Annotated in this window: 109 protein-coding genes, 1 tRNA gene, 1 other RNA gene and 1 pseudogene (1 of these 112 only partly in view); 61 read left to right on the top strand and 51 right to left on the bottom strand. The window is 71.9% G+C overall.

Translation table 11 applies throughout. The annotated features are described in order from the left end of the window. Nucleotides 1-118 precede the first annotated feature (118 nt). Nucleotides 119-2,251 carry a phosphoinositide-specific phospholipase C-related protein gene (locus OJ997_RS03845; protein ID WP_270023694.1) on the top strand — a complete coding sequence of 711 codons (2,133 nt, stop codon included), beginning with the start codon at nt 119-121 and terminating at the stop codon, nt 2,249-2,251. On the opposite strand, the gene OJ997_RS03850 is transcribed toward OJ997_RS03845, so the two are convergent. Further along, entirely contained in the window at nt 2,220-3,143 is a 924-nt protein-coding gene (locus tag OJ997_RS03850) for a glycoside hydrolase family protein (RefSeq protein WP_270023695.1), read from the bottom strand. The two genes, OJ997_RS03845 and OJ997_RS03850, sit on opposite strands and share 32 nt — an antisense overlap. Nucleotides 3,144-3,169: 26 nt before the next feature. Between OJ997_RS03850 and OJ997_RS03855 the strand changes: the two genes are divergently transcribed. Both OJ997_RS03855 and OJ997_RS03860 read left to right on the top strand, forming a co-directional pair. Further along, nucleotides 3,170-4,147 (top strand): hypothetical protein, encoded by a 978-nt coding sequence (locus OJ997_RS03855; protein WP_270023696.1) that lies wholly within the window; start codon nt 3,170-3,172, stop codon nt 4,145-4,147. After that, complete coding sequence (locus OJ997_RS03860) at nt 4,147-5,292, top strand: DivIVA domain-containing protein (protein ID WP_270023697.1); 1,146 nt, start codon at nt 4,147-4,149, stop codon at nt 5,290-5,292. Before OJ997_RS03855 ends, OJ997_RS03860 begins: the two co-directional genes overlap by 1 nt. A 4-nt stretch (nt 5,293-5,296) precedes the next feature. On the opposite strand, the gene OJ997_RS03865 is transcribed toward OJ997_RS03860, so the two are convergent. After that, nucleotides 5,297-5,452 carry a hypothetical protein gene (locus tag OJ997_RS03865; protein WP_270023698.1) on the bottom strand — a complete coding sequence of 52 codons (156 nt, stop codon included), beginning with the start codon at nt 5,450-5,452 and terminating at the stop codon, nt 5,297-5,299. Nucleotides 5,453-5,486: 34 nt separating this feature from the next. On the opposite strand from OJ997_RS03865, the gene OJ997_RS03870 reads away from it, so the two are divergent. Beyond that, a complete protein-coding gene (locus tag OJ997_RS03870) occupies nt 5,487-5,984 on the top strand; it encodes a GNAT family N-acetyltransferase (RefSeq protein WP_270023699.1) in 498 nt (165 codons plus the stop codon). Here OJ997_RS03870 and OJ997_RS03875 read toward each other — a convergent pair. After that, nucleotides 5,971-6,900 carry a DUF2332 domain-containing protein gene (locus OJ997_RS03875; protein WP_270023700.1) on the bottom strand — a complete coding sequence of 310 codons (930 nt, stop codon included), beginning with the start codon at nt 6,898-6,900 and terminating at the stop codon, nt 5,971-5,973. The two genes, OJ997_RS03870 and OJ997_RS03875, sit on opposite strands and share 14 nt — an antisense overlap. Between OJ997_RS03875 and OJ997_RS03880 the strand changes: the two are divergent. Then, a pseudogene (locus OJ997_RS03880) lies at nt 6,899-8,641 on the top strand (aminodeoxychorismate synthase component I); the annotation flags it as partial. The gene OJ997_RS03875 and the pseudogene OJ997_RS03880 sit on opposite strands and share 2 nt — an antisense overlap. A gap of 31 nt (nt 8,642-8,672) precedes the next feature. Here the strand turns inward: OJ997_RS03880 and OJ997_RS03885 are convergent. After that, nucleotides 8,673-9,179: a methyltransferase family protein gene (locus OJ997_RS03885; protein ID WP_270023701.1), complete on the bottom strand. Its 507-nt coding sequence runs from the start codon at nt 9,177-9,179 to the stop codon at nt 8,673-8,675. Between the two features lie 2 nt (nt 9,180-9,181). Beyond that, nucleotides 9,182-9,538: a nuclear transport factor 2 family protein gene (locus OJ997_RS03890; protein ID WP_270023702.1), complete on the bottom strand. Its 357-nt coding sequence runs from the start codon at nt 9,536-9,538 to the stop codon at nt 9,182-9,184. 51 nt (nt 9,539-9,589) lie between these two features. Between OJ997_RS03890 and OJ997_RS03895 the strand changes: the two genes are divergently transcribed. Further along, entirely contained in the window at nt 9,590-10,330 is a 741-nt protein-coding gene (locus OJ997_RS03895) for a helix-turn-helix domain-containing protein (RefSeq protein ID WP_270023703.1), read from the top strand. Here OJ997_RS03895 and OJ997_RS03900 read toward each other — a convergent pair. Beyond that, a complete protein-coding gene (locus OJ997_RS03900) occupies nt 10,327-11,607 on the bottom strand; it encodes an NAD(P)/FAD-dependent oxidoreductase (RefSeq protein WP_270023704.1) in 1,281 nt (426 codons plus the stop codon). The two genes, OJ997_RS03895 and OJ997_RS03900, sit on opposite strands and share 4 nt — an antisense overlap. A gap of 18 nt (nt 11,608-11,625) precedes the next feature. Here OJ997_RS03900 and OJ997_RS03905 point away from each other — a divergent pair, with 18 nt between their 5' ends. Continuing rightward, nucleotides 11,626-12,138: a DoxX family protein gene (locus tag OJ997_RS03905; RefSeq protein WP_270023705.1), complete on the top strand. Its 513-nt coding sequence runs from the start codon at nt 11,626-11,628 to the stop codon at nt 12,136-12,138. Here the strand turns inward: OJ997_RS03905 and OJ997_RS03910 are convergent. From OJ997_RS03910 to OJ997_RS03925, 4 genes are all read right to left on the bottom strand, one after another. Further along, nucleotides 12,135-13,187 (bottom strand): substrate-binding domain-containing protein, encoded by a 1,053-nt coding sequence (locus OJ997_RS03910; protein ID WP_270023706.1) that lies wholly within the window; start codon nt 13,185-13,187, stop codon nt 12,135-12,137. The two genes, OJ997_RS03905 and OJ997_RS03910, sit on opposite strands and share 4 nt — an antisense overlap. Then, complete coding sequence (locus OJ997_RS03915; protein WP_270023707.1) at nt 13,184-14,689, bottom strand: sensor histidine kinase; 1,506 nt, start codon at nt 14,687-14,689, stop codon at nt 13,184-13,186. Before OJ997_RS03915 ends, OJ997_RS03910 begins: the two co-directional genes overlap by 4 nt. Further along, on the bottom strand, nt 14,686-15,372 hold the full coding sequence (locus OJ997_RS03920) for a DUF4097 family beta strand repeat-containing protein (protein ID WP_270023708.1): 687 nt from the start codon (nt 15,370-15,372) through the stop codon (nt 14,686-14,688). Before OJ997_RS03920 ends, OJ997_RS03915 begins: the two co-directional genes overlap by 4 nt. A gap of 68 nt (nt 15,373-15,440) precedes the next feature. Further along, nucleotides 15,441-15,755, bottom strand: a complete 315-nt coding sequence (locus OJ997_RS03925) for a hypothetical protein (RefSeq protein WP_270023709.1) — start codon at nt 15,753-15,755, stop codon at nt 15,441-15,443. Nucleotides 15,756-15,883: 128 nt separating this feature from the next. On the opposite strand from OJ997_RS03925, the gene OJ997_RS03930 reads away from it, so the two are divergent. The 3 genes from OJ997_RS03930 (at nt 15,884) to OJ997_RS03940 (ending at nt 20,949) form a co-directional block, all read left to right on the top strand. Next, nucleotides 15,884-18,193 carry a 3-keto-alpha-glucoside-1,2-lyase-like domain-containing protein gene (locus OJ997_RS03930; RefSeq protein WP_270023710.1) on the top strand — a complete coding sequence of 770 codons (2,310 nt, stop codon included), beginning with the start codon at nt 15,884-15,886 and terminating at the stop codon, nt 18,191-18,193. A gap of 28 nt (nt 18,194-18,221) precedes the next feature. Continuing rightward, nucleotides 18,222-18,947, top strand: a complete 726-nt coding sequence (locus OJ997_RS03935; protein WP_270023711.1) for an SDR family oxidoreductase — start codon at nt 18,222-18,224, stop codon at nt 18,945-18,947. Between the two features lie 178 nt (nt 18,948-19,125). Beyond that, nucleotides 19,126-20,949, top strand: coding sequence for a DUF6345 domain-containing protein (locus tag OJ997_RS03940; RefSeq protein WP_270023712.1), 1,824 nt, complete (start codon nt 19,126-19,128; stop codon nt 20,947-20,949). On the opposite strand, the gene OJ997_RS03945 is transcribed toward OJ997_RS03940, so the two are convergent. Then, a complete protein-coding gene (locus OJ997_RS03945) occupies nt 20,950-21,828 on the bottom strand; it encodes an AraC family transcriptional regulator (protein WP_270023713.1) in 879 nt (292 codons plus the stop codon). 63 nt (nt 21,829-21,891) lie between these two features. On the opposite strand from OJ997_RS03945, the gene OJ997_RS03950 reads away from it, so the two are divergent. The 6 genes from OJ997_RS03950 (at nt 21,892) to OJ997_RS03975 (ending at nt 25,797) form a co-directional block, all read left to right on the top strand. After that, entirely contained in the window at nt 21,892-22,557 is a 666-nt protein-coding gene (locus OJ997_RS03950) for an SDR family oxidoreductase (RefSeq protein WP_270023714.1), read from the top strand. Between the two features lie 83 nt (nt 22,558-22,640). Next, on the top strand, nt 22,641-23,066 hold the full coding sequence (locus tag OJ997_RS03955) for a hypothetical protein (RefSeq protein WP_270023715.1): 426 nt from the start codon (nt 22,641-22,643) through the stop codon (nt 23,064-23,066). 63 nt (nt 23,067-23,129) lie between these two features. Beyond that, on the top strand, nt 23,130-24,323 hold the full coding sequence (locus tag OJ997_RS03960; RefSeq protein WP_272599342.1) for an MFS transporter: 1,194 nt from the start codon (nt 23,130-23,132) through the stop codon (nt 24,321-24,323). Further along, nucleotides 24,320-24,952: an MBL fold metallo-hydrolase gene (locus OJ997_RS03965; protein WP_270023717.1), complete on the top strand. Its 633-nt coding sequence runs from the start codon at nt 24,320-24,322 to the stop codon at nt 24,950-24,952. Before OJ997_RS03960 ends, OJ997_RS03965 begins: the two co-directional genes overlap by 4 nt. Nucleotides 24,953-25,007: 55 nt before the next feature. Beyond that, nucleotides 25,008-25,382: a helix-turn-helix transcriptional regulator gene (locus tag OJ997_RS03970; protein ID WP_272599343.1), complete on the top strand. Its 375-nt coding sequence runs from the start codon at nt 25,008-25,010 to the stop codon at nt 25,380-25,382. 10 nt (nt 25,383-25,392) lie between these two features. After that, nucleotides 25,393-25,797: a VOC family protein gene (locus OJ997_RS03975; RefSeq protein WP_270023719.1), complete on the top strand. Its 405-nt coding sequence runs from the start codon at nt 25,393-25,395 to the stop codon at nt 25,795-25,797. A gap of 9 nt (nt 25,798-25,806) precedes the next feature. Here the strand turns inward: OJ997_RS03975 and OJ997_RS03980 are convergent, their stop codons facing one another. Together OJ997_RS03980 and OJ997_RS03985 are read right to left on the bottom strand one after the other, a co-directional pair. Beyond that, the gene (locus tag OJ997_RS03980; RefSeq protein WP_270023721.1) at nt 25,807-26,475 is read right to left on the bottom strand and encodes a response regulator; all 669 of its coding nucleotides are present in this window, start codon (nt 26,473-26,475) and stop codon (nt 25,807-25,809) included. Next, the gene (locus OJ997_RS03985) at nt 26,472-27,617 is read right to left on the bottom strand and encodes a sensor histidine kinase (protein ID WP_270023722.1); all 1,146 of its coding nucleotides are present in this window, start codon (nt 27,615-27,617) and stop codon (nt 26,472-26,474) included. The genes OJ997_RS03980 and OJ997_RS03985 overlap by 4 nt, the downstream gene beginning before the upstream one ends. Before the next feature lie 145 nt (nt 27,618-27,762). Here OJ997_RS03985 and OJ997_RS03990 point away from each other — a divergent pair, with 145 nt between their 5' ends. Continuing rightward, a complete protein-coding gene (locus OJ997_RS03990) occupies nt 27,763-29,940 on the top strand; it encodes an MMPL family transporter (RefSeq protein WP_270023723.1) in 2,178 nt (725 codons plus the stop codon). On the opposite strand, the gene OJ997_RS03995 is transcribed toward OJ997_RS03990, so the two are convergent. Then, nucleotides 29,937-32,297 (bottom strand): immune inhibitor A domain-containing protein, encoded by a 2,361-nt coding sequence (locus OJ997_RS03995; RefSeq protein WP_270023724.1) that lies wholly within the window; start codon nt 32,295-32,297, stop codon nt 29,937-29,939. The two genes, OJ997_RS03990 and OJ997_RS03995, sit on opposite strands and share 4 nt — an antisense overlap. 248 nt (nt 32,298-32,545) lie before the next feature. On the opposite strand from OJ997_RS03995, the gene OJ997_RS04000 reads away from it, so the two are divergent. Continuing rightward, nucleotides 32,546-33,394: a type IV toxin-antitoxin system AbiEi family antitoxin domain-containing protein gene (locus tag OJ997_RS04000; RefSeq protein ID WP_270023726.1), complete on the top strand. Its 849-nt coding sequence runs from the start codon at nt 32,546-32,548 to the stop codon at nt 33,392-33,394. Here OJ997_RS04000 and OJ997_RS04005 read toward each other — a convergent pair. Further along, nucleotides 33,367-33,687, bottom strand: a complete 321-nt coding sequence (locus OJ997_RS04005; RefSeq protein ID WP_270023727.1) for a hypothetical protein — start codon at nt 33,685-33,687, stop codon at nt 33,367-33,369. The two genes, OJ997_RS04000 and OJ997_RS04005, sit on opposite strands and share 28 nt — an antisense overlap. A gap of 26 nt (nt 33,688-33,713) precedes the next feature. On the opposite strand from OJ997_RS04005, the gene OJ997_RS04010 reads away from it, so the two are divergent. Beyond that, a complete protein-coding gene (locus OJ997_RS04010) occupies nt 33,714-35,816 on the top strand; it encodes a molybdopterin-containing oxidoreductase family protein (RefSeq protein WP_270023728.1) in 2,103 nt (700 codons plus the stop codon). Next, nucleotides 35,743-36,741, top strand: a complete 999-nt coding sequence (locus OJ997_RS04015) for an NADP-dependent oxidoreductase (RefSeq protein ID WP_270023729.1) — start codon at nt 35,743-35,745, stop codon at nt 36,739-36,741. The genes OJ997_RS04010 and OJ997_RS04015 overlap by 74 nt, the downstream gene beginning before the upstream one ends. Here OJ997_RS04015 and OJ997_RS04020 read toward each other — a convergent pair whose 3' ends face one another. From OJ997_RS04020 to OJ997_RS04050, 7 genes are read right to left on the bottom strand one after another with little or no spacing between them, the layout of a single operon-like run. Next, on the bottom strand, nt 36,742-37,125 hold the full coding sequence (locus OJ997_RS04020; RefSeq protein ID WP_270023731.1) for a hypothetical protein: 384 nt from the start codon (nt 37,123-37,125) through the stop codon (nt 36,742-36,744). Between the two features lie 10 nt (nt 37,126-37,135). Further along, nucleotides 37,136-37,534, bottom strand: a complete 399-nt coding sequence (locus OJ997_RS04025; protein ID WP_270023732.1) for a hypothetical protein — start codon at nt 37,532-37,534, stop codon at nt 37,136-37,138. Between the two features lie 41 nt (nt 37,535-37,575). After that, entirely contained in the window at nt 37,576-37,962 is a 387-nt protein-coding gene (locus OJ997_RS04030; RefSeq protein WP_270023733.1) for a hypothetical protein, read from the bottom strand. 7 nt (nt 37,963-37,969) lie between these two features. Continuing rightward, on the bottom strand, nt 37,970-39,364 hold the full coding sequence (locus OJ997_RS04035) for a protein adenylyltransferase SelO (RefSeq protein WP_270023734.1): 1,395 nt from the start codon (nt 39,362-39,364) through the stop codon (nt 37,970-37,972). Between the two features lie 19 nt (nt 39,365-39,383). After that, on the bottom strand, nt 39,384-40,538 hold the full coding sequence (locus OJ997_RS04040) for a hypothetical protein (RefSeq protein WP_270023736.1): 1,155 nt from the start codon (nt 40,536-40,538) through the stop codon (nt 39,384-39,386). A 54-nt stretch (nt 40,539-40,592) separates the two neighbouring features. Continuing rightward, nucleotides 40,593-41,114 (bottom strand): TetR/AcrR family transcriptional regulator, encoded by a 522-nt coding sequence (locus OJ997_RS04045; RefSeq protein WP_270023738.1) that lies wholly within the window; start codon nt 41,112-41,114, stop codon nt 40,593-40,595. Further along, nucleotides 41,102-41,458, bottom strand: coding sequence for a DUF1330 domain-containing protein (locus tag OJ997_RS04050; protein WP_270023739.1), 357 nt, complete (start codon nt 41,456-41,458; stop codon nt 41,102-41,104). Before OJ997_RS04050 ends, OJ997_RS04045 begins: the two co-directional genes overlap by 13 nt. A 98-nt stretch (nt 41,459-41,556) precedes the next feature. Here OJ997_RS04050 and OJ997_RS04055 point away from each other — a divergent pair, with 98 nt between their 5' ends. Beyond that, nucleotides 41,557-42,111, top strand: coding sequence for an NYN domain-containing protein (locus OJ997_RS04055; RefSeq protein WP_270023740.1), 555 nt, complete (start codon nt 41,557-41,559; stop codon nt 42,109-42,111). On the opposite strand, the gene OJ997_RS04060 is transcribed toward OJ997_RS04055, so the two are convergent. Both OJ997_RS04060 and OJ997_RS04065 read right to left on the bottom strand, forming a co-directional pair. Next, nucleotides 42,104-42,502, bottom strand: a complete 399-nt coding sequence (locus OJ997_RS04060; RefSeq protein ID WP_270023741.1) for a VOC family protein — start codon at nt 42,500-42,502, stop codon at nt 42,104-42,106. The genes OJ997_RS04055 and OJ997_RS04060 overlap by 8 nt on opposite strands. Nucleotides 42,503-42,532: 30 nt before the next feature. Then, nucleotides 42,533-43,666, bottom strand: coding sequence for a right-handed parallel beta-helix repeat-containing protein (locus tag OJ997_RS04065; RefSeq protein WP_270023742.1), 1,134 nt, complete (start codon nt 43,664-43,666; stop codon nt 42,533-42,535). A 57-nt stretch (nt 43,667-43,723) separates the two neighbouring features. Between OJ997_RS04065 and OJ997_RS04070 the strand changes: the two genes are divergently transcribed. From OJ997_RS04070 to OJ997_RS37350, 3 genes are read left to right on the top strand one after another with little or no spacing between them, the layout of a single operon-like run. After that, complete coding sequence (locus tag OJ997_RS04070; RefSeq protein WP_270023744.1) at nt 43,724-44,071, top strand: SDR family oxidoreductase; 348 nt, start codon at nt 43,724-43,726, stop codon at nt 44,069-44,071. A 20-nt stretch (nt 44,072-44,091) separates the two neighbouring features. Continuing rightward, the gene (locus OJ997_RS04075) at nt 44,092-44,448 is read left to right on the top strand and encodes a VOC family protein (RefSeq protein WP_270023745.1); all 357 of its coding nucleotides are present in this window, start codon (nt 44,092-44,094) and stop codon (nt 44,446-44,448) included. Further along, nucleotides 44,445-45,287 (top strand): helix-turn-helix domain-containing protein, encoded by an 843-nt coding sequence (locus tag OJ997_RS37350; RefSeq protein WP_270023746.1) that lies wholly within the window; start codon nt 44,445-44,447, stop codon nt 45,285-45,287. The genes OJ997_RS04075 and OJ997_RS37350 overlap by 4 nt, the downstream gene beginning before the upstream one ends. On the opposite strand, the gene OJ997_RS04085 is transcribed toward OJ997_RS37350, so the two are convergent. Next, nucleotides 45,274-46,404: a cytochrome P450 gene (locus OJ997_RS04085; RefSeq protein ID WP_270023747.1), complete on the bottom strand. Its 1,131-nt coding sequence runs from the start codon at nt 46,402-46,404 to the stop codon at nt 45,274-45,276. The genes OJ997_RS37350 and OJ997_RS04085 overlap by 14 nt on opposite strands. Before the next feature lie 14 nt (nt 46,405-46,418). Then, on the bottom strand, nt 46,419-48,728 hold the full coding sequence (locus tag OJ997_RS04090; protein ID WP_270023748.1) for a glycoside hydrolase family 127 protein: 2,310 nt from the start codon (nt 48,726-48,728) through the stop codon (nt 46,419-46,421). 136 nt (nt 48,729-48,864) lie between these two features. Between OJ997_RS04090 and trkA the strand changes: the two genes are divergently transcribed. The 5 genes from trkA to OJ997_RS04115 are packed head-to-tail and all read left to right on the top strand — an operon-like array spanning nt 48,865 to nt 54,490. Continuing rightward, complete coding sequence (gene trkA / locus OJ997_RS04095; RefSeq protein ID WP_270023749.1) at nt 48,865-50,187, top strand: Trk system potassium transporter TrkA; 1,323 nt, start codon at nt 48,865-48,867, stop codon at nt 50,185-50,187. Next, nucleotides 50,184-51,701, top strand: a complete 1,518-nt coding sequence (locus OJ997_RS04100) for a TrkH family potassium uptake protein (protein ID WP_270023750.1) — start codon at nt 50,184-50,186, stop codon at nt 51,699-51,701. The genes trkA and OJ997_RS04100 overlap by 4 nt, the downstream gene beginning before the upstream one ends. A gap of 13 nt (nt 51,702-51,714) precedes the next feature. Further along, nucleotides 51,715-52,605 (top strand): aminotransferase class IV, encoded by an 891-nt coding sequence (locus OJ997_RS04105; protein WP_270023751.1) that lies wholly within the window; start codon nt 51,715-51,717, stop codon nt 52,603-52,605. A gap of 23 nt (nt 52,606-52,628) precedes the next feature. Then, a complete protein-coding gene (locus OJ997_RS04110) occupies nt 52,629-53,750 on the top strand; it encodes a hypothetical protein (RefSeq protein ID WP_270023752.1) in 1,122 nt (373 codons plus the stop codon). Continuing rightward, nucleotides 53,747-54,490, top strand: coding sequence for an alpha/beta fold hydrolase (locus OJ997_RS04115; protein WP_270023875.1), 744 nt, complete (start codon nt 53,747-53,749; stop codon nt 54,488-54,490). Before OJ997_RS04110 ends, OJ997_RS04115 begins: the two co-directional genes overlap by 4 nt. On the opposite strand, the gene OJ997_RS04120 is transcribed toward OJ997_RS04115, so the two are convergent. Next, nucleotides 54,483-59,450: a beta strand repeat-containing protein gene (locus OJ997_RS04120; protein WP_270023754.1), complete on the bottom strand. Its 4,968-nt coding sequence runs from the start codon at nt 59,448-59,450 to the stop codon at nt 54,483-54,485. The two genes, OJ997_RS04115 and OJ997_RS04120, sit on opposite strands and share 8 nt — an antisense overlap. 120 nt (nt 59,451-59,570) lie before the next feature. Between OJ997_RS04120 and OJ997_RS04125 the strand changes: the two genes are divergently transcribed. Together OJ997_RS04125 and OJ997_RS04130 are read left to right on the top strand one after the other, a co-directional pair. Continuing rightward, nucleotides 59,571-59,921 carry an ArsR/SmtB family transcription factor gene (locus OJ997_RS04125; protein WP_270023876.1) on the top strand — a complete coding sequence of 117 codons (351 nt, stop codon included), beginning with the start codon at nt 59,571-59,573 and terminating at the stop codon, nt 59,919-59,921. A gap of 10 nt (nt 59,922-59,931) precedes the next feature. Further along, nucleotides 59,932-60,429: an SRPBCC family protein gene (locus OJ997_RS04130; protein WP_270023756.1), complete on the top strand. Its 498-nt coding sequence runs from the start codon at nt 59,932-59,934 to the stop codon at nt 60,427-60,429. On the opposite strand, the gene OJ997_RS04135 is transcribed toward OJ997_RS04130, so the two are convergent. From OJ997_RS04135 to OJ997_RS04145, 3 genes are all read right to left on the bottom strand, one after another. Next, nucleotides 60,395-61,327 (bottom strand): VWA domain-containing protein, encoded by a 933-nt coding sequence (locus tag OJ997_RS04135; protein ID WP_270023757.1) that lies wholly within the window; start codon nt 61,325-61,327, stop codon nt 60,395-60,397. The two genes, OJ997_RS04130 and OJ997_RS04135, sit on opposite strands and share 35 nt — an antisense overlap. Further along, nucleotides 61,324-62,364, bottom strand: a complete 1,041-nt coding sequence (locus tag OJ997_RS04140; protein ID WP_270023759.1) for a DUF58 domain-containing protein — start codon at nt 62,362-62,364, stop codon at nt 61,324-61,326. The genes OJ997_RS04135 and OJ997_RS04140 overlap by 4 nt, the downstream gene beginning before the upstream one ends. A 119-nt stretch (nt 62,365-62,483) precedes the next feature. Beyond that, the gene (locus tag OJ997_RS04145) at nt 62,484-63,506 is read right to left on the bottom strand and encodes an AAA family ATPase (protein WP_270023760.1); all 1,023 of its coding nucleotides are present in this window, start codon (nt 63,504-63,506) and stop codon (nt 62,484-62,486) included. Nucleotides 63,507-63,590: 84 nt separating this feature from the next. Between OJ997_RS04145 and OJ997_RS04150 the strand changes: the two genes are divergently transcribed. Both OJ997_RS04150 and OJ997_RS04155 read left to right on the top strand, forming a co-directional pair. Continuing rightward, nucleotides 63,591-64,244: a response regulator transcription factor gene (locus OJ997_RS04150; protein WP_270023761.1), complete on the top strand. Its 654-nt coding sequence runs from the start codon at nt 63,591-63,593 to the stop codon at nt 64,242-64,244. After that, nucleotides 64,241-65,146, top strand: coding sequence for a sensor histidine kinase (locus tag OJ997_RS04155; RefSeq protein ID WP_270023762.1), 906 nt, complete (start codon nt 64,241-64,243; stop codon nt 65,144-65,146). Before OJ997_RS04150 ends, OJ997_RS04155 begins: the two co-directional genes overlap by 4 nt. On the opposite strand, the gene OJ997_RS04160 is transcribed toward OJ997_RS04155, so the two are convergent. Next, a complete protein-coding gene (locus tag OJ997_RS04160) occupies nt 65,143-66,582 on the bottom strand; it encodes an alkaline phosphatase PhoX (RefSeq protein ID WP_270023764.1) in 1,440 nt (479 codons plus the stop codon). The two genes, OJ997_RS04155 and OJ997_RS04160, sit on opposite strands and share 4 nt — an antisense overlap. Before the next feature lie 136 nt (nt 66,583-66,718). Here OJ997_RS04160 and OJ997_RS04165 point away from each other — a divergent pair, with 136 nt between their 5' ends. Then, nucleotides 66,719-66,928, top strand: coding sequence for a hypothetical protein (locus tag OJ997_RS04165; RefSeq protein WP_270023766.1), 210 nt, complete (start codon nt 66,719-66,721; stop codon nt 66,926-66,928). A gap of 3 nt (nt 66,929-66,931) precedes the next feature. On the opposite strand, the gene OJ997_RS04170 is transcribed toward OJ997_RS04165, so the two are convergent. Continuing rightward, nucleotides 66,932-67,348: a GNAT family N-acetyltransferase gene (locus tag OJ997_RS04170; RefSeq protein WP_270023767.1), complete on the bottom strand. Its 417-nt coding sequence runs from the start codon at nt 67,346-67,348 to the stop codon at nt 66,932-66,934. A gap of 8 nt (nt 67,349-67,356) precedes the next feature. Beyond that, nucleotides 67,357-67,785, bottom strand: coding sequence for an HIRAN domain-containing protein (locus OJ997_RS04175; RefSeq protein WP_270023768.1), 429 nt, complete (start codon nt 67,783-67,785; stop codon nt 67,357-67,359). A 17-nt stretch (nt 67,786-67,802) separates the two neighbouring features. Between OJ997_RS04175 and OJ997_RS04180 the strand changes: the two genes are divergently transcribed. Then, nucleotides 67,803-67,985 carry a hypothetical protein gene (locus tag OJ997_RS04180; protein ID WP_270023769.1) on the top strand — a complete coding sequence of 61 codons (183 nt, stop codon included), beginning with the start codon at nt 67,803-67,805 and terminating at the stop codon, nt 67,983-67,985. A gap of 1 nt (nt 67,986) precedes the next feature. Here OJ997_RS04180 and OJ997_RS04185 read toward each other — a convergent pair whose 3' ends face one another. The 3 genes from OJ997_RS04185 to OJ997_RS04195 all read right to left on the bottom strand — a co-directional run bounded on the left by OJ997_RS04185 (nt 67,987) and on the right by OJ997_RS04195 (nt 70,296). Then, complete coding sequence (locus OJ997_RS04185) at nt 67,987-68,151, bottom strand: hypothetical protein (RefSeq protein WP_270023770.1); 165 nt, start codon at nt 68,149-68,151, stop codon at nt 67,987-67,989. 103 nt (nt 68,152-68,254) lie between these two features. Next, nucleotides 68,255-69,175, bottom strand: a complete 921-nt coding sequence (locus tag OJ997_RS04190; protein ID WP_270023771.1) for a VWA domain-containing protein — start codon at nt 69,173-69,175, stop codon at nt 68,255-68,257. Next, nucleotides 69,172-70,296, bottom strand: a complete 1,125-nt coding sequence (locus OJ997_RS04195; RefSeq protein ID WP_270023772.1) for a S1C family serine protease — start codon at nt 70,294-70,296, stop codon at nt 69,172-69,174. The genes OJ997_RS04190 and OJ997_RS04195 overlap by 4 nt, the downstream gene beginning before the upstream one ends. Before the next feature lie 87 nt (nt 70,297-70,383). On the opposite strand from OJ997_RS04195, the gene OJ997_RS04200 reads away from it, so the two are divergent. Next, nucleotides 70,384-71,682, top strand: coding sequence for a DPP IV N-terminal domain-containing protein (locus OJ997_RS04200; RefSeq protein ID WP_270023773.1), 1,299 nt, complete (start codon nt 70,384-70,386; stop codon nt 71,680-71,682). Between the two features lie 14 nt (nt 71,683-71,696). Further along, the gene (locus OJ997_RS04205) at nt 71,697-72,272 is read left to right on the top strand and encodes a DUF1707 SHOCT-like domain-containing protein (RefSeq protein ID WP_270023775.1); all 576 of its coding nucleotides are present in this window, start codon (nt 71,697-71,699) and stop codon (nt 72,270-72,272) included. Here the strand turns inward: OJ997_RS04205 and idi are convergent. Both idi and OJ997_RS04215 read right to left on the bottom strand, forming a co-directional pair. Beyond that, entirely contained in the window at nt 72,253-72,771 is a 519-nt protein-coding gene (idi, locus tag OJ997_RS04210) for an isopentenyl-diphosphate Delta-isomerase (RefSeq protein ID WP_270023776.1), read from the bottom strand. The genes OJ997_RS04205 and idi overlap by 20 nt on opposite strands. Before the next feature lie 54 nt (nt 72,772-72,825). Continuing rightward, nucleotides 72,826-73,965, bottom strand: coding sequence for an epoxide hydrolase family protein (locus tag OJ997_RS04215; protein WP_270023777.1), 1,140 nt, complete (start codon nt 73,963-73,965; stop codon nt 72,826-72,828). A gap of 25 nt (nt 73,966-73,990) precedes the next feature. Here OJ997_RS04215 and OJ997_RS04220 point away from each other — a divergent pair, with 25 nt between their 5' ends. Beyond that, nucleotides 73,991-74,971: a helix-turn-helix transcriptional regulator gene (locus OJ997_RS04220; protein ID WP_270023778.1), complete on the top strand. Its 981-nt coding sequence runs from the start codon at nt 73,991-73,993 to the stop codon at nt 74,969-74,971. Nucleotides 74,972-74,995: 24 nt separating this feature from the next. On the opposite strand, the gene OJ997_RS04225 is transcribed toward OJ997_RS04220, so the two are convergent. Beyond that, nucleotides 74,996-77,134: a hypothetical protein gene (locus tag OJ997_RS04225; protein ID WP_270023779.1), complete on the bottom strand. Its 2,139-nt coding sequence runs from the start codon at nt 77,132-77,134 to the stop codon at nt 74,996-74,998. Nucleotides 77,135-77,308: 174 nt separating this feature from the next. On the opposite strand from OJ997_RS04225, the gene OJ997_RS04230 reads away from it, so the two are divergent. Next, entirely contained in the window at nt 77,309-78,121 is an 813-nt protein-coding gene (locus OJ997_RS04230) for an HD domain-containing protein (RefSeq protein ID WP_270023780.1), read from the top strand. A 28-nt stretch (nt 78,122-78,149) separates the two neighbouring features. Then, nucleotides 78,150-78,647 carry a hypothetical protein gene (locus OJ997_RS04235; RefSeq protein WP_270023781.1) on the top strand — a complete coding sequence of 166 codons (498 nt, stop codon included), beginning with the start codon at nt 78,150-78,152 and terminating at the stop codon, nt 78,645-78,647. A 153-nt stretch (nt 78,648-78,800) separates the two neighbouring features. Here the strand turns inward: OJ997_RS04235 and OJ997_RS37355 are convergent, their stop codons facing one another. After that, complete coding sequence (locus OJ997_RS37355; protein ID WP_270023782.1) at nt 78,801-81,272, bottom strand: SpoIIE family protein phosphatase; 2,472 nt, start codon at nt 81,270-81,272, stop codon at nt 78,801-78,803. 52 nt (nt 81,273-81,324) lie between these two features. Beyond that, nucleotides 81,325-82,155, bottom strand: coding sequence for an SDR family oxidoreductase (locus OJ997_RS04245; RefSeq protein WP_270023783.1), 831 nt, complete (start codon nt 82,153-82,155; stop codon nt 81,325-81,327). Nucleotides 82,156-82,206: 51 nt separating this feature from the next. On the opposite strand from OJ997_RS04245, the gene OJ997_RS04250 reads away from it, so the two are divergent. After that, on the top strand, nt 82,207-82,380 hold the full coding sequence (locus tag OJ997_RS04250) for a cupredoxin domain-containing protein (protein WP_270023784.1): 174 nt from the start codon (nt 82,207-82,209) through the stop codon (nt 82,378-82,380). Here OJ997_RS04250 and OJ997_RS04255 read toward each other — a convergent pair. Continuing rightward, the gene (locus tag OJ997_RS04255; RefSeq protein WP_270023785.1) at nt 82,377-82,559 is read right to left on the bottom strand and encodes a hypothetical protein; all 183 of its coding nucleotides are present in this window, start codon (nt 82,557-82,559) and stop codon (nt 82,377-82,379) included. The two genes, OJ997_RS04250 and OJ997_RS04255, sit on opposite strands and share 4 nt — an antisense overlap. Nucleotides 82,560-82,699: 140 nt before the next feature. Here OJ997_RS04255 and OJ997_RS04260 point away from each other — a divergent pair, with 140 nt between their 5' ends. Then, entirely contained in the window at nt 82,700-82,951 is a 252-nt protein-coding gene (locus OJ997_RS04260; RefSeq protein ID WP_270023786.1) for a hypothetical protein, read from the top strand. On the opposite strand, the gene ald is transcribed toward OJ997_RS04260, so the two are convergent. Further along, the gene (ald, locus tag OJ997_RS04265; protein WP_270023787.1) at nt 82,948-84,063 is read right to left on the bottom strand and encodes an alanine dehydrogenase; all 1,116 of its coding nucleotides are present in this window, start codon (nt 84,061-84,063) and stop codon (nt 82,948-82,950) included. The two genes, OJ997_RS04260 and ald, sit on opposite strands and share 4 nt — an antisense overlap. On the opposite strand from ald, the gene OJ997_RS04270 reads away from it, so the two are divergent. Beyond that, nucleotides 83,971-84,576: an Lrp/AsnC family transcriptional regulator gene (locus tag OJ997_RS04270; protein ID WP_270023788.1), complete on the top strand. Its 606-nt coding sequence runs from the start codon at nt 83,971-83,973 to the stop codon at nt 84,574-84,576. The two genes, ald and OJ997_RS04270, sit on opposite strands and share 93 nt — an antisense overlap. On the opposite strand, the gene OJ997_RS04275 is transcribed toward OJ997_RS04270, so the two are convergent. Continuing rightward, entirely contained in the window at nt 84,565-85,146 is a 582-nt protein-coding gene (locus OJ997_RS04275; RefSeq protein ID WP_270023789.1) for an SDR family NAD(P)-dependent oxidoreductase, read from the bottom strand. The genes OJ997_RS04270 and OJ997_RS04275 overlap by 12 nt on opposite strands. Continuing rightward, nucleotides 85,143-87,215, bottom strand: coding sequence for a DUF6421 family protein (locus tag OJ997_RS04280; RefSeq protein ID WP_270023790.1), 2,073 nt, complete (start codon nt 87,213-87,215; stop codon nt 85,143-85,145). The genes OJ997_RS04275 and OJ997_RS04280 overlap by 4 nt, the downstream gene beginning before the upstream one ends. A gap of 72 nt (nt 87,216-87,287) precedes the next feature. Between OJ997_RS04280 and OJ997_RS04285 the strand changes: the two genes are divergently transcribed. From OJ997_RS04285 to OJ997_RS04330, 10 genes are all read left to right on the top strand, one after another. Then, on the top strand, nt 87,288-87,722 hold the full coding sequence (locus OJ997_RS04285; protein ID WP_270023791.1) for an Lrp/AsnC family transcriptional regulator: 435 nt from the start codon (nt 87,288-87,290) through the stop codon (nt 87,720-87,722). A 100-nt stretch (nt 87,723-87,822) separates the two neighbouring features. Further along, the gene (locus OJ997_RS04290; protein WP_270023792.1) at nt 87,823-89,163 is read left to right on the top strand and encodes a hypothetical protein; all 1,341 of its coding nucleotides are present in this window, start codon (nt 87,823-87,825) and stop codon (nt 89,161-89,163) included. Further along, nucleotides 89,160-89,813: a hypothetical protein gene (locus OJ997_RS04295; RefSeq protein ID WP_270023793.1), complete on the top strand. Its 654-nt coding sequence runs from the start codon at nt 89,160-89,162 to the stop codon at nt 89,811-89,813. Before OJ997_RS04290 ends, OJ997_RS04295 begins: the two co-directional genes overlap by 4 nt. Nucleotides 89,814-89,825: 12 nt before the next feature. Next, on the top strand, nt 89,826-92,909 hold the full coding sequence (locus OJ997_RS04300; RefSeq protein ID WP_270023794.1) for an ATP-binding protein: 3,084 nt from the start codon (nt 89,826-89,828) through the stop codon (nt 92,907-92,909). Beyond that, on the top strand, nt 92,906-94,870 hold the full coding sequence (locus tag OJ997_RS04305) for an FAD-dependent oxidoreductase (protein WP_270023795.1): 1,965 nt from the start codon (nt 92,906-92,908) through the stop codon (nt 94,868-94,870). The genes OJ997_RS04300 and OJ997_RS04305 overlap by 4 nt, the downstream gene beginning before the upstream one ends. Continuing rightward, complete coding sequence (locus OJ997_RS04310; protein WP_270023796.1) at nt 94,855-95,439, top strand: hypothetical protein; 585 nt, start codon at nt 94,855-94,857, stop codon at nt 95,437-95,439. The genes OJ997_RS04305 and OJ997_RS04310 overlap by 16 nt, the downstream gene beginning before the upstream one ends. Then, nucleotides 95,436-96,464 (top strand): polyprenyl synthetase family protein, encoded by a 1,029-nt coding sequence (locus OJ997_RS04315; protein ID WP_270023797.1) that lies wholly within the window; start codon nt 95,436-95,438, stop codon nt 96,462-96,464. The genes OJ997_RS04310 and OJ997_RS04315 overlap by 4 nt, the downstream gene beginning before the upstream one ends. Beyond that, nucleotides 96,461-97,123 carry a Crp/Fnr family transcriptional regulator gene (locus OJ997_RS04320; RefSeq protein ID WP_270023798.1) on the top strand — a complete coding sequence of 221 codons (663 nt, stop codon included), beginning with the start codon at nt 96,461-96,463 and terminating at the stop codon, nt 97,121-97,123. Before OJ997_RS04315 ends, OJ997_RS04320 begins: the two co-directional genes overlap by 4 nt. 171 nt (nt 97,124-97,294) lie before the next feature. After that, entirely contained in the window at nt 97,295-97,924 is a 630-nt protein-coding gene (locus OJ997_RS04325; protein ID WP_270023799.1) for an RNA polymerase sigma factor, read from the top strand. Nucleotides 97,925-98,086: 162 nt separating this feature from the next. After that, entirely contained in the window at nt 98,087-99,592 is a 1,506-nt protein-coding gene (locus tag OJ997_RS04330; RefSeq protein WP_270023800.1) for a fibronectin type III domain-containing protein, read from the top strand. Here OJ997_RS04330 and OJ997_RS04335 read toward each other — a convergent pair. Continuing rightward, nucleotides 99,576-100,532 carry a hypothetical protein gene (locus tag OJ997_RS04335; protein WP_270023801.1) on the bottom strand — a complete coding sequence of 319 codons (957 nt, stop codon included), beginning with the start codon at nt 100,530-100,532 and terminating at the stop codon, nt 99,576-99,578. The genes OJ997_RS04330 and OJ997_RS04335 overlap by 17 nt on opposite strands. Nucleotides 100,533-100,687: 155 nt before the next feature. After that, entirely contained in the window at nt 100,688-101,380 is a 693-nt protein-coding gene (locus OJ997_RS04340; RefSeq protein ID WP_270023802.1) for a hypothetical protein, read from the bottom strand. 76 nt (nt 101,381-101,456) lie between these two features. Between OJ997_RS04340 and OJ997_RS04345 the strand changes: the two genes are divergently transcribed. From OJ997_RS04345 to OJ997_RS04355, 3 genes are all read left to right on the top strand, one after another. Further along, the gene (locus OJ997_RS04345) at nt 101,457-101,882 is read left to right on the top strand and encodes a MarR family winged helix-turn-helix transcriptional regulator (RefSeq protein ID WP_270023877.1); all 426 of its coding nucleotides are present in this window, start codon (nt 101,457-101,459) and stop codon (nt 101,880-101,882) included. Nucleotides 101,883-101,958: 76 nt separating this feature from the next. Further along, entirely contained in the window at nt 101,959-104,337 is a 2,379-nt protein-coding gene (locus tag OJ997_RS04350) for a WD40 repeat domain-containing protein (RefSeq protein ID WP_270023803.1), read from the top strand. 12 nt (nt 104,338-104,349) lie between these two features. Then, entirely contained in the window at nt 104,350-105,933 is a 1,584-nt protein-coding gene (locus OJ997_RS04355; protein ID WP_270023804.1) for an alkaline phosphatase D family protein, read from the top strand. Between the two features lie 245 nt (nt 105,934-106,178). On the opposite strand, the gene OJ997_RS04360 is transcribed toward OJ997_RS04355, so the two are convergent. Continuing rightward, nucleotides 106,179-107,399: an aldo/keto reductase gene (locus tag OJ997_RS04360; RefSeq protein WP_272599333.1), complete on the bottom strand. Its 1,221-nt coding sequence runs from the start codon at nt 107,397-107,399 to the stop codon at nt 106,179-106,181. 232 nt (nt 107,400-107,631) lie between these two features. Between OJ997_RS04360 and OJ997_RS04365 the strand changes: the two genes are divergently transcribed. After that, a complete protein-coding gene (locus OJ997_RS04365; protein WP_270023806.1) occupies nt 107,632-108,468 on the top strand; it encodes a CE1 family esterase in 837 nt (278 codons plus the stop codon). 82 nt (nt 108,469-108,550) lie between these two features. Here OJ997_RS04365 and OJ997_RS04370 read toward each other — a convergent pair. Further along, a tRNA-Leu gene (locus OJ997_RS04370) sits at nt 108,551-108,635 on the bottom strand. Nucleotides 108,636-108,747: 112 nt separating this feature from the next. On the opposite strand from OJ997_RS04370, the gene lexA reads away from it, so the two are divergent. Together lexA and OJ997_RS04380 are read left to right on the top strand one after the other, a co-directional pair. Beyond that, nucleotides 108,748-109,395 carry a transcriptional repressor LexA gene (gene lexA / locus OJ997_RS04375; protein ID WP_270023807.1) on the top strand — a complete coding sequence of 216 codons (648 nt, stop codon included), beginning with the start codon at nt 108,748-108,750 and terminating at the stop codon, nt 109,393-109,395. Continuing rightward, on the top strand, nt 109,395-109,916 hold the full coding sequence (locus OJ997_RS04380; RefSeq protein ID WP_270023808.1) for a hypothetical protein: 522 nt from the start codon (nt 109,395-109,397) through the stop codon (nt 109,914-109,916). Before lexA ends, OJ997_RS04380 begins: the two co-directional genes overlap by 1 nt. A gap of 80 nt (nt 109,917-109,996) precedes the next feature. Here the strand turns inward: OJ997_RS04380 and OJ997_RS04385 are convergent, their stop codons facing one another. Both OJ997_RS04385 and OJ997_RS04390 read right to left on the bottom strand, forming a co-directional pair. Further along, nucleotides 109,997-110,845: a 3-hydroxybutyryl-CoA dehydrogenase gene (locus OJ997_RS04385; protein ID WP_270023809.1), complete on the bottom strand. Its 849-nt coding sequence runs from the start codon at nt 110,843-110,845 to the stop codon at nt 109,997-109,999. Between the two features lie 49 nt (nt 110,846-110,894). Then, nucleotides 110,895-111,092, bottom strand: a complete 198-nt coding sequence (locus OJ997_RS04390) for a hypothetical protein (RefSeq protein ID WP_270023810.1) — start codon at nt 111,090-111,092, stop codon at nt 110,895-110,897. Nucleotides 111,093-111,168: 76 nt separating this feature from the next. On the opposite strand from OJ997_RS04390, the gene rnpB reads away from it, so the two are divergent. Both rnpB and OJ997_RS04400 read left to right on the top strand, forming a co-directional pair. Further along, an RNA gene (gene rnpB / locus OJ997_RS04395) (RNase P RNA component class A) lies at nt 111,169-111,495 on the top strand. A gap of 78 nt (nt 111,496-111,573) precedes the next feature. Beyond that, on the top strand, nt 111,574-111,900 hold the 5' end (the start) of the coding sequence (locus tag OJ997_RS04400) for a Y-family DNA polymerase (RefSeq protein WP_270023811.1). It continues 906 nt past the right edge of the window; only the first 327 of its 1,233 coding nucleotides appear in the window; its start codon is at nt 111,574-111,576; its stop codon lies beyond the right edge, outside the window.

Below are 111,900 nucleotides of genomic sequence, written 5' to 3' on the forward strand. Positions count from 1 at the left end.
ACCCGTGTTCGCGGCCGCGCGCCGTCGCCCCGCTGCGCGTCGGCGCGGCCCTGTCGGCCTGCGGGGCGCGCGTGTGTCCGCGGCGGCGCGCCGTCGCCGACCCGCGAGTCCTTCCGGCATGACGCCGCGCTCCGTGCTCTCCGCCGCGTGCCTCGTGGCCGCGGCGGTCGTCCTCGTGCCCGCGCTCGTCGCCGGCTACGCGAAGCACGCGCTGCTCGACGCGGACCGCTTCGCCGATCGCGCGTCCGCGACGCTCGCCGATGCCGACGTGCGCGCGGTCGTCGCGCAGGAGGTGACCGATCGGATCGTCCTCGAGCGGGCGAGCGAGCTGACGGCGGCGCGGCCGCTGATCGAGACCGCGACCGCCGACATCGTCGGCAGCACCGCGTTCCGGCAGGTGTTCCGCGCGGGCGTCGTCGACGTGCACCGCGCGCTGCTCGGCCGCCAGGAGTCCACCGCGACGTTGACCGTCGCCGACGCGGGCACGATCGTCGCCGAAGGGCTGCGCCATGCGCCGCCAGGCGTGGCCCGCCACGTGCGTGCGACCGGCCACGTGCCGGTGATCGACGTCGGCTCCCGGACCGGCGACCTCGCGCGGTCGGCGCGCGACCTCGGCCAGCTGGCCGTCGCGCTCCCGTTGCTCGTGCTCGTGCTGGCCGGAGCGGGCCTCGGCCTGGCGCGCGACCGCCGCCGCGCGGTGTTCCGCCTCGGCGCGGGCGCCGCCGCGGCCGGCCTCGCGGTCATCCTCGGCGCCGCCGCGGCCCGCGGCTACGTGCTCGGCAAGGTCACGGGCGAGACCGACCGCGCGGCGGCGACCGCCGTCTGGGACGACTTCCTCGGCGACCTGAACGCCTGGGCCTGGCTCCTCGCGGGCGCGGGCGCCGTGACCGCCGCGGCCGCGGCCACGCTCCGCCGCGAGCCGGGTCCGGCCGGCGCGGGCGAACCCGTCGCGGCCGGCGTCCACGGCGCGGGCTCGTCCGCGGACCCCAGGGTCGCGGCTCTCGCCGCCCGCTGGCCGTGGCTCGTGCGGCGGCCGCTCGGGCCTGGTCGGGGCGCCGTGCTCGTCGCGCTCGGCGTGTTCGTGCTCCTGCGACCGGGGGCGGCGTTGACCGTCGTCGCCAGCGTCGGCGGGCTCGTCCTCGTGTACTTCGGCGTCGTGGCGATCCTGCGGCGCGTGCAGGCGCCGCGCCCTGATCTGCGGGCATCAGGAGTGCGTGCGCTCGCTGCGGCCGGCGTGGCCGTGCTCCTCGTCGGGGCCGGCGTCGCGGCGCTGCTCGGCGGCGGTGGTGCCAGGGCTGACGCCGCCGAGCCCGCGGGCGTGTGCAACGGGCACCGGGAGCTGTGCGACCGCCGGCTCGACCAGGTCGTGCTGCCCGCGACGCACAACTCGATGTCGGCGATCCAGCCGGGCTGGTTCTCGGCCGAGCAGGACGCGCCGATCGCCGACCAGCTCGCGGACGGCGTGCGCGGGCTACTGATCGACACGCACTACGGCGACCGGCTCGCGAACGGGCGCGTACGCACCGAGCTCGACGCCGGGCTCGCCGACCTCACGGGCGACGACATCGGCCCGCAGGCGCGCGCGGCGGCGCTCCGGATGCGTGAGCGGGCCGGGTTCCGCGGACCCGGTGAGCGCGGGATCTTCCTCTGCCACACGCTGTGCGAGCTCGGAGCGACGCCGCTCGACGAGGCGCTCGCGACGCTGCGCGCGTTCCTCGTCACGCATCCGGGCGAGGTCGTGGTCGTCATCAACGAGGACTACGTCAAGCCCGCGGACTTCGTCGCCGCCGTCCGTCGCGCGGACCTCGAACGGCTCGTGTGGACGCCCACCGGCACGCCGCCCACGCTCGGCGAGCTGGTCGAGACGGACCGCCGGCTGGTCCTCCTGGCCGAGCATCACGCGGGCGGCGCGCCCTGGTATCGCGCGGCCTACGACGGCGTCGTGCAGGAGACGCCGTACGCGTTCAAGCACCCGCAGCAGCTCGCCACGCCTGACTCCTGCCGGCCCAACCGCGGCACGCCCGGCGCGCCGCTCCTGCTGCTCAACCACTGGATCACGACCGACCCGGCGCCGCTGCCCGCCAACGCGGAGCGCGTCAACGCGCACGGTCCGCTGCTGCGCCGCGCCCGGGAATGCACGCGGGTCCGCGGGCACGTCCCCAACCTCGTCGCGGTGAACTTCTACCGCCGCGGCGACCTGTTCGGCGTCGTCGACGAGCTCAACGGGGTACGAGCGGCAGCGGGTCGATGATGTGGAAGTTCAGGACGCCTTCGGGCTCCGTGTTGCGGAAGCCGATGAACACCCACTCGCCGTCGCGGGTCTGGACGAGCGGCGCGGCGAACAGCTTCGGGTCGGTCATGAACGGCTTCGCGCGGGACAGGTCGAACGGGCCGAGCGGCGACTCGCCCGCGACCATCCACGTCGAGAAGTTGCCGAACGACAGCAGCTGGCTCTCGCTCTGCTCGTCGGGATGGCAGGTGAACACGAGCAGCCACTCGTCGCCGACGTGGCGGAGCTGCATGACCTCGAGCTGCCCGAAGCCGGCGGGGGTGGTGAGGGGCGGTTGCAGCTCCCACACGCGACCGTCCGGGCTCGTGGCGTGGCCGACGACGCCGTCGCTCAGGCGCGGCGCGGTCGTCGCGCGGGCGGTGATGAACATGTGCCAGACGCCGTCGTGGACGAACACGAACGGGTCACGCCACGTCTCGCTCGCGCCCGTCTCGGGATCGTGCGTGCGGTACCAGCGCGGGTCGGGGGACACGAGCGGCCCGTCGCCGACCCGCCGCCAGCGCATCAAGTCGTCGGACTCGGCGAGGCCGATCCGCTGGTCGCGCAGCGTGAAGCCCCGGCCCGTGTTGATCGCCGTGTAGTACATCCGCCACACGCCGTCCTCGCCGCGCGCGACCGAGCCCGTCCACAGCGCAAGGTCGTCCCACGCGCCTTCCGGACCCGGCCGGAGCGCGTCCTCGTGCACGTCCCAGTGGGTCAGGTTGGTCGAGCTCGCGTGGCCGATCACCGCCGCTTCGTGGCGCAGCGTCGGGTCCTTCAGCGCGGCCGGGGCCTTCAGGAAGAACAGGTGGTAGCGCTCGCCGTCGTCGGCGATCCAGCTGTCCCAGATCCAGTGCTCGGGGTCCTGCAGCATCGTGAGAACGCTGCCACACTCGGGCCATGTCGGAGCTCCTGGCCCGGATCGAGCGTGACGCCGGCCTGCCAGGCCTGGCCGAGGCGCTCGCCGCGATGGCGCCGTCGGCGCTGCGCTCGGTGCTGCTGGAGGCGACGAGCGGGCAGGCCGCGCGGCGCGATCCCGCCGGGTTGCTGGCGCAGGCCGGACGCGACGGAACCGTGCGGCCGGAGGCGTCGGACGCGCGGGTGCTGCACGCCTTGGACGGGCACGCGCTGGACGCTGCGCGCGGGTTCGAAGCCGTCGAGCTGGCGCCGGTCGCGCCGCTCGGCACCAACGCCGTGCTCGGCGGGATCGCCCAGAACAACGTGCTCTCGACCGTGCGCAACACCGAGGTGCTGGCCGACCCGACCGCGGCGCTCGCCCTCGAAGCGGCGCTGCGCCGACGCGCGGGGGAGACCGGGACCGTGCGCCTGTGCGCGGTCGGGCGGGTGCTGCGGCTGCAGCCACTCGGCGACAAGCCCGGCTACACGCCGCACTTCCGCCTGTTCGGGCTCGTCTCGGCGGGGCGCGCGACCGCCGAGCACGGGTTCGAGGTCGCCGCGCTCGCCGAGCACGTCCGGGTGCAGCTGCGGCTCCTCGCGGCCGTTGGGCTCGACGGCGAGGTGGAGCTGTCGGACACGCGGTTGCCCCGGCTGGAGGGCATGCGTGGTCGGGCGCACGACCCGGTCGAGTCGTCCCTGGTCGACGAGTTCCCCGGCGACGCTCCCGTCGAGCTGCAACGGCTCGCTTCGGCGCTGCCGGGGGCGCGGTTCGACCTGCACCGTCCCGAAGGCCTCGGCTATTACGACGGCCCGATGCTGCGCGTCTGCGTGACCGACGCGGCCGGCGTCCGCTACGCGATCGGCGACGGCGGCCTGGTCGACTGGACCCAGCGCCTGCTGGCGAACCGCAAGGAGCGACTCGTCATCAGCGGCCTCGGCCTGGGCCTCCTCGCGGCCCGCTTTCCTATCGTGGTCCCCTGATGGATTCACGGTCGGTCTTCGTGGTGCAGCGCACGTTCGGCTCGGTTCGCCGCGGCTACGACCCGGACGAGGTGGACCGACACCTCGAGCTGATCTCCGAGATGTTCAACCGCGGCCTGGCGGGCGAACGCCGCAAGGAGGCCGAGCTTCTCGCCGAAGAGGCGCGCGGCGCCCGGCTGGAAGCGGAGGCCACGCTCGAGGGCGCCCGCCTGAAGGTGGACGCCGACCTGGCGGCCGCCCGCGCGGAGGCTCACGCGCTGCGCGAGTCGGCCCGTGCGGCGGGTGTCGCCGCGGCCGAGGAAGAACGCGACGCGCTGCTGGCGGCCGCGCACGCGCGGGTCGCCGACGCGGACGAGCGAGTGGCTGCGGCTGAGGCCCGCGCGGCGGCGCTGGACGCCGAGCGCGAGGCCGTTCTCGCGACGACCCGTGAGGAGGCCGCGGCGCTCGTGGCCGCCGCCCAAGCCCGGGCAGCGACGATCGACGCGGACCGTGAAGCCGCGCTGGCCGACGCACGCAAAGAGGCCGAGCGCCTTGTTGCCGCCGCCGAGGCGCGCGCCGCAACCCTCGACGCGGACCGCGAAGCCGCGCAGGCTGCCGCGCGCGAGGAGGCCGCGGCGCTCGTCGCGGCCGCACGTGACGACGCCGCGCGACTCGCGGCCGCCGCCCACGATCGCGCTGTCGCGTCCGACGCGGACCGCGCGGCGGCGCTGGTCGCCGCACGCGACGAGGCCGCCGGCCTCGTCGCGGCCGCCCAAGCCCGCGCCGTCACCATCGACGCGGACCGCGAGGCCGCGCTCGCCGCCGCGCGTGACGAAGGCACGCGGCTCGTGGACGCCGCGCGTGACCGTGCCGCCGGCGTGGACGCCGACCGTGAGGCGCGGCTGGCCGCGGCGCATGACGACGCCGCGCGGATCGTCGCCGCGGCGCGCGAGCACGCGGGCTCGATCGACGCCGAGCGCGACCGGCTCATCGCGGCGGCCGAGCGCGAGGTCGCCGCGCGGCGCGACGCGCTGCTCAGAGACGCCGAGCGCGAGGCCGACGACTACGGCGCGCGGCTTCAGGCGGAGGTCGACGACGAGGTCGCGCGGCGCCGCCGCGAGGTCGAGCGGCTCGTCGACGCCGCCCGGCGCGAGCGCTACAGCTGAGCGCTCACTGGCGCGGGTCGTGGTCGTCGTTGACGACGTCGAGCAGCGCGCGGATCGTGCCCGCCAGGCGCGCCTGCTCGTCCAGGCCCGCCAGGCCGGCGCCGCGGGCGGCCCGCACCTGGTGCTGGTAGACGGTCAGCATCGTCGTTGCACTTGGCATCGTTAACGAGAGTCTTCCCGATCCCAGGCGATACATGAGTGACACCGATCCGATCCTGCACGGCGAGCGCGTGACGCTCCGGCCGCTGACCGACCACGACGTCGCGCCGCTGAACGCGATCATCGCCCTGCCCGAGGTGCGGCGGTGGTGGGGCACCGACCCGACGGTCGACGACCAGGACGCGTTCACGATCGTCGTCGACGACGAGGTCGCGGGCTGGCTCGGCTGGTACGAGGAGGACGAGCCCGACTACCGCCACGGCGGGCTCGACATCTTCCTCGCGCCCAAGTTCCACGGCCGCGGGCTGGGCCGCGAGGCGCTGCGGCTCGCGGCGGACTGGCTCATCAACACCCGCGGCCACCACCGCCTGATCATCGACCCGGCCGCCGCCAACACGCACGCCATCAAGACCTACGCGTCGCTCGGCTTCAAGCCGGTCGGCGTCATGCGCCGCTACGAGCGCGGCCCCGACGGCAGCTGGCACGACGGCCTGCTGATGGATCTGCTCGCGGAGGAGCTCAGCCCCAGCTGAGGTAGCCGCCGTGGCCGTCGACCATGGCCACGCGCTCGCCATCCCGCGCGAGTGCCATCAGGTTCGGGTGGGGCTCGAAGTCGAGCAGGTCCGGCGCTTCGGCCGCCAGCCAGGTCGCGCCGAGCCGGTCCACTCGTTCCCGGAAGGCGGCGCGGCCGTCACGCGGCACGTACGCAAGGACGGCGGTGTGGAAGATCACGAGCGTGGCGTCACGCGGCGCCTCGGCCGCGAGCGCGTCGAGGTCGGAGGTCGTCAGGTCGCCCTCGACGATCCGCGGCGGGTCGCGGCGCGCGACCTCCACCGCGGCGCGCAGCGTCTCGATCCGGTGCTCCATCCCGGGCCAGATCAGCAGCTCGAGCCAGTGGACGCGGTCCTCGTCGAAGACGTCGATCGGGTCGAGGTCGAGCCCCGCGCGCCAGACGACCTCCGGCAGCGCCTGCGGGAGCGGGGGAGACCCCTCGGTGCGGCATGCCAGCACCGGCGGCCCGGCGCCGAGCCGGCAAGCGCCGTCGTCGTAGTCGTAGCCGTAGCGGTCGGGCAGCAGGCACAGCCCGGCGCTCGCCCCGACCTCGAGCAGCGCGATCGGCTGTGGCAACGCGGCGAGCAGCGGGAGCATGAACGCGCACCGCGCGGCCTCGTTGGTCTGCGTGCGCCGCTCGAGCATCACGCCCTCGATCTCGTCGCGCCGGTCCTTGAGGGTCGTCTCGAACTCCGCCCAGCCCGAGGGCGTGCCCGCGACGAGCCGGTAGGCGGCGAACACGAGGTTCGGCTGGCGCTTGCCGACCGGCAGCCCGTCGAGCCACCCGAGCAGCTCGGCGTCCTCGGCGACGCCCGCGCCCAGCTCGGCGTAGAGCGTGGACCGGCGGGCCTCATGGCGGGCGAAGTCGCGGTAGCCCGTGGCCAGTCGCTCGGTCATGCCTCGTAACGTAGCCCGGGTGCGGGTCCCCTTTGACTGCTCCCTGCCGCCGGAGACCGTGCTCCTCGCACTGCGCGAGGAGCCGTGGCCGTTCGCGCTCGTCGGCCGCTGGGCGGGCGGGGGCGCGATCGTCGGCTGCGCGCCGACCAAGTTGCTGTCCGCGGACCCGTTCGCGACCTTGGAGGACCTCCCGGAGCCGCAGGGCGACGCGGTCGTCGGCGGCGGCTGGTTCGGCTGGCTGGGCTACGGCCTCGGCGCCAACGTCGAGCGCGTCCCGCCGCGCCCGCCACGGCCCGTTCCGCTCCCGGACGCGCACCTCGCGTTCTACGACCACGTACTGCGCCGCGACGCCGACGGCCAGTGGTGGTTCGAGACGCTCACCGGAGACCTGACTCCGATGGCGCGCCTGCGTGAGCTGATCGCGGCCGCGCCGGAGCCGGCCCGGCCCGCACCCGCGGCGTTCTCCCTGCGCGGCGGCGCCGGCCACGTCGCCGCGGTCGCGGACTGCGTCGAGCGGATCTCGGCCGGCGAGATCTTCCAGGCCAACCTGTGCCTGCGCCTCGAGGCCGACTGGCAGGGCGACGTCGCCGAGCTGTTCGCCGCCGCGCAGCCGCAGCTCCAGCCCGCGTACGCAGCGTGCTTCGTCACCCCCTGGGGCGGGATCGCGAGCCTCTCGCCCGAGCTGTTCCTGCGCCGGGAAGGCCGCGCGGTCACCACGGGGCCGATCAAGGGCACGGCGCCGCATCGCGACGCGCTCCAGGACTCCGAGAAGGACCGCGCGGAGCACGTGATGATCGTCGACCTGATGCGCAACGACCTCGGCCGGGTCGCCGAGTACGGCAGCGTCCGCGCGCCGATCGCGCCCGAGCTGCAGCCGCACAGCGGCGTCTGGCACCTGGTGTCCGACGTCCACGCCACGCTCGCCCCTGAGCACGGCGACGCCGACCTGCTGCGCGCGACCTTCCCGCCCGGCTCGGTCACGGGCGCGCCCAAGGTCCAGGCGCTCTACGTCATCTCGCAGCTCGAGTCGACCGGGCGTGAGGTCTACACGGGTGCGATCGGCTACGTCAGCCCGCACGCCGGCCTGGAGCTCAACGTCGCCATCCGGACCTTCGAGGCGAAGGACGGCCAGCTCTGGCTCGGCGCGGGCGGCGGCATCGTCGCCGACTCCGACCCGCACGCCGAGCTGGAGGAGTGCCTCGTCAAGGCGCGCCCCCTCGTCGCGGCGATCGGCGGGACAATTGTCAAACCTAAAGGCCCAGGTCCTTTATCTTTCTCCGCGCCGCTCGTGAGCGGGCGGCCGGACCCCGGGCTGGGGGTGTTCGAGACGCTGCGCGGGCGGGAGAACCTGGCGGCGCACCTCGATCGGCTGCGCAGCAGCGTCCGCGAGCTGTACGGCGAGGAGCTGCCCGAGATCGAGGTGCCGGACTTCGACGGCGCGGTGCGGATCGACTACCGGCCGGGCGGGGAGATCACGGTCACGACCCGCCCGATCGCGCCGCGCGCGCTGCCGATCGTGCTCACGCCGTACACGCTGCCCGGCGGCCTCGGCGCCCATAAGTGGCGCGACCGTGCGCTGCTGGAACCACTGGGCAACGCGCTGCTGCTCGACGGCGACGGCACGATCCTCGAAGCGGCCTGGGCGAGCGTGATCATCGAGCGCGACGGTGTACGCCTAACGCCACGAGAAGACGGCCGCATCCTGCCGAGCACCTCACGGCCGGAGGCGATCCAACAAGACCTGCAGCTCGAGCCCGGCGACCAGCTCTTCGTCAGCTCGTCGCTGGCGGGACTCGTGCCGGCCGTGCTCGCGGGAACCAGCCCGGCACCGTCGCCCGGTACGCCTCGTAGTCCGCGCCGAACTGGTGCGCCAGCGTCGGCTCCTCGTACAACCGCACGAAGCTGAAGAACACGACCATCAGCGCGGCGCCGTAGGCCGCCAGAGCCCACGCGCCGAACACGCCCGCCTGGCCCAGGACGCAGCTCACGACCGCGATGTACATCGGGTTGCGCACCCACCGGTAGAGCCCGCCGACGACCAGCCGCTGCGTCGGCGCGACCGGCGCCGGCGTCCCGACTCCCTCGCGGACGAACCGCGCGAACGCGTGCAGCAGCACCACCGCGCCGCAGGCCGTCACCACCGCGCCCAGCACGCGCCAGCCGATCCACGACGGCGACCCGTCCCAGCCGGTGATCCACCACGGGATCACCCCGGCGACGACGCCCGGCGCCGCCGCGAAGAACACCGAGCTGCCGACCGCCGCCGCGGAGCGCTGCATGGCTACGCAGTCTCGAGGAAGCCGGTCACGGTGTGCAAGCGCCCGTCCTCCGAGAGCGTCGCGAAGTCCGTGCCGCGCGCGACCGGGCCGTCGCCGGCCGTCAGCGTCCACGCGAACCGCACGACGTCGTTGTGCGCGTCCGGCCCGAACGACAGCTCGAACCGGTGGCCGGGGAACTGCGCCTGCGCCGCGCCGATCATCGCCGCGATCTCGTCCGCGCCCGCGCCCGACATCAGCGGGTCCAGGTACGTGCCGTCCTCGGTCCACGTCTCGCCGACGAGCGCCCGGCGCCGCTCCGGATCGGCCTCGTTCCAGGCCGCGATGTAGGTGTCCACAACGGAGGTGATGGTGTTGGTCATGGACGACAAGGTTCCACCTCGACGTAAGTGCTTCAATTACCTCAGAGGTAAGTGTCCGTCGGACCGTTGATCAAGCAGTGGCGCACGCGTCGGCGTCTCTCCCAGCTCGACCTCGCGCTCGAGGCCGGTGTCTCCGCGCGCCATCTGAGCTTCGTCGAGACCGGTCGCAGCAAGCCCAGCGAGCAGATGGTGCTGCACCTCGCCGAGCACCTGGAGGTCCCGCTGCGCGACCGCAACCGGCTGCTGCTCGCCGCCGGCTACGCACCCGTCTACCAGCAGCGCGACCTCGACGCCCCCGAGCTGCAACCGGTCAAGCAGGCGATCGACCAGCTCCTCAAAGCCCACGAGCCGTTCCCGGCCGTCGTGGTCGACCGCGCGAGCAACCTCGTCGCGGCGAACGGCGCCGCCGGGCTGCTCATCCAGGGCGTCGCCCCGCACCTGCTCGAGCCGCCGGTCAACGTGCTCCGCTGCGCGCTGCACCCCGAGGGGATGGCGCCGCGGATCGAGAACCTCGCCCAGTGGCGGGCGCACCTGCTCGCCGACCTCCAGGTCCAGATCGACCAGACCGGGGACGAGGCGCTGCAGGCGCTCTACGACGAGCTCGAAGCGCTTCCCGGCCCGCGGGAAGCGCTCGGTCACTACGACGTCTTCGTCCCGCTCAAGATCGATGGCCTCACGTTCCTGTCCACGCGGACCACGTTCGGCACCGCGCTGGACGTCACCGTCTCCGAGCTTGCACTGGAGGCGTTCTTCCCGGCAGACGCGATGACTAAGGCTCGACTAGAGGCTTAGGGCAGCTTGTCATCGCCCGTGATCAGGCGCGTCCCGCGGCCATGGGTCAGGAAGCTGAAGCCCCAGCGCGTGAACACGAGCACGCGGTTCTGGAAGCCGACCAGGTACCAGAGGTGGATCGCGAGCCACAGCACCCAGGCGATGAAGCCGGAGACGCGGAGGCCCGGCGGCAGCTCGGCGATCGCCCGCGCGCGGCCCAGCGTCGCGAGGTTGCCCTTGTCCTTGTACTTGAACGGCCCGGCGGTCCCGCCGCGCAGCTTGCTCTTGATCGAGCGCGCGGCGTAGCGGCCCATCTGCATCGCGACCGGCGCGACACCGGGCAGCGGATCACCGTCCTTGACCTGGACCATGTCGCCGATCGCGAGCACGTCGGGGTACCCGGGCAGGGTCAGGTCAGGCTCGACGAGCAGCCGGTCCACCTTGTCCTGCTCGGCGCCCGCGGCCTCGGCCAGGCTGTTGGCGACGCTGGACGCGAGCACACCCGCGGCCCAGATGACCGTGCCGGCGCGCACCTTCTCCTCGCCCTCGCCGGACTTGATGGTCACGCCGTCGGCGTCGATGTCGGTGACCATCTGGTCGGTGGCGACGGTCACGCCGAGCGACTCGAGCGACTTCGCCGCCTTCTTCGACAGCCGTGGCGGGAACGCCGCGAGCACGCGCGGGCCGGCCTCGACGAGCAGCACGCGCGTCTGCCACGTGTCGATGACGCGGAACTCGCGCCGCGTGTCACGCGCGATCTCGGCGATCTGACCGGCCATCTCCGCGCCGGTCGGGCCGGCGCCGACGATCACGAACGTCAGCAGCCGCTCGCGCTCCACCGGATCGGAGACGACCTCGGCCTCCTCGAACGCCCGCAGGATCTGCGCCCGGATGTGCAGCGCGCCCTCGAGCGTCTTGAGCTCGGCGGCGTGCTCCTGCCATTCCGGGTGGCCGAAGTAGTTGTACTTGGAGCCACCGCCGACGACGAGCGTGTCGTAGCCGATGGTCTCGTCCCCGGCCGCGGTGCGCAGCTTGACCTGCTTGGCGTCCAGGTCGAAGCCGGTGGCCTCGGCGAGCATCACCCGGACGTTCTCCTGCTTGCGGAAGATCGAGCGCAGGGGATACGCGACCTCGCCGGTGGCCAGGGCGCCGGTGGCTACCTGGTAGGCCAGGGGCTGGAACAGGTGGAAGTTGCGCCGGTCGACGATGGTGATGTCGACGTCCGCGCCCTTCAGGTTCAGCGTGGTCTGGAGGCCGCCGAAGCCTCCGCCCACGATGACGACACGATGCTTGGCCATTTGCACCAGACTATTGGCATGAGATTCGGCATCGCGATCCTCCGCGCCGTAATCGGGGGGCTCTTCATCGGTCACGGGCTCCAGAAGCTCAAGGGCTGGTTCGGTGGGTATGGCATCGAAGGCACCGGCGGCTGGATGGAATCGGTCGGGTTGTATCCCGGCAAGCACCACGCCACGGCGGGTGGCCTGGCCGAGACGGCGGGCGGCGCGCTGCTCGTCGCGGGCCTGGCGACGCCGGCCGCGGCCGCCGCGCTGACGGGCTCGATGACCGTCGCCACGCTCAAGGTCCACGGGCCCAACGGCGTCTGGGGTCAGAACAATGGCTACGAGCTGCCGCTGGTCATGACCGCCGCGCTGTTCGCCGTGACCGCCAGCGGCCCGGGCAGCTTCGCGCTGGACCGCCGCGAGTGGGGCGCCGCGTGGGCGCTCGCCGCCCTCGGCGCGGGCATCGCCGGCGGCTACGGCGCGATCATGTACTCCGACACCAACGCGCCGGCCGAGACGCCGGAGGCGCCGGCTGAGGCCGCCTAGCGAATCGAACGCTCGCTCAGCTCGAGCGCCTGCGCCGCGTCACCCTTCGTGACGAAGTGCGGCCCGGTGGCGACCACGTCGCCCTGGGACGGGAAGATCCCGTAGCGAGCGCGCAGGGCGAGCATCTCGATCGGCAGGTAGCCCTGCAGGTACGCCTGCTGGTCCACGGCGAAGCCGATCCGGCCGGCCTGGACCGCCTTGAGCACGTCCGGGCCGAGGTCGAACGTGCCGATCTTCACGCCGCTGAGCGTGTCCGCCGCCGCGAGCCCGCCGAGGGAGTTCGTGGCGAGCACGCCGTCCGCGCGGTCGGCGGCGACCGCGGCGGCGATCCGGTCCGGCGTGCCGGGGTCGTCGTCGGTGATCGCGAGCACGCGTGAGCGGCCGCCGACCTCGCGCATTGCCTTTTCGAGCCCGGCGCAGCGCAGATCCAGGCCGGTGTTGCCGACCTGCTGGTTGATGCAGAGCGCGCGCCGCACGCCGGCGTCGGCCAGCCGCCGCCCGGCCTCGAGCCCCGCGCGGTCCTCCTCCTGGCCGACGTGGGCGAGCACGCCGAGCCGCCGGAACTCCCCGCTGCCCGAGTTGATCGACACGACCGGGATGCCGGCGCGGACCGCGCGGCGGATCGCCGGCGCCAGCCCCGGCTCCGGGATCGAGACCACGAGCCCGTCCGGCTTGGTCGCGACCGCGTCGTCGATCAGCGCGCTCATTCGCTGCAGCGAGTACTCGTCCGGTGACTGGTAGTCGACCAGCACGTCGAGCCGCCGCGCGGCCGATTCGACGCCGTTGCGGATGATCGCCCAGAACTTCGACGACGCCGGACCGTGCGTGACGACCGCGAGCCGCACGGCGCCGTCCGGGGCGGGCGCACCGGGGACGGGGGACGAGTTGGGCGTGCCGGAGACGCGCACGGTCGGCTCACGCTCGACGGTCGCCTCGCCGCAGCCGGCCACGAAGAGGGCCGCGACGAGGAGCGCGGCCAGCAGCAGCCACGCGCGGGCCGGCCGCGCCGCGACGGGTGACTCGCTCGCTCGGGCGCGCCACGCGCTCACAGGGGGAGCCTCGCCATCAGCCGCGTGCCCTCGCCGATCGGGCTGTCGATCTCCAGCGTCCCGCCGACGGTCGCGACCCGGTCGTCGAGCCCGCGCAGCCCGCCGCCGGCCGTCGGGTCCACGCCGCCCACGCCGTCGTCGGCCACGCGCACGATCAGCGCCTCGGGCTCGAGCTTGACCTCCACCCACGCCTGCATCGCCTCCGCGTAGCGGGCGACGTTCGTCAGCGCCTCCGCGACGAGGAAGTACGCCGCGGCCTCGACCGGCGCGGGCAGGCGCTCCTCGGGCAGGTCGAGGTCGACGTCCACGGGCACGGTCGCACGCTCGGCCAGCGACGTGATCGCCGGCGCCAGACCGCGGTCGGTCAACACCGCCGGGTGGATGCCGCGCGCGAGCTCGCGCAGCTCGGCCAGCGCGCTCGCGAGCCGCTCCGACAGGTCGTCGATCGCGTCGTCCTTCAGGCGCGTCTTGAGCATCCGCAGGTCCAGCGCGAGCGCGACGAGCTGCTGCTGCGCGCCGTCGTGCAGGTTGCGCTCGATCCGCCGCCGCGCGGCGTCGCCCGCCTCCATGATCCGGTAGCGCGAGAGCCGCAGCTCCTCCACGCGCGCCTGCAGGTCCGCGCGCAGGCGCTCGTTGTCCAGCGCCATCGAGGACGCGGCCGCGGCGGCCTCGACGAGCTGGTGGGAGGTGTCCAGCGACGCGTCGTGCAGGATCGCCGCGACGCGCCGACCGTCCCGCTCCACCGCCGTCCAGGCCCGTCCGGAGCCCGGCAACGGCAGGACGACGTCACGCCCCTGCTCGTCGACGAACTTCTCCCGGTCGGGCAGCCAGTAGGCGACGGTGATCGAGCGGTCGCCGAGCGACTCGGCGAGCATCTCGCGCACCGGCCCCGCCGCGCCCGCCCGCGGGATCATCACGGCGCGCGTGATCACGCACAGGACCCGGTAGAGCGTCTCCAGCGTCGCGATCGTCAGCGCCGCGGCCGGCAGCGAGAACGCGAGCAGCACGACCCCGAGCGCGGGCGTCAGCGCCCACGGGCCGACGTAGTCGACCTGCGATGCGCTCGCGAGCGCCTCGATCCCGAGCTCGAGCAGCAGCGCGAGCACGGCGACCGGCGTGAGCGCGACCACGAGCAGCGCCAGCGCGAGCAGCGGGCGGATCATCAGGAACGCCGCCATCCGCCACAGCCCGCGCTCGGACAGCAGGTCGAGCGTCTGCCGGAGCGCGCCGCCCGGCCCGCGCACCCGCCCGGGGTACCGCGGCACCTGCGCGTCCAGCCAGCGGTTCGCGGCGCGCCGGTCGAGCTTCGCCAGCGTCCGGCACGCGCTCGCCCCGGCGACCACGAGCGGCAGCCCGATCCCGACGACGCTCAGCGCCGCGCCGATCACCAGCAGCGCCACCGCGGGCCACGCCAGCAGCGTCACCGGCAGGCTCACCACCAGGTACGCGACGGCGTGCCCGGCGCGCGCGAGCCGGCGGTCGAGCTCGAACGTGGCGATCACGACCGGCCCTCGACCGCGACGTCCCCCGAGGCGCTCAGCACCTGGACGACGTAGGGCGCGTCGTCGCGGGCGGTGATCCCGCGCACGGCCTCCTCGCCGGACGTGCTCTCGGCGTCGAGGTCGTAGCGGCCGGGCGGCATGACCGCGCGGATCGCGCCGCTGCCCGTCCGCAGCGACATCCGCGGCGGCGCGCACGCGGCCTGGACGGCGATCTCCCCGGCGCCCGCGCGGGCGTCGAGCGAGTTGCCGCAGTAGCCCGCGATCTCGATCCGCCCCGCGCCGGTGCTGACCCGCGCCGAGCCCCGATAGCCGCGCAGGCTCACGTCCCCGTCGGCGGTGCGGATGTCGAGCGCGACGTTGTCGGGCACGACGACCCGGAAGGCCACGCTGCACGGCCCGAGCAGGGAGACGGGGCAGCGCGCACGGAGCGCGAAGGCCGAGCCCGCGGGGTGCTTCTCGATCCGCGGCGCGTGGCCGAACGCGAACTCCTGCGTGCGCTGGACCTCGACCGTGTCCCGACGCCCGCCGCCGACCACCACGACGTCGCTGTCGTCGACGTCGAGCGTCAGCGTCTCGACGGCGCCGACCACTTCGAAGGTCGGCTGCGTGGACTTCGTGGACGCGATCGACGCGACGAAGAGGGCGATCGCCCCTCCCACCACCAGAAGGGCCGAGATTGCCACGACACGGCCCCACGGCGACAACATGCGGCGCCGAGCTTATATCCGCTCAGCGCCGCAGGCCAGAATGGTCAGGCGAAACGCAGGCGGGGATGCGCCCCGCGGCGCTCGCGCCGGCGCAGCTGCCGGGAGCGCTGGCCGAGCAGCAGCACGGCGTCGGCGCTCGGGCGCAGCGGGTCGGCGACGGCGTGCCCGTCGTCGAGCGACAGCGCGGCCCACAGCTCGTCGCCGACCTCGGCGAGCAGCACCTCGCCGACCGGGATCTGGCTGGAGTCGAGGGCGGCCAGCCGCTCGAGCGCGGCCGCGTCCGTCTGGCGGGCCTGGCGAATCCGCAGCGTGGAGTGGGTCACGGGGATCTCCTTGCGTCGCGTGAGCTGGTTGAACATGAGAGTCATATTCGCGCTGAGACGGACCCCTTACATCAGGCGGATGGTGCGGGCTCGGCACCCCCACCCCTTACCCGTTCACAGCATCGTCCCAAGACCCCTTACGCGGGTGCATAGCGTCGCCGCGCATGCAGATTCGGTCACTGGCGGGCGTCGCGCTCGCCGCCCTCGCGCTCGTCGCGGCGGCACCGGCGAGCGCGCAGGAACGCGTGCTCGTCGACGAGAGCTTCTCCGCCTCGACACTGCCCTCGGGGTGGACGAGCGTGCTCGGCGACTGGAAGGTCGTCGATGGTCGGTTGCAGGCGTCGACGGACGGCGCCCGCGCCCGGATCGCGTTCGGCCCCGCGGCGCCGACGGACTTCAAGCTCGAGGCCACGGTGCGCTTCGTGACGGTCACCAACGCGGCGCGCTGGCTGAACGTCGGCATCGACTACCACGCGGCGGCGGACTACGGCGCGGTGCTCGTCGCCCGCAGCGGCACGACCGCGAGCAACGGCCTGGAGCTCGCGCAGGCGGCGCAGGGCGGCAGCTACGCGTCCAGCCCGGTCGGCCCCGCGCCGACCGCGATCGGCACCGGGCAGGACCACCGGCTCGCGATCGAGGTGCACGGGACGCAGCTCGTCGTGAGCCTCGACGGCGCGACCGCGATGACCGCGACCAACCTCCGGCGCACGGGCGGCAGCTTCGGGTTCGTGATCAACAACTCGACGGTGCAGTTCGACGACGTCAAGGTCACCGAGCTCGCCGCGCAGCCGACCGCGCCCAGCGTCCCGCAGCAGCTCAAGCTCAGCGAGGTCGCCGACGCCGCCACGGTGACGTGGCAGGCGCCGCAGCAGGGCGGGCCGATCAGCCACTACGAGGTCGCGGTCGGCGACGGCGCGTGGCAGCGTGAGGACGCGCTGAGCCATACGTTCACCGGCCTGTCCGACGGCGAGCAGGTGCTGAAGGTGCGCGCCGTCAACACCGCGGGCGTCGCCGGACCGGTCGCGTCGGTGCGCACGATGCGCGGCGCGCCGACCGTCAACGGCTTCAAGCTCCAGGTCAGCGGCGGTTCGTGGCCGAGCGGGCACGTGCAGGGCATCGCGGTCGACCCGGCCAAGGGCTTCATCTACTACTCGTTCACGAACCTGCTGGTCAAGACGGACCTCGCCGGCAACGTCGTCGGGACGATGGGCGGCTTCACCGGCCACCTCGGCGACCTGGACTTCAACCCCGCCGACGGGCGCGTCTACGGCTCGCTCGAGTACAAGGCAGCGAAGGCGTTCTACATCGCGATCTTCGACGTCGACAAGATCGACCGCGTCGGGATGAGCGCGCAGGGCTCGCCGCTGGTCTCCGCCGTGTACCTGCCGGAGGTCGTCGAGGACTACACCGCCGACCTGGACGGCAACGGCGTCTTCGACGGTGACACGGCCAGCACGCCGGACCACCGCTACGGCTCCAGCGGCATCGACGGCGTCGCGTTCGGCCCGCGGTTCGGCTCGTCCGCCGGCACGTCCTACCTCACGGTCGCCTACGGCATCTACGCGAACACGTCGCGCACGGACAACGACCACCAGGTGCTGCTGCAGTACGACCCGTCCGGCTGGCGCGCGTTCGAGCACCCGCTCGTGGAGTCGGCCCCGCACCGCGACGGCCCCGCCGAGCCCGACGGCAAGTTCTTCGTGTTCACCGGCAACACCCGCTACGGCGTCCAGAACCTCGAGTACGACCCGTGGCTGGAGCGCTGGTTCCTCGGCGTCTACACCGGCAGCAAGCCGCAGTTCCCGAACTACGGCCTGTTCGCGGTCGACGCGGCCGCGCAGCCCAAGCTGACGACGCTGCAGGGTCTGGGCAGCGAGCAGGGCCTGCTCGTCCCGCTCGCCGCCGACGGCCTCGAGCACACGGCGACCGGCATCCGCGGCTGGCGCCAGAAGGCCGACGTCGGCATCCAGTCGCTCGGCCAGGGGCTCTTCTACCTGGCGACGGACGGCAACGACGGCGGCAACGAGACCGCGACGCTGCGGCTGGAGCGCTGGACCGGCGACCCGGCCGACCCGTTCGCGCCGGTCACCGCGGGGGAGACCCGCGTCACCGCGCCCGCGACCGTCCGCGGAACCGTGCCCTCGACGCTCTCCCTGACGCTCGGCGGTCCCGCCACGTTCGCGCCGTTCACGCCCGGCGTGGAGCAGGACTACACCGCGAGCACGCTCGCGACGGTCACGTCCTCCGCCGGCGACGCGACGCTCAGCGTCACCAACCCCGGCCACCTGGCCAACGGCGCGTTCACGCTGGCGTCGCCGCTCGCGGTCGAGCTGTCGAAGGCGACCTGGAGTGCGCCCGTGAGCAACGACCGCGTGACGGTGACGTTCAAGCAGCACATCGGCGCCAACGATCCGCTGCGCGCGGGGGCGTACGAGCGGACGGTCACGCTCACGCTGGCGACCACGACGCCGTAACCCGGAAGCGGCGTACGATCCGGCACCCATGATCGCTGTCGTCACGGGTGCCGGATCGGGAATCGGGCGTGCCGCCGCGCGGGCCCTGATCGACGACGGGTGGACCGTCGTCGCCGCCGGACGCCGAGAGTCACCACTGCAGGAGACGATCGGAGGCGCGGTGGGCCTCGCGGTCCCGACCGACGTCACCGACCCGGACTCCGTCGCCTCGCTGTTCAGCAAGACGCTGCAGGCCTACGGGCGCGTGGACCTGCTGTTCAACAACGCGGGCGCCGGGCTGACCAAGCCGGTCGTCGACATCACCTACGACGAGTGGCAGGCGGTCGTCGACGTCAACCTGACCGGCTCGTTCCTGTGCGCGCAGGCCGCGTTCCGAGCGATGGCCGGGCAGGACCCGCGCGGCGGGCGCATCATCAACAACGGCTCGCTGTCCGCCTACGTCCCGCGGCCGCAGGCGATCGCCTACAACGCGACCAAGCACGCCGTCACCGGGCTCACCAAGTCGCTCTCGCTCGAGGGCCGCGCGTTCGACATCGCCTGCGGGCAGCTGGACATCGGCAACGCGGCGACCGAGATGACCTCGCGGATGAGCGGCGGCGTGCTGCAGGCCGACGGCTCGCTCGCGCCGGAGCCGACCATGGACGTGGCCAACGTCGGCCGCGCGGTCGCGTACATGGCGTCGCTGCCGCTGGACGCGAACGTCCAGACGATGACGGTGATGGCGACGAGCATGCCCTACGTCGGGCGCGGCTAGACCGAGGCTATTCACGCGGCGGGCGATCCGGGGGGAACCGCCCGCCGCACCGGAAATATGCGCTGCCGTCCTTGGCGCGACATTGGCGGCACCTTGGTGCGCCGAAACCGGGCGTATCAGGGTGGTTGCGACCCGCTCTGGTCGGGCGATGATCACCCTCCCCAAGGAGCTTCGCCCAATGTCCTCCCGGTCCTGGATGACCGTGCCCGCGCTCGCCGCGGGTGTCCTGTTGCTCGCTGCTTCCGGCGCCTCCGCGTCGGTGCCGGACGCCCCCGAGCGGGCCACGATCTATGACGTTGTGCAGGAGGGCCTGACGCAGGATCAGGCCAAGCGCATCAACGCCACGCTCGGCGTCGAGGGCGCGCTGCAGCCCGACGGCAGCTTCATCTACGCGAGCCCGGAGTTCGCGAAGGTGCCGCAGAAGACGATCGCGGCGGGCAAGGACGAGTCCGGCCGCCCGACGACGTCGCAGGCGCTGGACACCGACGCGCTCAAGCGGCTGCGCCCGCTCCCGGCCGAGCGCGCGCTGGCGGGCGTGGACATCCTGCTCAAGCTCGACGGCGTCAAGGGCGACGTCGCCAAGGCCACGCCGACCGTCTCCCACACCGAGCTCGACCTCGCGGACGCCGAGGGTCGCCCGACCGCCAGCTACAAGCTCGACACGTCGGTGTCATTCGACCAGACCCTCGGCGGCCTGCCGCTCACCGGCCCGGGCGCCAAGCTCCGCGCGGCCTACGGCCCCGACGGCAAGCTCACCCAGCTCACGAGCGCGAGCCGTCAGCTCAAGCCGGGCGCGACCGTCGCGATCATCGCCGTCAAGGAGGCGATCGAGGGCTGCGCCGCGCTCTACGGGAAGGACGTCCGCCAGGACACGCCGACGCTCGGCTACCACGCCCCGGCCCTCGGCTCGGCCAAGCAGCTCTTCCCCGTCTACACCTGCAACCCGATCGGCGGCGACGGCCCGCAGGCCAACCTGCTCCTGCCCGCGGTGAAGGGCAGCGCGCCGGCGGCGACGTTCGAGGCGGCGCTCGGCGACGGCTCCGTCCGCGGCATCGCCAAGGCGAGCGGCGGGACCGCCCCGTACCGCTTCAAGTGGTCCTCCTCGACGACCGTGATCGAGAAGAACGAAGGCGCCGCGGTCGACTACTTCCGCAACTCCCGTGACAAGCTCGTCGGCGAAGCGCTGACGCTCACCGTCACCGACGCCAACGGCCTCACCTCCACCGCGACCGCGACCTTCGCGGGCGACGGCTCCGTCAAGGGCGAGTCGATCCCGGGCGGCGGCGGCTTCGGCAAGCTCGCGATCGGGCCGGTCGACGTGGGTGTCGCGCAGACCGTCGACGAGTGGCAGTGCGCGCAGGACTCCGGCTACGGCTTCCGCAACGCGATGGCGTCCAAGGGCATCGCCACCGCGTTCGCCTGGCACGGCATGAGCGCCTGGGAGGAGGACTTCAAGAAGGTCTCCGCCGGCGGCACCGACACCACCTACGCCGACAACGTGGACGCCACCTGGTACACCGGCCACGGCAACCCGAACGGCTTCACGTTCAAGAACAACGCCCATGACGACGGCGCCATCAACCCGTCCGACGCCGACTGGGGCAACGGCGACCTCGAGTGGCTGCAGCTCGAGTCCTGCCAGGTCCTGAAGGACACCAACGGCAACATGGACCAGCTCGCCCGCTGGGGCGGCGCCATCAACGGCCTGCACATGATGAACGGCTTCCACACCAACGCGATCTGCGTCGACGGCGGCACCGGCCGCACGTTCGCCCAGCTGCTGTTTCCGCAGTTCGGCCTGCCGGCCTTCCCGGTCCGCAACGCCTGGGCGCTGATGGCCCAGATCAAGGAGCCGTCCGGCATCCGCTACCGCTCGATCGGCAACGTCGGCGCCGGCGGCGTCACCAACATCGGCGACTACTTCTGGGGCCAGGGCGCGACCGGGCCGGACATCACCAAGGCCGCCCGCACCGGTATGTGGAGCCTGTCCGGCGTCAGCTGATCAGGCGCGAGCCGCCGCGCGGTACCGCCCCGGCGGGACCGCGCGGGCCCGGCTGAACGCCCGGCTGAAGGCGTAGACCGACGTGTATCCGACGGCAGCCGCGACTTGCTCGAGGCTGTCGTCGGAGTCGGTTAAACGGCGCGCCGCGAGATCCATCCGCCAGCGCGTGAGGTAGGCGCCGGGGGACTCGCCGAGCGTCGAGGTGAAGCGGCGAGTGAGGGTGGCGCGGGAGACGGCGGCCTCCCGGGCGAGCGTCGCGGTCGTCCACTCGCGCGCGGGGTCCGCGTGGAGCTTCGCGACCGCCGCGCCGACCACGGGGTCACGCAGCGCGCCGAGCCACGAGGGCTGCGTCGGCAGCCACGCGCGCAGGAGCTGGACGAGCAGCACGTCGACGAGGCTGTTGAGGATCAGGCTGGTGGCCGGGCGCGGGGTGGTGAGCTCGCGACCGATGATGCGCAGCGTGTCCTCGAGCTCGTCCGCGCCGTGCAGCACGACGACGTCGGGCAGTGAGGTGAACGGCGGCGTGTCGTACTCGTAATGCGCGCAGAGGATGTGCGCGCGGGTCTCGCCGGAGCCGATGCGGTACACGCCGGCGCCCGCGTCCTCGGCCATCGACGAGGTGTGCGCGACGGCGTGCGCGTCGCTGCCGAGCACGTGCTCGGTGCCGTGGGGCAGGAGGATCATGTCCCCGGCGCGCAGCTCGAACGGCTCACCACCACCGACGGCGAACCAGATGCTGCCGTGGGTCACGGCGTGGAACGCGGCACTGGAGACCTCGCACGCGTGCCAGGCCCAGTCGCTGCCGGCATCGATGCGCGAGCCCAACACGCCACGGACGCCCGTGACCGACAGCACGTCTTCGAGCACGTCGTGATTCATATGGATATTGATCGGCGTCTAATAGTCATTGAATGGCTCACTTCCAAGCGTAGCCTGAATCGCATGGAACTCAACGGAACCGTCGCCCTCGTCACGGGGGCCAACCGCGGCCTCGGCCGTCACTTCGCCCAACAGCTGCTCGAGCGCGGCGCGACCAAGGTCTACGCCGCCGCCCGCAACCCGGACACGATCGACCTCCCCGGTGTGGTCCCGATCGAGCTCGACATCACCGATCCGGAGTCGGTCGCGCGCGCCGCCGCGGTCGCCACCGACGTCGACGTGCTCATCAACAACGCCGGCATCAGCCTCCACCAGAACCTCGTCACGGGTGACCTCGACGCGATCCGGCGCGAGCTGGAGACGAACTTCTTCGGCACGCTGAACGTCATTCGTGCGTTCGTTCCGGTCCGCGCGATCCTCAACGTGAACTCGCGGCTGTCGTGGCTGTCGTACGTGGGCGCCGGCGGCTACGCGGCGTCGAAGGCCGCCGAGTGGAGCCTCACCAACAGCGTCCGGCTGGAGCTGCCCGACACGCTCGTCACCGGCCTGTACCTGAGCAGCACGGACACGGACATGATGGCCGGCTGGGACATCCCCAAGAACGATCCGGCGGACGTCGTGCGCCAGGCGCTGGACGGGCTGGAGGCGGACGCCGTCGAGGTGATCGCGGACGCGGACACCGCGGAGACCAAGGCCGCCCTCAGTACGGAACCGGTCGCAGTTCCGTAGTCCGGTACGGAGGCGTGGGGAGCGTGCAGGACGCAAGCTGCATCACACAGCAAGCAACGTCCTCCCCAAGGAAAGGCCCCGTCATGACCATCACCAAGCGAGTCGCCTCCGTCGCCCTGATCGGCGCCATGGGTGTCGCGGCCGTCCCGGCCGCCGCCAACGCCGCGCAGGCCCCGGCCGCCCAGAACCACACCTACAACATCAAGGTCAACAAGGGCATCCTCACGAACGGCCAGGACGTCGTGAAGGCGACCGTCAAGGTCACGAACCCGCAGAAGAACGTCCGCGACTTCTGGAGCCGCTCGACGGTCCAGCAGGTCGTCCGCGAGGGGATCAACAACAAGTACCAGAAGCCGTACATGAGCGAGGGCTTCCGCTGCACGCCGACGCTCGACGGCTCGATGAACGCCTCCACCGCGAAGTTCACCTGCAAGCTGCAGGGCGCCGACGTCCCGACGACCGTGCTGCTGACCTTCACGGCGCCGTACCTGCCGCCGACCGCCGGCTGAACGCGCTAGTCCTGTGCGCGGGTGCGCACAGGGAGGCTGATCGAAGCGGTGCTGCCGGCCCGGATGGGCCTGGCCTTCCGGTGGCTGATCGGATCCACGTGGCTGAGCAACCTCGGCGACGGGATCACGGTCGCCGCCGGACCGCTGCTGATCGCGTCGCAGACCCAGGACCCGCTGCTGGTGGCGCTCGGCGCGCTGCTGCAGCGGCTCCCGTGGCGGCTGTTCGGGCTCTACGCGGGCGCGCTGGCCGACCGCACCGACCGGCGCGCGATGGTGGTCATCTCCGACCTGCTGCGCATCCTCGTGCTGGTCGTGCTGGCGGCCGCGTTGCTCGTCGACAGCGGCCACGTCGTGATCACCCTCGTGGCGCTGCTCGCGCTGGGCGTCGCGGAGGTGTTCAGCGACAACGCGTCCCAGACGCTGCTGCCGATGGTCGTCGCGCCGGAGGACCTCGGCATCGGCGCCGCCCGGTTGATGGCGTGCTTCCTCACCGCCAACCAGCTGCTCGGCCCGGCGGTCGGAGCGTTCCTGTTCGCGGCCGGCGCGGCCGTCCCGTTCTTCGCGTACGCGGTCCTGCTCGCCTTCGCGGCGGCGATGATCGCGCGCATGCGGGTCCCGGGCTTCGAGCGCGGGGAGCCGGACGCGCGCATCTGGCGCGACGTGCGCGAGGGGTTCTCCTGGGTGTGGCAGCACCCGCCGGTGCGCACGCTCACCCTGACGATCGTCGCCTTCAACGTCACCTACGGCGCGGCCTGGTCGGTGCTCGTGCTCTACGCGTCGCAGCGGCTCGGGCTGGGCGCGGTGGGCTTCGGGCTGCTGTCGACGTGCGTGGCCGTCGGCGGGATCGCGGGCACGCTCGGCTACGACTGGCTGGAGCGGCGCGCGCCGCTGTCGGCGCTGATGCGCGCCGTCCTGATCCTCGAGACGCTCACGCATCTCGGGCTCGCGCTCACGACCACCGCGTGGGTGGCGATGGCGATCATGGTCGTGTTCGGCGCGGAGGCCTTCGTGTGGGGGACGCTGTCGAGCGCCGTCCGGATGCGCGCCGTGCCGACCGAGCTGCAGGGCCGCGCGGGCAGCGTCTACGGCGTCGCGATGTTCGGCGGGATCCTCGTCGGCCAGGCGATCGGCGGGATCGTGGCGAGCGTGGCCGGCGTGACCGCGCCGTTCTGGTTCGCGTTCGCGGGCTCGGCGCTCATCCTGGTCCTGATCTGGCGCGCCCTCGGCGACATCGCGCACGTAGAGTCCGCGCCATGAGCGTGGACGTGCGTGACGTGGCGGACGGCCTGTGGCTGTGGCGCCAACCCCATCCGGCGTGGGAGGAAGGCAGCGACTGGGTGCCCGAGGTGGCGTCGTTCGCCGTGACCTCCGGCGGCGTGTCGCTTCTGCTCGACCCGCTCGCGCCACACCCGCGCGAGGGTGCGGTGTGGGACCGGATCGGGCACGTCGACCACGTCGTGGTGATGAAGCCCGACCACGTGCGCGACGTCGACCTGTTCGCACGCTGGTACGGCGCCCGCGCGCACGGTCCGCTGATGTTCTGGAAGGACGACATCCCGGCCACCGAGCTGGAGCCCGTGCGGCCCGGCGACGTGCTGCCGGGCGGCCTCGTCGCGCTCGACGACGGGCGCAACATGCTCGAGACGCCGCTCTACCTGCCCGAGCAGCAGGCGCTGATCTTCGCGGACGGGATGACCGCGCCGGAGGGCGAGCTGCGGGTGTGGGCGACGCCGTTCCACACCACGCGCGTGCTGCCGGCGCTGCGCGCGATGCTCGGGCTCCCGTTCGCGCACGTGCTCGTCTCCCACGGCGAGCCGGTGCACGCGCGCGCGGACTTCGAGGCCGCGCTGGAGCGTGCGCCGTGGGGCGAAGTCGAGGGCAGTTAGGCTGAAGCGCGTGGACCGCGAAGACCTCGTCCGGCTGCGCCAGGCGCGCGACACGATGGACCGCGACTACGCGGAGCCGCTCGACGTGCCGGCGCTCGCGCGCGTCGCCCTGATGTCGCCGGGGCACTTCTCGCGCAGCTTCCGCGCGGCCTACGGGGAGACGCCGCACTCGTACCTGATGACGCGCCGGATCGAGCGCGCGAAGGCGCTCCTGCGGCGCGGCGACCTGTCGGTCACCGAGATCTGCTTCGAGGTCGGCTGCACCTCGCTCGGCTCGTTCAGCTCGCGCTTCACCGAGCTCGTGGGGGAGACCCCGAGCGCCTACCGGGCGCGTGACCACGACGCCAGCGCGGAGATCGCGCCGTGCATCGCCAAGGTCAACACGCGACCGGTCAGAAATGGAGAAGCCAAGGCCGCAAGCCGGCGGTAGCTTGCGGTCCATGAGCATCAACATCGCGCAGTGCTTCATCGCCGTGCACGACCACGAGAAGGCGCTGCCCTTCTATCGCGACGTCCTCGGGCTCGAGGTCCGCAACGACGTCTCCTACGAGAACATGCGCTGGGTGACGGTCGGCCCGCCGAACCAGCCCGACGTGAGCATCGTGCTCGAGCCGCCGCTCGCCGACCCGAACGCGCCGGCCGCCGATCGCGCGGCGATGGACGAGCTGCTGGCCAAGGGCTTCCTGCGCGCGGTGAACTTCAAGACCGACAACGTGGACGCGACCTTCGAGCGCATCCAGGCCGCGGGCGGCGAGGTGCTGCAGGAGCCGTTCGACCAGCCCTACGGCGTGCGTGACTGCGCGTTCCGCGATCCGTCGGGGAACATGCTGCGCTTCAGCCAGTGAGGTCGGGCGTCACCGGCCGCTGGGGGTGACGAGCCCGGTCTCGTAGGCCAGGATCACGGCCTGGACGCGGCTGCGCAGGCCGAGCTTGGCGAGGACCGCGCTGACGTGCGTCTTGATCGTCGACTCCTCGACGGTCAGGACGCGGGCGATCTCGGCGTTGCTGCGCCCGCTCGCGACCTGGAGCAGGACCTCCCGCTCGCGGTCGCTCAGCGCCGTCAGCGCGGCCGCGCGGGTCGGGTCCGGCGCCAGCTCGGCGAAGCGCGCGATCAGGCGCCGCGTCACGACCGGATCGACGAGGCCCTTGCCGCTCGCGACGGCGCGGATGGCGTCGACCAGCACCTCGGGTTGCGCGTCCTTGAGCAGGAACCCGGCCGCCCCCGCGCGGAGCGCGCCGAACACGTACTCGTCGAGGTCGAAGGTCGTGATGACGATCACGTCGACGTGATCCTCGGGGGCGACCTGCGGCCCGGCGAGCTCTCGGGTCGCCGCGAGGCCGTCGAGGTGCGGCATGCGCACGTCCATCAGCACGACGTCCGCCGCCCGCCGTCGCGCCAGCGCGACGGCCTGCACGCCGTCCTCCGCCTCGCCGACGATCTCCAGGTCCGGCTCGGACTCCAGCAGCACGCGGAACCCGCTCCGGACGATCGCCTGGTCGTCGGCGATCAGCACCTTGATCATCGCGCCGCCCTCCCGCCGGCCGGCAGCCGCGCGTGGACCCGCCAGCCGCCGTCCGGACCCGGCCCGGCCTCCAGCGAGCCGCCGTGCTGCGCGGCCCGCTCGCGCATGCCGCGCAGGCCGTGGCCACGGCCGTCGTCGGTGGGGCCGCGGCGGCCGTCGTCGCGGACGTCGATCTCGACCATGCCGTCGGCGCGGGCCGCGATGGTCACGACGGCGTGCGCCGGCCGGGCGTGCTTGATCACGTTGTTGAGCGCCTCCTGCACGATCCGGTACGCCGAGGCCTGGACGAAGGCCGGCACGGCGCCCGCGTCGCCCTCGCGCCGGAGCTGCACCTCCAGCTCCTCGTCGTGGAGCCGGGCCACGAGGTCGTCGAGGTCGTCGAGGCGCGGCTGCGGCTGAAGCTCGGCCGGCTGGTCGGGCATGCGGATGCGGCCGATCGCGTCGCGCGTCTCGCCGAGCGCGCGCGTGGCCAGCTCGTCGATCTCGCGCAGCGCCTCCGCCGTGCGCGCCGTGTCGCGCTCGAGGAGCCGGCGCCCGGCGCGGGCCTGCAGCGCGATCCCGGCGAGCGCGTGGCCCACGACGTCATGGACGTCGCGAGCGATGCGGACGCGCTCCTGGGCGACGGCTTCCCGCGCCTCGATGGCGCGCAGCGCGTCGAGCTCGGCGTTCCGGGCGCGCAGCGTGCGCAGGATGTCGCCGACCGCCGCCGCCAGCACGCCGATGACCGCGACCGTCGCGATCTGCACGCTCTCCAACGGGTCACCGCGCAGGGCCAGCGCCGTGCTGGTCACCGCCGTGAGGAGGAACGTCGCCCCCGCGAGGATCGTGCCGCGCCGGTCGGTCAGGTACGCCGCCGAGGTGGTCGCCAGTGCCGGGCCCAGCCCGGCGGCGGCGAGCGGGTAGCCGCGGGCGGCGGCAACGACGAGCCCGAGGCCCGTCGCGACCACGATCGGCAGCGGGGCCGCACGGCGCAACGCGAGCGGAGCGGTCGCGAGGACCGCCAGCAGGACGCCCCAGACGTCGGCGTCACGGCGCACACCGCTGCCCGGTGCGGGGTGGACGATGAGCACGCTCACGACCCCGAAGAGCGTGGCGACGCCGGCCAGGAGGAGGTCACCGCGCGTCGGTCGTACCCAGCTCATGGCTTCAGCCTAGGTGCGCTCGCGCCGGAGCGCCTCCGACTTTCGACGGAGCGTGAACCCGTCGCGCGGTCGATGTCACCACGCGTGTCGCGACGCACGATGAGGAGGACCTCCCCGTCCTCCCACCGCAAGGAGCCACGTCTCGATGCTGGCCCAGATCCTCCACTACGCCACCACCCGCCCGAAGCGCGTCATCGCCACCTGGGTCGTGCTCGGCCTGGCGCTGAGCGCGCTGGGCGCGTGGCAGTCGTTCAACGTCACCACCGACGACACGGCGCAGTTCCTGCCGAAGCAGTCCGAGTCGGCGGCGGCGCTGCGCTACGCCCGCGACGCGTTCGACGTGCGCGAAGGCACGACGACCGTCACGGTCCTGCTCGCGCGCGCCGACGGCGGCCGCCTCACCTCCGACGATCGTGCCGCGGTCGCGTCCATCACCGACGACCTCCCACGCTGGCGGCCCGACCTCGAGCCGCTGAAGGCCGAGTCCGACCCGTTCGGCGTCGGTGACCGCGCCGGGAAGCTGCTCGGCTCCGCGGCCGGTCCCGTCGCTCCCGACGGTCGCTTCCAGCTCGCCGGCGTGCAGTGGCAGGCCAACACCACCGACCCGGTCGCGCTCGCGGCGTACCGCCAGTTCCGCGACGACGTCGCCGACCAGGCCGCCACGCACCGCTTGCGGGCGGGCTTCACCGGCGGCATCGCGTCGGTCGCCGACGCGGCCAAGGCGTCCGAGGTCAGGCAGTACCTCGCCTCGATCCTCCTCTTCGCCGCCGTGCTCGGGTTGAGCCTGCTGTTCTTCCGCGGTGTGCTGGCGGCGGTCCTCCCGCTGCTGGCGATCGTGGTCGTCGGCGGCGCGGCGACCGGGCTGATCGTCGCGGCGGCGCTCGTCTTCGGCTTCAAGCTGGACACCGGCACGCCGCAGCTGATCACCGTCGTGCTGGTCGGCGTCGGCATCGACTACTTCCTGTTCCTGCTGTTCCGCCTGCGCGAGCGGCTGCGGATGGGCGAGGACAAGCGCACGGCGGCGCTGCACGCCGCGGGCCGCATCGGGCCGGTCATCGCGTCGGCGGCGCTCGCGATCGTCGCCGCGTTCGCGACGCTCGGGATCGCGCAGTTCGGCCAGTTCCGTGTCCTCGGCCCGGCCGTCGCGATCTCCGTGCTGGTCATGCTCGCCGCGGGTGTGACGCTGATGCCCGCCATCGCGGCGGTGTCCGGCCGTGCGCTGTTCTGGCCGTCCAAGCGCTGGCAGGAGGAGCCGGCCGGCGGCCTCGCCGAGCGTCTCGGCCTGCGGATCGCGACGCATCCGGGGCGTACGGCGCTGGCGGTCACCGCCGTCCTCGTCGCGTTGGCGGCGGCCGCGCTGGGCACGCAGTCGAACTACGACCTCGGCTCCGGCGGGCCGTCGACGGCCGCGTCGCGCACCGCGGACGAGATCGCCGCGACGCTGCCGCGGGGCGCGAGCGACCCGCAGCCGGTGTACGTGCGTGCCGACCACGCCCTCAGCGCGGGCGAGCTCGCGCCGCTGCGGCGCGCACTGGCCGGGGTCGACGGCGTCGGCGATGCCGGCGAGGCCGTGTTGACGGCTGATCGGCGCGGCGCACAGATCGACGTCGCCCTCGACGACGAGGCGACGAGCGCGGCCGGCATGGCGGTGGCCCGTGGCCCGCTCCGCGACACCGCCCGCCGCGCGGCACCGGCCGGCACGACGGCGATGGTCGCCGGCAACGCGGCCGTCTTCGCCGACGTCAGCGACGCGATCGACCACGACCTGCGGCTCATCTTCCCGCTCGCGGCGGGCCTGATCGGGCTGATCCTGGTCGTGATGCTGCGCAGCGTGGTGGCGCCCGCCTACCTGCTGCTGGCCGTCGCGCTGGAGTTCGCGGCGACGCTCGGCGCGTCGGTGCTGGTGTTCCAGGTGCTGGGCGGGGCGCACGGCGTCGCGTTCACGCTGCCGCTGGTGCTGTTCCTGTTCGTCGTCGCGCTGGGCACGGACTACAACATCCTCATGACCGCGCGGCTGCGGGAGGAGATGCTCGCCGGGCGCTCACCGCGTGAGGCCGTCGCCGAAGCCGTGCGGCGCGTCGCGCCGGCGATCGCGGCCGCCGGGCTCGTCCTGGCGACGTCCTTCGGGACGCTGATGCTCGAGCCCGACCAGGGGGCACGCCAGATGGGCTTCGCGATGGCGTTCGGCATCCTGCTCGCCTCGCTCGTCGTCTCCTCGGTGCTCGTGCCGGCGCTCACCGCGCTGGTGGGGCACAAGGCGTGGTGGCCGGGGCGGATGCCCTCGGCCTCACGGCCGAGGGCACTCGCGCGGCGGGCCCGCTAGGTGCCCGGCGTCCCGCTGACGCGGATCTTCATGGACGTGCCGCTCTGCTGCGTCACGCGGATCTGGACCCCGACGTGCGGCACCTTCACGCCGACCGTCGGGAGTGCCGGATCCCAGTACTCCTTGCGGTCGTCGAAGGTGGGCACGGCGGCCTGGCCGCGGATGTAGCTCGCGGCGCCCGTCTCCGTGTGGAGCGTGAACGAGTCGGACTTCTCCAGGCCGAACGGCGCGTCGTAGGTCTGGACCCGCCCGCGCCACGGCTTGCCGTCCAGGCGGTAGATCGGGCGCGGGTTCGCGTCGATCGGCAGGATCAGGCCCTGGCCGGGATGCTCGGACTCGTTGTTGTCGCCCTGGCTCGTGTCCCAGTAGGAGACGAGCAGGCCGTTCTGGTACGGGAAGTGCTCCACCCAGTCGGGCCGATCCGGGAAGCCGAAGTTGTACGGGCCGGTCTGCAGGTACTTGTCGTAGGACGCGTACGTGCGGTTGGAGGCGATGTAGAAGTGGTCGTGGAGCGTGTCGAAGGAGCCCGCGACCGCGGTCCAGCCGTTGGCCGTCCAGCCGTTGGCGCCGTTCTCCGCTCCGTCGGCGAAGACGGTCGTGGTGCCGTTGACCACCTTGATCTCGTCGGCGAAGAAGCCCGCCTCGGCGCTCGGGTCCTGGCCTTCGGCGGCGCCGTCGGTCTTGTAGCGCAGGCGCAGCTGGACGGTCTTCCCGGCGTAGGCGGACAGGTCGAACGTCGCCGGCGTGTACGTCGCCTGGTAGCCGTCGATCCCGTTGCCCTCCTTGGTGATCGAGCCCTTGATCGCCTTGAAGCCGGTGCCGTCGTCGACTTCGACGTAGCCGTAGTCGCACGGCGTGGTCCCGCAGTCCTCGATGTTCCAGCGGGCCTGGAACGTGAGCGTGGTCGTGCCCGCGGGGACGGCGACCGAGCGCGTGAGCGTGTTGTCGAGGTCGTTGCCGGTGCCCGACCACCACTGCTTGGCGCCCGCCGCGGGCGCGCCGACGTCGTGCGTCACCGTCTTCTGCGGCAGCGGCACGACGACGCCCTGCGCCTTCGCGCTGTTGTACTCGTGCGGGCCGAGGTCGAGCGTGCGGGTCTGCCCGGCGGGGACGATCTCGTAGTCCAGCCAGCCGAGCTGCAGCTTGTCCCACGCGCCGAGGTCCGCGGCGCGCGTGCCGATCGCCTGGTCGCTCGTGTCGGAGGTGCGGCTCTGGGCCATCAGCGTCCACCAGCTGACGGCGTTGTCCGGGCCGCCCGCGGTGTCGTAGTGGTCCGGCAGGCCGAGGTCGTGGCCGTACTCGTGCGCGAACACGGACACACCGCCGTTCTCGGGCTGGATCGTGTAGTCCGCGACCCACAGGCCGGTCGTGCCGATCTGCGTGCCGCCGTCCTTGTTGCTCGCCGGACCTTCGCCCGTGCCCTGGAACGCCTTCCAGCGGTGCGACCAGATCGCGTCCTCGCCCTGGTGCGGGTCGCCGTCGGCCTCGTCGCCGCCGGCGTGGACGATCTGGAAGTGGTCGATGTACCCGTCGGGCTCGTTGAAGTTGCCGTCGTGGTCGAAGTCGTTGCGGTCCCACTGGTCATAGGACGCGAGGTCGGCCTTGATCTGCTCGTCCGTGCGGCCCTTGGCGTGCTGGTCGGCGACCCACGTGTCGATCGCGTCCTTGATCAGGTCCCACGTGTTCGCGCACACGTTGTCGGGGCACGGGTAGCCGCCGGAGCGGCCGTAGCGCGCCTCGTTGTACCGGACCTTGACCCAGTCGGTGACCTGGCCCTCGACGCTGTAGCGGCCTGAGCTCTGGCGCTCGTAATAGGACTTCACCGAGTCGGCGGTGTCGCCGGCGCCGAAGTAGACCTGCTCGTAGTGCGCCTTGTCGTAGTTCGGCTGCCAGACCGTGCTGTTGTCCTTGCTGCGATCGGGCGCCGGGATCTGGTTGCGCACCGGCCCGTTCCACGTCGTCGGACCCGGGATGTTCTTGTTCGTGTCCTGGTCGGGATAGCCGGCCGCGCGCTCGTTGCCGAACTCCGCCAGCACCACGAAGATCTTGTCCGTCTTCTCGCGCGCGAGCTCGACGTACTGATCCTCGGCCTGCGCCGCCGGCGCCCCGGTCCTGCCGACCTTGACGACCTTGCTCGCCCCGCGCTGCTCGACCTTCGCGCGGCCGGTCAGCACGTCCTGGATCGCCTCCGCGCGCAGCTCCCGCCGCTTCTCCTCGAGCGGGTTCGGCAGGTCGTCCGTCTGGGGCTGCTGTTGCGTGGTCCCGACCGGCGGGGCCGCGCCCGCATCCAGCGCGACCGTCGCCGCCAGCCCAGCCGCAATCGCCAGGCTTGCCAGCCCGGTGCCAACTCTCCGCATGTACGCCTCCCGGCGTTGAGTGCCTCCGGGACAAACTCCCCAGCCGTCCCGGCTCCTTGGCGACCGAGACTAGTCCTCACCCGCGGCGGGTCAGGACACGCTGTCCGGTAGACGACACACGTTCTCATTTAGACCGCGCGCAAGAGTCACAAAGTCGTGGCAGTTGCGTCTTGTTTCGTGACAGGCGGTGGCGAGACCATCCGCCCATGCCTTCCGACCGTTCGATTTGTCAACTCACGGTTGACAAAATGATCGCTCGCGTCGCCGTCGACCAGTGGGGCGTGGTGGACATGAACGATCTGCGCGAGATCGGGCTGTCGAGGCAAGCGATCTCAAAACGTGTGGCGGCCGGGCGTCTGTTCCCCATCTATCGGGGTGTCTGGGCGGTTGGTCATCCCCGCCTCTCTCTCGAAGGCCGTTTCCTGGCCGCGGTCAAGGCCTGCGGCGCCGGAGCTGCGCTCTCCCACTATTGCGCCGCCGTCCTGTGGGGGCTGCGCCCGTGGATCCACCGCTTCCCCGACGTGACGTCCCCGACGTTGCGACGGCAAAAGGGCATCAACCACCACCGCTCCGACCACATCGAAGCCACCGTCCACAGAGGCATCCCCGTCGTCACCCCCGCCCGGGCGATCTTCGACATCGCCCCCACCGTCCCGTTCGAGTCACTCCGCGGCGCGGTCAACCACGGCATGGGCCTCGGCCTCATCGAAGGCCCGGAGCTGGTCACGTACTCCGGCCGCGGCGCGAAGCAGCTGCGCGAGGTCGTCGCCACCGCCGCGCCTACCAGGAGCGAGAACGAGAACCTCGTCCTGCACCTCATCCACGAGGCGCAGCTCCCTCGCCCGCTCGTCAACTCGCCCCTGAAAGGCACGCGCTACATCCCCGACTTCCTGTGGCCCGACCAGCGCCTCATCCTCGAGGCCGACAGCAAGCGCTTCCACGGGAACATGATCGCCCGCGCCGACGACGCCACCCGCCAGCTCCTGCTCGAGGAGCTGCGCTTCACGGTCATCCGCACGACCTGGATCGAGGCGACGACCAACCCGGGTGCCGTGCAGAAGCGCGTCGCTCAGGCGCTGAGCACGTCGCGCACGTAGGACTCGCGCACGCCGCGCGGCTGCTGGAGCAGCCAGATCGCCTGGCGGTCCGGCTCATCCGCCACCGACAGGACCTCCTCGACGAACGAGCGGCAGACCTCGTCGTGCTGGAGCAGCATCCAGCGCTCCTGGTCCTCCCCGCCCTCGACGACGTCGCGCAGGAACGCGCGACGCAGCTCGCGCGGGCGGCGCAGGAGCCAGCGCTGCTGGGGATCGTGCGCCGAGCCGGCGGCCTTGCGCGCGATGAAGTCCGGGCCGCCGAGCACCGCGCGGGCGTACGCAGGAAGGTCCACGAGTCGCAAAGGTAGTCTCAATAGCCATGGCTGACGTCTTCGGTGCCTGCCCGCTCGACTGCCCGGACGGGTGCAGCTGGGTCGTGACGGTCGAGGACGGCAAGGCCACGCGGCTGCGTGGGAACCGCGACCACCCGTACACGGCGGGCGCGCTGTGCGCCAAGGTCAACGGGTACCTGGAGCACGTGCAGGCCGACGACCGGCTGCTCTACCCGCTGCGCCGCGTCGGAGCCAAGGGCGAGGGCAAGTTCGAGCGGATCAGCTGGGACGAGGCCACGAAGACCATCGCCGAGCGTCTGCTCGCCGTGCGCGACGAGTTCGGTGGCGAGGCGATCTGGCCGTTCCAGGGCACGGGCTCGCTCGGCTGGGTCCAGGGGCTGGAAGGCAGCGCCGGACGACCGCTCTGGAACGTGCTCGGCGCGTCCCGGCACGAGATGACCGCGTGCTCGGTCGCCGGCCGGATCGGCGCGTCGTACACGACCGGCACCGCCGCCGGCATGGACCCCGAGACGTTCGTGGACTCCAAGCTCATCCTGCTGTGGGGCACGAACCCGCTCACGTCCGGCCATCACGTCTTCAAGTTCATGCGCGAGGCGCAGAAGCGCGGCGCGTACGTCGTCTCGATCGACCCGATCAAGACCCGCACCGCCGAGCGCGCCGACGAGTGGCTCGCGCCGCTCCCGGGATCGGACGCCGCGCTCGCGCTCGGCCTGCTGCACGTCGTGCTGGAGCTGGGCGCCGAGGACCGCGAGTACATCGCGCAGAACACCGTCGGCTTCGACGAGTTCAAGGACCGCATCCTGCAGTTCCCGCCCGCGCGCGTCGCCGAGCTCACGGGGCTGCCCGAGGAGCGCATCCGGGCCTTCGGTGAGCGGCTCGCGACCACCCGGCCCACCGGCATCCGCTGCACGCAGGGCATGCAGCGCCACGCGGGCGGCGGCGCCGCGCTGCGGATGCTCTACGCCATCCCCGGCATCACCGGCGACTGGCAGTACCCGGGCGGCGGCGCGTCCTACTCGACGAGCGGCCGCTTCACGCCCAACCTCGACGGCATCCTCCGCGACGACCTGCTCGAGACCCCCGTGCGCAGCCTCAACATGGTCCGGCTCGCGGACGAGCTGCTCAACCAGGACGACCCGCCCGTGAAGGCCCTCGTCGTCTACCAGGCCAACCCGATGGGCTCGAACCCGGACCAGCGCCGCGTGCGTGAGGGCCTCATGCGCGAGGACCTGTTCACGGTCGTGATGGAGCAGTTCCCGACCGACACCGTCGACTACGCGGACATCGTCCTGCCGAGCACGATGCAGACCGAGCACCTCGACGTCAACGACGGCTACGGGCACTCCTACATCCACCTCAACCGCCCGGCGGTCGCGCCCCGCGGCGAGGCGCTCTCCACGCTCGAGACGTTCCGCCGGATCGCGAAGGCCATGGACCTGCACGAGCCCGCGCTCCACGCGTCCGACGAGGAGGTCGCGCGCACGCTGCTCGGCGACGACCTGTTCGAGGAGCTGTGGGAGACCGGCTGGAAGCGCTACCTGCCCGAGCGGTTCGTGCCGTTCACCGACGGCTTCCCGACCCCCTCCGGCAAGCTCGAGTTCTACTCGGAGCGCGCGGCCGAGGACGGCCTCGATCCGATTCCGGGCTACACGCCGAGCCAGGCGACGCGGCCAGATGACGACCACCCGCTCGCGCTCATCGCCCCCGCGAGCCACTGGTTCCTGAACACGATCTTCGCCAACAAGCCGGACCTGATGGCGAAGGCCGGCGGCCCGCGCGTCACGCTGCACCCCAGCGACGCGGCCGCGCGCGGTCTAGAGACGGGCGACGTCGCCCGCGTCTTCAACGCGCGCGGAGAGTTCCTCGCCGACGTGCTCGTCGCCGACAGCGTGCGCGAGGGCGTCGTCGCCTCCACCAAGGGCCACTGGCTCAAGCACGTGCGCGGCGGCGCGAACGTCAACGCCACCACCGACGAGCGCGACTCGGACATGGGCGGCGGCGCCGTCTATCACGACAACCGCGTGGAGATCGAGCGCGCGGGTAGCGTCAACCAAGATGACCAGCAGAGAGATCAGGCTCGCTTCGCGCCCCGAGGGCGAACCGCAGCCGTCCAACTTCGAGCTCGCTGAGACCGACGTCCCCGCCCTGGGCGAGGGTGAGATCGTCGTGCGCACCACCTTCATGTCCGTCGATCCGTACATGCGCGGGCGGATGAACGACGCCAAGTCCTACACGCCGCCGTGGCAGATCGGCCAGGCGCTCGACGGCGGCGCGCTCGGCGAGGTCGTCGAGTCGCGGGCCGAGGGCTTCGCGCAGGGCGACATCGTCGTGCACGGCCTCGGCTGGCGGGAGCTCGCGGTCCTGCCCGCGAAGCACGCGGCGAAGGTGACGCCGATCGAGGGCGTGAGCAACTCGGCGTTCCTGGGTGTCCTGGGCATGCCCGGCTTCACGGCCTACGCCGGCCTGCTCGACGTCGCGGCCCTCGAGCCCGACGACGTGGTCTTCGTGTCCGGCGCCGCGGGCGCGGTCGGCTCACTCGCCGGCCAGATCGCCAAGCTGCGCGGCAACCCGCGCGTGATCGGCAGCGCCGGCTCGCCCGAGAAGGTCGCGTGGCTCACGGACGAGCTCGGCTTCGACGCCGCGTTCGACTACCACGACGGCAAGGTCGCCAAGCTCCTCCAGGACGCCGCGCCCGACGGCATCGACGTCTACTTCGACAACGTCGGCGGCGAGCACCTCGAGGCGGCGCTGTTCGCCTTCAACACGGGCGGCCGCGCCGCGCTGTGCGGCGCGATCTCCGGCTACAACGGCAACCCCTACGGTGTCCGCAACCTGTTCCTCGCCGTCGGCAAGCGCCTGACGCTGCGCGGCTTCATCGTCAGCGACCATGCGGACCGCCGCCCCGCGTTCCTCGAAGAGGTCGGCGCGTGGGTGCGCGACGGCAAGGTCAAGTTCCGCGAGACGATCGTCGAGGGCGGCGTGGAGGCCGCGCCGCAGGCCTTCATCGACCTGTTGCGCGGCGCCAACACCGGCAAGATGCTCGTGAAGTTCTAGCTAGCAGCGCGGGACGGTCAGCGGCCGCCACTGCGAGTAGCGCGGCTTGGTCTTCGGCCACCAGGTCTTGATGCGGATCTCCTGGTAGTAGGTCGCCGTGTCGCCGCACTGCATCAGGCGGCGCACCTGCACGGTGGCGCGGTGGCGACGACGGCTCGCCACCCGGCGTCCCGTCGCGGTCGCCGTGGGCTCACCCCAGCGGCGCCACTTCAGGCTCACCAGGCGCGTCCCCGGGCCGCCCTCGACGCTGTAGGTGCACGTCGTCGGACGGTCCAGCCAGTCCTGGCCCGTGCCGTTCCAGCACGACATGACCGGGAACGCCTGGGCGGGAGCCGCGGCGAGCAGGAGTCCACCGAGGAGCACGAGCAGGCCGACGACGCGCATGGCGTGGAGCTTACGAGCAGGGCGTGCGCAGCGACAACCACTCCGAGTAGCGGGCGCGCGTGTCCGGCCAGGACGTCTTGAAGCGGATCTGCGTGTAGTACGACCGGCCGTCGCAGAAGTCGAGCCCGCTCACCTGCACGGTCGTCCGGTAGCGCGGGAGCGAGCCGTCGCGCTCGCGGTGGTTGGCCGACTGCCGGCCCTTCGCGGTCGCGGTGTTCTTGCTCCAGCCCGTCCAGCGCAGGCTGCTCAGACGCGCGGTGCCGGCGGTCGAGCCGTCGCTGCCGACGACGCACGAGGACGGGTGCTGGCGGTACTTGGACCCGCAGGCCATGACGGTGGTGGCGGCGGACGCGGACGCGGTGATGAGGCCGAGGACGGCGAGCGAGAGCACGAGGCAGACCCTGAACATGCCCGCACCGTACCCGCGCCCCTGGCCGGGGTCTGCGGCTCCTAGGTGTCGTCCGCGCCACACCCCAGGGCGCGGCGCTTGGCCGTAGCGAGGTCGCCGAGCGGCTGGGGCGTGTCGTCCTCGTGGACGGACAGCACGCGGGCGCGGCCGATGATCCGGTCGCGCTCGAGCAGGGCAATCACGTCGTCGTCATCCACGCCGCGTCGCGGCAGCTCGTCGAACATCCACGCGCGGGCGATCGCCGACGCGCCCGGTTCCAGCGACTCCACGTCCTCGAAGACGAGCACCGCGTCGTGCACGATCGGCTCGACGTCACGGCGCCGACGCCCGAAGGAGAGCGAAGCGCGGTAGCCGTCGCGCACCGGCCGGCGGCGCCCGCCCCGCTCGGTCTCCGCGAGGTCCACCTCGAGTCGGATGACGACGCTCACGGGAGGGCTATGTGCCGCAGAACGTCTGGTAGACGCCGGTGAAGCGGTCCGGTGCGGGCTCCGCGTACGGGGCGCGCTCCTCGCGCTCGTCGAACGGGCGGGCCAGGACCTCCATCAGGCGGCCCAAAGGCAATAGGTCGTCGTTGGTGGCCGCGGTCAGCGCCTCCTCGACGAGGTGGTTGCGGGGGATGTAGGCCGGGTTGACCGTGTTCATCGCCGCCAACCCGTCCGACGAGGTCAGCGGGCGCCAGTGGTCGGCCCAGGCGTCGAACGCCGACGGGTCCGTGAACAGCGCGTGCGCGCGGCGTGCGTCGCCCAGCGCCGCGTCCGGCAGCGCGCGGAAGAAGTTCGTGTAGTCCACGCGCTGCGCCGCCAGCAACGACAAAGTGTCCTCGAAGAAGGACGCGTCCGGCTCACGCAGGCCGAGCTTCGCCGTCATACCCGCACGCCAGGCCGCGCCGTAGCGATCGTCGAACGACTGCAGGACCGATGTCGCGCGCTCGACCGCGTCGTCGCCGCCGATCAGGGGCAGCAGCGTCTCGGCGAAGCGGGACAGGTTCCACACGGCGATCCGGGGTTGGTTGCCGTAGGCGTAACGGCCCGCGTGGTCGATCGAGCTGAACACCGTGCCCGGGTCGTACGCGTCCATGAAGGCGCACGGGCCGTAGTCGATCGACTCGCCGGAGATCGCCATGTTGTCGGTGTTCATGACGCCGTGGATGAAGCCGACGAGCATCCACTGGGCGATCAGCCGCGCTTGGGCGTCGACCACCGCCGAGAGGAACTCCAAGTACCCCAGCCCGGGGTAGTGGCGGGCGATCGCGTAGTCGGCGAGCTCGCGCAGGCCGCCGTTGCGCGCCGCGTACTCGAACGTCCCCACGCGGATGTGCGAGGACGCGACCCGCGTGAGCACCGCGCCCGGCAGCGGACCCGCCTCGCGGAACACCGGCTCGCCCGTCGCCACGACGGCGAGCGCGCGGGTCGTCGGGATCCCCAGGCCGTGCATCGCCTCGCCGATCACGGCCTCGCGCAGCATCGGGCCGATCGCGGCCTTGCCGTCGCCGCCGCGGGCGAACGGCGTCCGGCCCGAGCCCTTCAGGTGGAGGTCACGCCGGTGCCCGGACGCGTCGATCAGCTCGCCCAGCAGCAGCGCGCGTCCGTCGCCGAGCCGCGGCGAGTAGCCGCCGAACTGGTGGCCCGCGTAGGCCATCGCCACCGGGACCGCGCCCTCCGGGACCGCGCGCCCCGCGAAGACGTCGACATCGAACGAGACGCCCAGCTCCGCCGCCAGCGCCTCGTTGTGCAGGAGCAGCTGCGGCTCGGGCGCCGCGACCGGCTGCCACGGGACGGTCAGCCCTTCCAGCTCGCGGGCGAACGTGTTCTCGAGCGTGGCGAGCTGCATACCTTCGAGGGTAGGACGGCTAGAGCAATGCGGCCTTGTCGGTGACAGCCACGTTGGGAGCGGGCTTCCCGGCGGACCACAGCCACCGGACGAAGCGGCGGAACAACGTCCCTCCGGAGGGCTCGGGCGCGACTGCGTCAGCTCCGACCTCGGGCTTGTCACGGACGGCTCGGATCGCGGCCAGCAGCTCCCGCGCGTCGATCGGCTTGTCCGACGTTGCCGCCACGATGACTGCCGCGGCCACGATCTCACCGCTGAGCTTCACCGGCGCGGCCTCGGTCAGCCCCTGATCGATCGCTTCCTTCAGGCTCCTCAGGGAGTAGAGGACGAGCAGCACCGCGAGCGCGTAGGCGATCGTCTCGATCCGGCCCTCCCACCCGCCGAGGGTCAGCTCCCGCGCGCTCCGGGTGATGATCGCGAGCTCGCCACCGGCTCCCGCCAACGTCACCGCCGCCGCGGCCAGCAACCCGAAGAGCGTGAAGTTGCCGTTCCAGCGGAACGTGAACAGCACGACGGCACCGAGCGCGATGATCGCCGCAGAGACTGCCGCGCCGACGGTGATCAGCGCGATCGACTTGTCGGCGTCCGGGCCCAGGAAGGCCTTCACGACATCGGCCGAACCGACGACCGCGGTCAGCGTTCCGCCCAGCAACGTGACATTGGTGACCAGGCTGTCGCCGAACTTCCACGTGTCCGGAAGTCCAGCCAGCTGCACCCACGGCACACGCCAGCAATATAAGCCGAGCAGCAGCATCAGCCCGGCGGAGCCCAAGAACGCCCAGGCGAACCCCCGCAGCTCGTCCCAGTCCGTCGTCTCGGCCGCGGGATACTTCGGTGCGAGCTCGATCGACTGGCCGCCGGCCTGCAACGTCACGAGCTCGAGGTCTGCGGCGGCGCACCCGCGGTCGAACGTCAGCTTCACGGTGCCGGTCGAGGCGGCGTCCACGGGTGAGCCGGTGAGCGTCACACCACAGCCGTCGGCGGGTGAGATCGCGGTCACCGGGAGGTCATCCTCAGTGACGTTCGTGAGGGTGACCGAGACGGTGTAGCTCCCGTCGGCCGGCGAGACCGCGGGTTCCCGGTCGGCGATCGTCACCTTCGTCTGCGCGTGAGCGGCAGGCGCCGCGCAGACCATCACCACGGCGGCGAGCACCGCGCACGCGGCTCGCAACATCCGATCATCCCCCCGGTTCTTTGAAGAGACTCTAAACGAACAAGAACCGGTGAATCAAGCGACGCCGCGCGCCAGCAGGCGCCGGACCTGCGCGCGCACGTCGTCCGGGCGCGCCAAAGCGACACCCCGCAGCAACGCCACGACGACGGCCGCCATCGCCGTGTCGCCGTCCAGATAGCCGGCGACCGTCGCGACGAACCGCGCGTCGCGGGCCTCGAAGGCGGGGAGGAGGTCCGCGTCGCCCGCCTGCGCCTCGGCCCACAGCACCGCGTACACGCGCGTGTCCAAAGGCCGCACCTCGAACGCCGCCAGGTAGGCGTCGACCAGCTCGAGCACGTCGTCGGTGTCCGGCGGCACGAACCGGTTCTGCAACTCCAAAGTCAACGCGTCGAGCAGCCCCTGGCGCGACCCGAACTGGTGGGTGACGATCCCGCGCGAGTACCCGGCGGCGGCCCCCACGGCGGCCAGCGTCACGGCCCGCACGCCCTGCGACGCGATCAGCTCCATCGTCGCGTCGAGCAGCCGGCGCTCGGTCTCCGCGCGCCGTTCGGCCTGGGTGCGCCTTACGCCAGCCACGTCGTCGGCTGCAGCACCGCGTCGAGCAGCGCCTCACGCCGCAGGTACGCGATCGAGCGGTATTCGGGCGACCGGACCATCTCCACGAACACCTTACGGCCGGGGTAGCGGACGAGCGCCACGCCGTCCCAGCCTTCGCCCTCCAACGCGCTCCCGGCGCCCGTGCCGAAGAACAGCAGCTCGGCGTCCGCGCCGACGCCCGTCGCCGCCAGCGCGCGCCGGTAGTCGTCGTAGCGCGCACGCCCGCCCTCGGGCCGGAAGCGCAGCAGGTTGAGCATCACCACGGGCCCGCCGGGGTCCTCGGCGAGATAGCGGTCCAGGTCGGCGTCGGTGAAGTCGGGCATGACCCACACGGTAGTAACTTGCTTGTCAAACAGCAAGTAAGTTTCAGCGGGAACGTGCCGCGGCGCGAGCCACTGCGCTGACGGCCTATGCTCGCCTCGTGCCCGAGACGTTCCTGCTCATCGACGGCGAGAACATCGACGCGACGCTCGGCGCCGGTGTACTCGGCCGGCGCCCCGCGCCCGAGGAGCGTCCCCGCTGGGATCGCGTCCGCGACTACGCCCGCTCCGTCTGGGAGCAGCCCGTCCGCGGCCTGTTCTTCCTCAACGCCTCCGGCACCGTGCCGATGGCGTTCGTCCAGGCGCTGACCGCGCTCGACTATCGCCCGGTGCTGCTGAGCGGCGCGCCGGACGTCAAGGTCGTCGACGTCGCCATCCAGCGCACGATCGAGGCCCTCACCGAGCGCGGCCACGGCGACCTCCTGCTCGCCAGCCACGACGGCGACTTCGCCCCGCAGGTCGCCAAGCTCGCGGAGCAGCCCGGCCGCCGGATCGGGCTGATCGGCTTCCGCGAGATGACGAGCGGGCTGCTGACCGAGATCGAGAACCTCGAGCTCTTCGACCTCGAGGACGACGTCGGCGCCTTCACCGTCCCGCTGCCGCGCATCCGCGTCGTGGCGATCGACGACTTCGACCCCTGGACGCTGCTCAACTAGGAACCGTCTCGGCGGCCACCATCCACAGGTGGCCGTCGGGGTCCGCGAACGTGCCGGTGTAGCCCCAGGGCTGCTGCTCGGGCTCGCCGACGATCACGCCGCCCGCCGCACGCGCCCGGGCGATCAGCGCGTCGACGTCGCCGGTCACGCTGAGCACACACTCGCTGTGGCCGGGCGCGGCGGCTGTGCGGTCCCCGATCACCCAGCCGAACCCGCCGCGCGGGACGAGCATGAGGTGCAGCCCCGCGTTGAGCGCGAACTGCAACGGCTCGGGGACGCCGTCGTCGGCGGGAGCCCCGAACGCCTCCACGCCCAGCACCTCGCGGTAGAACTCGAGCGAGGTGCGGCGGTCGGCGATCGGCAAGCTGACGACTACGGGTTCATAGGCCATGCCCGCACAGACTGGTGCGGGCGGCGAGACTCATCGCCCGCGGAGCTTGAGCGTGACCTTCGACGTGGCGGTCTGGCCGTCCGCGCCGGTGGCGCGGAGCGTCAGTGTGTACAGGCCGCCGGCGAGGCCCTTGGTGGAGACGCGGACGGCGTTCGCGCCGGCCTTCGCGGAGGCCTTGCCGCGCGCCAGCGCCTTGCCCTTGCGGCTGATCGTGAGCGTGCTGGAGGCGGGCACGGTGGAGCCGTAGGAGAGGACGACCGTGCGGCCGGCGCGCGTCGTGAGCTTGCGCGCGGACGGCGCGAGCAGGAGCTTGATCGCGGGCTCGCCCTGCGGGCCGGTCGCGCCGGCGGCCCCGGTCGCGCCCGTGGCGCCCGTCGGGCCGGCGGGGCCGGTCGCCGTCGTGGTGGACAGGTCCGTCGTGGCCTTGCCGTTGTCGGTGTTGCCGATGAAGCGGTTGTCGCCGTAGTCGTTGAGCTTGCCCGTGCCGGTGGCCTCGAGACCGAGCGTGTTGGCGAACAGCAGGTTGCCCGTGAGCCATGCGGTGCCGCCGTCGGCGACGCTGACCGCGGTGCCGGAGTTGGAGATCGAGCTGCCGCGGACCGTCACGGCGGCGGTGCCGGTGCCGGTCGGCGCGACGGCGACGCCGTTGGTGCAGTTGTCGGACATCTCGACGCGGTTGACGAGCACGTTCGTGGCCGACGCGCTGGGCGCGACCTCGATCGCCTTGGCGTGCTGCGAGATCGTCGAGTTCTCGATCCGGACGTTGCCCGCGCCAAGGATCCGGACGCCCGCGTGGGTGCAGGTCGTGCTGGAGATGTCGAGCCCGCGCAGGACGACGTCGTCGTTGGCGCCGGCGTTGACGTTGATGCCGTTGTAGCCCGAGCTGAGCACGCCGGCGTTGAGGCCGCGGACGTCGATCGTGATCGCCTTCGTGATCGTCACGGCCCCGAACCCGCCCGGGTCGATCGCGTTGATCTCGCCGGACGCCGCGGTCTTGGAGATCGCCCCCTGGAACGTCTTGCACGGCGCGGGGCGCGAGCACGGATTCGCGTCATCGCCGACTCCCGACACCCAGGTGCGCGTCGCCTGCGCGCTGGCCGCGGACGCGAAGGTGAGGCAAGCGGCGACCACCAGCAGGATCGGGAGAAAACGATGTCTGATCATCTTCTGGTAGTTCGGTCGTGACGCCTCGAACTTGGGTCTACGTGAGAATTGACCGGTGTGATCGCAGTTACCACACCCACCGGCAACGTTGGCCGGCACGTCACCGCGATGCTCATCCGCGCTGGGGTACGCCCGCGCGTGCTCGTCCGCGACCCCACGAAGCTCGGTGACCTCGGCGGGCTCGTCGACGCCGTGGAAACCGATCTCAGCGACGCGGACGCCGTCGCGCACGCCACCGAAGGCGTCGACGCCATGAACGAGCGGCAGGTCGACGCGCTGATGGGCATGTCCACCGGCCTGCGCGAGGGCTTCACGCCCGAGCAGCCGCGCGACGCGACGACTACGACGCCGACGACCCTGCGCGCGTTCGTCGCCGATCACATTCGTCCAAGACATGGCGGCTGACCGGGCGTACGGTCCCACCCATGACCAGCATCAGCTTCTTCGAGCTCGGGGTGGAGGACGCGGACAAGGGCCGCGCGTTCTACGGAGCCATGTTCGGGTGGGAGTTCGAGACCGGGCCCGCCATGCAGGGGTTCGGCATCAAGACCGGCGGCGTGCCCGGCGGCATGCACCCGAACGACAAGGGCGTGTGGCCGTACGTGTTCTTCCAGGTCGAGGACCTGGACGCGGCGCTCGAACGCGTGCAGGAGCTCGGCGGCGAGGTCCAGGAGGGCTTCGACGACGACAAGCCCGAGAACGTCGCGAAGTTCGGGCGCTTCAAGTTCTGCAAGGACGACCAGGGCTCGCCGTTCGGGCTCCACGAGCCGCCGAAGCCGTGACCCGCGTCGTCCGGCACGTCTCCGAGCAGGACAGGTGGGAGATGGCCCACGCGCTGCCGGACCCGCGCCTGGACGGCTACGTCATCCAGTACTGCGACTACGACGAGCGGACGGGCAGCTTCGTGCGCCGGCGCGAGCTGCCCGGCGACCGGATCGTCGCGATCGTGAACCTCGGTGCGCCGATCCGCATCCGAGCGCCCGACTCCGGCTGGACGACCCACGCCACGGGCTTCTTCGCCGGCCTGCACGACACGTACGCGATCAGCGAGACCAACGGCGCGCAGCGCGGCGTCCAGATCGACCTCACGCCCGTCGGCGCGCACCTGCTGCTGCGGCTGCCGATGCATCACCTGACGCACCGGGTCGTCTCCCTCGAGGAGCTCCTGAACCGGCCGGGGCTCGACCTGCACGAGCAGCTCGCCACCGCCACCCACTACGAGCAGCGCTTCAACCTCCTCGACGCGTTCTTCCTCAACCGCCTCGACGACGCGCTCTCTCCCGTCCCGAGCATCACCCGCGCCCTCGCCCGCCTGAAGGCCACGCAGGGCACGGTGTCGATCGCCACGCTCACGGACGAGCTGCAGTGCAGCCGCCGCCACCTGAACACCGGCTTCCAGGAGCACGTGGGCGTCTCGCCGAAGCTGCTCGCCCGGATCCTGCGCTTCAACCACGCGGTCGCGCTGATCGACAGCGCGCGCAGCTGGGCCGACATCTCCCAGCACGCCGGCTACTACGACCAGGCGCACATGGTCCGCGACTTCCACCAGTTCGCCGGCGCCTCGCCGACCGAGTTCGCCCGGCGGCAACTGCCGGACGGCGGCGGCGTCAGGGCCGACTGACCGCCAGCGGCAGCGTCCCGCTGTGCGGCGCGATCCAGCCGCCGCCGGGGTCCTCCGCGAGCTGCAGGCCCGGCATCCGCTCGGCGAGCCGGCGGAACATCACGCGCGCCTCCAGCCGCCCCAGCCCGGCCCCGAGGCAGTAGTGGATGCCGTGCCCGAAGCCGAGCTGACGGCCGCTCTCGCCGCGCTGGATGTCGAACGCGTTCGGGCGTGAGAAGACCTCGGGGTCGCGGTTCGCGCCGAGCAGCGCGAGCCCGACCCGCTCGCCCGCCGGGATCGTGCCGCCGAGCCACACGTCCCGCTGCGCGAACCGCGGCGGGGCGATCTCGACCGGGCCGTCGAAGCGCAGGATCTCCTCGACCGCCAGCGCCGCCAGCAGCGGGTCCGCGCACAGCGCGGCCCACTGCTCGGGATGCGACAGCAACGCGCGCAGGCCGTTGACGATCGTGTAGACGGCGGTCTCCTGGCCCGCGATCAAGAGCAGCTGCACCATCGCGATCAGGTCCTCTCGCGCCAGACCCTCCAGCGCCGCCAGAGCGGACACGAGGTCCTCGCGGGGCCGCGCCGCCCGTTCGTCGGCCAGCGCGTCGACCCACGCGGCGAACGCCAGCGTCGCCATGTCCCGGTCCTCGCCGGACATGATCGCCGCCGACCACGCCCGGAACCGCCCGCGGTCCTCCTCGGGCACGCCGATCAGCTCCGCGATGACCGCGACCGGCATCGGCTCACCGAGCTCCGCCACGCCGTCGAACGTGCCTCGCTCCAGCGCGGCGTCGATCAGCGCGTCGACGATCGCGACTACCCGCGGCTCCAGCGCCGCGACCGCCCGCGGCGTGAACGCGCGGCTGACCAACGCCCGCAGCTGGGTGTGCTCGGGCGGGTCCAGGTTGATCAGCTGGCGCGCGTCGAGGCGCTCGAGCAGCGTCGCCGGCTCGGGCGTTCCCGCGAGCTGATGGCCGAGGTCGGGATGCGTGAGCCCGTCGCGGACGTCGGCGTAGCGGGCGACGATCCAGAAACGCTCGGCCGTGTCCGGATGGACCTGGAGCACGGGCGCGCCGACCGCCCGGACACGCGCGTAGAACGCGTGCCGGTCGGCGCGGACCTCGGGCTCCCACAACGCTCCGGGAGCGATCAGACGCGCAGCTCCGCCTCGGCCGACTGCGCGGCCGTGACGACCGTCGCGCGCTGCTCGGCCGTCAACAGCGTGGCCGCGGCGGCGTCCACCGCGGCCACGAACGCGGCGTGCGACGCGAACGGCGCCTGGTCCCACACCACATCCAGGAACGTGAGTCCCTCGTCACCCGGCGACACGACGCCCGTGACCGGCACGTCGTAGCTCGGCAGGTCGTCGTCGCGCTTGACGTTGGGCACGCCGGTCCGCACCGCGCCGAACACGATCTCCGGCTCGGCCCGCCGGAAGTACGGCGAGTGCGCCTGCGTGTCGCCGACGTAGTGCGGGCGCAGCGTCAGCCCGCCGGCGACGAAGTTCATGCCGGTCGAGCGCGTGATCGCGGCGCGCTCGTAGTCGCCGTCGAGCTTCAGGTGCCGGTAGAGCGAGAGCTGCTGGAAGGCCCCCGCCGCGACCGTGCCCAGGATCGGCATCAGCAGCGGCCCGTAGTGCACCGACTGCGTGTCCGGCCGATCCAGCGCCCGCTCGATCCGGATCGAGAACGGGAACGCGATCTCGATCGTGTCGCCGGCCGCCCAGCGGCGCGTCAGAGCCACGTACGAACCCGGGGCCGCGTCCAACGCCTGCACCGCGCCGTTCACGCGCACCTCGTAGCCCTTGGTCGCCCACGCCGGCACGCGCAGCTTGACCGTGTACGACGCCGCCGCGCCGCCGAACGTCAGCTTCGTCGCCTGCGTGCGCGGGAAGTCGGTCTCCTGGGTCACCGTCACGCCGCGCTGTGTCCACGACAACGTCGACGGGATGAACAGGTTCACCCACAGCGTCGCGTCGTCATCGGAGCGGAAGTAGGCCGACTCCTGGTGCTTGGTGTGGTTCTCCATCCCCGTGCCGCCGCAGCACGTGCCCGTGTTCCCGTAGCCCTTGCGGTTGCCGGGCGTCAACGGCTGGAAGTACGTGACCTGCGGGTTGGAGTTGGAGTTCGTGTCCGACCGCGAGCCCGCGATCATGTTGAACAGCCCGCGCTCGACGTAGTCGATGTACGCCGGATCCGGGTCGTGGAAGAACAGGTTGCGCGCGAGCTTGATCAGGTTGTAGGTCGTGCACGTCTCGGCGCCGTTCTCGGCGATCGAGTTCGCGATGTTGTCCCGGTTCTGGAAGCACTCGATGTTGTTGTTCGCGCCCGCGAAGTTGCCGCTCGTGCCGCCGTGCGCGTACATGCGGTGCGGCACGACCATGCCGAAGAAGTGCTTGGAGGCCGTGTGGTAGTCGGCAAAGCCGGTCCGCTCGAAGATCCGCATGTAGCCGACGAAGTTCGGCACGTGCGTGTTCGCGTGCAGGCGCTGCTGGCGGCGGCGCCCCGGCTGCTTGCCGGCCTCGAACACGAGGATGTCGCGGTTCTCGACGCACGCCTGGAAGAGCGACTCGCGCGAGTCGAACAGCGGCGCCATCCGCCCGTACGTGCGGTTCCCGGTCAGCTCGCCCAGCTCGACCAGCACTTCGTTGATCCCGCCGTACTCGCCCGCGATGTACGTGTCCCACATGAAGTTGAGGTCTTCACGCGTCGGCGGGCCTGCGTAGTCCGGGTGCATGACGTCGCCGACGGTGAGCGCCAGGTGCGCCCAATCCGCCATGCGACAGACGATCTCGAGCGCGCGCAGGTCGCCCGTGAGCGTGTACGCGTCCAGGAACCCGCGCATCAGCTTGTGCTGCGTGTACCAGGGCGCCCACGTGTTCAGGTCCTGGTTCTGGCCGTAGATCGCGAAGCGCGGCGGGCCGAGCCGCAGCACGGTGTCCTCGGGCTTGGCGCCGAGGTAGCCGGGATGCACGACCAGCCCGTTCTCCACCAGCGCGTCCTGGACCGCGCCGAGCTCGGTGACCACCCAGCGCAGCTTGTCGCCCAGCACCGCGTCGCCGGCGCTCGCGGCCTGCGCGAGCGCGCTGAGGTAGTGCCCGGTCCAGTGCCCACTGAGCAGCCCGCCCTCCTCCCAGCCGCCCGGCACCTGCACGCCGGCCGGGTTCGGGCGCCCGGCGAGCCGGTTGAACAGCACCAGGAAGCGGCGCTCGTCGTAGGCGCGCAGGAACGTCAGCATCCGGTCCTGCTTCTCCTTCAGCAGACCCGGGCCCAAAGTCACGTCGTAGAGCGGGAACGGCCGGATCGGCGCGGTCGCGCCCGCGCCCACGTAGTCCGGCAGCGGCCCCGCGCTCCCCGCGCCCGGAATCGCCGCCAGCGTCGCCCCAGGCTTGAGCATCGCTCCCGCCGCAAACGCCGCTGACGCCGCCATGAACTCGCGCCGCCGCATCGATGAATCCACCCGTCCACCCTCCCGACCTCGTGGTGCTCCCCCTCCCGAACGCTAAAGGGGACTCCACCGAATCTCGTCAGACGCGTGTAGCAAGCTCACGACCAACCTCTCTGACAAACGAGAGAAACGCGTACCCTGCCCGTCCATGCGGATCGTGGTGCTGGGCGCCGGCCACGTGGGTCGGGCGATCGTGAGTGCTCTGTACCAGGAGCACGAGATCACGGTCATCGACACGAACGTCGACCGGCTGACCGCCGTGGCCGACCGCTACGACGTACGCGTCGTGGAGGGCAACGGCACGACCAAGCGGATCATCCGCGAGGCGGGGATCCAGAACTGCTCGCTGTTCATCGCCTCCACCTCACGCGAGGAGGCGAACCTCGTCGCGGCCATGCTGGTCAAGAAGCTCAGCGGCGCGCGCGTGGTCGTGCGCACGACCAGCGTCGAGTACCTGGACGCCTGGCGCGAGCGCGAGATCGACGTGGACTTCATGGTCTCGAGCGAGCTGGAGACCGCGAACGCGATCTCGGGCCTGATCGGCATCCCGGCCGCGCGCCAGACCGACGTCTTCGCCGAGGGCAAGGTCCAGGTCGTCGAGTTCGACGTGCCCGAGGGCGCGAGCCACGACGTCATCGACCGGCCGCTGCGCGAGGCCGAGCTGCCACACGACTCCAAGGTCGTGAGCATCATCCGCGGCAACGAGCTGACGTTCCCGCGCGGCTCGGAGCGGATCCTGGCCGGCGACCGGATCGTCGTCATCGGCTCCCCGGACGCCGCGCGCGAGTGGAGCCGGCTGATCTCGCGCGAGCACCAGCGCGTGGACGACATCGTGATCTTCGGCGGCGGCCGGATGGGCACGACGATCGCGCACGTGCTGCTGGACCGCGGCATCCGCGTGCGCTTCGTCGAGGGCCGGGCGGAGCGGGCGCGCGAGGTGGCGGAGGAGATCCCGGCCGCGCGCGTCTTCCACGCGAGCGCCTTCGACCCCGAGTTCTTCGACCGCGAGCGGATCGGGCGCGCGACCGCCGCGGTGTTCGCCCTCAATGACGACCCCGGCAACCTGTTCAGCGCCGTGCTGGCCAAGGCGCACGGCGTGCAGCTGACGATCGCGCTCGCGCACGACCAGACGTCGCTGAAGGTCTACGAGCGCGGCGGGGTGGACGTGGCCATCAACCCGCGCCAGGTGATCGCGGAGGAGCTCGTGCGCTTCGGCCACGACCCGCGGCTGCGTCAGATCGCGATGCTCGACGACGACCGGTTCGAGATCCTCGACCTGACGGTGCGGGCGGAGTCCGAGCTCGCGGGCCTGCGCTTCGACCAGATGCCCGAGACCGGCTCGGTGGTCGGCGCGATCATCCGCGGCGGCGACGCGATCATCCCGCACTCGAAGGACATCCTGCGCGCGGGTGACCGCGTGATCGTGTTCGTGGAGTCGCGGCGCGCGTCCACGGTCGAGCGCGTGCTGTGAAGCGGCCCCGGACCGGGATTGACGTCGGGGCCGCGCTGGACCTCGTCGGCGGCGTGCTCAAGTGGCTCGCGCCCGCGTTCCTGCTGCCGGTCGTGGTCGCGATCGGTTACGGCGAGTCCTGCTGGTGGGCGTTCGTCGTCGCCGCCGTGATCACGGGCGTCGCGGGCTGGACGCTGGACCAGATCACGGGCGACAAAGAGGGCGCGGCGGTCACGCCGCGCGAGAGCTTCCTGGTCGTCGCGCTGCTGTGGCTGCTGATCCCGATGTTCGGCGCGCTGCCGTACATCCTGGACGGCGGACCGGTGCTGAGCCGGCCGATCGACGCCTACTTCGAGGCGGTCTCGGGCTTCACCGCGACCGGCGCGACGCTCGTGCCCAAGGTCGAGGCGCTGGACCGCTCGATGCTCTTCTGGCGCCAGCTCAGCCACTGGCTCGGCGGCATGGGCATCATCGTGCTCGCCGTCGCGATCCTGCCGCGACTGCGGATCGGCGGGCGCCAGCTGCTGCAGTCCGAGCTCGCCGGGCCGACCGAGATCGAGCAGCTCGGCGACACGATCCGCGAGACCGCCCGGCGGCTGTGGCGCCTGTACGTGGTGCTCACGCTGATCGCGATCGCGGTGCTCGGCTTCATCGGCTGGTCCGGCCTCGACGAGGAGCTGACGTTCTTCGACGCGGTCGGGCACGCGCTGTCGGTGGTCGCGCTCGGCGGCTTCAGCACGCGCACGATCTCGGTGGCCGCGTTCGCGCCCATCACCCAGTACGTGATCCTCGTGTTCATGATCATCGCGGGGATCAACTTCCTGCGCCTGTACCGGTTCTTCGTGCAGCGCCGGTTCGACGTGCTCACGCGCGACGAGGAGCTGCGGCTGTACCTCGCGCTGATCGTGATCGGGACGATCCTGATCGCGATCGAGGTGATCGGCGGCGGCTACGAGGAGGGCGAGGCGGGCATCCGCCACTCGCTCTTCCAGGCCACGGCGATCCTCACCACGACCGGCTTCGCCACCGCCGACTACGCGGTCTGGGGCCCGCTCGCCACGGTCACGCTGCTGCTGCTGATGTTCTCCGGCGCGTCGGCGGGCTCGACCGGCGGCGGCATCAAGATCATCCGCCACCTGCTGCTGTTCAAGCTCGTCCGGCGCGAGCTCGAGCAGACCGTGCACCGCGAGGCGATCGTCCCGATCCGCGCCAACAAGCGCGTGGTCGACGAGAAGGCGCTGCGCTCGACGATCGTCTTCGTGCTGCTCTACCTGGTCACGTTCGCGGTCGGCGCGCTCGGGCTGGTGGCCGACGCACGCCGCGCGGGGGAGGACCTGAGCGCGTTCGACGCGTTCGGCGCCGCCGCCGCGTGCCTGGGCAACGTCGGCCCGGCGTTCGGCTTCGCTGGCCCGTACGGCTCATTTGCGCCGTTCAGCGACTTGTCGACCTGGATCTGCACGGTATTGATGTGGCTCGGCCGCGTCGAGATCATCCCGGTCGTGGTCATCCTGACCCGCGCGTATTGGCGTTCCTGAGGAGAGAGATTCCATGAGCTTCGACACCACTGGGCTGGTCGCGTACGTCAACGGCGAGTACAAGCCCGTCGCTGAAGCGTCCGTCTCGATCTTCGATCACGGCTTCCTGTACGGGGACGGCGTGTTCGAGGGGATGCGGGTGTTCGACGGCGGCCTGTTCCGCGCGGAGCTGCACATGGAGCGGATCGCGCGGTCGGCACGCTCGTTAGGGCTCGCGCTGCCGGTCGAGACCGACGAGATCCTCAACATCATCGGCGAGGTCGTGCGGCGCTCGGAGCTGCGGGACGCGCACGTGCGGCCGATCATCACGCGCGGCTTCGGCGGCCCGGGCATCGACCCGCGCCTGTGCCCGGTCCCGTCGCTGATCGTGAGCGCGTACCCGTTCCCGCCGTTCCTCGGCGCCGACCCGATCAAGCTGTTCACGAGCGCGATCGTGCGCAAGGCGCCGCGGTCCCTGGGCGCGCACGTGAAGTCCCTGAACTACCTCGACGCGATCGTCGCCAAGCAGCAGGCCGGCGAGCTCGGCGTCCACGACGCGGTGATGCTGGACTCCCTTGGCGCCGTCGCCGAGTGCACGGGCGCGAACCTGTTCATCGTCGTCGGCGACCAGCTGGTCACGCCGACCACGCGCGCGGCGCTGCCCGGCATCACGCGCCGGACGGTGCTGGAGATCGCCGCCGAGGAGGGCATCGACGCCGTCGAGCGCGACATCTGGCCGATGGAGCTGCACGCCGCCGACGGCGCGTTCGTGTGCGGGTCGGGCGCGGGCGTCGTCCCGATCGGCTCGTTCGACGGGCGCCCGGTGACGTATCCGCACAACCCGCTCGTGGAGCGCATCCAGGAGTGCTACCGCGCCAAGACGCGCGACGCGGCGTACCGCACCGAGCTGTACGCAGCGGCGTAGCCGCACCACTACCTTTCCGTCTCATGAGGTTCCTCCTTTCGGCGCTGGCAGCGTTGGCGCTGCTCGTCGCGCCGCAGGCCGCGTCCGCCAAGTCCGGCGGACGCGCCACCACGCTCGCCGAACGTGACTCGCTCATCCACGGCATCGCCGGTGCCGAGGACTACGTGTTCGTCACCGAGCCGGGCATCGGCGTGGCCACCGACGGGCCGCGCGTCGTCGCGCTCGACCGCGACACCGGACGTCAGAAGGCCGTCCTGCCCGAGCCGCCCGGCGGCTTCAAGCTGCCGTTCACGTTGCGTGCGCCGGAGGAGGGCAAGCTCGTCGTGCTCGACGCGGGCGGGTTCCCGCCGCAGGGCCCGCCGGTCGTCTACGACTACGAGTACAAGACCAGCCGCAAGGGGAAGTTCAGCGCCAAGCTCACGCGCACGGTCGACTTCGCCGGGCAGCCGCTCGCGTTCGCCGAGGACGTCGAGGTGCTCCCGAACGGCGAGTACGTCGTGTCGGAGTCGGTGCTCGGCGGGCTGTGGCTGATCGCGCGCAACGGCACGATCAAGCCGGCGCTCGTCCCGACCGACCCGGCCGCGCCGCTGCCCGGCCTGGCGGGCTGCCCGTTCCTGGGCTCGGGCCACACCGTCGGCGGGCTGCCGTTCGCGGCGCCGGGGAACTTCGCGCCGGGCGCGGGTTCGCTCGCGGTGCGCGGCGACGAGCTCTACCTGTCGTCGACGTGCGCGGGCGGCGTCCAGAAGCTCAAGCTCTCGACGCTGCGGGACACGTCGCGGCCGGCCGCTGAGCGCGCCGCGGAGATCGTCACGGTCGCCAAGCGAAAGTACGACCTGGAGAGCCTGAAGGGGATCACGTTCGACCCGTACGACCGGAGCGACCCGTGGATCTACGCCGGTGACCCGTTCCGGCTGCAGCTGATCCGGATCCACTCGCGCACGGGCAAGCGCGAGGTGCTCTCGAAGGACGCGAAGCGGTTCAACTTCACGACCGCGACCGCGTTCCTGCCGCCGGAGCGCAAGCGTGGCGACGCGACGCTGGTGACCGCGTCCGACCAGGAGTACCGCTTCGCGACGCTCAACACGGGCATCACGAGCGACCAGTTCCAGCCGCCGTTCATCGTGGCGGAGTACACCCCGCGCTGACCCCACTCGTCCTGATCCACGGCTTCACCGGTTCCCCGGACGTGTGGGAGCTGGTGAAGCCGCGGCTGGCGTCCCGTCACGCGCTGCTGACGCCGGCGCTGCCCGGCCACCTCGGCGGTCCGCCGCTCCCGGCGACGATCACCGACACGACGATGGTCGAGTCGGTCGAGCGGGCGATGGACGATGCCGGGTACGAGACCGCGCACGTCGTCGGCAACTCGCTCGGCGGCTACGTCGCGCTGCAGCTCGCCGCGCGTGGCCGGGCGCGCACGGTCACGGCGTTCGCGCCCGCCGGCGGCTGGGACGACGCGGCCGAGCAGCGCGCGACGCTCGCGCTCAACGCCGAGTCACACGCGCTCACGCGCGGGGCCGAGCGCAACGCGGCGTTCATCGCCTCAAGCGCGCAGGGACGCAAGCAAGCGTTGGCGTTTATGGCCGAGCACACCGACCACGTGCCGGCCGAGCTCGTCGTGCAGGTCATCCGGGCGGGCGCGCTGTGCACCGAGGCGCCGCGGATGATCGCCTTCGCGGCGCAGTCGGCATGGCCCTTGGAAACGCCGAAGTGCCCCACACGGATCGTGTGGGGCACTTCAGACAAGCTGCTTCCGTGGCCGGCCGCGGCGGCGCGGTACCGCCGCGATCTCGCCTACGCCGAGTGGATCGAGCTCGACGGCGTCGGGCATTGTCCACAGGTGGACGTGCCGACGATCGCCGCCGAGTTGATCCTGGGCGCTACTTGATCACGTAGAGCGAGGCGCTGTTGATGCCGCCGGTGACGCGGACGCGGACGGCGGTCTTGCCGGCCGTGCCCTTGGGCAGGTTGACCTTGACGGAGAACTTGCCGGTTTTGCGGCTGTACTTGGCCTTGCCGACGAACTTCAGCTTGCCGCCGCCGCCCTTGCAGGCGGTGGCGCCGCGGCCGCCGCGGACGGCGAGCTTGACGGAGCCCTTGGCGCCGACGATCTTGCCGGTCAGCGTGGCGGTGTTGCCGGAGACCGAGACGGTGGTCAGCGTGGTCGCGCGGACCAGCTTGAGCGCCTTGGTCTTGACCGCGCCGACGACCGCGGTGTAGCGGATCGTCTTGCGCTCGGCCTTGACCGGGGCGGTCGCGGTCGCCGTGAAGCGGCCGGTGGCGTCGGCGCTGGCCGTCGTGACGGTGCGCTTCTTGGAGTCGACGATGGCGATCCTCGTGCCCGGCGCGTACACGCTGAGGCCGGCGAAGGTGACCGTCGAGCCCGCGAGCTTGACGTCGCTGAGGACGAGCTTGCTCGCCGACGCGCCGTAGCAGTCGGTCAGCAGGGAGCCGAAGCCACCCGGGTCGGAGGCCACGGCCTGGCCGCTGCCGGGGTTCGTCTCCGTGCCGCCCGTGCCGCCGCCGCCACCGATGCCGGTCCCGCCGCCACCGGTGTTGCCGGTGCCGCCCGTGTCCTCGCCACCGGTGCCGGTGGTGCCGCGGGTCAGCGTGGCCGGCGCGACCGGGGTCACGGAGGCGTTGCCGGCGGCGTCGGTCTGGCGGACGCGGATCGAGTACGTGCCGTCGACGTCGGGGAGCGTGACGTCGCCGCTGTTGCCCGCGACGTTCGTGCTGGAGATGACGTTGCCGTTGGCGTCGAGGACCTCGATCGCGGCGGCGGCCGCGTCACCGGCGCGGGTGAACGTCACCGTGCGCGTGCGGCTGGAGGTCGCGCCCGTGATGGTGGGCGCGCCGCCGGCCGCCGGGCCGGTGCGGTCGAGCGCGATGTCGGCGGACGGGGTGACGGCGTCGTTGCCGGCGCCGTCCCACTGACGGACGCGGACGCGGTAGGCGCCGTCGGTGTCCGGCAGCGTCACGTTGGCGGTGTTGCCGCTCGGGACGTCGACCGTGCCGACCGAGGTGCCGTTGGCGTCGAGGATCTCGACGCGGGCGGTCGCGGCGTCACCGGCGCGGGTGAACGTCACCGCGCGCTGGCGGACCGTGACGGCGCCCGTGACGGTCGGCGCGCCACCCGCGGCCGGGGCCGCGCGGTCGAGCGAGACGGTCGTGACCGGGGTGTCGGAGTCGTTGCCGTTGCCGTTGGTCTGGCGCACGTACACCGTGTAGGTGCCGTCCGCGGTCGGGAGCGTGATGTCGGCCTCGTCGCCCGCGCCGACCGGGAAGGTCGTCTCGGAGCCGTCGGCGGCCTTGACGACCACGATCGTGGCGGTCACCGCGTCACCGGCGCGGGTGAACTTGACGTGACGGTTGAGGCTGTTGCCGTCGCCCGTGACGGTCGGCGCCGGGCCGGCGACGGGGCCGTTGCGGTCGAGCTTGGCGGTCGTGGTCGGGGTCACCGAGTCGTTGCCGTTGGCGTCGTACTGGCGGACACGGACCGTGTAGGTGCCGTCGGCCGGCAGCGTGACGTCGGCCTCGTTGCCGGTCGGGACGTTCGCCGTGGCGACCACCGTGCCGTTGCCGTCGACGACCTCGACCCGCGCGTGGTCGGTGTCGGTGGCGCGCGTGAAGGTCACGTGGCGCGCCGGGGCGTTGACGGAGCCGCTGACGGTCGGGGCCGGGCCGGCGGCGGGGCCGGTGCGGTCGAGCGTGATGTCGGTCGCCGGGCTGACGGAGTCGTTGCCGGCGGCGTCGAGCTGACGCACGCGGATGGCGTAGTCGCCGTCCGTGTCGGGCAGCGTGATGTCGGTGGTCGCGCCGCTCGGGACGTCGTAGGCGGTGGTCACGCCGTTGCGGGTGGCCTCGACCTTGACGGTGACGGCGTCACCGGCGCGCGTGAACGCGACGGTGCGGGTGCGCGTCGTGACGGCGCCCGTGACGTTCGGGGCGCCGCTGGCGGCCGGAGCGCCGCGGTCGAGCCCGACGGGCGTCGCCGGCGTCGTCGCGTCGTTGCCGGCGGCGTCGGTCTGACGCACGCGGATCGTGTAGTTGCCGTCCGCCGGGAGGGTGACGTCGGTCTCGTCGCCGCTGGTGAGGACGACGCTGTCGACGACCACGCCGCCCTGGACGATCTCGACCGTGGCGGTGGTCGCGTCCGGCGCGCGGGTGAAGGCCACGTGGCGCGTCGCATCGTTGTCGGCGCCGGTGACGGTCGGGGCCGGGCCGGCGACCGGAGCGGTGCGGTCGAGCACGGCGCGCGTGTCCGGCGTCACGGCCGAGTTGCCGGCCGCGTCGCTCTGGCGGACGCGGACGAAGTACTCGCCGTCCCAGCTGCCGAGCGTGATCGGCGTGGAGTTGCCGGACGGGACGTTGACCGTGCTGATGACGTTGCCGTTGGCGACGACCTCGACGCTCACCTGGGCGGCGTCGTTGGCGCGGGTGAAGATCACCGTGCGCTGCGGGTCGTTGCGCGGGCCGTTGACGGCCGGCGCGGCGCCGGCGCTCGGGGCGGCGGTGTCGAGCGTGACGTCACGCGGGTCCGACGTGTAGGTCGTGCCGCCGGAGATCTGCTTGACGATCACGTGGTAGGTGCCGTCCGGACCCGGGAGCGTGATCGTGTCGGTGTCGGCCGCGACGCTCTGCGTGATGACCGGCGTCGGGTTGCTGCCGTAGGTGACGATGATCTCGGCGCTGGTCGTGCCGGGGTCACGCGTGAAGACGACGGTGCGGTTCGGGTCGTTGGTGGCGCCGCTGACGACGGGCATGGCGGTGATGCCACCCGGCGTCGTGGTGTCGAGCGTGACGCGCGTGTTCGGCGTCAGCGACTCGTTGCCGGCCGTGTCGGCGAAGCGCACGCGGATGTCGTACGCGCCGTCGGACGGGAGCGTGACGGTACCCGCGCCGCCGTTGGCCACGGGGCTCGTGGCCGCGACGGTGCCGTCGGGGCGGACGGCCTCGATGATCGCCGTGGAGGCGTCCACCGGGCGGGTGAAGGAGACGTTGCGGACCGGGTTGGCGAGCGCGCCGGTGACCGTCGGCGCGGCGCCGGCGGCGGGCGGCTGGCGATCGAGCGTGATGCCGGTCAGGCCGGAGTTGGCCGAGGCGTTGCCGGCGGCGTCGGTCTGGCGGACGCGCACGCTGTAGGCGCCGTCGGCGTCCGGGAGCGTGATCTGGGCCGTGCCGCCGTTCGCGACGTTCGTGGTGAGGACGACCGCGCCGTTGTTGTCGAGGACCTCGACCGTGGCGTTGAACGTGTCGCTGTCGCGCGTGAAGGTGACGGTGCGGTTCCGCGAGGAGTCGGCGCCGGTGACCAGCGGCGCGCCACCCACGGAGGGAGCGGTGCGGTCGAGCGCGACCGCGTTGGTGACGACGTCGGCGCCGTTGCCGGCGGCGTCGCGGACGGTGACGCGGACGCGGTAGTCGCCGTCGGGCGTGCCGAGCGTGACGGACGCGTTGCCGCCCGTCGCGGTGACCGGCGAGCCGACGTCGGCGCCATTGCTGTCGATGACCTGCGCCTCGGCGCTGACGGCGTCGACCGGCATCGTGAAGGTGACGGTGCGGACACGGTCCGAGGACAGCGACGGGGCGACGGACGCGTTCATGCCCGCCGTCGACGGGGCCGAGCGGTCCAGCAGCGCCGGGACCTGCGTGCTCGTGGACTGGCCGCCGCCGGCGCCGTCGCGCTTGATGCGCACGCCGTAGGTGCCGTCCGTGTTCGGCAGCGTGATCGTCGCGTTGCCGTTCAGGTCGTTGTCGGCCGTGGAGCCGGCGACCGTGCCGTCGCCGTTGAGGACCTCGATCGTGACGCCGGTCGTGCCCGCGACCTGGTCGTACGTGACGGTGCGTGAACGCGAGTTCAGCGCGCCGGTGACGTTCGGGGCCGAGTTGGCCGGGACGAACGGGACGGTGAACGTCGCGTCGCTCGTCGTCTGCGTGCCGTCGGAGTTCTGGGCGACGGTGCGGTAGTGGTAGGTGGTGCCCGCGGTCAGGCCGGCGACCGGGATGCTGAAGGCCTGCGCGCCCGTGCCGGTGACCACGACCGGGCCGACGCTGGTGCCGTACGCGGCGGTCGTGCCGTACTCGACGCGGACCGACGTCGACAGGCCGTTCGGGTTGACCGAGCCGTTGATCGCGACCTGGCCCGACGTGGAGGCCACGGCGCTCAGCGAGGTCGGGTTCTGCAGCTTGACCGTGGTCAAGTTGACGTCGTCGAGCGCGACGTTGCCCGACTGCAGGAGCGCGGCGACGCCGGCGGAGAAGTAGACCTGCAGGTCGAGGCGGTAGGTACGGCCGGCGGCGACGGCGCCGGCGGGCACGGAGACCTGCTTGGGCGTGAACGCGGCGGTGCCGTCGATGTTGGTGTCGGCGAGCCGCACGCTGCGGGTCGGGTCGTTGACGTCGACGATCGCGGCGTTGACCGTGGCGGTGCCGCCCAGCACGGTCAGCAGCGAGCCGAGGCCGTTGCGGACGTTGAAGCTCAGCGTCCCGGAGTTGTTGGCGTTCGCCGCCACGAAGGTGGGGGAGCGGAAGGTGACCTCGGAGGCGCTCGCGACGCCGATCGCCGTGACGAACGTGGCCCGGATGTAGCCGTCGCTCGAGCCGCCGGTGCCACCGTTGGCGACGAACTCGCCGGCCGCGGCGGGGCAGGTGAGCGGCGGGATGCACAGCAGGCCGCCCGTGGAGGCAGTGGCGCTCCATGAACCGTTGGACGACCGGAAGTCCCGGCTGTCGGTGGCGGTCGGGTAGGTGGAGCTGATGGCGGCGTTCGCGGATTGGAGCGGCCCGAACAGGGCTGCTGCCAGGCACGCTGCGAACGCGAGCACGGCGATATGCGGGCGGAAGGTGGTCACGAACTTAGGGTCGGCACCCCATATGGGCCCGTTGATCACCTGAGCGGACACACGGGGGATGAACCCCGGTTCCTCCGATCGGCCCTTGACATATACCGATATGGGTATATGTTGTTCGTCGTGGCACGAGCAGCGACGACAGCGGATGTGTTCAACGCGGTGGCCGAGCCGCGGCGGCGCGAGATCCTCGATCTGCTGATGGAGGGCGAGCGCCCGGTGAACGACATCGTCGCCCGGCTCGAGCTCGGCCAGCCACAGGTCTCAAAGCACCTGAAGGTCCTCCGAGAGGTGGGTCTGGTGGACGCACGTGATCAGGGCCGGATGCGGGTCTACCGCCTCAACGGCCACGGGCTCAAGCCCATCCACGACTGGGTCTCGAACTACGAGCGCACCTGGAGCGAGCGGTTCGACGCCCTGGACGCGGTCCTGGAAGAACTACAAGACAAGGAGGCTCGCGATGACGAGTCGTAGCGGTTCAGCCGTGTTGACCCTGCCCACGGACACGGAGATCGTGATGACGCGGGAGTTCGACGCGCCGCCGGAGCTCGTCTGGAAGGCGTGGACGACGCCCGAGCTGGTCTCGCGCTGGTGGCCCGGCAAGCGGGGCACGATGAAGCGCTGCGAGATCGACCTGCGCGTCGGCGGCGCGTGGCGCTACGTGATGGAAGCCGGCGAGGGCGGCTTCGAGGTCGCTTTCCACGGCGAGTACCAGGAGATCGACGAGGCCGTCCGGCTCGTCAACACCGAGGTGTACGAGGGAGCGCCGCCCGAGGCGGGGGCGGCGCTCAACACGAACGTCTTCGAGGCGCTCGAGGGCGGTCGGACGCGGCTGACGATGACCACGAGCGTGGACTCCAAGGAGATCCGCGACATGATCATCGGGACCGGCATGGAGTCCGGCGCTCAGGAAGGCCTGGACATCATCGACGAGCTCGTCGCCGAGCTCACGGCAGCCGACCCCGCCAACGCAACGACGTGAACGCCGCGCCCGCCAGGGCGAGCAGGCCGAATGCGGCGAAGCCGGCGCTGACCTCCCGCTTCTCCTGCTTGGTGCCGATGCGCGAGCCGAGCGTCTCGTAGACCTCGTCGAGCGCGTCGGCGTCCTCGGCGGTGAACGCGCGGCCCCCCGAGATGTCCGCCACCTGCTGGAGCGCCTCGGGGTCCGGTGGGACGGACAGCGTCTGACCCATCGTCTCGATCACGCCCTCGGCGGTGCCGAGCGCGACGGTGTAGATCGGCACGTTGGCCGCGCGCGCCTGTTCGGCGACGGAGGCCGGGTCCTGCCCGTTCTTGCTCGCGCCGTCCGAGAGCAGCACGATCGCGGACGGCGGCTTGTCTTTACCGGTCTCCAGCGCCTGGAGCGCCGAGGCCAGGGCGTCGCCGGTCGCGGTCCCGCCCTCGGCCTGCAGGCCGTCGAGCGTGGACAGCACGGTCGTGCGGTCCTGCGTGGGCCGGATGACGGTGTGCGCGCTGTCGGCGAACGCCACCAGGCCGACCTGCAGCTGCTCCGGCACGTTCTCGAGGAAGCGGTCCGCGGCCTGCTTGGCGGCGGTGAGCCGGTTGGGGGCGACGTCGGTGGCGTTCATCGACCCGGACGTGTCGGTGACGAGCATGACGCTCGCGCGCTCGACCGGCACCGCGACGGTCGCCTCCGGCCGCGCGAGCGCGACCGCCATCCCGGCCAGCGCGAGCATCAGCAGCGCGGGCGGGAGGACCTTGCGCAGCCGACCGTGCTTCGGTGCGATCGCGGCGAGCGTCGCCGTCGCCGGGAAGCGGACGACGTACTTCGACGGCCGCCGGCGGGCGAGCAGCAGCGCGATGATCGCGAGCGGCACGACCGTGAGGCCGAGCAGGAACAGTGGGGCTTGAAAGCTCATCTAAGGGTCCTTCCGAGCGCGCGCAGCCAGTCTTGATCCGTGCCGACCTCCACGTGCCGCGCGCGGGCGGAGCGCAGGGCGGACTTGAGCTGGTCGCGGCGCGCGAGCTCCGCGGCGGCGAACCGGCGCCGCAGCTCCGGGCTGGACGAGTCGGCCTCGACGCGCGCGCCCGTCTCGGGGTCGACCAGCGTGAGGTGGCCGACGTCCGGCAGCTCGTGCTCGCGCGGGTCGAAGACCTCGACGGCGAGCACGTCGTGCCGGGCGCCGAGAGCCGCGAGCGCACGCGTCCATTCGGGACGCTCGGCGGCGCCGCCACGACCGCCGAACCCGCGGCTCCCGCCGCCCGGCACATTGGTGGCGCCGCCGGCCCAGGCGCCGTCGCGCGACTCGCCGGCCGGCCACGCGACGCCGCCGCGCGGGACGCTCCCCGGCCGCACGTCCCCGGCGCGCGGCTCGCGTCCCGCGGCGGCGGCGCCGGGCCCTTCGCGGAAGTCGCTCACGACCACCACGAGGCTGTGTCCCCGCGCGAGGCGGTTGATGCGGCGCATGCCCTGGGCGAGCGCGTCCTCCGGCGCGTGGCCGTCGCTGGCCACGCCCTTGCCGAGTGCGCGGCGCAGGTGCACGAGCGCGGAGCGGCCGGCGCTCGGTGGCAGCTGCTGCGGCTCGGGCGCGCCGCACGTGAGCAGGCCGATGCGGCCCGCGCGGCGCACGGCCAGCCGGCCGATCACCAGCGCGACGCCCTCGGCGACGTCGGACTTCAGGCGCTCGGCGGTACCGAAGGCCATGGACGCGGAGGTGTCGACGAGCAGCCACGTGGTGAGCGTGCGCTCGGGCACGTGGTCGCGGACGTGGGGGACGCCGGTGCGCGCGCTGGCGGCGGCGTCGAGCTTGCGCACGTCGTCACCGACCTGGTAGGGCCGGATCTGCGCGAGCTCGGTCCCCAGTCCCAGCCCGGCCGCGCGGCGCTCACCCGGGAGCGCACCGGCCGCGCGATCGGCGAGGACGAGGTCGAGGGCCTCGACCAGCGCCGTCTGCATCGGGCCGGGTCCCTGAGACCCGGCCGGGGTGGCGACGTATGACTCGCGCTGCGCGCTCGCATACTTCGGCGGCAACTCGCCAGAGGCTCGTTCCCGCGCGTGGGCGCTCGACGGGCGTGTCACGCCGCGATCCGCTCCGTGGTCTGCGCGGCCTTCACGCCGCCGACGCGGTCCAGGACGCGGTCGAGCAGGTCGTCGGCCTTCACGCCGTCGCCGAGCGCGTCGTACGTGAGCACGAGGCGGTGGCGCAGCACGTCCGCGGCGAGGTCGGCGACGTCCTCGGCGACCACGTGGTTGCGGCCGCGCAGCAGCGCGAGCGCCTGAGCGGCCTGGACGGCGCCGATCGGACCACGCGGCGAGGCGCCGAACTCGATCAGGCCCTCCAGCTCGTGCAGGCCGTACTTGCCGGGGTGGCGCGTGGCGTCGCCGAGCGCGACGGCGTAGGCGATCACGTCGCGGTCCACGTACACGCGACGGGACAGCTCCTGGTAGCGCTGCAGGTCCTCGGTTGAGAGCTTCTCGCGGACCTGGGCGGGCGGCGAGATCGCGCGGCCGACGACCGCGGCCTCCTCGCCGACGGTCGGGTAGTCGACGAGCAGCTTGAACAGGAAGCGGTCGACCTGGGCCTCGGGCAGCGGGTACGTGCCCTCGTTCTCGATCGGGTTCTGGGTGGCCATGACCAGGAACGGCTTCGGCAGCGGGTAGGTCTCGCCCGCGATCGTCACCTGGCGCTCCTGCATGACCTCGAGCAGCGCGCTCTGCACCTTGGCGGGCGCGCGGTTGATCTCGTCGGCGAGCAGGAAGTTGCCGAACACCGGGCCGAGCTCGGTGTCGAAGCGGCCCGTGTCGGGGCGGTAGATGCGCGTGCCGACGAGGTCGGACGGCACCAGGTCCGGCGTGAACTGCACGCGCTTGAAGGAGCCGCCGAGCACGTCGGACAGCGTCTTGATCGTCAGCGTCTTGGCGAGGCCGGGGACGCCTTCGAGCAGCACGTGGCCGCCGGCGAGGAGCGCGACGAGCAGGCGCTCGAGCATCGCGTCCTGACCGACGATCACGCGCTTGAGCTCGTACAGCGCGCTCTCGAGGCCCGCCCGCGGGTCGTCGTGCTCGATCCGCGCGGTGTTCTCGTCGTATTCGTGCATGGAGTCGACTCTGGCGAGCGGTTCGTCAGATCCCCATAAGCGCCGTTGAGCGCGTCTTGAGTTACCGAACCTACCTTGACGGTCATGCGAATCCTGGTCGCCGAGGACCATCCCCGGATCGCCTCCGCCGTCGCGCGTGGCCTGCGCCGCGAAGGCATGGCGGTCGACGTCGCCGAGGACGGCGCCGCCGCGCTGTACAAAGCGCGGATCAACCCGTACGACGTCGTGGTCCTCGACCGCGATCTGCCCGAGCTGCACGGTGACGACGTGTGCCGCGCGTTGACGGCCGAGCAGCCGCGCACGAAGGTGCTGATGCTGACGGCGGCGCGCTCCACCGACGACCTGGTGGAAGGGCTGGCGCTGGGTGCCGACGACTACCTGTCGAAGCCGTTCCGCTTCGCCGAGCTGGTCGCGCGCCTGCGCGCGCTGGGCCGGCGGACCGGCGAGGCGCGCCCGGCCGTGCTGAGCGCGGGCGACGTCGTGCTGGACCCGTCCCGGCGCGAGGCCACGCGCGGTGGCCGCGACCTCGAGCTCACGCCGAAGGAGTTCGCGGTGCTGGAGGCGCTGCTGGAGGCGCAGGGCGCGGTCGTCACGCCCGAGACGCTGCTCGAGCGCGCGTGGGACGAGATGCTCGACCCGCTTTCGAACACCGTCCGCATGACCGTGATGGGCCTGCGCCGCAAGCTCGGCGAGCCCGTCCTGATCGAGACCGTGCGAGGAGCGGGCTACCGAATTTGATCGCCAACCTGCGTGTCCGGCTGACCGTCATCTACGGCGGCATCTTCGTCGTCTTCGTGGCGGTGCTGCTCGGCGTCTCCTACTGGCTGATGGGACGTCACCTGCACCGCACCCTCGGCGAAGCCGCGGCGGACGCGTCGCAGGCGCAGCTCGGCATGCAGTACCTGCTCTTCCTGGCCGGCGCGTCGCTCGTCGCGGGCGCGTTGGGCTGGTGGCTGGCGGGGCGCGAGCTGCGCTCGATGCAGTCGGCCTTCGACGCGCGTGAGCGCTTCGTCGCCAACGCCTCGCACGAGCTCCGTTCGCCGCTGACCGTGATCCGCACCGAGGCCGACGTCGCGATGGCCAACCCGGACGCCGACGTCGCCGAGTTCCGGGCGATGGGCACGGAGATCGTCGCCGCCGTGGAGGACATGGACGCGCTGCTGGACGGCCTGATGGTGCTGGCGCGCTCCGGTCACGGCCTGGCCTCGGTCGAGTCGGTTGACCTGGCGGCCGCCGCGCGCGCCGCGGCGACACGGGTGCGGCCCGGCGGCGTCCACGTCCGGCTCGACCTCGAGCCCGCCGGCGTCCGGGGCGAACGGCGGCTGCTCGAGCGCCTCGCCGCGAACCTGATCGAGAACGGCGTCCGCTACAACGCGCCGGGTGGCTTCGTGTCAGTGACGACGCGCGCGTCCGGTGAGGGCGCGGTGCTGGACGTCGTGAACTCGGGGCCGGTCGTCTCCTCCGACGTCGCCGCGCGGCTGATCGAGCCGTTCGAGCGCGGTGGACGCACGGGCCAGCAAGGTGCCGGTCTGGGGTTGTCGATCGTGCGCAGCGTGGCCGAGGCGCACGGCGGACGGCTCGCCCTCATGCCGCGCGACGAGGGCGGTCTGTCCGTCCGCGTGTCACTCCCTGCGGCTTAGAGCCAGCCCTTCTCCCACGGGCCGGTGATCGCGAACGTCTTGCCCGGATACTGCAGATGCACGAACAGCCACTTGCCGTCGGGCGAGTAGCACGCGCCGGACCACTCCGACCGGCCGATCGAGCCGGGCTTGATCTCGTCGTCCCACTGGTGCAGGTCGAGCGGCGTGTCGTTGCGGGCGAACGTCTCGAGCGTGCCCTTCGGCGTGAGCACCCGCAGCGAGTTCGTGCCGCCGTTGACGTCCTCGCCGTCCCCGTCTTCGCAGACCACCACGCCGCCGCGAGGTGACATGGTGAGCCCGTCGGGCTGGTCGAGCACCTTGCCCGAGCGCGACTCGTAGAGCAGCGTCAGCTTGCCCTTCTTGGTCCCGGACGGCGTGTAGCGCCAGATCTGGCCCTTCTCCTTCTCGCCCGCCTCGCTGGCGACGAAGTAGACGCTGCCGCCGGAGAACGTCGCCCCTTCGAGGCCGACGAAGCGGGCGGCGCCGAGCGCACGTCCCTGCTGATAGACCGCGTCCGGGTGGCGCTCGGCGTCGGTCGGGTCGGGGTCCTTGATCGGCACCCACTCGCACTGCAGCGTCGGTCCGACCTTCTGGCCCGTCGCGGTGTCGTACTTCGACCGGCCGCGGACGGCGAGCATCTCGAGCCTGCCGCCCTGAGCGAGCTTGCCGCTGACCTTCGGGATGAAGCGGTAGAAGCCGTCACCGGGGTCGCCGTTGTCCTCGGTCATGTAGACGACGCCGGTCCGCGGGTCGACCACGCACGCCTCGTGGCAGAAGCGCCCCATCGCTTTGAGCGGCTTGGGCTCGATCGGCGTCGTCGCCGTCAGCGGGACCTCGAAGACGTAGCCGTGCGGCTTCTCGAACCCCTCCGCCTTGCCGACGGTCGACTCCTCGCCTGAGAGCCAGCTGCCCCACGGCGTCTGGCCGCCGTTGCAGTTGTTGTCGGTGCCGTTGAGGATGAGGCTCGAGCCGAGCAGCTGACCGGTCACGGGGTCCCACAACGAGGTCGTCACGCCGCCCTGCGCCACCCGGTCATAGGCGCGGGAGGGGCCGAGGGCCTTGCCCGGGTCGTAGCCCTCCTGGTTGCGGATCAACGCGAGCCGACCGTTGCCCGCGTCGGCCACCGTGCTCCCGTCATGGAAGTTCGGAGTCGGCAGCCCGTCGCTCATCGGCGTGCCGGCGACGCCGAAGCTGAACACCGTGAAGCCCGCGGGCAGCGCGAACTCGCCCGTGCCCGGCGTCAACGGGCCGTAGCCCGGCTTGTCGGCGGCACGGCGCGCGACTTCGCGCATCGTCTCCGCCTGTGCGCCCGGCGCGCCGGTCGCGGCGAGCACCTGCGCGCCGACGGAGGCGCCGGCGACGAACGCCGCGCCGCGGCGCAGCGCCTCGCGGCGGGTGACGTGCTGCTCCTGCGCGGGAAGGTTGACCCTGGCCATCCGCCGACGCTACGCCCGCGCGTGGAGCGCGGGCGTTACCGGATCGTGACCCGGCCGCTGGTGCGCCAAGCGGATATCGCGGACGTATCGAAAACCGCATACGCGTCGGCAACGTCGGGGCGCGTTGACTTGGGGCATGACCTTCAAGACACGCGTCGCCGGCTCATTGGTCGTCATCGTGGCGTTCGGCGCCGTCAGCAGCCCGCAGTCACACGCGTCCGCACCCGCGCCCTCGCCACCTCGGGCGTCCGAGGGCAAGGCGAAGGCGCCCGGGACCGTGCCGCGGACCGGGCCGGCGAAGCAGCGCGGGCGCCGGGGCGCGCCGGGGACGTTGCCGCGGCGCTGACGCTCAGGCCTGGAGCGCCAGGAACACGAGCTCGTGCCCCGGCGCGGGCTCGCGGCGGGTCTCGACGAAGCCGTGCTTCCCGTACAGGCGCAGGTTCCCGGCGCTCCGGTCGCCCGTGAACAGCCAGGTGCCGCCGGCCTCGATCGCGGCGCCCAGCAACGCGGTGCCGAGCCCGGCGCCCTGCTTGTCCGGCACGACGCACAGGCGCGCGACCTCGCCGGTCGGCATCACCCGCACCGCTCCGAGCAGCCGACCGTCCTCGCGCTGCCCGAGGACCGTGACGTCGTCCCTCGCCAACACGGCACGCACTTCGTCGAGCGTCTCGTGCAGCGGCGGCAGGAACTGCTCGTAGACCATCGACTCGCCCACGTAGGCTGCGCGCTGCACGGTCAGCAGCTCGCCCGCGTCGTCAACGGTCAACCGCGCGATCATCGAACGCGGAGTTCTACCGGCTCCCGGGACAGCAGCATCGTCACGCCGTCGCGCGGGTCGCGCGGCGAGCGGCGCCGCTCACGCAGGACCAGCGCGCTCCACCCGACGACGTCGAGCGTGAACTCGCGCGGCACGTAGCCGAGCGGCGTGCCGTCGGCCAGGTCGACGGCGAGCGCGGACGGGTCGTGCGGGTTCTCGGGCTCGGCGCGCAGCGTCAACGCACACCCCGGTGCGGCCAGGTCGGACGCGAGCGCCTCCGGCCGGTGGAACGCGCCGGCGACGTGGGTGACCTTCAGCCCGTCGGGCAGCTCGCCGCGGCTCAGGAAGCGACCGTCCGCGTCGACCAGTTGGAAGCCCGCGACCCAGACCTCGCCACCGTCATCCGGATACCAGTACTGCTCCTGGCGCTCGACTTCGACGATCACTGGGTAGGGATGCTGCCATGGAGCTGCACAAGACTGTCGGGCATGCGGGGTTGAGCGGGTGGCGGGAGAAGGTCGCGGACGTCGTCGCGCCGCGCGTCCCGATCAAGGACGAGAACGCCCGCGCGCTCATCGGCGGCGCGTTCTTCCTGCTGTCCGTCTACTACGTGATCGCGACGATCGTCAAAGCCGCGAAGGACTGACTCACACCTGGCCACCGGGGGTGCGGTCGCGCTCCCGGTCGCGGTGCTCATAGCGGTCGCAGTCCCAGGCGGGGCGCTGCTGCTTCTCGAGCACCAGCTCGGGCGTGGGCGCGGAGGGCGTGGGCGTGGCGGCGGCGATGGCCAGCGTGCGATCCACGCTGGTCATGCCGTGCAGGGATGCGCCGAGGAAACCCACCCCGGCGACGAGCGTTGCGGCAAATCCGGCTCGGCGCATGCCCACAGTCAAGCTCCAGTTGCTGAACGCAACCTCAAAGGAGTCGACGAAACCACCTAAGAGAGAGCCCGCTGCCGAGCAGCAGCAGGAGTACGGCACCGCCCGCGAACGCGCTGGTGACCTCGCGCTGCTCGTGCTTGGTGGCGACCTCGGACCCGAGCTTCTCGTAGACGGAGCTCAGCGCGCCCGCCTGGTCGGCGGTGAACGCCTCGCCGCCGCTCCGCTCCGCGATCTCCCGCAGCGTGGTGACGTCCGGCGGAACCGCGTCGCCGTTCGGCAGCGTGCCCGAAGCCGTGCCCAGCGCGACGGTGTAGATCGGGATCTTCAGCCGCTTGGCCTCGTCGGCGACCGGCAGCGGGTCGGTCCCGTGCGTCGCCTTGCCGTCGGAGAGCAGCACGATCGCGCCCGGCGCCTTCTGGGAGCGGATCATCGCGAGCGAGGTCGAGAGCGCGTCGCCGGTCGCGGTGCCGCCGCTCGGCGTCATCGCGGCCTCCAAAGCGCTGCGCAGCTCGTCCCGATCCGTCGTGGGGGAGGACACGGCCTGCGCACGGTTGTTGAAGACGACGCCGCCGACCCGCACCTTCTCGGGCACCTTGTCGAGGAACGCCTCGCCGGCGTCCTTCGCCGCGTCGAGCCGCGACGGCGCGACGTCCGTGGCCATCATCGACCCGGAGTGGTCCATGGCGAGCACGATCGTCGCCTGCTCGGCCGGCACCGCCACGCTCACCTGCGGACGGGCCAGCGCGGCGATGAGCGCCGCGGTCGCGAGCCCAGCCAGACCGAGCGGAAGGTGCCGGCGCCAGCCGGGCGCGCGCGGGACGGCCGAGACCGCCACACGGGGGGAGGCGAACGCCGCCGCCGCGCGCCGGCGACGACGTTCGGTGAACACGTACGCCACGCTCAGCAGCGGGATCAGCACCAGGCCGACCAGCAGCCACGGGGACTGGAAGCTCACGGCCGCGTCCCGAGCTCGACCTGGATCGTCTGCTGGGCGCCGCCGCGCGTGATCTCGACCGCGACCTGCTGACCGGGACGGCGATCCTGGATCGCGGCCGCGACGTCGTCGGAGTCGCCGACGTCGTCACCCGCGACGGAGCGGATCACGTCACCGACGCGCAGGCCGGCCGCCTCAGCGGGGCCTCCGCTCGAAACCGAGGCGACCGTGACGCCGCTCGCGCCTCCACTCGTGGAGACACCGAGGTACGCACGCTTGATCGTCTCGCCGCGCTCGAGCCGGGGGATCACGTCGCGGACCGTGTTCGACGGCACCGCGAAGCCGATCCCGACGCTCCCGCCCGACTGCGACGCGATCTGCGAGTTGACGCCGATCACGCGCCCCTTGGCGTCGAGCAGCGGACCGCCCGAGTTGCCGGGGTTGATCGGCGCGTCGGTCTGGATGACCGAGTCGATCTGGAAGCCGTCGGGCGCCTGGATGTGGCGCCCGGTGCCGGACACGATGCCGGCCGTCGTCGTCTGCGAGAGCCCGAACGGCGAGCCGATCGCGACCGCGAGCTGCCCCGTCTTGACGCCGGTCGAGTCGGCGAGCGACAGCGCCTTGAGCTGGCGGCCGGCGCTCACCGTCACGACCGCGAGGTCGGAGGAGCGGTCGACGCCGGTCACGCGCCCCGTCAACGTCTCGTCGTCGGCGAACTGCACCTGCACGGTGCTCGCGCTGCCGACCACGTGCGCGTTGGTGACGATCGTGCCGGACCCGTCGGTGACGAAGCCCGTCCCGGACCCGCTGCCGGTCGAGATCGACACGACGGCCTCACGCGCGGCCGTGTAGATCGCGGCCACGTCGCCTTCCTGCTTGGCGCCCACGAGCGCGGGCACGTTGGCGGCGGAGGCGGGCGAGTCGTCGTCGATCACGCCGAACGCGAACGCGCCCCCGCCCACCAGCACGGCGGACACGAGCCCACCCGCAACCGCCGCGCCGAAGTGGCCTCGCCGCCGCGAAGGCGCGGGAGGCGGAGGCGACGCGGCCGGCGGCGGGACCGGCGGCGCCTCCGGTTCATAGGCCCGCACACGACGCCCGTCAGTCGGGTCGCCATCGAGCCACAGCAGGGGATCGGTCATGTCCACCGAGCTTGGTGGGAGGTGCGTCAGATGAAGATAAGGGGACAGGCGGTTGAGTTCTCTTCACCATCGGCGTAGCGTCGCGTCATGACCCACGCGCACCGGGCGTGGCTCCTCGCCGGAGCCATCGGCCTCGCGAGCGCCGCACCCTCCGCCGCCGCGGAGCCGGTCAACGGGCGCCTCGTGTACACCTCCTTCGAGTCCAGCGCCGATCCCCTCGCGGGTGACCTCTGGACGATGAACGCCGACGGGACGGACAAGCAGCAGGCGGTCTTCGACCCTGCCTACGATGCCCAGCCGGACTGGTCGCCGGACGGAACCCGGATCGCGTTCCGCAATCGCCGCAACAGCCGCTTCGAGTCCGCCATCCTCGACTTCCGCGTGCGCGACGCCGCAGGACGTCCCGTGGTCACCGACATCCCGCACGCCGGCGACGGCACGCAGACCACGCAGCCCAGTTGGTTCCCGAACGGGCAGGGCCTGCTCTACCGCCGCACCACCACCGCTCCGCCCACGCGCTCGGACGTCTGGGCGATGAACCTGGACGGCACGAACCGCCGGCCCGTCGTGGTGCTGCCCGAGGACCAGTTCTATCCGAGCTTCTCGCCCGACATGCGGACCGTGCTGTTCTCGACGGTGAAGGGCGCGGACGCGCGCAACATCCAGGCGATGGACGTCGCCACCGGTGCGATCACGACGCTGTTCGATCACAGCCCGCGGAGCTACGACTCCGCTCCCGCCTGGTCGCCGGACGGCCGCCAGATCGCCTTCGAAAGCGACCTCGACGGCGACCGGGAGATCTACGTCATGAACGCCGACGGCTCGAACGTCCGCCAGCTCACCCACAACGGCAACTGGGAAGAAGGCCCCGCCTGGTCGCCCGACGGCACGCGCCTCGCGTTCACGCGCGCGCTCAGCAACACGGATTACAACGTCTGGACGATGGCGCCCGATGGCACCGACCAGCGCCAGCTCACCACCTACGCGGGCCGCGACGAGTCACCCGACTGGGGTCGAAACCCCGGACCCGGGACCGTCGGCGGCACCGTTCCCGCGACGCTCGCGCTGAGCCTCGACGGCGCCGCGAGCTTCGGCACGTTCACGCCCGGCCTCGACCGCGAGTACACCGTCAGCGCCCGCGCCACGGTCACCTCGACGGCGGGCTCGGCGACGCTGAGCGTCTCCGACCCCGGCCATCTGGAGAACGGGACCTACCACCTCCCGCAGGCGCTGCGCGTGGAGATGACGCCCGCGACCTGGACCGGGCCGGTGTCCAACACGACCGTCACGCTCACGTTCAGACAGGCCATCGCACGAACTGACGCGCTCCGGACCGGGACCTACACGAAGACGCTGACCTTCACGCTGACGACGACGGACCCGTAACTATCTTGGAGGCCGTGCCGGCCGACCGAATGCGCGCCTCAGACGCGGAACGCGAGCAGACCGTCGGGTTCCTTCGCGACGCCGTGGGTGAGGGGCGCCTGGACATGGACGAGTTCACCGAGCGCACGACCCAGGCGTACCTGGCCAAGACCCGCGGTGAGCTGCTCGTGCTGCTGGACGACATCCCGGCCGCCCAGCTCGCCGCTCCGCCGCCGCCCGCGCCGTCCCCGGACCGCGGGCTTCCACGGATCCCCGGACGCTTCGGGTTCAGCGCGCGTTGGGTCGCGCCGACCGACCGCCGGCGGGCCGCAACCGACCTGGAGGAGTTCGTCGCGCCGCTGATGCGGACGCACGGCTACGCGCTCGTGCACGGCGGCGAGGCGCTCAAGGTCTTCGCACGCGAGCGCCGACCGCTCTGGACCTACGTGGTCGCGGTCGTGTTCTTCCCGATCGGGTTGCTCGCGCTGCTGCACAAGGAGCGCGCGCAGATCGTGTTCGAGCTGCGGGAGCGCGGCGAGGAGACGCTGATCTCGGTGAGCGGCGATGCGCCGCTCGCGATCCGGCGCGGGCTCAGCGCGCTCGAGCGCTGACGATCTCCCAGGCGGGCGGGAACCATGCCGTGAACTCGGTCTCGCGGGCGCGGGCGATCCACTCGTCCAGCTCGGCGACCGGGACGAAGCGCCACTCGACGACCTCGTCCGGGTCGGGCGACGGGTCGACGGAGATCTCGCACACGAGCAGGTGGTCGAGCTCGTTCTCGACCAGGTCGGCGAGCTCGGCGCGGTAGCGGAGAATCCCGACCTCGCGCAGCTCGCCCGCTTCGATGCCGAGCTCCTCGCGGAAGCGGCGGGCGGCGGCGGCCTCGGTGGTCTCGCCCGGGCGGGGATGGCCGCAGGCGGAGTTCGTCCACAGGCCGGGGGAGTGGTACTTGCCGAGCGCGCGGCGCTGCAGCAGCAGCTCGCCCGCCGGGTTGAAGGCGAAGACCGAGAACGCGCGGTGCAGCTCACCGGTCTGGTGCACGGCGAGCTTCTCGCCGACCCCCAGCTCGCGGTCGTCCTCGTCGATCAGCACCACGCTCTCCTCAGGCACGAGCGAGACCCTAGCCGAGGCCCGAGGCGAAACCCCGGGCCTCGGCCGAATGTTCTACGGGCGAGCCGCGCGCCCGGCGTAGAACTCACGCACCGCGCGCACGAGCTCGTCCGGCACCTCCATCGCGGCGAAGTGGCCGCCGCGGGGGTGCTCGGTCCACGAGACGATGTTGGTGTTGTCGCGCTCGGCGAAGGGGCGGATCGTCTTGAAGTCGTCGGCGAACACGGCGACGCCGATCGGGCCGTCGTTCACGCGCACGGGGACGTCCTTCTCGACGTGGTGCAGGAGCACGGCGCCGGCGGAGGTGTTGGTCAGCCACTGCAGGCTGACCTGCAGCAGCACCTGCTCAGGGGTCATCAGGCTGGTGCCGTTGCCGAAGTTCTCGAAGAGCTCGTGGTAGGCAAGCAGCCCGATGGGGGAGTCGCTCAGCGCCGCGGCGATCGTGAGCGGGCGCTTGGCGTTCATGTCGGCATAGCCGTTGACCGTCTGGAACCAGCCGGCGAACTCGAGCGCCGCGTAGTCGTCGGGGCCCACGCCCTCGAACTCGGCGGGGTCGCCGGACGGGAACGAGAACAGCTGCAGCACGTGCGCGCCGAGGAACCCGTCCGGGTTGGAGATCGCGAGCTCGCGGGAGAGCATCGCGCCGCCGTCGGACCCGTGCGCGCCGTAGCGCTCGTACCCGAGGCCGCGCATGAGCCGGTCGAACGCCCGCGCCGTGCGTTCCAGCGTCCAGTCGGTGGACGACAGCGGCGTGCTGAAGCCCATCCCGGGCAGGCTCGGGATGACGAGGTGGAACGCGTCCTCGGCGCGGCCGCCGTGCGCGGTCGGGTCGCTGAGCGGGCCGATGACGTCGAGGAAGTCCGCGAACGAGCCGGGGTAGGTGTGGGTGAGCAGCAGCGGCGTCGCGTCCGCGTGCGGCGAGACGACGTGCAGGAAGTGGAAGGTCTGGCCGTCGATCTCCGTGCGGAACTGCGGGTGGGCGTTCATCCGCGCCTCGTGCGTGCGCCAGTCGAACTCGGTGCGCCAGCGCTCGACCAGCGGGCGCAGGTAGGAGACGGGCGTGCCCTGGGTCCAGCCGGCGCCTGGCCACTCGGCGGCGAAGCGGGTCCGGGCCAGGCGGGCCTGCAGGTCGTCCAGCGCGTCCTGCGGGATGTCGATGGTGAAGGGCTCGATCTCCAGCGCGGTGTTCGTCATGAACGGCAAGGTATGCTCAATTCAGGTGCAAAACGTTCCGCAATCGACCTCGAGTCGGCTCCTGCTGCTGCTGGGCTACCTGCAGAGCCAGCCGGTCTGGAGCGGCCCTGACCTCGTCGGGCTGCTCGGCGTGACCGATCGGACGCTGCGCAAGGACATCGAGCGACTCCGCGGACTGGGCTATCCGGTCGACGCGACGCGCGGCCCCGGCGGCGGCTACCGGCTGGGCCGGCACGGCCAGCTGCCCCCGCTGCTGCTCAGCGACGACGAAGCGGTCGCCGTGGCCATCGGGCTCGGGAGCGCCGGCGTCGCCCCGGGCTTGGCGGACGCGAGCGCCGCGGCGATGGCCAAGCTCGAGCGGACGCTGCCGGACCGGCTCCAACGCCGTGTCCGGGCGATCCACGCCAGCACCGAAGCCGGGCCGGCCAACACCGGCACCAACGAGCCGGAGGTGCCGGTCGACCCGGACCTGCTGGCTCAGCTGGCCGCCGCCATCAGCGGCCGCGACGGCGTGCGCTTCTCCTACGACGGCACCGAGGGACCGGTCACCGCCGACCCCTACCGGCTCGTGAGCTGGCGGCAACGCTGGTACCTCGTCGCCCGCGAGCAGCCCGGCCGCGAGTGGCGCGTGTACCGCGTCGACTGGATGCGCCTGCGCTTCCCCGGCGGCGCCCGGTTCGCACCCGCCCCGCTCGAAGGCGGCGACTACGCCGCGTTCGTCCTGCGCGACGTCGCCTCGACCGGCTGGAAGGTCCACGCCCGCATCCTCGTCGACGCTCCCGCCCAGGACGTGCTCGACCGGATCAACCCCGCGGTCGGCGTCGTGGAGACCGTCGACGACGGCCATTGCGTCCTCGTCACCGGCGCCGACACCCTCGAGACCGTCGCCGTCTGGATCGGCATGCTCGGGATCGACTTCCACGTGAGCGAGCCGCCCGAGCTCGTCGAGCACCTGCGGGTCCTGGCGCAGCGCTACGCGCGGTCCGTGCCAGGAGGCCCGGGGTGATCGCCCCGGGCCTCGGCACATGATCTACGGGTTTGTGGTGCTCAGCGTGAAGGTGAGCGTCTTGCTGTACGTGCCCGTGCGCAGCGCGTCGGTCTTGCTGACCGCCTGCTTGAAGGTCACCGGGACCTTCTCGTTGGACGTCGGGCCGGTCCAGGTCTTGACGGTGCCGAGACCCTGCAGCGGCTGCGGCAGGGTGAAGGAGCCGTTGACGAGGAAGCCCGGCGTGGTGCCGGCGTCGGCGACGCTGAGCGCCGCGTCACCCGCGGTGGAGATGACGGTCGCCTCGGTGGTGGCCGTGTACTCCTTGTCGACGCCCGGCGTGAACGCGCCGAACGTGGCCGGCGTGCCGAGCGTCAGGGCGAGCGTGGCCGCGACCGTGCCGCCCGGGGTGCCCGTGACGGCCGTGCTGTTGATGACGTAGGCGACGGTCTTCGTGGTCGTGTTGCCGGCCTTGTCGACGGCGGTGACCGTGTAGGACGCGGGACCGATCTTGGACGTGTCCAGGTTCGTCGTCGCGCTCGTGCACGAGTCCACGCCGAGGCCCTCGTCGGCGCAGCTGAACGCGGCCGGGACGGTCGAGTTCTGCAGGTAGCCGACGCCCTCGTTGGACGACGTCACCGTGGGGGCGACGTTGTCGGCCGTGATCGCGCCGATCTGGGTCTGCGGGTTCGAGTACGCGACCGTGTTCGCCCGGTCGGTGAACGAGTTGTCGAGATCCCAGACCATGAGGCCGCGGTAGATGTCGGCCTCGTAGATCTTGCCGTTGTACCAGTAGGTCGACCAGTCGCCGCCGTCCGGGTAGCCGTCGCTGCCGTACGTGGTGGTCTTGGGCAGCGCCTTGGGGTCGGCGTAGGCGATGACCTTCGGCGCGGCCGGCTGCGAGTAGTCGATCACGTTGATGCCGGCCTGGTAGTTGCCGGACACGAGGAAGTTGCCACCCTTGGTGGGCACGGTGTTGAAGTTGTGCCAGGTGCAGTTCTGGGTCGAGTCCTGCTCACGCGGCATCTGGACCGTCGAGATCTGGTCGCCGGTCGCGGCGTTGAGGATGAACAGCGACTTGAAGTGCGCCGAGTCGATGGGCTCGCAGCTTGCCTGGACACCGCCGCCCGGCTCATGGCCGAACACGACGGTCTTGCCGTCGTAGCTGAACGTGGCCGAGTGACCGCCGCTGGCCATCATGTTCTTCGACCACAGCTGGATCGGGTTCTCGATGCCGCCCGGCAGCGTCGGATCGATCGTGGTGTCGAACTTGAACAGCGTGATGCCGTTGCCGCCGGCGCAGGACGCGAGGCTGTTCGCGCCGTTGAGGAAGACCGTGTTGTCGTGGCACTGGCGGCCGGCCGGCGCCTGCTTGACGTACTCGGCCTGGGTCGGATCCGAGATCTTGATCTTCAGGACGTCCATCCACGTGCAGGTGCTGCTCGAGCCGCCGTTGTAGATGTACAGCGCGTCGTTGGCCGGCGACGGCACGGCCGTGGCCGTGTGCGAGCCGCAGCCCTTGCGCGGCACGTCGTTGACGCCGAAGCGCAGCCCCTGCTTGCCGTCCGCCGGGTTGTTGCCGACGTCGATCATGACCGGGTTGGTCGGGTCGGTGATGTCGAAGAGGTGGACGCCCTCGAAGCCCACGCCGACGAGCGTGCCGCCGCAGGACTGCGTCGCGGCACCGTCGGCCCTGGTCGCGGAGTCCCACGAGCGCACGAGGATGTTGCCGTAGACGACGACGTCGCCCTGGGAGGTCGTGCAGCTCTTGTTCAGGTGCACCTGCTTGGGCTTCGACGGGTCCTTGATGTCGATCACGACGAAGCCGTCGTTGGTGCCCATGTACGCGTAGTCGCCCTGGAACGCGAGATCCGAGTTGTACGGGCTCGGCAGGTACGGGATCACGTTCGCCGAGTAGCCGACCGGCGTCATGTTCGGCGAGTACTCGAACTCGCTCACCATCTGCTCGAACGTCGGGTCGTCGGCGATCGTCACGCCCGCGGCGCGCGCCTTGGCCAGCGTCGAGGTGACCGCGCCGCCTTCGCCGCCGCACTCGTGCGCGAAGTCCGGGCGGTGCATGCCGACCCAGGTCGCGCTGTTGACCGACAGGAAGCTCTTGTTCGCCGCGGCCTTCGCGTTGGCGCTCGCGCACGGATGCGCGATCGCCGACGATGGCGCACACAACGCTAACGCCAGCACCGATCCAGCACCTGCCAAGGCGGCCCTCATCGCCTTATGCATCAGTAGTCCCTCTCTCGTTGAAGTACTCCTCCTAAAGACGACCTAATCAGGTTCTCATCAAGCGGTGCAAGCGGCCGGGCGTGCACCTGTCTCCACAGTTGCGAACATGCATAGGCGATGGCCGATCCTCCCCTGACCCCGCGCGAAGCCGTGGCGGCGATGCGCATCCACGCGCCGACCGAGCGCAACCCGAAGCTCTCCCGCTTCCTCGAGAACGCCAACGCGAACGACAAGCTCAAGGCGCGCTGGCACATGCAGCAGGTCACGGCGACCCGGATGGACATGAACGACCACTCCTGGGTGCACCTGCAGATCGTGCTCAACCGGGCACTGCACCTGTTCCGGCTCCTGCACCGCGCGGGCCTGGAGTCCTCGATGGAGAAGGACTTCGACCTCTCGCACAAGGACGCCGAGGTGGTGATCGCGGGCGGCTGCCTGCTGCACGACCTCGGGATGTCGATCCACCGGATCGACCACGAGGTGTACAGCCTCCACCTCGCCGCCGATCTGCTGCCGGAGCTGCTCGGGAACGTCTACGAGGAGCCGGAGCGGACGGTCGTCGCGGCGGAGATCACGCACGCGATCATCGGCCACCGCAAGGGCGGGCGCCCGCTCACGCTCGAGGCCGGCATCGTCCGCGTCGCGGACGCGCTCGACATGGAGCAGGGCCGCTCACGCGTCGCGTTCGAGACCAGCCTGCCGAACATCCACTCGCTGTCGGCGGCCGCGATCGACGAGGTCCGGATCGTTCCCGGCTCCGAGCGCGCCGTGCGCGTCGAAGTGGCGATGAACAACTCCGCGGGCGTGTTCCAGCTCGACGAGCTGATGGCGACGAAACTGCGCGGATCGGGCCTCGAACCTCACGTCGAGCTGATCGCGCGCATCGACGCCGAGCACGAAAAGCGATTGCTCAAGGTCTACCAGATATAGGTGTGGGCGAGCCGGGGATATCGCTCTCATGCTCCGGCCACTGCTGCTCGCGCTCACCGCGCTGTTGTTCGCCGCTCCTGCCGCCCAGGCGTGCATCGACCAGCCGCTCTCGAAGCCGTTCACGCCCTGGCTGGACTACGCCCACTACCAGGCCGCGCCCGAGGACTGGACCCTCGACGGCGCGGCGTTCACCGGCGGCGGACACCCGTGGGGCGGCGGCAACGAGTCGCTCAGCATCCCCGCGGGGGCGAGCGCCATCACCGATCCCGTCTGCATCACGCTCGTGCACCCGACGCTGCGCTTCTTCGCGCGCGGTACCGGCACGCTGACCGTCTCGGTGATCGCCGCCGGCGGACTCGAGCTGCCGGTCGGCGTCGTGCTCGGCACGGGCGGCTGGTCACCGTCGCCGGTCCTGCCGATCGTCCTGAACCTGCTGGGCGAGCAGGACGTGCGCTTCCGGTTCACCAGCGCGCTCGGCGCGTTCCGGATCGACGACGTCTGGATCGACCCTTACTCCAAAGGCTAAGCCCGGACCCACCGATCCCCGCGGCGTCTCGCCGCCGTATGCACCGCCCCTGGCCGACCGGCCGGGCCACGAAGGACACCGCCCTGCGTCGGCCCGGCCGGCCGACCATGGACGGCACCTACGACGCCGAGCCATCCACGGGTCATCGATGGGTCAGGGCTGAACGCGGATCGCGAGCAGCGCGAGGTCGTCGCGCAGCGGGTCGGGCGCCTGCGCCGACAGGTGCTCGACGATTCCGCGCGCGTCGAGGCGGCGCGCGCCCGCGACCGCCGTGTCCAGCTGCGCGGGCGTCATCACGTGCGGGGCGCGGGCCTCGGTGAGGCCGTCCGTGTAGAGCACGAGCGCGTCACCCGGCGCGAGCCGCGTCGTGCGGTCGGCGGCCTCGGTCGTCTTCAGCAGGCCGACGACGGTTCCGAGCGCGCCGAGCTCCTGCACGAGCCCGGTCGCGCGCAGCACCCGTGGCGCGGGATGGCCGCCGCAGGCGACGGTGACCATGACCGCGTCGTCGAGCTCGATCCGCGCGCACGCGAGCGTCACGAACCGGTCCGCCTGCTGGCGCAGCATCGCGTCGTTCAGCCAACGCAGGACGTTCGCGGGGGAGCGGTGGCGCGTGACGGCCGCGCGGATCGTGTAGCGGACGAGCGCGGTCACGGCCGCGGCCTCCGCGCCCTTCCCGCACACGTCGCCGATGACCGCGAACCACTCGTTCCGGCCGAGCGGGAAGAGGTCGTAGAAGTCGCCGCCGACCTCGTTGATCTCGCCCGCCGGGCGGTACAGCGCGGCGGTGTCGAGGCCCGGGATCACCGGCAGCTCGGGCGGAAGCAGGGAGCGCTGGAGCGTGTGCGCGATCGCCTCGCGCTGGCGGTACAGGCGCGCGTTCTCAACGGCGTTGCCGACCCGCAGCGCGAGCTCGCCCCCGGTCGCGTGGTCGACCGCGCCACCGAGCAGCATCCGGCCCTCGTGGAGCGGGAACAGCACCGACGGCATGCCGATCCCGGCCCGGAAGCGTTGCGCGCCGTCGAGCTCGATCACGCACGCGCCGCCGAAGTGCGCGGCGGCGAGCCGCGTCACCTCCGGGAGCGTGCGGTCGAGCTGCAGCGAGCTCGCGAGCACACGCGAGGCCTCCGACAGGAACCGCTGGGACTCCTCCGCCTGCTTGATCTCCGTGATGTCCTCGATGACGCTGATCGCCAGGCGGGGATGCGCGCCTTCGAGCACCGGGCTGGCCTTCACGCGTGACCACCGGTGCGAGCGCTTGATCACGAGCGGCTCGGGCTCCTCGCCCTCGAACACATGGCTGCCGGGGAGGAGCGTGGGCGCGACGCCGAGCGCCTCGCCGAGGTTGGCGGCGCCGTTGAGCAGCCGCGTGGCCGCGCCGTTGGCGAACACGAGCCGGCCGTCCGGCCCCTCGGCCGCGATCGCGTCCGCGACGCCTTCCAGGATCGCCCGCAGCTCGGCCTCCTTGCGGCGCATCAGCTCCTCCAGCCGCAGGTTCTCGAGCGTCACCGCGGCCTGCGCCGCGAGGTGCTCGAGCAGGTCACGCTCGACCGCGCTGAACGGAGACCCCTCGCGCATGACCGCGAGCACGTGGCTGTGGCCGACGCCGATCGCGAGCGCGTTCGCCTGCGCCGCGCCGAGCGCGAGCTCCGCCAGCTCGAGCGCCGGGCCGACCTCGCCGATCGCCAGCCGCGGCTGCAGCCGCCCGTCCTCGGCGATGTCCGACAGCCGGCCCGCGTCGGCGTGCAACGCCTCGACGGTGGTCGCGAGCAGGATCCCCTCCAGCCGCGCCCGGTCCTCGGGCTCGTCCCCGCGTTGCAGTCGCCCGGCCTGGCGGCGCAGGTCCTCGGCGCGGGCGTCGAGGGCACGGGTGGAGCGCCGGAACGCGCGCTCGAGCTCGAGCTCGTGCTCGATCCGCTCGCCGCGTTCCCGCGCGATCAGGCCGAGCAGCGCGGCGGGCGCGATCGCCAGCAGGTACGCGTACTCCTGCACCTCGGACACGCGCGCGGCGAGGTAGCCGATCGGAGCGAGCGTCGCGTCGATCACGTACACGAGCGCCAGCACCGGCAGCAGCTCCGCCGGGCTGATGCGCGAGCCGAACCACTCGCGCGCGGCGGACGCGGCGTAGTCGCCGGCGAACTGCGCGAGCAGCGCGAGCGCGAGCACCGCCAGCGTCGGTTCCCCGATGGCCACGACCACGAGCGCGGGACCGATCGCGTACCAGCCGTCGGCGACGACGACCGCGAGCCGCTCCGGATGCGCGCGCTTGCGCAGGAGGTCTGGCAGCTCGCCGAGCACGGCGCCGAGCGTCACCAGCAGCGGCACCGCGGCGGCCGGGGTGAGGAACAGCATCGGCACGAACACGACCTGCGTCGGCCGGATGAGCCCGGTGCCGAGCTGGAAGCGCACGCGCCGGACGAGCGCGTAGGAGAGCACCAGCAGCGCCGCCGTGCCCGCGGGCTCGGGGTCCGCGGTCGCGCCCATCACCGCCGCGATGACGAGGAACAGCCCGGCCGCGGCGAGCTCCGTCGTGCGCTCGGTGCGTGAGAGCCGTCGCGTGACCGCGGGCGTCCGTCGCTCGAGCAGCGTCTCGGCCAGCCCGGCGGCGGTTTTGAGCGCGGCGCCCACGGTCAACGCGCAGTATCAAGAACCGCGCGCGTCCAATGTGTCAGTACGGAAACTAGTCCGCGGAGTCAACGAAGAGGTCGACCTGGGGTGTGGAACCGGGGACGTAGGCGTACTGGTCGAAATCGGTGACGCCCTCCTCGCGCAGCACGTCCTCGCACAAGTAGGTGTTGCCCGTGCACTCGCGGCTCGGCCGGGTGATCACCGCGTACGCGGCGTCGGCATACAGCTCGGGCTTGCGCGAGACGCTCATCGCGGCGTCGCCGCCGAGCAGGTTCTGCACCGCCGCGGTGGCGATCAGCGTGCGCGGCCACAGCGCGTTGGAGGCGACGCCGTCCTCGCGCAGCTCCTCGGCCAGGCCCAGCGCGAGCAGGCTCATCCCGTACTTGGAGAGCGTGTAGCCGATGTGGCCGCCGAGCCACTTGGGCTCGAGGCTGATCGGCGGCGAGAGCGTGAGGATGTGCGGGTTCTCGGCGGCCTTCAGGTGCGGCAGGCACGCGCGCGAGACCACGAACGTGCCGCGGCTGTTGATCGACTGCATCAGGTCGAAGCGCCGCACGGGCAGGTCTTCCGTCTTGGACAGGTTGATCGCGGACGCGTTGTTGACGCACACGTCGATGCCGCCGAACGTCTCCACGGTCTTGGCGACGGCGGCCTCGACGCTGCTCTCGTCCCGGATGTCGCCGACGATCGGCAGCGCCCTGCCGCCCGCGGCCTCGATCTCCTCGGCGGCGGTGAACACGGTGCCCGGCAGCTTCGGGTGCGGCTCGGCGGTCTTGGCGATCAGCGCGACGTTCGCTCCGTCCCGCGCGGCCCGGAGTGCGATCTGCAGCCCGATCCCGCGGCTGGCGCCGGAGATGAACAGCGTCTTGTCCTTGAGGCTCATGGCGCCTGAGTCTCACGGAATAGGCCGCGGGCTGTGTGCGTCTCATCCGGCATGACCCGCGCCCCCTCCGGGAGACACAACGTCACGCCCGCCAAGGGCGGCGCCGGCTCGCGCACGACCGACAAGAAGGGCTACACGTTCACGAAGAGGTTCACGAAGGCCGGGACGTTCACGTACGTGTGCACGATCCACCCGTCCATGAAATCGACCGTGAAGGTGAGCTAGCGCTGGATCGTGACCGGCGCGGCGAGGCTGCTGACGGCGGTGCCTTCGCCGTCGCACTCGAGCACCGAGATGTTCTCGGCCGCGTTTTCGTCCTCGCGGATCATCGCGTAATAGGCCTGCAGGGCCTGTTTGCGCGATGGGAACGCGGCGAGCGAAGCACCGTAGCTGTCGATGAGCAAGTAGTACATACGTCCTCCCGTGCTGCGCAATGTAAACGCACGGATCGGGATCGCACAAGCGCGAACACTGGACCGAGGTCGAGCCATGTCCGTGGGAAAACCCGATGGTCCAGTTCCGCGCGAGGGTCGATGCTGTGGACATGCCCCTTCTGACGCTGCGCTACGGAATCCCGTTCGCCCTCGTGCTGGGGGGCTTCGTCCTGCTGTTCGCCGTCGAGGACGAGATCCGCTGGGACGGCTGGGCGATGCTGGTCGGCTCCGGCCTGTCCGTGCTGCTGCTCAACTGGCTCTTCCGCCTCGGCGTCGCCGGTGACAAAGAGCGGGATCAGGAAGAGGCCGCGCGCGAGTACTTCGGCGCGCACGGCCACTGGCCCGACGAGAAGGGCGACTAGGCCGCGAGCGCCGCGGCCGGCGTCACGAACGCCAGGCCCTGGTCGTTGGCGACCGGCTCGCTGGTGACGGCACCGCCCGCGACGCTGAGGCCCTGCTCGAAGCCCGGGTCACGCTCGAAGGCGCCGCGCACACCGTGGTCGGCGAGCTCGAGCACGTACGGCAGCGTCGCGTTCGACAGCGCGGCCGTGGAGGAGATCGGCACGGCGCCCGGCATGTTCGCGACGCAGTAGTGGCTGATGCCGTCGACCGTGTAGACCGGGTCGGTGTGCGTCGTCGGCTTCGAGGTCTCGAAGCAGCCGCCCTGGTCGATCGAGACGTCGACGAGCACGGCGCCCGGCTTCATCAGCGCGAGCTGCGCGCGGGAGACGACGTGCGGCGCGCGGGCGCCGTGGACGAGCACCGCGCCGATCACGACGTCGGCCTCCTTGAGGCCTTCCTCGATCGACAGCGTGGAGGCGAAGACGGTCTTGCCCTGGCCGAGGATGAGGTCCAGCTCGCGCAGGCGGTCGATCGAGCGGTCGTAGACCTTCACGTCGGCGCCCATGCCCTGCGCGACGCGCGCGGCGTTGAGGCCGACGACGCCGCCGCCGATGACCATCACGTTCGCGGGCTCCACGCCCGGGACGCCGCCCATCAGCACGCCGCGGCCGCCCTGGGGCTTGGCGAGCATGAACGCGCCCGCCTGCGCGGCGAGCCGGCCCGCGACCTCGCTCATCGGCGCGAGCAGCGGCAGGCGGCCGTGCGCGTCGGTGATCGTCTCGTACGCGATGCAGGTGGCGCCGGAGTCGATCAGGCCCTTGGTCAGCTCGGGCGCGGGCGCGAGGTGCAGGTAGGTGAAGAGGGTGTGGTGCGGCTGCAGGCGCGCGATCTCGACCGGCTGTGGCTCCTTGACCTTGACGATCAGCTCCGCGGCGGCGAAGACGGCATCGGCGTCCTCACCGAGGGTCGCGCCCTGCTCGGTGTAGGCCTCGTCCGTGATCGCGGAGCCGAGGCCCGCGCCCTTCTGGACGATGACTTCATGACCGCGCCGGGTGAGCTCCCGAACGCCCGCGGGGGTGAGGGCAACGCGGGCTTCGTCGGTCTTGATCTCGGTGGGGACGCCGATGCGCACGGGGTTCTCTCCAGGGGGTGTGGGGTACGCGTGCGATCATCCACGGGCCCACAGCCCGAATCGAGTCTGACTGTGAAATCAGTAGCGCTAGACGAGACAGACCACCGAATCATCAAGCTGCTTCTCCGAAACGGAAGAGCGCCGTTCGCGTCGATCGGGGCGGAGGTCGGCCTCTCGCCGCACGGCGCGGCCGACCGCGTGCGACGGCTCCAGCGCGCGGGCGTGATCACCGGGTTCAGCGCGAACGTGGACTCGCAGACGCTCGGGCGCTCGCTCGAGGCGCTGATCGACGTGCGGCTGATGCCGTCGACGGACTCCACGCACTTCGAGCGCCTCGCGGGCGGCCTGGACGCCGTGCGCGAGGTGCTGTTCCTCACGGGCCGCTGGGACTACCAGGTCAGCGTCGCGTGCACGGACGCCGACGACCTCGACCGGACGGTCCGCGCGCTCCGCCAGCAGGGCGGCGCGGCGCAGACCGAGACCCGGATCGTCATGCGGAGATCAGCCGTGTAGGGCGAGCCGCTGGCCGTTCATCTTCTCGGCCGCGGGGGAGAGCAGGAACGCGATCGCGTCGGCGATGTGCGCCGCATCGGTGAACGTGGCGAACTTCGCGTCGGGCTTCGCCGCGCGCATCTCCGGCGTGACGATCGCGTTGACGGCGATCACGTTCGCGGTGATCTCGTCGGCGAGCGCGAACGTCCACGCCTCGGCGGCGGCCTTCGCGGCCGCGTAGGCCGCGTTGCTCCAGGTCGGCTCGAGCGCCTGCTTGGAGGACACGATCACGAAGCGCCCGTTGTTCGCCTTCAGCGGCTCCAGGAACGCGCGCGAGGCGTTCTGCACGGTCGTGAGCAGCTGCTTCTGCAGCCACTCGGTGTCCGCCGGGTCGACGCCGCCCTTCCAGCCGCCGACGAGGTGCACGAGCGCGGTGACGCCGGTCAGGGAGTCCGCCCACTGCTGGGTCTGCTGCGCGTCGAGCAGGTCGACCTCGCTGCTGCGGGGCGCCGAGACGGTCGCGCCGTCGCGCTCCAGGCGCGCGATGACCGCTTGGCCGAGCGCGCCCCCGCCGCCGGTGATCGCGATCACGCGGCGGCTCCCGCCAGCTCGACCGTCTCGTCGAGCTTGGCCTTGAGCGAGATGTAGAACAGCGAGAGCGGGAACTCGTCGGGCTGGACGAGGTCGATGAAGCGGCGCGGGTCGCCCTGGTCGCTCAGCTCGCGGACGTCCTTGCGCCACGCGCTGTCGGCCGCCGGCTTGACGTAGGTGGAGACCAGGTCGTGCGCCGAGGCCCAGTACTGCGGCTTGGTCGAGTCGATCCCGTCGCGGTAGAGCGTCTCGACCTGGGTGCGCAGGTTCGCGACGCCCTCGGCGATCCCGTCCCACTCGATCGTGAGCTCGTTGTTGGTCCAGTGCACCAGCTCGTGCTTGTGCAGGAAGGCGAACAGCAGCTGGCCGCCGAGCCCGTCGTAGTTGCGCACGCGCGGGCCGGTGATCGGGAAGCGGAACAGGCGGTCGAGCAGGATCGCGTGCTGGACGTAGCGCGCGAACGCGAAGCCCTCCTGCTCGAGCTTGACGGCCTCGACGAACGCGGTCAGGTCGCAGCGCAGCTCCTCCAGCGCGTACATCCAGTACGGCGCGCGCTGCCGGATCATGAACGGGTCGAACGGGAGGTCGCCGCGGCTGTGCGCGCGGTCGTGGATGAGGTCCCAGAGCACGAACGCCTGGCGCGACAGCTCCGGCGAAGCGAGCAGCGCGGCGGCGTCGGGGGCGAGGTTGAGGGACAGCACGTCCGCGGCCTTGGTGGCGACGGCGCGCAGGCGCGCGGCCTCGCGGTCGCAGAAGATCGCGCCGAAGTGGTTGGCGGGCTTGCCGGCGACGCTCACCGTCTCCGGGAACAGCACGGCGGTGTTGGACTCGTAGCCGGACGTGCGGTCCACGAACGTGACCGGCACGAACTTCGGGTTCTGGAAGCGGGTCGCCTCCAGCTGCGCGAGCCACTCGGGCCACGGGACGCGGATGATCAGCGCCTCGAAGACCTTCTCGGACGGGCCGTTCTGCTTGTACATCGGGAACACGACGAGGTGCTCGATGCCGTCCTCGCGGTGCAGGTCCGGGCGGAACGCCTCGAGGCTGTTCGTGAAGTCGGGCTTCTCGAAGTCCCAGGCGTTGAGGTCGGCGATCACCGCGTCGAGGTAGTCGGCTTGGTGCGGGAAGTGCGGGCGCAGCACGTCGATCGCGGTGGTGATCGCCTCGATGTCGGCGTCGGCGCGCTTGTCGGCGTCGATCGAGCCGTCGGCGTTCTGGAGCGCGCGGAGCGCCTCGATCTCGCCCTTGAGCGCGGCCCACGCGGGGTCGGCCTTGGCCGCCGACGGCTGGATGTCCTCGGCGTGGTTGAAGGACGGGTTCGCGACCCAGTAGACGAGGTTGAGCCACAGGTCGGCGTGGTCGTACTCGCCGAGCGTGTCGTCGCCGAACAGGTCGGAGTCCGAGAGCACGACGACGCGGCCGGCGCCGTGCTCGGTGACGACGGCGAGCGGCGCGTGCGGCGCGGTGGCGGTCGTCGAGGCGCGCGCGATCACCTTCGCGCCGTTGGTGGTCGCGAGCGTGCCGGCGCGGTACAGGCGGATCTCGTTCACGCGCGCGAGCACGTCGGCGGACGAGCCGCGGCCGTTGGAGGTCAGCAGCGGGCGGATCCAGGTCGGCGTGCCGTCGGACTGCTCGTAGTCCTGCACCGTCGCGGTCTCGATCTGGATGCCGAAGGACGCCAGCAGCTCGTTGAGGTTGTTGCCGTAGCGGTCGTGGTCGCACTCGCCCAGCACGATCAGCCCGCCGCCGGCGTGCACGAACGCGCGGATCGCCTCGATCTCGTCGGCGCTCAGCTGCGGCGAGCCGACGCCCGTCGTCGCCTCCCAGCGCGGGTCCGACGGGTGTGCGAGCACGAGCACGTCCGCGTCGATCTGCGTCAGCAGGCCCTCCGTGTGCGCACGCACCGTGAAGTCGCGCTGCTCGAGCAACTTGGCCGCCTTCACGTACGAGACGTCCTCAGGATGCGCGGGCTGCATCCGCTGCGCGACCTCAGGCCGGATCGTCCAGGCCTGGCTGTGGGCTTCGTCGAAGAGCAGGGTCGCGGGCTTGTTCGGATGCAGGAGAGCCATCCGTCAAAGGTACGGCGCGGTCCGCCGGCCCTCAAGACCGTTCTGCGGCGTCTGTGCGCAAGAATCCAACGTATGGACGACGTGAATCGACAGATTCTTGCGCTCCTCGTCGAAGACGGCAGGCGCAGCTACGACGACATCGCGCGTCGTGTCTCCTTGTCTTCCCCGGCGGTCAAGCGCCGAATCGACCGGATGCGCGCCGACGGTGCGATCCGCGGCTTCAGCGCGGTCATCGACCCGGAGGCGTTCGGCTGGCGCACCGAGGCGCTGGTCGAGCTCTTCTACGCGCCCGGGACCCTGCTCGAGCAGGTCGCCGCGTCCCTCGCGCGCCACCCGCAGGTCGTCGAGGCCTGGAGCGTCACCGGCGACGCTGACGCCATCGCCCGCGTGCGCACGAGCGACAACCGCGACCTCGAGCGGCTGATCATGGAGCTCCAGCAGGACGGGCAGGTCATCCGCACCCGCTCCCAGATCATCATGAGCGACCTGATCGCTCCGCGTGCATAGTCCGCACGCTGACATTCGGTAAACAAGTGCACTTTGGTACTAAGCCGATGTAACCCGTTTCACGCTTGACCGGTGGAGAAAGGGTTACCGTCGCCTCGGTTTGGCTCCCAAGCGCAAGAGCCCGCTGAACGAGCGTCTCGTCACGGCGATGCTCAGCGTGCAGTTCCACTCGCTCGGCCGTGAAGGGCAGATCGGGCGTCCGCCGACGCTCGTGTCGCCGGACCTCGCGCCCCTGCCACTCGACGAGGCGCTCGACATCGTCCGCGCGAAGGGCACCGAGGACTTCCAGCGCGAGGTCATGTGGACCGTGCTCCGCGGCTCTCCGCACCCCCCGTTCCGCGAGCCGTTCCGTGGCCGCCATCTGCGGTATCCGCCGCCCGTGCGCTTCTACTGCGAGACGCTCAAGTTCGACCTGGCCGTCTTCGACGAGCGGCGTAGCCAGTACCGCAGCGACGCCCGCCTGTTCGCCGCGGCGATCGTCAGCTACGCCCTCGAGCGACTGGACGTGTTCGCGGCGCTGCAGGCGGTGATCGTCAAGCGCGAGGAGGGGTCGCTGTTCGCGAGCGAGCTCCTCCAGGAGGCGCTCGGCGGGCCCGTCGAGGACTTCCTCGGCTTTCTCCATGACATGGAGAAGGTCCCGCGCCCCGGCGAAGACACGCTCACGCAGCAAAAGCGGTGCGCCCGCTCCCTGCGCAACTTCGAGGAGGAAGTCGGCGTGAGCCTGGAGACGTACGTGGGCGAGTTCGCCGACACGGTGGCCTTCATGGAGACCTGGAACGCGCGCGAGAAGCCGGGTCGGCTGGAGCTCGGGGCGCAGGCGCCGCGGGTGTATCCGGCGTTCACCGTCGCGCTGCAGGACCCGAAGACGCTGACCACGTCGGTCACGTCGACCTCGCTGGTCAGAGCCGACGATCTGCAGCCGCTCCTGGTGGCGATGGACCCGCGCAGCTGGGACGGCCTGAGCACCTGGTTCAGGGAGGTCAAGTACGTCAAGAAGCGGAGCAAAGACCGCGGGACACCGCACAAGCCCAAGCAGCTGCGCGAGGTCGTCGACATCCACTCGCGCGGGGGCCAGACCGACATGGGCTTCTTCGAGAACCTGCTCTGGGTCGAGTTCAAGGTCGGCAGGGACAAAGAGGGCCGCGCGGACAAGGGCTGGGCGACCCTGGACTTCTCGCTCGCGGAGAGCGTCCGCAGCCGGCTGCTGTGGGACGAGCGGCCGGGCGGGCTGCTGGTCAACTCCGGCTGGACGAAGCTGCGGTGCATCAGCCCGGGGCTCTGGCGGCTCACGGCACGCAAGGTGCTGCGGTTCTCCGACCGAACCCCGCAGTCCGGAGGCAACACCCCGTTCGACTTCGGCCAGACGCTCAACCTGCTTGCCCCATCGGTGTTGAGCAGCTGGCTCGAGAGCGACATCTACAGCACTGGGAGGCAGGCATGAGCAGCGACCCGCCGCGCTCCGGCACCGACGGCTGGGACCGCATCGGCGAGTTCATGAGCCGCATGAACGAGACCGGCGCCGTGATGGCGCAACGCAACCTCGACGCCTGGACCGAGATCTCCGCGGACCTGCGCGACCCGAAGTTCACCGCCGACGCGTGGGCGCGCAGCAACGCGAAGCTGTTCGGCACGTTGCTCGACAACGCGCAGGAGATGGCCACGCTGTTGGGGACCTCACCGGGCAACCAGCCCGCCGCGAACGTCATCCCGACGGTGTTCCTCCTCTTCGTGATCGAGATCCCCGACGACGACGGAGCTGATGACGCGTCGAAGCGCAAGCTGGTCCGCGACCCGTTTCCCGACGTGCCGCCGATCGACGCGCCGCGGTGGATCTCCCGGTGCCCGCCGCGCGCGTCCCTGTGGCTGGCGGGCGGCACGGGCGACGATGATGCCGTCGCCGTGCGCAAGTCGATCACCATCGCCCGCGACAAGAAGAACCTGCGCCGGTACAACGTCACCTACAAGTCGCGCAAGGCCACGAAGCAACTGCCCCTCGGCAGCTACAGCGGGGTGAGCTATCTCGAGCTGGGCACGACCTACGTGCCGCTCGCCGACGTGCGCGTCGTCGTCCGCCGCGCGGACACCGACTGACGGCGCGGGCGCATGGCGAGCGAGCACTTCGCGAAGCAGATCGAGAGCCTCTGGGGCGACGCTCGTCACGCCCACGACGACGGTGACGGTGAGCGGGCGCGGGCGCTCGCGTCCGCGGTCCTGGCGCTCGATCCGGAGCACGCCGAGGCGCGCCGGCTGCTGGACGGGTCCGCTCGCCGCTGCCAGATGACGTTGATGTTCTGCGACCTGGTCGGGTCCACGGCGCTCAGCCAGACGCTCGATCCCGAGGACATGACCGAGGTGCTGCGCGGCTACCGGGCGATCTGCGCGCAGGCCGTCCAGCGGTTCGGCGGCTTCATCGAGGACCGCCAGGGGGACGGGCTGCTGGTGCGGTTCGGGTTCCCGAGCGTGCACGAGGACGACGCGCGCCGGGGCGTGCTCGGGGGCTTGGAGATCGTCCGCGGCGTGCGCGCGCAGCGGGAGCACGGCGTCGAGCTCCACGTGCGCGTCGCGGTCCATACGGGCATGGTCGTGATTGACGACGGCGGAGTCGTCGGTGCCGCGCCCAACGAGGCCTCGCGCCTGCAGACGTTCGCGGAGCCCGACACGGTGCTGATCAGCGAGGCCACCCACGCCCTGGTCGACGGCTACTTCGACGTCGAGGCCCGCGGGGTGGCGACGCTCCGGGACGTGCTCGCGCCGATGCGCATCTACGCGGTCGCGGGGGAGCGTGCCGACCGCCGGTTCGACGCCACCGGTGACCTGACGCCGTTCACCGGCCGTGAGCGGGAGCGTGACGTGCTCGTCGGCGCTTGGCGTGACGCGGCCGAGGACGACGCCTCGCCGTGCGTGCTCGTCAGCGGCGCCGCGGGCATCGGGAAGTCGCGGACGATCATGGAGGCGGCGCGCGTCGCCGGGACGGATGTGCGCCTGTGCCCGTGCTCGGGCTATCACCAGACCACCAGCCTGCACGCGTTCCGTGACGTGCTCGAGCAGGCGTGCGGCATCGCGGAGCACGACGACACCGGCCGGCGCCTCGCCAAGCTCCGGTCGGCCGTCGACACGGCCGACGGCGATCTGCCGCTGCTGGCGGCCGCGCTCTCGATCCCGCTCGAGGCGACCGTCCCGCAGTCCGAGGTCGACCCGAGCCTGCTGCGGACCAAGGCGATCGGCGCGGCGGCCGACCTGGTGCGCAGCGCCGCCGCGGAGGCGCCCGTGTTCCTGGTCGTCGAGGATCTGCACTGGGCGGACGAGTCGACCTTGGAGCTGATCGGCCTGCTGCTGGCGGCGCCGCACCCGGGCCTGCTGATCGTGCTGAGCGGGCGCGAGCGCTTCCAGCCGCCCTGGGACGAGGCGCCCCTGCAGCGGGTCGAGCTCGTCCCGCTGTCGACCGGCGAGTCGCAGGCGATGGCCGTGCGGCTGGCCGGAGGGGCCGGGCTCGGCGCCGACCGGCTGCGCGCGCTGATCGCCCGCAGCGACGGCATCCCGCTCTACCTGGAGGAGCTCGTCCGCAGCTCCGACGTGAGCGATCCGCGCGGGCTGTACCCGGCGATCCGCGAGCCGGACCCACGCATCCCGTCCGCGCTGCGCGACTCGCTGCTCGCCCGGCTCGCGTCACCCGGCGTGAACCTGGAGCTCGCGCAGATCGCGGCCACGATCGGTCGCGACGTCGACCGCGAGCTGCTCCAGCGCGTATCGGAGCTTGCGGACTCGACGTTCCACACCCGGCTCGCGAACCTCATGGCCGCCGGGCTCGTCGACGGGTCGGGCGAGCACATGATCCGCTTCCGCCACGAGCTGATCCGCGTGGTCGCGTACGAGACCCAGCGGCGGGCGGAGGCGCGGGATCGCCACAGCCGGATCGCCGACCTGCTCGGCACGACCGCGCGCCCCGCCTCCCGTGACGCCGGCGAAGCCGCCTTCCACCTCGAGAAGGCCCACCGCTTCGACGAGGCGATCCTGGCCTACGTCGACGCCGCGCGCGCCGGGCAGGCGTTGGGCACGCACAAGGAGGCGACGACGGACCTGACCCACGCGCTCGGGCTGATCGAGCGGCTTCCGGCGGGGCGCGAGCGCCTCGTGACCGAGCTCACCGTGCGCGGGCTGCGCAGCTTCAGCGCCGTGATGGCGCGCGGGTTCTCCGCCGAGGAGGCGATGGAGGACCACGCGCGCTGCGTCGAGCTGTGCACCGAGCTCGGAGGCGGGCCCGAGCAGCTGTCGAGCCTGATGCTCGGGTGGGCCTACTACTGCTCGCAGGGCGACCTCGTCGAAGCCGATCGCGTGTCGGACACGATCGAGCAGGCGATCGCCGCGGCGGGCATCGCGCTGCCCGCGCGCGAGGTCTTCAAGGGCACCACGCGCTCCTTCCAGGGCCACCTGCAGGAGGCGCGCGAGTTGATGGAAGGCGGGCTCGCGCACGCCTGGTCATCACCGCCGGGCCGGACGCCGGAGCACTGGCCGATGCCGAACGACCTGGCCGTGTCGGTCAGCGGCCATCTCGCCGTCACGCGGTGGATCATGGGCGACCCGCACGGCGCCCGGCTGATCGGCGAGCAGGGCCTGCGCCGCGCCGCGACGCTGCCGTTCCCGTTCGGGCCGTTCAGCAAGGCCTACCTCGACGGCTGCCTCGCGCTCGTGCAGCGGCTGGCGGGCGAGCACGCCGTGTCGCTGCGCCACGGCCAGGAGATGCTCGCGACCGGCGAGCGCCACGGCTTCGCGCTGTGGTCGCTGGTCGGGTGGATGCACGTGTCCTTCGACCGTGTGCACCTGGGCGAGCTCGAGGCGCTCGACGCGGCCGTCGCGGCGGTCGAGCAGTGGCGGATCGCGCGCGCGTCGGAGGTGTGGACGCCGTACTTCCTGACCGCGCTCGCGGCGGCGCAGCTCCACGCGGGCCGCGCGGGCGAGGCGCGCGTGACGCTCGACGAGGCGCTGGCGGTCGCGGCCGCGACCGGGTCGGAGTTCTTCGCGTCCGAGACGCTCCGGCTGCGCGGCACGCTGCGCTGGGAGAACGGTGACCCGGGCGGGCTGGAGGACCTGCGCCACGCGGTCGAGAAGGCGCGCCGGCAACGCGCGGCCGCGTTGCAGCTGCGAGCGACGGTCGCCCTGGAGGCCGCGAACGAGTTCGCGGCGCCATGACCGCGTCCCGGCCGCGCAGGGTGGCGATCCTGGGCGGCGGGATCGCCGGGCTCACGGCGGCGTGGGAGCTCACCCGGCCCGAGCTGGGCGGCCGCTTCCAGGTCACGGTCTACGAGCGCGACTGGCGACTGGGCGGCAAGGGCGCCAGCAGCCGTGGCGTGCACGGCCGGATCGAGGAGCACGGGCTGCACGTCTGGCTCGGCTACTACGACAACGCGTTCCGGCTGCTGCGCGAGGTCTACGCGGAGCTCGACCGCGAGCGCACCGACCCGGGCTGCCCGATCGCCGGCTGGCGCGACGCGTTCATCGCCTCGAGTGAGGTCGGCGCGGCCGATCGCACGCCCGAGGGCTGGTCGCACTGGGTCGCGAGCTTCACCGGCAACGCGCACGAGCCGGGGGTGGAGGGCGGGGCGACCGGACCGCTGGCGGTGGCGACGTTCGTCGAGCGCGGGCTGCGGCTGCTCGCGGACTTCGCCGCGTCCGTGCGCGCGGAGCCGTCGCCGGTGGCGGCGGGCGTCGTGCTCAGCGCCTCCCCGCACCCACCCCGGCAGGCGGCGCCCGACGACTTCGCGAGCGTCCTCCGCCAGGCCGAGATCGCGACGTTGATCGGCGCCGTGCAGTCGCTGCGGCTGCTGCGCGCCGGTGTCCCGGCCGACAGCGCGCTGGGCGCCCGCCTGCTCGAGTTCCTCGACCGCACGCGGGTCGAGCTGCTGGACCGGATCCGGCGCGACGACGACGCCCGCCGCACGTGGCAGCTCGCCGACCTGCTGCTCGCCTGCCTCTCGGGCATCGTCTCCGGCGGCCTGCTCGGCAACCCGGCGGCGTTCGCGGCGATCGACCGCTGGGACTTCCGCGACTGGCTCGCCCGCCACGGAGCGGACCGCGAGACGCTCGACTCGCCGCTCGTGCGCGTGATGTACGACTTCGTGTTCGCCTACGAGGGCGGCGATCCCGCGCGGCCGCGGTTCTCCGCCGGCCTGGGCGTGTTCCTGTCCTACAAGCTGTTCTTCGAGTTCCGCGGCGCGATCTTCTGGAAGATGCGCGCCGGCATGGGCGACGTCGTGATGGCGCCGCTCTACCAGGCGCTGCGGGCGCGCGGGGTGCGGTTCGCGTTCGCGCATCGCGTGCAGCGCCTGCACGTGGACCGTGCGCGGCGGCGGATCGCGGCGGTGTCGCTGGTGCGGCACGCGGCCGGGCTCGACCTCGAGCCGCTCGTGCACGTGCGCGGGCTGCCGTGCTTTCCGTCGCGCCCGCTGCCGCGTCCGCGCGAGTCGGCGCGGCTCGTCGCCGGGGACGACTACGACGTCGTCGTGCTGGCGGCGGCGCTCGGGGCGCTGCCCGAGATCTGCGCGGAGCTGATCGAGGACTCGCCCGACTGGCAGGCGATGACGATGCTGCTCGGGACGGTCGCGACGCGGTCGCTGCAGGTGTGGACGCGCGCGGGGGAGGAGGAGCTCGGCTGGCGGCACCCGGGGGCGACGGTCGCCGGCTACGCGGTCCCGTTCGAGGTCTACGCGTCGATGACGCACACGCTCGAGACCGAGGACTGGCCGGACGCGGACCGGCCGCGGTCGGTGGGGTACTTCTGCGGCGTCATCGATGACCGGCTCGGCAAGCAGTCGGCGCGCAGGCGCGCGCACGACGACGCCGACGCCTTCCTGCGCGGACCGGTCGGGCGCTACTGGCCCGGCTATCGGGAGCCGGACCTGGTGTCGCGGTACACGCGCGTGAACGTGGAGCCGACCGAGCGCTACGTGCAGTCGTTGCCGGGCACGGCGCGCTGGCGGCTGAGCGCCGACACGTCGGGCTACGAGAACCTCGTCCTCGCCGGCGACTGGATCGACAACGGGCACAACGCGGGCTGCGTGGAAGCCGCGGTGCTGTCCGGGCTGGAGGCGGCCAACACGGTGCGCGGGCGCGGGCTGATGGAGGGGGTGCTCGGCTCGTGGAGCCGCGCGTGAACGACGACGGGCTCCGCGCCGCCGAGGCGGTCTTCGACCGCATCCTCGACGGGCTGGAGGAGCGCTCGTCCTCGCCGCCGCTCTCGGACAGCGGGCAGGATCTCCCACCGGCCAGCCGCGTGCGGCTCACGCAGGTGCGGTCAGCGGCGGCGCGTACGCTCGACCTCTACGCGGACCTCTTCCAGCGCGCATTCGAGACCTACGCGGACCTCGCGCAGGCCGCGCTGCACCCCGGCACCGACCCGTCGCCGGACGTGCCGCTGGCGCTCCTCGGGCGCGCGGGCGAGGAGGCCCAGACGACCGTGTGGCTGCACAACGTCACCGCGGCGCGCGTGGACGGCGTCGAGCTGTTCATGACGGACCTGAACGCGGCGTCCGGCGCGCGGATCAGCGCCGCCTTCGCGTCCTTCTCGCCGGAGACGGTCGAGCTCGAGCCGAGTGCGAGCACGGGGTCGATCCTGCGCGTGCAGATCCCGCTGGGCGCGGCGCCGGGCCGGTACCACGGGCACGTGCTCTCGCCTGCCCTGCCGGCGAGCGCGCTCGCCGTGTGCCTGGTGGTCGCGCCGTGAGCGCGACGCTGACCACCGTCGAGGAGACGCTCGCGGGCTACGCGCGGCTGATCGGCGAGGAGGTCGAGCGGCGGCTCGCGCGCGAGGACTCGCCGTACCTCGCCTCGCTCGTGCGCGAGTACCCGCGGCGCGGCGGCAAGGGCATGCGCCCGGGGCTGTTGATCGCGACCTGCCGGGCGTTCGGCGGGCCGACGCGGGAGGCGCTCGGGGCGGCGGTCTCGCTGGAGCTGCTGCACAACGCGTTCCTGATCCACGACGACTTCCAGGACGCGAGCCGGCGCCGGCGGGGTCTGCCGACACTGCACGAGCTGCACGGCGCGCCGCTCGCGATCAACGCGGGCGACGCGCTGGCGACGTTCGCGCTCGAGCCGCTCCGCGACACGAGTGTGCTCGGCGGCCGGCTCGCGCGGCGAGTGCTCGACGAGGTGCTGGCGATGATCGTCCAGACCACGGAGGGGCAGGCGCTCGAGCTGGGCTGGCGGCGCGACAACGTCGTCGCGCTGGCGCCGGCGGACTACCTGGAGCTCGTCTCGAAGAAGACGTGTTGCTACAGCACGGTCGCGCCGCTGCGGCTCGGGGCGCTGATCGGCTCGCGGGCGACGGTACCGCTCCGGTCGCTGGCGCGGTTCGGGTTCCACCTCGGCGCCGCGTTCCAGGTCCGCGACGACCTGCTGAGCGTGATGGGGTCGGGCGCCGTGCACGGCAAGGACGCGCTCGGCGACATCCGCGAGGGCAAGCGGACGCTGATGCTGCTGCACCTGCTGGGGGCGGTCGATGCGTCGCGGCGCGCGTGGCTGGTCGAGTTCCTGGGGGAGCCGGAGGAGGCGCGGAGCGATGCCGACGTCGCGCTCGTGCGCGAGCTGATGGAGCGCCACGGCAGCCTCGAGTTCGCGCGCGCGTACGCCGATCGGCTGGCGGTCGCGGCCGACGCGGCGTTCGAGGACGCGTTCGCGGGCGTGCCGCGCTCCGAGCACGTCGAGTTCATCCACGCGCTCATCCCGTACATGCTGGAGCGCACGGCATGACGGCCGACTTCTGGGCGGGGCTGGAGCCGGCGGCCCGCGAGGCGCTGCGCAAGCGCGGGCAGTCGTGCACATACGCGCGCGGGCGGGAGCTGCTTCACGAGGGGCAGGTGCCCGATCGCGTGCTCCTGCTGCGCTCCGGGCTCGTGAAGGTCAGCCGGGTCGTGCTCGGCGGGCGTGAGGTCGTGCTCGCCTACCGCGGGCCGGGGGAGCTGGTCGGGGAGCAGTCGGCGCTGGACGGTGAGCCGCGCTCCGCCACGGTCGCGGCGGTCGAGGCGGTCGACGCGTTCGTGTTCACGCACTCGGCGTTCCGTGGCTTCCTGCGCGAGCATCCGGAAGCGGCGCTGGTGCTGCTCGCGCTGATGAGCCAGCGGCTGCGTGAGGCCGACAGCCGCCGCGCCGAGTTCTCGACCCTGTCGACGATGGGTCGCGTCGCCTCGCGCCTCGCCGAGCTGTGCGACCGCTTCGGCGACGAGCACGACGGCCGCATCCGGATCTCGCTCCCGATCACCCAGGACGAGCTGGCGGGCTCCACCGGCGCGTCGATCGAGTCGGTCGGCCGGGCCCTACAGACCATGCGCTCGCTCAAATACATCGAGACCAAGCGCCGCGAGATCCAGGTGCTCGACCGCGAGGCGCTCGATGCCTTGCGCAACGCCTGATCCACGCCTTTAGGCAGCGCTTTATTCGGTGCTCGTGCCCGTCAAATGACGGGTTCCGCGCACGCCAGATGGCGTATGCGGGGGAGACGCGCGGACGTAGCGTCTTCCCTGCAAATAGCCCCCATTCAGCCGGTGTGCCCCCGCGCCGTCTGAGCCTCCCGGAGTCCCGCCATGCTCCACACCCACCATCAGAACCGCGAATACGTCGCCGCCCTCGACGCCGAGCGGCAGCGCCGCTCGACCGCCGACGGCCGCGCGCTCGAGCGCATGATCGCCGCCGCCGCCAGGGGCGACCAGTCGGCCTGGTCGGCGCTCGTCAGCCGCTTCAGCGGCAGGATCGCCCGCGTCGCCCGCGGCTACGGCCTGAACCCCTACCAGGCCGACGATGTCGCCCAGGAGACCTGGCTGCGTCTGTACCGCGGGCTGGAGCGGGTCCGTGACCCCCAGGCGCTCGGCGCCTGGGTGGACACGACCGCGCGGCGCGAGAGCCTGCGGGCCCTCAAGCGGCGCGGGCGCGAGGACCTCACGGGCGAGGACCTGTTCGTCGACGTCGTCGCCTACGACGACCCGGACGAGGCGCTCCTCGCGGAGCGTCGCGTCGCGCTCGCGGCCGCCCTGGCGCGGCTTCCGGAGCGCCAGCAGCGGCTGATGGAGTCGCTGCTCGCCGACACCGAGCCCAGCTACGCGGACGTGTCCGCGGAGCTCGGGTTGCCGGTCGGCAGCATCGGCCCCACCCGCGGCCGCTGCGTCGAACGGCTGCGCCGCATCCTTGCGCCGGAGCTCGCCGACCAACCTCGCTGAGAGCCGACCCGTCACTTCGGTGACGGGTCGCTCAAGCTCGCTCGCGCGGGTGTCGAGTAACGGGCTGCCGGGTTGCGTGCTTGCCCGGTTTTCCATGGCCTTTTGGCGTGCCGACCTGCGGCGCTCGACGGTTGACCGCAGCATCTCGAAAGGACCCTCTGCATGTCCCGACTCTCGCGCGTCCTGGCGCCCGTCGCCGTTGCCGTCGGCCTGGCGGCCTTCGCGCCGTCCGCCCTGGCCGGCACGACCGTCACGTTCCCCGACGGCGGTCCCGTCGCGACGACGGTGCAGATCACCGATGCAGGGCCCTCGGCGAGCACGGTGCACCTGACGGTCACGGCCGCCACGCCGTCCGACCTCGCGAACACGAAGGTGTTCCTCGGCCGCGGGTCGTACGTCTACGACGTCATCGGCGCGGACGGCGTCCGCGAGGTGGACGGCGAGTTCCGGGACCTGTACGACGAGCCGTGCGCCGTCTCCCAGGCCACGGCGCGCACCGACGTCCCGGTCACCGTGGGCGCGAGCAGCTTCACCGCCGAGCTGCCGAAGGGCGACATCGTCTCCTTCGAGGAGGTCGACATCGCCGCCGTGGTGACGGGCATGGGCACGGGGTGCACGCGCGCCGGCAGCACTGGCATCGCAGTGGACTTCTTCAACGACGCGCAGGAGATCGACGGCTTCTCCTGGAACGACCCGGCCACGCCGACCGTGACCGCCACGGGCGGTCGTCGCCAGTACACCGTCTCCTTCGCCCAGGAGTCGGGGACGGCCTACGAGCTCTACCGGATCGTCAACGGCGTCCGTGCGCAGGAGCCGGTCTACCTGAACGGCAAGACCGGTGACACCCAGTTCGTCATCGAGTGGGACAACGACGGCAAGCCGCTGCCGCTCGGCACCGACTTCAGCTTCCAGCTCCGCGCCGTCCGCTCGTTCACCAGGATCGACGGCAACGGCGACGACTCAAAGCCGACGAGCGGCTTCACCCCGGTGGTGAACGTCGCGACGAACCCGGCGCAGACCGTCATGTTCACCGGGCAGCCGGCGGCCTCCACGACCGCCCGCACCGCCGACTTCAGCTACGCCGTGACCGGCAGCCTGCCCGGTGAGACGCCGTACTGCGGGCTCGACCTCCACACCGAGGCCGGCCGCGAGGTCCCCTGCTCCGCCACCGGCGCTTCGCTCGCCGGGCTTGCGGTCGGCGCGCACACGTTCACCGTGTTCCCGCTCGACAACGAGGCCGCGTACTCGGTCACCTGGACCGTCGTCGACGCGCCCGTCGCGCCGCCGGTTCCGCCCACGACTCCGGTCACGCCCGTTCCGCCCAAGAACCAGGCCGACCTCGACGGCGACGGCATCGAGAACACCTGGCTCGTCAACGGCCAGCCCGCCGCCGCGCCCAAGACCCCGAAGGCGTCCGTGAGCGGCACGAAGGTCAAGCTCACGCTGCCGGCCGCACCCAAGGGCGCGAAGTCGATCCGCGTCTACCGCGCGGACGGCAAGGGCGCGTACAAGCTGGTCAAGACCGTGAAGGCCGGCAGCAAGGCCTTCACCGACACCAAGGTCAAGGCCGGCAAGACCTACAAGTACAAGACGGTCGCGGTCAACGCCAAGGGCCAGCAGGGCAAGGCCTCCGGCACCGTCACCGCCAAGATCAAGAAGAAGAAGTAGCCGCGGCGCGCGCGGCGGCGTCCTGGACGTCGCCGCGCGTACGCGTCCAGAGGTGATCGGCGCCCGCCCAGGCGGCGAAGCACAGCCCGCCGACCGTCCCGGTCACGGTCAGCAGCACCCCCGTGGCGGCGACCGCCGCGACCCCGTTGCTGCCCAGGATGAGCACCGCGGCCGCCGCGCCCGTCGTCGGCCCGATCGGCAGCTGCCCGAGCACCGCCACGGCGATCAGCAGCGCGATCGCGTCGAGGAACGACGCGTCGACGCCGACCGCGTGCAGCAGCAGCCAGTTGCGGAAGATCTGCGAGAACACGGCCACCAGCACGAGGCCGATCACGCGCGTCCCGCCGGTGCGCGTGCGCAGCACGGCGAGCCCGCGCCACAGCTCGCGACCCGTCCGCAATGCGAGCTTGCGGAGGCCGGCGCTGGCGGTGGCGAACACGGCGAAGGCGATCACCGGCAACCACCACGGCAGCCCCAGCGGCCCGACCAGCGTGAACGACGCCAGCGCCGCCAGCGTCGCCTCGACGGCAAGGATCGGGAACTCGGCCGCGATCAGCGTCGGCACCTGCGGACACACGCTCGGCGACGACCGCCGCAGCGCCGCGATCCGCGCCGCCACCCCGAGCTGCGAGTTGAGCACGCTCCCCAGCACCTGCATGCTCGACGCGCGGAACAGCACCCGCCGCTCCACCGTCCCGCCTGCCGCCTCGACGCTCAGGTGCCACGCCTCGCTGCGTGAGAGCAGGGCGACGATCTGCAGGACGACGGCGACGACGAGCGTCCACATCCCGACGCTCTTGAGCGCGAACGTGAACTCGTCACGCTGCCCGGCGAGCACGATCGCGAGCGCCGCGGCGGTGCCCAGCGAGCCGACGACCGTCAGCAGCGTGCCGTGCCGTCGCCCGAACTCCCGCAGGCGCCGGCCCTTCCCGCGCCGCATCACCCGCTCAGGTACCACTCGCCACCACGACCTCCGGTTCCAGCTTCAGCGCTCGGAAGTCAGATGGTGCTGCCGGCCCGATCGGACCGACCCCACGATGAATGCCCTCCTGCGACCACGGTACCCATCTTGCGTAACGAGCAGCTCAGCCCGCTCTAGGCCGGTGAGACGCCGTCGGTGAGCCGCTGCTCGATCTCGCGGAGCCGGGCTTCGACCCCGGGGGCGTAGCCCGCGGTGCCGCCGCAGGCGAAGTTGGCGGTGAGCTCGGGTGACGTCCACCGATCGAGCGCCGCGCGCAGCTCGTCGAAGGCGGCCGGATACGCATGGTTGAACGAGGGCACGTCGATCCCGATCGCGCCGAGGATGAACGGGCACCCGCGGCCGGGCGCCGGCGACCCGCCTTCGATGTCGTTGGCCGCGGCGCCACCCAGGTGGCGGACCTGCACCTTGATGAACGGCATCGAGCCGTGGGCGCCGAGCAGCTGCAGCAGCCGCTCGGCGCAGTCGGGATCGAAGGCGGCGAGCATCAACCCCTGTGACCACGAAGGTGCCGCGCCGCGGGGCTCGTCGAACACGCGAGCGATGTCCCGCGCGGGGAGGAGCTGGACCGTGTCGGCGTCCGGACCGAGGTCACGGAGCGCGGCGATGGCCCTCGCCCCTTCGTCTGAGCCCCCGGGAAACGCGCAGTGGAGGGCGAGTGACCGTGGACCGTGGCCGGGCGGACGGGTGAACGCGGCCGTCGTCGTCACGCGCGGGTCGGCGGTCGCGGTCCAGGCGCTCCACCCGCGGAACGCGTCGTCCATCTTGTCCTCGCCGAAGGTCAGGTAGCCGCCGTAGAGGGAGGTCATATCTGCATCAGAGTGCTAAATCAGCAACGAGTTGTCAAATTGACCGCGCGGCGTCTACCATCGCCTCGTGCGTGAGATGGAGCAGCTGTACGCCGAGCTCTTCGAGGCGGCCGGCGTCGGCCGCCGGGTGGGCGAGACGATCGCCGGTACCGCCGGCCAGACCCAGGCGCGCTGGCAGACGCTCTGGATCCTCGGGAGCGGCGGGACGCTCACGGTGCCCCAGGTCTCCCGCCGGCTCGGCGTCAGCCGTCAGAACATCCAGCGCCTGGCGGACCAGCTCCAGCAGGAGGGCCTGGTCGCGCTCGAGCCCAATCCGGACCACAAGACCTCTCCGCTGCTGGCCCTGACCACCGAGGGTCGGCAGGCGCTGGAGCGCATCAACCTCGCCGCCGAGGCGTCCCATCTCGAGATCCTCGAGCAGTTCCCCGCGTCCGACGTGGCCGCGCTGCGAGCGCTGCTCCGACGCTTCACCGCCGCGATGCGGACCGACCCCCTCTCGTGAACAACCCGTAGCCAGCTCCGGGATCCGGACCGCGGCGTCCGTAGTGTCGCGCCGGTCACCAGAGACTGGAGCTTCAGTGCATGGATCCGCGCGCCTGACGCGGCTGGCCGGGACGGCCGCCGCGCTCGGCCTGCTCACGCTTGCCGCACCCGCCGGGGCCGCCGTACCGGTCTTCACACCGGCGGGCCCGCTGTTCACCGACGTGTCCCCGGAGGCGATCAGCGTCTCGCCCGACGGCAGGACGGTCGCGACCGCGACGCCCTTCACCGGGATCGCGCTCGTCGACATCACCGACCCCGCCGTCCCGCGGGTGAAGGCGAGCCTCGCGACCGACCAGACCGCGCTGGCGTTCACCAAGGACGGGCGCTACCTGCTCGTCGTCGACCAGCAGCTGGACCCGGAGCGCCCGGGCGGGCCGGACGCGCGCAACCTGCGCATCCTGGACGCGGGCACGCTCGCCGAGGTCCGCCGGATCGCGATCCCGAGCGGCGACTCGGTCGACGTGTCGCCCGACGGGCAGTACGCGGCGATCGCCGACGAGCAGGACCAGGGCTTCAACGACGGCTCGGTGATCGTGCTCGACATGCTCGGGCGCGAGGTGGCCGACTGGACGACGCGCCAGATCGCGCTGCCCGCCCGCGACGACGCGCGCTGGCTGAAGCCGCTGGGCGTGACGCTCAAGCTCCAGCCCGAGTACATCGACGTCCGCGCGGACAACGTCGCGCTCGTCTCCGTCCAGGACCAGAACGCGTTCGCGCTCGTCGACCTCGTGTCCGGCACCGTGCAGAAGGTGCTCGACGCGGGCTCGATCGACACCACGACGTTCAAGGAACGTGAGCAGTTCGGGGCGTGGGACTGGACGGCGCCGGCGAAGGCTCCGCGCATGCCCGACGGCGTCGCCTGGCTGCCCGACGGCAAGCACTTCCTGGCGGCCAACGAGGGTGAGAAGGACTTCTTCTCCGACGGCGCTCGCGCGATCGACCAGGGCGCGATCACGCGCAAGTTCGGCGGCCGTGGGTACGGCGTCTACAACGCCGACACGGGCGCCCTGGTGTACGACTCCGGGCTCGCGGGCGAGCGTGAGACCGCGCGCCGCGGGTTCTACCCGACGAGCGACGCCGGGGAGGCGGGCCACCAGTACGAGGGAGCGGCCGTCGCGCGCTTCGGCGAGTCGCTGCTCGGCTTCGTGGTGTCCGAGCGCGGCAACCAGCTGCACATCCTCGACCTGGCCGATCCTGCCGCTCCGAAGCTGCTGCAGATCCTCGCGACGGGCGAGCGCCCCGAGTACGTCGTGCCGATCCCCGAGCGCAACCTCGTGCTCGCTTCCGGCGAGTCGGGCGGCCTGTCTGTCTTCAAGGTCGCGGCGCCCGGCTCCCACGCGGTCATTCCCGTCGTGCCCCAGGACCCGAGCTTCGAGTTCGAGCTCACGTACGGCTTCGGCGGCAACCCGAAGTCGATGACCTACGACGACGGCCGGATCCTGTTCCCGACCGACAACGGCGTGCTGTCCGTCGACCCGGACGACCCGCGCGGGCCCAACGCCAGGACGGTCGGCTCGCACGCGGGCGACGCCGTCCCGGACGGCGCCGGCGGCTACTGGCTGCGCAGCACGGAAGGCCCGCTCACCCACGTGAACCGGGCGGGCGAGACGGTCCTCGAGCGCGCGGACGCCGGCACGTTCGGCGGTACGCGCATCGGCGACCGCACCTACAACCCCGCGTTCGGCTCCGTCGACGTCTACGAGCTCTCGACGGGCACTTCGCTCGGCGCGTTCACGGTCGACATCCCGGGGCGCAACCCGTACGTGCAGGACACCGAGGCGACCCCCGGCGGCGACCTGCTGTTCGCCGTCCGCGTCCCGGAGCAGCAGGCGATCGAGGTCTACGTCCTGCGCGACCCGGAGACCGTGGCGTTCGGCTCGACGGTCAAGCCCGCGCTGCTGCAGACGCTCTCGCTCGGCGCCTACTCGCTGCGCCGTGACCTGGACGCCTGGTTGCGGCTTGCGGTCAGCCCCGAAGGTCGCGTCTTCATCGGCCACACGGACAACGCGTTCCTGGAGCTGGACGAGCGCCTGCCGGCCTACCAGACCTCGACGGAGACGTCCGTCGGTGGCACCGTCCCGGCCACGCTGTCGCTGGCGATCGGCACCCCGGGTCCGCTCGGCCCGTTCGTGCCGGGCGTCGAGCGTCTGTACGAGACGACCGCCGCGGCGACCGTCACCTCCACGGCGGGTGACGCCACGCTGTCGGTCGGCGACCCCGGCCATCTCGTCAACGGGGCCTTCAAGCTGCCGGAGCCGCTGCAGGTCGCGCTCTCGAAGTCCACCTGGGACGGCCCGGTCTCCAACGAGCAGGTCACGGTCGGCTTCAAGCAGCTCGTGAAGGCCACCGACGCGCTGCGCACCGGGCGCTACTCCAAGACCGTGACCTTCACGCTGTCGACGACGCGGCCCTAGGAGGTCAGCGATATGAGCATCAGTGGGGATTGGGACCGGCGCATCAGCCGCCGGGCATTGCTGCGCACCGGCGGGACGCTCGCGGCGGGCGCGGTGCTGCTGCCGACGGTCGCGCGTGCCGTCGGGTCGTCGGTCGACGGAGATCCGTTCTCGCTCGGGATCGCTTCGGGCGACCCGACGCCCGACGGGGTCGTGCTGTGGACGCGGCTGGCGCCGCGGCCGGAGCTGGCCGACGGTGGGATGGGCACGCAGCGCTGCGCCGTCCAGTGGGAAGTCGCGCTCGACGAGCAGTTCAAGTTCCCGGTACGGCGCGGGACGGAGCAAGCGGTGCCCGAGTGGGCGCACAGCGTCCACGTCGAGGTCACCGGCCTGCTGCCGCAGCGCGAGTACTTCTACCGCTTCAAGTGGGGCACGAACGTCAGCCCGGTCGGCCGCACGCGCACCGCGCCTCCGCCGTTCTTCGGCAACAAGGAGCTGACGTTCGCGTTCGTCTCCTGCCACAACTGGGCCAACGGGTACTTCAACGTCTACGACGACATCGTCCGCCGCGACCCGCAGTTCGTCGTGCACCTCGGCGACTACATCTACGAGGGCCCCGGCGGCACCGCGCCGTTCCGCCCGCATCTGCCGGCGGTCAGACTGGCGTCGCTGTCGGACTTCCGGATCCGCCACGCGCAGTACAAGACGGACCCGGACCTGCAGAAGGTCCACGCCGCCCTGCCGTTCTTCATGACCTGGGACGACCACGAGGTCGACAACAACTACGCGGGCCTCGTTCCCGGGACGGACGTGCCGGCGGAGCAGTTCCCGGCCATCCGCGCCGCCGCCTACAAGGCCTACTACGAGCACATGCCCGTGCGCAAGACCGCGGTGCCCTCCGTCGGCACCGGGATGATGATGTTCCGGACCATCCAGTGGGGCCGCCTGGCGAGCTTCTACGCGATCGACGGGCGTCAGTACCGCTCCCCGAACGCGGACCCGGCCAGCCCGCGCGGCGCCAACGGCTACACCCCGAGCGAGCTGGACCCGAACCGGACCATGCTCGGCCCGGACCAGATGCGCTGGCTGCTGAACGAGCTGTCGACCACGCGCGCCGGTTGGAACGTGTTGGCCAACAACAAGGCGTTCTCGCCCTTCGACCGTGACACCGCGCTCAACTCGGTCGAGTTCAACAGCCCCGACAACTGGGACGGCTACGTCGCCGACCGCCAGAAGATCCTCGAGACGCTCGCCGAGCGCCGCACCCCCAACCCGATCGTGCTCACGGGCGACTCGCACAACAACTGGGTCCGCAATGTGCCGCCGGACTTCAACCGCCTCGACGGCCCGCCCGTGGCGACCGAGTTCATGGGCACGTCACTCTCGACGGCAGGCAACACGCCGAACCCGTTCGTCCGCTGGAACAACGACAAGAACAACCCGCACCTGCTGTTCCGCAACAACCAACGCGGCTACGTGGAGTGCGCGATGACGCCCCAGTCCTGGACCTCGCGCTTCCGGATCGTCACCGAAATCGAGAAGCGCGTGTACGGCACGGCGGAGACGCTGGCGACGTTCGGCGTGGAGAGCGGCAAGGCCGGCGCCGTCCGCATGTAGCCACCGGGCGTCCACTGCTTACTCGCAGAAACAAGAAAGGCCCGCATGTGCGGGCCTTTCCTAGTGCGCCGAAGAGGACTCGGGCCTCCACGGCCAGGAGAGCACGAGCAGCCCGGCGCCACGGTCAACGCGGCGGCGATGCGATGGTGAGCTACGCCATAGGTGTCGTCGTGACGATCACCTGGCGACGCGGCGAGGCCGCGCCGCCGGTGACCGCACCTGATCAGCAGCCGGCGTGACGCGGTCTAGCGCGGGCGGGGCGGCGCCTCGACACCCGAGAGCCTGAGCACGCCCGCCGGCAGTCGAGCGCCCTGGATGGTGATGGCGTCCAGGGCGGTGGTCAGCTCGCGAAGCTCCTCGCTGCTGAACGTCACCTCCTCGGTGCCGATGTTCTCCAGCAGGTGCGAGAGCCGCGTGGTGCTGGGAATGGGCACGATCCACGGTTGCTGGGCGCGCAGCCACGCGAGGGAGATCTGCGCGGGTGTGGCGCCCTTGCGCACGCCCCAGTCCAGCAGCAGCTGCACGAGCGGCATGTTGGCCGGCATGTTCTCGGCGCTGTTGCGCGGCAGCGCGGGGCGGAAGTCGCCGGGGACGAATCGGGTGTAGGGATTGATCGTGCCGGTCGTGAACCCGTAGGCGAGCGGTGCCCAGCACACGAAGCCGATGCCGAGCTCCCGGCACAGCGGCAGGATCTGCTCCTCCGGGCCTCGCCAGACCATCGAGTACTCGTTCTGGATCGCGGCCAGCGGGTGGACGGCGTGCGCGCGGCGTACCGTCTGCGGTCCGGGTTCGCTCAGGCCCCAGTGCAGCACCTTGCCGGCTCGGACCAGGTCCTTGATGGTGTCGGCGACGTCCTCGATCGGGACGGTGGGGTCCACGCGGTGCTGGTAGAGGAGGTCGATGCGGTCGGTGCGCAGCCGGCGGAGCATCCCGTCGACCGCGCGGCGGATGTGGTCGGGTTGGCTGTTGAGGCCGCCGAGCTGCTGGCCGGTGTCGGGGTCGATGTTCCAGCCGAACTTGGTGGCGATCACGACGTCGTCGCGGACGCCGCGTACGCCCTCGCCGAGGATCCGCTCCGCTTCGAACGGCCCGTAGGCCTCCGCGCTGTCGAAGAACGTGACCCCTTGGTCGACCGCGGTCCGCACCAGGGCGACCATGTCCTTGCGGCTGGTCACCGGCCCGTACAGGTTGCCGGGCATCGTCTGCGTGCCCAGCCCGATGCCGGAGACCTTCAGGCGGCCGAGCCGACGGCGCTCGGTCAGCGTCGTGGACGCGGTCACCGCGCGACTGCCGCTGGGGCCGCGACCCCCGCCGGACCCGCCGCGAGACTTCGTTGCGCCGAACGCCGGCGACGTCCCAGCGCCGCCGACGATCAACGGGGCGGCGGCGAGCCCCGCCGCTCCTTGGAGGAACCGACGACGGCTTCGCCCAGCCGTATCGGTGTCGTGATCGGACGTCGAGCTCATGCTGCGTGGCACCCCTCGTGGTTGTTGGGCGTCGACATCTCCCCAACATGTCCCGCTTCGCCCGGGAATAGCGGGGCCCTGTGAAGGGGGGATCGACAGGGCCCCCCGGTCATCGCGCGGAGCGTCTACCGTCGAACGTGACGCGCGGCCGGCGAGTCCGCCACCACGCGAGCGAAAGACGGTCTCCATGCCCGGCGCCGACCACGTATCCGAGCTCCGCACTCGCAGAGCCGTGCGCGCCCTCCTCCTCTGCGCGGCGCTGCTTGCGACCGGCTGCGGGTCGTCGAGAACCGCGTCGGAGCGCTCTGCGGCGACGACGAGCACGCCCGGTCCGTCGACCCACTCGGTCGCGGTGGACGGGACGACCCGCGAATACCGGCTGTACCGCCCCGCGGGACTCTCACGCCGCGCGCCTCTGATCGTGGTCTACCACGGCTGGCCCCAGACCGCCGAGGACGCCGAGCGCGGAGGCGGCTGGACACAGGCGGCCGACCGCCACGGATTCGTCGTCGCGTTCCCGGAGGGCGTCGAGCAGTCCTTCAACGCCGGCGGCTGTTGCGGCGGCGCGCAGAGCGAGGGAGTCGACGACGTCGCCGCGGCCCACGCGATCATCACCGACGTCAGTCGCCGCGTAGGCGTCGATCGTCGCCGGATCTACGCCACGGGCTTCTCCAACGGAGCGATGATGGCCTACCGGCTGGGCTGCGAGTCCGATCGCTTCGCCGCCATCGGCCCCGTCGCCGGCACGCAGATGGTCGACTGCCCGGACCGGCGCCGGGTGTCTGTCATCCACATCCACGGAACGGAGGACGGCATCGTCCCGCCCGACGGCGACGCCGACCTTCCGCCGATCCGTCGCGTCATCAGCCAATGGCGCTCGAGCCTGCGGTGCGCCCCAGCCTCGGTCACGACGTCCGGCGACCTCAGGCGCTCAAGATCACGCTGCCCCGGCGGTCTCGATGTCGACCTCTTCACCCTGCGGGGCCTCGACCACGAGTGGGCCACCCGTTCCCAGGGCCTCGACACCACCGAGACGCTCTGGGCGTTCTTCGCGCGCCACCGTCGCTGAGGCGACGCCGCGAGTGTTCTCCCCCGGCGGAACGAGCGGCCCCAGAACGACGAAAGCCCCGCCGAAGCGGGGCTTTCTGCAATGCGCCGAAGAGGACTCGAACCTCCACCCGGTTAGCCCGGACCAGGCCCTCAACCTGGCGCGTCTACCAATTCCGCCATCGGCGCAAGAGCGGCCGCGAAGTATAGCCGCGAGCGGTCGGGGGTTGAGTCCGTCCGCGAGGAGAGGTACCTTGTGCGAACACACGTTCGGGCAAGTTCAGGGAGACGCGAACACCGCATGGACATCGGCAAGGATCTGACGAAGCGCCAGCAGGAGATCTTCGACTTCATCAAGCGCTATTCAGCGAGCCACGGCTATCCGCCGACGGTGCGAGACATCGGCAAGGCGGTCGGTCTGGCGTCGTCCTCGACGGTGCACGCGCACCTGGCGAACCTGGAGAAGGTCGGGCTGCTGCGGCGTGATCCATCCAAGCCTCGTGCAATCGAGCTGCTGGACAAGGCCGGGTCGGCCGCGACGTCGGCGCTGGATGCGGTGAAGTCGGCCGTGCTGCCGAACGGGCTGCCGCTCGTCGGGCATGTGGCCGCGGGTCAGCCGTTGCTGGCCGAGGAGAACATCGAGGAGTACGTCCAGATCCCGGAGATCGCGGGCGGCGAAGACGGCGAGTACCTGCTGCGGGTGCGCGGGGACTCGATGATCAAGGCGGGGATCCTCCCGGACGACGTTGTGGTCGTTCGCCAGCAGGACACGGCCGACGACGGGCAGATCGTCGTCGCGCTCGTGGGGGAGGAGGCCACCGTGAAGCGCTACTTCAAGGAGGCGGACCACGTGCGTCTGCAACCGGAGAACGATGCCCTGGAGCCGATCCGCTCGCGCGAGGTACAAGTCCTCGGCCGGGTTGTCGGCGTGATGCGGAGGGTCGCATAATGAGTGCGCTGATGGCCGATCACCGCGACTACGCGGATGACGTGCGCCAGCCGTCCCTGTTCGACGTGCTCGCGCCGCCTTCGGCGCGGCCGCAGTCGGAGGAGACCGTGGCGCCCGAGGGTGGGCAGGTCGTCGAGTTCCCGCGCCGTCACGAGGCTGCGGAGGGCGAGGTCGTCGTCGAGGGCGAAGCGTCCGTCGCCGAGGCGCCCAGCGGCTTCGTGGAGCCGTCGGCGCCCTTGGCTCCGGAGGACGCTTGGCTGGTGGAGATCGCGCCGGAGCTCGACGAGGCTGAGATGGTCGTACTCGCGCCGGAGACCGAGGTCGCCGGTGAGCCGCGCACGCCGAGGGCCGCGGGTGCCTCGTTGGCCGGGCCGACGCTCGACGACGTCATGTCGCGCGTATGGGAGGGTCTGGCCATCGGGTTGCCCGCGGCGTGCCCGGTCTGCCACGGCGAGGTGCTGCCCGCGGTCGAGGACTCGCGCATCGGGGCCTGCACCTCCTGCGGGACGACCGTCGCGTAGTCGCGCGCCCCGCAGGCTGATGGCGCGCGAGCAGTGACGGGCGGCGCCGCCCTCCACTGTCGATGCTGAGCTGAGCCGCCCTACTTCGAGTAGTCGTAGAAGCCGCGCCCGGTCTTGCGACCGAGCAGGCCGGCCTCGACCATGCGGTTGAGCAGCGCGGGGGACACTGAAGCCGGATCGCGGAACTCGTCGTGCAGGGACTCGGCGACCGCCAGCAACGTATCCAGGCCGATCAGATCGGAGAGCCGCAGTGGCCCCATCGGATGCGCGCAGCCCAGCACCATGCCCTGGTCGATGTCCTCCTTGGAGGCGAAGCCCGACTCGTACATGCGGATCGCGCTCAGCAGGTACGGGATCAGCAGCGCGTTGACGACGAAGCCCGCGCGGTCCTGGGAGTCGATGCACTGCTTGCCGAGGACGTCCTCGGCGAACTTGCGCACGTCGTCGACCGTCTCGGGCTCGGTCATGATCGACGTGACCAGCTCGACGAGTGGGAGCACCGGTACCGGGTTGAAGAAGTGCATCCCGAGCACGCGGCCGGGCTGCTTGGTCTGCGCGCCGAGCTTCATGATCGGCACCGAGGAGGTGTTCGAGGCGAGGAACTTCGCGTTGGGCAGGAGCTCGTCCAGGCGGCGGAAGACGTCGCGCTTGAGCTCTTCGTCCTCGACGATCGCCTCGATCGCCGCGTCCGAGCCCTCGATGTCCTCGAAGGTCGAGGTCACCGCGAGGTGGTCAAGCGCCGCGGCCTTCTCGTCCTCGCTGACTTTGCCGGAGCGCACGCCCCGGTCCAGCGACTTCTCGATCGCGGCACGCGAGCGCTCAGCGCGCTCGTCGTTCGCCTCCACCACAGTCACGTCGACGCCGGATCGCGCACAGACCTCTGCGATCCCTGCGCCCATCAGGCCACCACCGATCACACCGACTCGCATGGCGGAGCAACCTAGCGGCTCGCCGGCCGCCTAGGCGGAATGCCTGGCGTCAGGCGGCTTCGGCGGGTGGCACAGGGATGACGCAGACGCAGTTGGGCAAGCGGCTCGAACCCGGAAGCATCATTCGTCCGGCACCGCGCTCGGCGGCTGCCTTGCACGCGACTTCGGCGGCGTGCTTCCGATCATCGAGCTGCTGCGCGACTGGAGTCTCTTCCCCCTGCGCATCGATATAGACGACGTCGTACATCACATTCAGTGTCTTCGGCATCTCGGACGGATCCGGGAGGCAAGATCACCGTAGCTTCACAACCAGCTACTTTGACCTGGCGGATCGAGCAGTCGCGGGGGCATTGCCCTCGAGGAAAGTCCGGACATCGCAGGGCAAGGTGGTCGGTAACGCCGACCCGGGGAAACTCGCGGGAAAGTGCCACAGAAAACACACCGCCTAAGGTCGCTCGCAAGAGCGTCCCGGCAAGGTTGAAAAGGTGCGGTAAGAGCGCACCGGCGCCGTGGTGACGCGGCGGCCAGGCAAACCCCACCTGATGCAAGACCAAGCCGGACCGCTTGCAGGCTGCCCGCCAAGGTCCAGGTCGGTCGCAGAGATGGATGGCTGCTTGAGACAGAATCCGGCTTATAGATCCGCTACGGGTGGGGCTCCGGGAAACCGGGGCCCCATCTATTTCCGGACGTCGGGAGCCTGACCGCGGCGGCGCTTCCCTCCGACCCGCATGCGAACATACGTTCTGTCGATGGTCGTCTGCGTCCTCCTTCCCCGCTTCGAGCTCGCGGTTGCCGCCGGTGGCCGTGAAGCGCTCGCCGCCGCACCGCTCGCCCTGGCCCCCGAGATCGGCCGCGAGCCGCTGATCGGCGAAACCTCCGCCGCTGCCGAAGCGCACGGCGTCCGCGCGGGCTTACGTCTCGGCGAGGCGCTCGCCCGCTGCCCGACGCTGCGTCTGGTCACGCCAGACCCGGCCGGTGTCGCGGACGCCTGGGAGACCGTCGTGAGCGCCCTCGAGGGCATCGGCGCGGCCGTGGAGACCGACCGCCCGGGTATG

It is taken from the genome of Solirubrobacter phytolaccae (assembly GCF_027587195.1).
GTDB lineage: Bacteria > Actinomycetota > Thermoleophilia > Solirubrobacterales > Solirubrobacteraceae > Solirubrobacter > Solirubrobacter phytolaccae.

Bases quoted from the DNA above. Each gene is read 5' to 3' on its own strand.
- OJ997_RS03845 (WP_270023694.1), top strand. From the start codon at position 119: ATGACGCCGCGCTCCGTGCTCTCCGCCGCGTGCCTCGTGGCCGCGGCG.
- OJ997_RS03850 (WP_270023695.1), bottom strand. From the start codon at position 3,143: ATGCTGCAGGACCCCGAGCACTGGATCTGGGACAGCTGGATCGCCGAC.
- OJ997_RS03855 (WP_270023696.1), top strand. From the start codon at position 3,170: ATGTCGGAGCTCCTGGCCCGGATCGAGCGTGACGCCGGCCTGCCAGGC.
- OJ997_RS03860 (WP_270023697.1), top strand. From the start codon at position 4,147: ATGGATTCACGGTCGGTCTTCGTGGTGCAGCGCACGTTCGGCTCGGTT.
- OJ997_RS03865 (WP_270023698.1), bottom strand. From the start codon at position 5,452: ATGCCAAGTGCAACGACGATGCTGACCGTCTACCAGCACCAGGTGCGG.
- OJ997_RS03870 (WP_270023699.1), top strand. From the start codon at position 5,487: ATGAGTGACACCGATCCGATCCTGCACGGCGAGCGCGTGACGCTCCGG.
- OJ997_RS03875 (WP_270023700.1), bottom strand. From the start codon at position 6,900: ATGACCGAGCGACTGGCCACGGGCTACCGCGACTTCGCCCGCCATGAG.
- OJ997_RS03885 (WP_270023701.1), bottom strand. From the start codon at position 9,179: ATGCAGCGCTCCGCGGCGGCGGTCGGCAGCTCGGTGTTCTTCGCGGCG.
- OJ997_RS03890 (WP_270023702.1), bottom strand. From the start codon at position 9,538: ATGACCAACACCATCACCTCCGTTGTGGACACCTACATCGCGGCCTGG.
- OJ997_RS03900 (WP_270023704.1), bottom strand. From the start codon at position 11,607: ATGGCCAAGCATCGTGTCGTCATCGTGGGCGGAGGCTTCGGCGGCCTC.
- OJ997_RS03905 (WP_270023705.1), top strand. From the start codon at position 11,626: ATGAGATTCGGCATCGCGATCCTCCGCGCCGTAATCGGGGGGCTCTTC.
- OJ997_RS03925 (WP_270023709.1), bottom strand. From the start codon at position 15,755: ATGTTCAACCAGCTCACGCGACGCAAGGAGATCCCCGTGACCCACTCC.
- OJ997_RS03930 (WP_270023710.1), top strand. From the start codon at position 15,884: ATGCAGATTCGGTCACTGGCGGGCGTCGCGCTCGCCGCCCTCGCGCTC.
- OJ997_RS03935 (WP_270023711.1), top strand. From the start codon at position 18,222: ATGATCGCTGTCGTCACGGGTGCCGGATCGGGAATCGGGCGTGCCGCC.
- OJ997_RS03940 (WP_270023712.1), top strand. From the start codon at position 19,126: ATGTCCTCCCGGTCCTGGATGACCGTGCCCGCGCTCGCCGCGGGTGTC.
- OJ997_RS03945 (WP_270023713.1), bottom strand. From the start codon at position 21,828: ATGAATCACGACGTGCTCGAAGACGTGCTGTCGGTCACGGGCGTCCGT.
- OJ997_RS03950 (WP_270023714.1), top strand. From the start codon at position 21,892: ATGGAACTCAACGGAACCGTCGCCCTCGTCACGGGGGCCAACCGCGGC.
- OJ997_RS03955 (WP_270023715.1), top strand. From the start codon at position 22,641: ATGACCATCACCAAGCGAGTCGCCTCCGTCGCCCTGATCGGCGCCATG.
- OJ997_RS03960 (WP_272599342.1), top strand. From the start codon at position 23,130: ATGGGCCTGGCCTTCCGGTGGCTGATCGGATCCACGTGGCTGAGCAAC.
- OJ997_RS03965 (WP_270023717.1), top strand. From the start codon at position 24,320: ATGAGCGTGGACGTGCGTGACGTGGCGGACGGCCTGTGGCTGTGGCGC.
- OJ997_RS03970 (WP_272599343.1), top strand. From the start codon at position 25,008: ATGGACCGCGACTACGCGGAGCCGCTCGACGTGCCGGCGCTCGCGCGC.
- OJ997_RS03975 (WP_270023719.1), top strand. From the start codon at position 25,393: ATGAGCATCAACATCGCGCAGTGCTTCATCGCCGTGCACGACCACGAG.
- OJ997_RS03980 (WP_270023721.1), bottom strand. From the start codon at position 26,475: ATGATCAAGGTGCTGATCGCCGACGACCAGGCGATCGTCCGGAGCGGG.
- OJ997_RS03985 (WP_270023722.1), bottom strand. From the start codon at position 27,617: ATGAGCTGGGTACGACCGACGCGCGGTGACCTCCTCCTGGCCGGCGTC.
- OJ997_RS03990 (WP_270023723.1), top strand. From the start codon at position 27,763: ATGCTGGCCCAGATCCTCCACTACGCCACCACCCGCCCGAAGCGCGTC.
- OJ997_RS03995 (WP_270023724.1), bottom strand. From the start codon at position 32,297: ATGCGGAGAGTTGGCACCGGGCTGGCAAGCCTGGCGATTGCGGCTGGG.
- OJ997_RS04000 (WP_270023726.1), top strand. From the start codon at position 32,546: ATGATCGCTCGCGTCGCCGTCGACCAGTGGGGCGTGGTGGACATGAAC.
- OJ997_RS04010 (WP_270023728.1), top strand. From the start codon at position 33,714: ATGGCTGACGTCTTCGGTGCCTGCCCGCTCGACTGCCCGGACGGGTGC.
- OJ997_RS04015 (WP_270023729.1), top strand. From the start codon at position 35,743: ATGACCAGCAGAGAGATCAGGCTCGCTTCGCGCCCCGAGGGCGAACCG.
- OJ997_RS04020 (WP_270023731.1), bottom strand. From the start codon at position 37,125: ATGCGCGTCGTCGGCCTGCTCGTGCTCCTCGGTGGACTCCTGCTCGCC.
- OJ997_RS04025 (WP_270023732.1), bottom strand. From the start codon at position 37,534: ATGTTCAGGGTCTGCCTCGTGCTCTCGCTCGCCGTCCTCGGCCTCATC.
- OJ997_RS04035 (WP_270023734.1), bottom strand. From the start codon at position 39,364: ATGCAGCTCGCCACGCTCGAGAACACGTTCGCCCGCGAGCTGGAAGGG.
- OJ997_RS04040 (WP_270023736.1), bottom strand. From the start codon at position 40,538: ATGTTGCGAGCCGCGTGCGCGGTGCTCGCCGCCGTGGTGATGGTCTGC.
- OJ997_RS04050 (WP_270023739.1), bottom strand. From the start codon at position 41,458: ATGCCCGACTTCACCGACGCCGACCTGGACCGCTATCTCGCCGAGGAC.
- OJ997_RS04060 (WP_270023741.1), bottom strand. From the start codon at position 42,502: ATGGCCTATGAACCCGTAGTCGTCAGCTTGCCGATCGCCGACCGCCGC.
- OJ997_RS04065 (WP_270023742.1), bottom strand. From the start codon at position 43,666: ATGATCAGACATCGTTTTCTCCCGATCCTGCTGGTGGTCGCCGCTTGC.
- OJ997_RS04075 (WP_270023745.1), top strand. From the start codon at position 44,092: ATGACCAGCATCAGCTTCTTCGAGCTCGGGGTGGAGGACGCGGACAAG.
- trkA (WP_270023749.1), top strand. From the start codon at position 48,865: ATGCGGATCGTGGTGCTGGGCGCCGGCCACGTGGGTCGGGCGATCGTG.
- OJ997_RS04105 (WP_270023751.1), top strand. From the start codon at position 51,715: ATGAGCTTCGACACCACTGGGCTGGTCGCGTACGTCAACGGCGAGTAC.
- OJ997_RS04110 (WP_270023752.1), top strand. From the start codon at position 52,629: ATGAGGTTCCTCCTTTCGGCGCTGGCAGCGTTGGCGCTGCTCGTCGCG.
- OJ997_RS04135 (WP_270023757.1), bottom strand. From the start codon at position 61,327: ATGAGCTTTCAAGCCCCACTGTTCCTGCTCGGCCTCACGGTCGTGCCG.
- OJ997_RS04140 (WP_270023759.1), bottom strand. From the start codon at position 62,364: ATGCAGACGGCGCTGGTCGAGGCCCTCGACCTCGTCCTCGCCGATCGC.
- OJ997_RS04145 (WP_270023760.1), bottom strand. From the start codon at position 63,506: ATGCACGAATACGACGAGAACACCGCGCGGATCGAGCACGACGACCCG.
- OJ997_RS04150 (WP_270023761.1), top strand. From the start codon at position 63,591: ATGCGAATCCTGGTCGCCGAGGACCATCCCCGGATCGCCTCCGCCGTC.
- OJ997_RS04160 (WP_270023764.1), bottom strand. From the start codon at position 66,582: ATGGCCAGGGTCAACCTTCCCGCGCAGGAGCAGCACGTCACCCGCCGC.
- OJ997_RS04165 (WP_270023766.1), top strand. From the start codon at position 66,719: ATGACCTTCAAGACACGCGTCGCCGGCTCATTGGTCGTCATCGTGGCG.
- OJ997_RS04180 (WP_270023769.1), top strand. From the start codon at position 67,803: ATGGAGCTGCACAAGACTGTCGGGCATGCGGGGTTGAGCGGGTGGCGG.
- OJ997_RS04185 (WP_270023770.1), bottom strand. From the start codon at position 68,151: ATGACCAGCGTGGATCGCACGCTGGCCATCGCCGCCGCCACGCCCACG.
- OJ997_RS04195 (WP_270023772.1), bottom strand. From the start codon at position 70,296: ATGACCGATCCCCTGCTGTGGCTCGATGGCGACCCGACTGACGGGCGT.
- OJ997_RS04200 (WP_270023773.1), top strand. From the start codon at position 70,384: ATGACCCACGCGCACCGGGCGTGGCTCCTCGCCGGAGCCATCGGCCTC.
- OJ997_RS04215 (WP_270023777.1), bottom strand. From the start codon at position 73,965: ATGACGAACACCGCGCTGGAGATCGAGCCCTTCACCATCGACATCCCG.
- OJ997_RS04230 (WP_270023780.1), top strand. From the start codon at position 77,309: ATGGCCGATCCTCCCCTGACCCCGCGCGAAGCCGTGGCGGCGATGCGC.
- OJ997_RS04235 (WP_270023781.1), top strand. From the start codon at position 78,150: ATGCTCCGGCCACTGCTGCTCGCGCTCACCGCGCTGTTGTTCGCCGCT.
- OJ997_RS04245 (WP_270023783.1), bottom strand. From the start codon at position 82,155: ATGAGCCTCAAGGACAAGACGCTGTTCATCTCCGGCGCCAGCCGCGGG.
- OJ997_RS04250 (WP_270023784.1), top strand. From the start codon at position 82,207: ATGACCCGCGCCCCCTCCGGGAGACACAACGTCACGCCCGCCAAGGGC.
- OJ997_RS04260 (WP_270023786.1), top strand. From the start codon at position 82,700: ATGCCCCTTCTGACGCTGCGCTACGGAATCCCGTTCGCCCTCGTGCTG.
- OJ997_RS04270 (WP_270023788.1), top strand. From the start codon at position 83,971: ATGACCGCGCCGGGTGAGCTCCCGAACGCCCGCGGGGGTGAGGGCAAC.
- OJ997_RS04280 (WP_270023790.1), bottom strand. From the start codon at position 87,215: ATGGCTCTCCTGCATCCGAACAAGCCCGCGACCCTGCTCTTCGACGAA.
- OJ997_RS04285 (WP_270023791.1), top strand. From the start codon at position 87,288: ATGGACGACGTGAATCGACAGATTCTTGCGCTCCTCGTCGAAGACGGC.
- OJ997_RS04295 (WP_270023793.1), top strand. From the start codon at position 89,160: ATGAGCAGCGACCCGCCGCGCTCCGGCACCGACGGCTGGGACCGCATC.
- OJ997_RS04300 (WP_270023794.1), top strand. From the start codon at position 89,826: ATGGCGAGCGAGCACTTCGCGAAGCAGATCGAGAGCCTCTGGGGCGAC.
- OJ997_RS04305 (WP_270023795.1), top strand. From the start codon at position 92,906: ATGACCGCGTCCCGGCCGCGCAGGGTGGCGATCCTGGGCGGCGGGATC.
- OJ997_RS04320 (WP_270023798.1), top strand. From the start codon at position 96,461: ATGACGGCCGACTTCTGGGCGGGGCTGGAGCCGGCGGCCCGCGAGGCG.
- OJ997_RS04325 (WP_270023799.1), top strand. From the start codon at position 97,295: ATGCTCCACACCCACCATCAGAACCGCGAATACGTCGCCGCCCTCGAC.
- OJ997_RS04330 (WP_270023800.1), top strand. From the start codon at position 98,087: ATGTCCCGACTCTCGCGCGTCCTGGCGCCCGTCGCCGTTGCCGTCGGC.
- OJ997_RS04335 (WP_270023801.1), bottom strand. From the start codon at position 100,532: ATGCGGCGCGGGAAGGGCCGGCGCCTGCGGGAGTTCGGGCGACGGCAC.
- OJ997_RS04340 (WP_270023802.1), bottom strand. From the start codon at position 101,380: ATGACCTCCCTCTACGGCGGCTACCTGACCTTCGGCGAGGACAAGATG.
- OJ997_RS04345 (WP_270023877.1), top strand. From the start codon at position 101,457: ATGGAGCAGCTGTACGCCGAGCTCTTCGAGGCGGCCGGCGTCGGCCGC.
- OJ997_RS04355 (WP_270023804.1), top strand. From the start codon at position 104,350: ATGAGCATCAGTGGGGATTGGGACCGGCGCATCAGCCGCCGGGCATTG.
- OJ997_RS04360 (WP_272599333.1), bottom strand. From the start codon at position 107,399: ATGAGCTCGACGTCCGATCACGACACCGATACGGCTGGGCGAAGCCGT.
- lexA (WP_270023807.1), top strand. From the start codon at position 108,748: ATGGACATCGGCAAGGATCTGACGAAGCGCCAGCAGGAGATCTTCGAC.
- OJ997_RS04380 (WP_270023808.1), top strand. From the start codon at position 109,395: ATGAGTGCGCTGATGGCCGATCACCGCGACTACGCGGATGACGTGCGC.
- OJ997_RS04385 (WP_270023809.1), bottom strand. From the start codon at position 110,845: ATGCGAGTCGGTGTGATCGGTGGTGGCCTGATGGGCGCAGGGATCGCA.
- OJ997_RS04390 (WP_270023810.1), bottom strand. From the start codon at position 111,092: ATGTACGACGTCGTCTATATCGATGCGCAGGGGGAAGAGACTCCAGTC.